This window comes from Leptolyngbya sp. UWPOB_LEPTO1 (assembly GCF_017302695.1).
In the GTDB taxonomy this organism is placed as follows: domain Bacteria; phylum Cyanobacteriota; class Cyanobacteriia; order Leptolyngbyales; family Leptolyngbyaceae; genus Leptolyngbya; species Leptolyngbya boryana.
This window is the reverse complement of sequence record NZ_JAFLCJ010000021.1, coordinates 1-97456: the sequence shown is the minus strand read 5'-3', so window position 1 is coordinate 97456 and position 97456 is coordinate 1. Positions and strand designations below refer to the sequence as shown.

The following is a 97456-nucleotide window of genomic DNA, read 5'->3' as shown; positions in this document are numbered from 1 at the left end:
TTGCCAGAAAGACGATCTGTTTTTCCAAGACTGAGAAGATGCATGATACTGTGATTGGATTATTCATCAATCGTCATGAGTTCGGGCGAGCAGTATAACGTTATGCCCACACATCTAGAACACTACCTGTAAGTTGCTCTGTCACAATTTTCAGCAGTTTGGACGGATAAAAGGGCTTCGTAATATAGATTGCATTGAGTTGTGTTGCTAATCTGCGGCAACTCTCGTCTTCAGCACTTGTACAGATGATAACAGGAAGGCTAGCCGTTAAGTGATTTAATCGAATTTGTTGTAACACTTCTAATCCATTCATTCCAGGCATATCAATGTCTGAAATTACGAGGTCTGGATGCTGTTCTTGAATTTGTGCGAGTCCTGATTGTCCATCTGCGGCACAGACAACTTCATAGCCTTCTGGAATCAATAAACTGCACAATAAATCCTGGCTCAGAACATTATCTTCTAGAACAAGAATCTTGACCATTGTTGAATGATGAACTTAAGGGCAAAAACCCTAATTCTTTGAATCGACCTCAAGAATTAGGGTGCGGTAGGAATCAGAACCAGATGAATCGTCACAACAGCGCTTCGCAGCCTGTTTAAACAGTGCTACTGACTTCATTAGTACCACGGGAGATGTTAGAGAACAGGGGGGATTTCGGGGGGATTTCGGGGGCTTCTCAATCAAGTTGCTTCATCCGGTACCCTAAGCCGTGGACAGTTTCGATCAAATCATCAGGTGCGCCGACGTTTCGGAGTTTTTGCCGTAAGGTTCGGATATGAGTTTTTACGGCTTCTTCGGTCGGAGACTCGTCGATCGACCACAATCGATCAATAATTCCCGGTCTACTTAACACTCTGCGACCGTTAGCTAGTAATAGTTCTAACAGCGAATATTCTTTCCGGGTTAATGTCAGGAGTTGCTCTCCATACATCACTTCGTAGGTTGTCGGATCAAGGCATAAGCTCCCCCAACAGAGTTTAGGACGAATTCGGGTACCGCCCCGTCTCAGCAGTGCGCGAATTTGAGCCATCAGTTCTTCGAGGTCAAAGGGCTTTACCATATAGGCATCGGCTCCCGCATCTAGCCCAATGATTTTGTCGGCGATCGTATCGCGTGCAGTTAACATCAAAACCGGAATGGCAGTATTGCGATCGCGTAATTGTTGACACAATCGAATCCCATCGATTTTAGGCAGGGTGACATCTAATAACACCAAATCATAGTCCGATAGCTCAATCCAATGCCACGCAGATTCGCCGTCTTGGGCGACATCCACGGTATATTGACGGTTGGTTAACGCTTCCGTCAACATCTCTGCGAGTTGAATATCATCTTCTACAATTAGAATTCGCATTGGAGCTTGTAATCAGACTTTGTTAAATTATGCCGTTCTAGTCATAATTTTGTGAATGGTGACGATTGTAGATGGCTTAAAAGGAGTGCTGATGAAGAAGTCACTCGAAGGACAATGGATTCGGGCGGGGCTAGGATTCGCCTTTCTCTTAATGGGAGTTGTCAGTTTTGTGTCATACCAAAATGCAACTCAGTTAATGGAAAGCTCTCAGCAAGTGCGACAAACCAATGAAGTCTTACAATCTCTCACTGATATTTCTACAACGTTGACAGAAGCAGAGTCTGAACGCTGGCGCTATCGTTCATTTCAGGCGAACGAAGATTTAGAGCGGTATCAGATGGCAGTCAAGAGACTGAGTGATCAAGTGGATCAGGTACAGAATGTCCTCACCACTACCCCCGATCAACGATCACAGGTTGAAGTTTTAAAACGTCTGATTACTACCCGAATCGCATTGTTACAGCGCTCTCTCAAGGCTCGCTCCGACGCAAACCCGGCTCAAAATCCTCTCTTCGCTGAGCTTAGACAAAATCAGGAGGCGATTCGCCAAGTCATTCACCAACTCCGTACGACTGAAGAAGACCTCTTACAAACTCAAATGCGGCGATCGCAAACAAATCTTCAGGGCAGAATGCTGATTGAAGTGCTAGGAACCGTATTCACGTTTATCGTGTTGTCAGGAGTTTATGCCTTGCTCTATCAACAGATGGTCAAGCGTCAACGCGCAGAAGCGTTACAACAGAGCTTGGCGCAGCAGAAAGAACTGAGTGAGCTAAAGCTTCGGTTCTTTTCGATGGTGTCGCATGAGTTTCGCACTCCGCTGAGTTTGATTTTAGGATCAGCCCAACTTTTAGCAGAAAGCTTAAAACCCTTGCATGACCCAATCAAGCTGAAAAACTTAAATCGCATTCATGTCTCGGCTAAAGCGATGACTCAATTGTTGAGCGATATGTTAACGTTAGCACGCGCTGATGCAGGACAATTAGAATTTCATCCCGCTTGGGTGGAGATGCAAACGTTTTGTCTCAATCTGATCGAAGATTCTCAATTGTTCAGTGAATCGCGACGATCGATTAAATTTATCCAACAAGGCAGTACAACTCATGCTTGGGTCGATGAGAAATTGCTCTATTCAATCCTCAGTAACTTGCTCTCAAATGCCATTAAATATTCTCCAATCGACAGTACTATCTATTTCACGTTCAAAGATCAGATTGAACACATGATCTTTGAGATCAAAGATGAAGGGATTGGCATTGGAATCGAGGATCAACAAAAGCTTTACGATCCCTTTAGTCGCGGGAAAAATGCAAGAGGCATTTTAGGCACGGGATTGGGATTAGCGATCGTGAAAAAGTGCCTCGATGTACATCAAGGAACAATTGATGTAGAGAGTACACTAGGCAGTGGATCAACTTTTACGATTCAAATTCCCCACGCTAAGCTGCAAGATTCCGCTTAAGGTAATTCTCTCAATGATCTAAAAGCGCGTTACTAGAAAGGATAAGCTCTGAATTGTATGGAACATCTCATGCTAACAACATTGATTGCAGAGGCAACGATCGAAAGTAACCTCAAACCTTTTTTACTGGTTCTCGCTGTGTCTCTCAGTGTAGCAACTCTCCCTCAGTTCTTTGGCTGGTTTCGCCGGATTCCCTATACGCTGCTGTTGGTGATTGTGGGCCTAGGGTTAGCATTTGTTGATGTTCGCCTCGTCAATCTTTCTCCAGAATTAATTCTCTCGATCTTTTTACCCCCACTTCTGTTTGAAGCAGCATGGAATCTGAGATGGACAGAGCTAAAACAGCAGTGGATCCCGATCGCGCTGTATGCCATCTTGGGCGTAGTCATTTCCATTCTAGGAGTGGCATTTGGCTTACATTACCTCGTGAGCCTGCCACTTACGACAGCATTGTTAATTGGAGCAAGTTTATCTGCCACTGATCCGGTTTCAGTGATTGCTCTATTTCGAGAATTGGGAGTAGACAAACGCTTATCTACAGTGATGGAAGGCGAAAGCCTATTCAATGATGGGATGGCAGTCGTTGCCTTTAGTCTGTTAGTCGGATTACCTCTAGGAACTGCAACCTTGTCACTCCAATCGATTCTGGGTCAGTTTTTTGTCGTCGTTGGAGTGGGCGTTGCAGTTGGGACTTTGATTGGATTTAGCATTTCTTATCTCACCCAGCGATTTGATCTACCGCTTGTCGAGCAATCCCTGACGCTGGTTTCTGCCTATGCAGCCTATCTGATTGCAGAAGATTTAGGTGGCTCTGGTGTAATTGCAGTCGTTGTTGTCGGACTGGTTTTGGGGAACTTTGGGTCACGCATTGGCATGAATCCCCGGACTCGGATTATTGTGACCGAGTTTTGGGAGTTCCTTGCCTTTTTTGTCAATTCGATCGTGTTTTTGCTAATTGGGGATCAGATCCGCTTTGCAATCCTAGACGACAGTTGGAAAACGATCGTTGTCACGATTCTCGGAATGATTTTGGCGCGGGCGATTACAGTGTATGGTTTAGGACGGTTGAGTAATGCCCTCACAACCACAGATATCTCGATGCGAGAGCAAACCTTGTTATGGTGGGGCGGCTTACGGGGATCAGTTGCGATCGCACTTGCCTTGAGCGTTCCGATTGTCTTACCGGAGCGAGAAGAGATCATCGCTGTGGTGTTTGGCGTGGTTCTCTTTACTTTGCTGGTTCAAGGTTTAACAATCAAACCCTTGCTAGAAGTTCTGAAACTGCTCGGCGATCAGCCACTCCGCCAGCAATATGCTGAGGTAATTGCCCGGTTAACTGCGATGAATCGAGTGTTAGATCACCTGCACCAAGTCCAACAACGTCCAGGCATTGAGCCAGAATTCTATTGTTACCAAGAGGCTCTTGTGAAAGGAGAAATCGAGCGACTCAGCCAAGAAGCAGCGCAACTTCAGTCTGAGTATCCGAGTCTCAACGGCTTTGCAAATGACCAACTCCGCGAAGAACTTTTAGCAGTGGAAGCCGAAACTTATGCCGAGCTAGTTCAATCGGGTCAACTCAATCAAGAACTCGCTCCTCTGATGCAACACGCATCTGAAATAGATTCTGTATAAATGTGATGTTTAGGACTTATTCGCTCTACTCTTGTGTGATGTCCATATCTTGATTTCAGGGATCACAATCACTGCGTGATATCTCGGCGGGATGTACATTAACTACCGGAGTTAGGGCGATCGCAATTGAGAATTGAGGCGTTTGATTAACCAATAGCTCAGCGCAAGAGCGAAGATCGCAATGCCTAAAGCGATGAGTTCCGAATGACTAAACTTACTGAAATCAAAAATAATAATCTTGCGCGCGATCGCAATCAGCGACGTTGCAATTACGAGTTCTAGTCGAACTGTGTTTTCTTGTAAGTAGACCGTGATATTTTCAAGCAGTTCTAGCGCAATGAGGATATTGAGAAATAATCCAAAAATATCAATTAATGCCCGATTGAAAAATCCGAATGGCTCCTGTAATAAATCTCTAGCTAAAATCAGAATCAGATCCAGTAATGCGACAGATATCACAATCAGCATAGCGGCTGAAAGCACTTTTGAAACAAATTTTTCAAATCGCCGAATCGACCTCACATAGGTATCATCGGCAAAAAAGGATGAAAGATATTGAATGAACTTCTCCCCTACAGATCTCATAATGATCGCTTCTAATCATCAGCAACAAGAAATCTTGCGCGGAGGGTTTGACTCGCCCTCACTGCACAGAGCATTTCAACGTTAACTCACTGTAACCTTTAAATGAGTGCGTTCCACCGCTTGATTGAAGGTTTTGGTACGATCGCTGAAAAAAGATCACTCGAATATCCCGAACTCACATTAGCTGAGAGTTCGGGTTGAAAGCTATTACTGATACCAATAATTTTTCGGTGAGTAGGAATCTTGAAAACAACAGAAAAAGCAGAGCGAAGCAGAGAGTGCATCTAACTCTGCATCACTAATTTTCTCCGACACTCGCCATTCATCCAGAAACCTCAAAATCAAGGATAAAGCAGCTTGTCGGCGCACAAATTCTTTTCCAGACCCCATTGCTTCTTCAGCAGTTGCATAGACAGCAGAAGAAGTATAAACTCGCATCGGCTTAGGAGTTGGATCGTTCACATAGACCTGCCATCCTCCATCATGAGAAACAGCTTTAACGATGTGGTCTAAATAATAAACCTCAATCATCTTGCCTCCGCTTTTAACCGTAATATCGATGGTTCCTGGTTTTTCCAAGGTCATATCGCCTGAGGACTCTACCAAATAAGCGTTAAGATATCGGAGGGAAATCGGGGGGATGTCGGGGGGAAATGAGCCTAAAAAACTTGCAGTAAATTTGAAGAACGCTTTGTTTTCAAGAGACTGCCCTGTTCAAATACGTAGAATCCACCGTGCAACATTGAGGTAAATTAATACGCCGAATACGTCTACTGCTGTTGTAATGAACGGAGCAGACATCAAGGCGGGGTCAAGTTTGAATGCTTGAAACAAAAACGGTAGACCCGAACCTGCGATCGAGGCAATCAATGAAATCGCAAATAAACTAATCCCGACAGCAAGCGCGACTCCTATATCTCCTTGCAAGAAATAAGCCCACACGGTCACAATCACACCTAACATTGCTCCTAGAATGCTGCCTGCGATCGCTTCTCGTCGAATCACACTCAAGCGGTTCCGGAGTTGATCATTATCAGTGTTCAATCCCCGGATAATCACCGTAGACGATTGTGACCCAACATTACCACCCGTATCAATCAACAATGGAATAAATGCTGCTAGTGCAACCACCCGCTCTAACACATCTTCCTGACTGCGAATCACAGCGCTGGTTGCAGTATTCGTGACTAAAAGAACTAACAACCAGACCACACGTTTTCGGGCAATCGTGAAAAGATTAGCACGAAAATAATCATCACCATCCGATTGCAAGCCGCCTAATGTGTAAATATCTTCCGTCGTTTCCTCTTCTAATACATCTAGGACATCATCGACGGTCACAATTCCCACGAGACGCTGCTCACGATCGACAACGGGAAGCGCAATTAAATCATAGTCCTGAATGATTCGCGCTACCTCTTCTTGATCGGTATTCGTCTCGACCCTGACTACTTCTCGGTTCATAATCTGGCTGATGAGCACTTCCAAATCAGCAGTCAGCAAGTCTCGCAGTGAGAGAATCCCGTTCAAACGCCGACTGATATCAGTGATATAGAGATAGTAGATTGTCTCTGTTGATCGAGCGACTTGGCGAATGCGTTCGAGTGCCTGAGCGACAGTCCAGGACTCCTTGAGGGAGACATACTCTGGGGTCATCATTCGCCCCGCAGTATTAGCTGGATAGCCCAACAGCAGCGCCGTTGCATCGCGTTCTTCAGCACTGAGGTGATAAAAAAGTTGTCGCACCACTTTTGCTGGAAGCTCATCAAACAATCGCACCCGATCATCTGGCGACATCCCATCAACCACTTCTAAAACATCAGGTCGCTTAAAATCTTCTAGGAGGGCTTCTTGAATCGCGGGATCCAGATACTCATAAACTTCGATTGCTTCATCTTTCGACAACAACCGAAATGCGATCGCTTGCATGACCGATGGAAGATCCTCGATCTCGTCTGCAATATCAACAGGCTGAATGGGAACGAGGAGTGCTTTGGCTGCCTGGAAGTCCTTTTGCTCCAACAGCGGTTGCAGTTGCGATCGTACCCACTCCCTTAACTCTTGTCGGGTAAGATTGGGTGGAAATTGAGTCACGGTAGCTTCCTATTTCTGAAAAATAGTGGTTTGACCTTTTTTCAATGCAGTTTGGGAACGGATCACGACTAGGCACTTGTTCTCCATTGCTATTGAGCTATCTTGGGCTATTGAGCTATTTTGGCTCTCCTAATATCAATCAAGTAATCGATTCCGATTCAATTCATCTTGAATCGAGAAGCCCAAACATGAGCACATTACACTTGAATGCACTTGAATCCATAGGTCAAACGGCTTTACTATAGCGCCTCGCAATGAATAATTCGGAAGGAAATCGGGGGGATTTCGGGAGGAGCGTGACCCAATGAAATAGCATGAATGAGTCAGACAGATTGCTGACATTCTTCTAACAGTTTTACATCGCGATCGTGTTACGGTAAGTGCCGCCTAGAAAAAGCTCTCTGTTGCATCTTCAATGCTTTTTCAGATGGGCAATAATCAGAACACTCGATCGCGGATTGAGTCATCACGATCAAAGGGTTTACGGCACATTTGAAATAGTAGTTATCATGAAAAAATTGGCAGTTTTGACAAGGAATATTGCTTTCTGCCGAATGAATTCGCGCTCTAGATTCCTTTCTACCTTTCACGACTGACCAGAGTGCTATTCCCCATATCATGATAAATCCTAGAAGATGGATTACACCAAGACTAGAATTGGGTACAACATCCGGAGGCAGTGGATTAATTGGTTCTGGAGAAGCTTGGCTTGCTTGAGTTGTAACAAGTTTTATCTGAGTCATCTGAATTCTTCTGAAATTGCGGGATTATTCTGCATAACGCTTATAAATACAAGTTTTGCCATCAATTCAATTTGACCCAAAACCTCAAACGGCTCGATCGAAAAACGATTTGCTTTTCTAGGTTCATCTGTCGTGATTGGATTGTTGATCAACCCCTATGAATCCGTTCGGGTAGTATGAGAATTTGTCCACAGGTCTTGTGTCTTAGTAACTCTTGAATCTCAGGGCTTTGTTCTATGCGAATCGCTGCCGGATAGAGGGATCTCGGCAGCGATCGCTGAACTTCACGAAATTAAGGCGAAGTCGTTGGAGAGGTCGTCGGGCTGGCAGTTGGAGACACAGTTGGAGAGGTTGTCGGACTGACCGTTGGAGACACGGTTGGAGAAGCTGCTGGCGACTCTGTTGTTCCAGTACCCGTTCCTCCAGTTCCAGCTGGTTCACAGGCACTAAGAACAGCCGACAAACCAATCAATGCGACTAACAGTGCAAAAATCTTATTCATAATTTCTCCATGAGGTTGAGTGAAAAACATCCAAAACATCAATTCTGGAAACAACAAAACAATAAAATGGGTGAAATTCTTGAACTTATGGCAGGCTTCCCGGAAAGACTGGCGGTCTTCTACGGGATCGTCTGGACTGCTTGAGAGAGAAAGAATTCATGAACCGCATCGTACTGCTCACAAACCGCTCTTCGGCACTCTGCTCTTCTCGATGTCCTAAGCTCCGTAACCCATTTAAGTCAAGAAAGCTAAACACCACTTTCGAGAAAAAAGGCACTAAGCAAAACAGAAAGGTATCAACATTCTGATCAAACAAGCGTAATCCAGAAGGACCGCTAATCCAAATCAGTGGATAGCAAATCCAAGTAATCGTAAAGAATGTCGTTAGCCCCTTGTAGAAACTCGATAGCTCTGCATCCCCTCGCGTCTTCTCACGCAAGGGACCCCAAATCCCCCAAAGGACGATTAGAAATGCAATACAGCCGATCGAATACCACAAATACCGCACCCAAGGAACATCTGAAAGATCAGCAATTAACCCACTGACAATCACAATCACTTGGGTTGCCATTAAGGAAAAAGTCAATGTCCAATCTTTCGATTGATGGCGGTGCATTGCTGTCCAGGAGAGTGACAACAACAGAAGCGGTGTTGTTACAATCCAATCGGCATAGCGAGCAAAATGAGTCGTCTGACCTGCGATCGCAATCTTTCCTAGTTCTAAACCATCTCCGCTCGTGGGGAGCACCATGAGCAGATACATCAAGCCCGACCAGATCGGAATGAAAGTTGCTACAAAGTATTCTAGTTTTGGAAGACCACGAGGATTCCGACCTAACAGTGCAAAATAGATCGCTCCAATCGACATTCCCACAATATAAAGCCAGTGCCAAAGGCTCTGCCAATCCATAAGTTCCTTCTCCTCATCAAAGTGAATATCGAGCTTGCATATACCAACGGATTCACATAACACCATTGAGCTACAAGACCGAGAGCTAGGGATAAAATGCTCAACTTCAAGTTAAGGTTTTAGTCTTGAATTACAATTCATCACATAGCTTACTTCTGTCGATTTAGAGAAGCCACAATCTAACTTAATCATTTGTCTGTTAGCATCAGCGCCCACCCTGAGCATGTTCTGCAAATGTGACACAGAAATGACAAGCTGCATCATGAAAAATAGTTTGCTGTTGTCCTTTCTAAACTCAATCTCTGTCTATAGCATGGTTAATTCTTCTGCTTCAATCATCTATTCATACATCAATCAAGAATCAGAATTGATGCCCATATCAAAGAACATCCTCTAGAACTATCTGTTATGAAAATTGGGCAATGGCTTGGATTAATTGTGCTGATTGCTGCACTTTACATTGTTTGGCAGGTTCGGCAACTCTTACTACTAGGATTTACCGCGATCGTGCTTGCGACTGCACTGAATGGCGTTGTGCGTCAATTGCAGCGGTTTCGACTCAAGCGAGGATGGGCAATTTTGCTGACACTGGTGACTTTGCTGATATTAGCACTGGTAGCACTTGTACTGATTGTCCCGAATTTAATCGCGCAGCTTGCTGAATTAATTACTACCTTTCCCAGTGCACTGTCTGCAATTCAGCAAGGCATCAATTGGATTGAGAACCAAATTTTAGATCCCTACTTTCCGAATATCCCAAATTTTGACTGGATCATGACGCGACTTCAGCCGTTTGTCGCCAATTTATCGAGACAGGCAATTATCTTCTTTGCAAACTCGATTAGCGCAGTGTTTGAACTGTTGATTGTATTGATCCTTACGTTAATGTTGCTCATCAATCCTCAACCCTATCGTCACGCATTTATCCGGTGTTTTCCAGCTTTCTATCGATCTCGTGTCGATGAAGTGTTAACACGTTGTGCGACCGGACTCGAAAATTGGACAAAAGGCGCTCTGATCGAAATGATGTTTATCGGAGTGTTGAGTGGGGTGAGTCTATGGGTTTTACAAGTTCCGCTAGTTCTTGCTCATGCAGCCTTAGCTGGTATCCTCAACTTTATTCCCAATATTGGACCGACGTTGAGTGCAATTTTTCCTATCGCGATCGCATTCCTAGATGAACCCTGGAAAGCTGTTGCTGTATTAGTCCTATACATTTTGATTCAAAACATTGAGAGCTATTGGCTCACGCCGACAGTCATGGCAAATCAAGTTGCCCTTCTTCCTGCAATTACGTTGACGGCTCAATTCTTCTTTACAACTGTCTTCGGTGCATTAGGCTTAGTCATGGCACTCCCGCTCGCGGTTGTCGTCAAAACCTGCATCGAGGAAGTGCTGTTCAAGGATATTCTCGATCGCTGGCAACAACCGACGGGACGCTAATCCTGCTTTCCCTGCATTTCTTCCACTTCAAATAAGCTAATCAACACTCCCGCGATCGGAATCGATAAAAATACACCCACTAACCCTGCGACTCTTGCACCCACTAATAGAGCAAAGAACATCACCACAGGATTCATATTGATTGATCCCTGCATGATGCGTGGCATCAATATGTTCTCTTCGATCTGCTGGAGTAGAATGCAACTAACTAATACCGTGAGTGCTAATCCAATTCCTTGAGGCAAAATAATCAGCGAAATTAAAGTAATCCCAAGCGTTGCGCCAATCCCCGGAATGAGATCGAAGACTCCCGCGATCGCGGCTAATCCCAAAGCATAGGGCACACCTAGTAAAATAAACACAATGTAAACCGAAATCCCAAAGAAGACAGACAGTAAAAACCGTCCCCAGAAAAAACCAAGAAAGTTTTTTCTCACAGCAATAGTTATGCGATCGCGCATTCCTCTCGGAAAAATTCGGAGAATTAAGTCCCAGAGGCGCTTGCCATCCAAGAGCATGAAGAATGCAACCACCGCAATCACAATCAAATCGAGGGCATTGGCGAGTACATTCTGCACAGTTGTAAAGCCTAGCCCTAACGTTGAGAGTGCTCCATTTCGTAATTGTCCTTCTAACTCACTGAAATCTACATTGAGATTCCACCGTTGCAGCAGGCTTTGCAGATTACCCAGAAGTTCGGTCACACTATTCAAGAGTTGGGGTGCTTGTTCAACCAACTGTTGTGCCTGCGAGAATGCAGCAATTCCCAATGTTACTACAATCCCACCAATGAGCAACAAGCTAAGCAGGAAAACCAGAACGGTTGCCACTCCCCTTGGCATGATTCGTGATGCCCACCGCACAGGAAAGTTGAGCAGAAACGCAAAAATAGCAGCAAATACAAAAATAATAATAACCGTCTCAAAATAAGCGAGAACTTGAACCACTGCCCATGCCAATGCAAAGAGTAGTACATAGCGAATTAACTTCGTGTTCGTGAGATTGTCCCAAAAGGATTGACGATTTGGCTCATTCATAATGGTTCGATTGACTTTGAGTTAGAGCTTGCACAATAAAGTCAAAAATATCCTCTATCTGTAGGGATGTCGCAACATCTGCAAAAAACAACTTATCGACGGGGACGGATTTAAATTCTGTAGACGTGATAGTTCAGTGTGTGCTGTCCGCTAGACCTCGACAAGGTTTTGAATAGCCTGCCACCAATGATCTCGCCCGTTTCGCTGATGCCAATACCAATACTCACAGCCCCAAAGCATCACTGTGCGATAACCAAGATTCTTCACCATACTGATAAGTTCGGTTATACGCTCTGGAGATGCACTAGGGTAGTGAATATCATTCATTGCAACCAATTGATTCGGTTCCCAAGGTTCAGCTTGAGCTTCCGCAATCCATGCTTCTATGCGATTCCGTCTCATCACTTCCTGCCAGTCTTTGAGTTTCTCCCAATAGGATTCACCTGGTTCTAGGTAGCCATCATGACCATCGGGAACTCTTGTATATACATTAATTCCGATCGCATCTGCTAAGGCTAAGCTATTTTGAAATGCCTGCTCATCTTCCTCAATGTAGGTCGGAAGACCGATGGCATTGGTTAGCACCACTTTTTGCTGAGGCAGAGCTAAACTTCTCACCAACTCTACCTCCTGTCGCATAAACTCAGGGCTGAGAAAGCGATCGCCTGTAATCTCCATTCGCGCAAACGGCTCATTTTCAACTTGCCAATAGCGCACACTCTGAGCTGTACGAGTATGATGGATGACGCGATCGACAAAGCGAAGAGTGCGCTCTGCGATCTCCCGAGTATCATCTATGGGTTGGGTTGTATTTCGAGTATCTTGCTGGACTTCTAACCAGTGTGGAAAATGGAATTCAGGCCATCTTGGGGCTTTCATACCCACTGTCAGGATCACTTCTAACCCACGTTGATCGCTTTCTTCTAAAAGCCAATCGAGAACGCTAAAGTCATACTGATTTTCGATCGGCTCGACTTCATTCCAATAGCTACAAAGGCGGATTCGGTGGAACCCCAGATCACAGATCTGGCGGAATGTTTCTTGATAGTCTAGGTTGAGATACTCACACTGAAGCTGGCTGAACGTTGTTCCTAATTTGAATGAATGGCTCATTCGCATGAGATGCTTAAGCTGTGGGTATGCCACAACAGCCCCTGCACCAGATGCCATAAGGCTTAGAAAGCTCATCGTAGAAAGCGTTGTAAACTGTCTACGAGTCAATCTCTGAGAGCGAGAAGATCGGGTTGACAGCATCGTTTGCGTTGCTCAATGAATGGGAAAGCATGAGTTATGGGCGTGAGAGTTGCTTTATCTCTAGCCTTACCTCTAATAGTTGCTATCAAAACATGACAAGAAAGTGACAATGTTTCGTCTGTCCTCTGAATGGGATTTGCTGATTGGGGCAAATGCTCTGAATTCTGCTGAGGAGCAAATCGCGCGATCGAGACTTCAATGCTGCGATCGCGCGATTCGTTTTAAGAAGTTGTCACTTTTGAGTCACAATCTCATTGAACTGTTGAAGTAGCGGGATTTGAAATATGAGGAGGTTGCAATGGGTAGCATTCTCTTGACTTGGCTTGTGACGACTGTGAGCTTTCTCATGATTTCCAGACTACCTATCGGTGTTGAGATTGATGGATTTGGAAAAGCTGCGCTCACGGCAGTTGTTTTCGGAGTGCTGAATGCGTTCCTACGACCCATCCTATTGCTCTTTGGACTCCCCCTAATTATTATTACGTTCGGGTTATTTGTATTTGTCCTGAATGCAATCATTTTTAGCATTGCGGCAGAGATCGTTGAGGGATTCCAATTGCGCTATGGTTTTTGGAGTGCTTTGCTTGGCTCGATTGCTTTATCAATCATCAATTCGATCTTTCTGTCTTTTATTTAGATTGCCATAATTTTAGGAGATCTGTATCTATGCGAAAATTCCTACAGCATCCGATTACTTTATTTCTTACCTTGATTTTAGGTTTCTTTGTTGCGTGCCAGCCCCAAGCTTCCACTCAGCAAACTCCAGCCCAGAGTCCAACTGCGTCACCCACAGTTTCGACTCCAGTTGCCTATGTCGATCGTCCCTTAACTGCTTCTCCTGCTCAACTGCCACCCTTGCCCTATGATGCAGGTGCATTAAGTAAAGCGATCGATGCTGAAACGATGCGAATTCACCACGATCGACATCACCAAACCTATGTAGACAATCTCAATACTGCGCTCAAAGATCAGCCAAACTTGCAAAACCTGAGTATTGAAGCGATGCTGCGCGACCTTAATGCGGTTCCTGAAAATATTCGCAACACGATCCGCAACAACGCAGGAGGACATCTCAACCACACGATTTTCTGGCAGATCATGAGTCCAGACGGCGGCGGACAACCCACAGGAGCGATCGCTCAAGCCATCAATCAAACCTTTGGGAATTTTGAAAGTTTCCGTAAACAGTTTAATGAAGCGGGGGGCGATCGCTTTGGAAGCGGTTGGGTTTGGCTGGTGCGGAATGCTCAAGGACAACTTCAAATCGTCTCAACCGCGAATCAAGATAATCCCATTATGGAAGGCAACTATCCCATCATGGGCAACGATGTTTGGGAACATGCTTACTATCTCCGCTACCAAAATCGCCGAGCCGACTATCTGAACAACTGGTGGAATGTCGTCAACTGGAACGAGATTAATCGCCGATTCCAAGCGGCTTCACAACAGCAGGCGAGGAGTTAAGAATGCGAAGCTTATTGATGCACAGCCCGATCGTAGTTGCGCTCGGTTGGATCATTGCATTTCTGTTCTTTACGATTCTCCCTCTATTTGTTCTGCTCATCTATTCGCCGCCAGCGGGGCGAGGGTTTTGGCTTGACTTCTCGGTAGCGCTTGGCTTCATTGGCTTAGCACTGATGGCGCTACAATTTGCACTGACAGCCCGAATCAATCGAATTGAAGCCTCTTACGGGATTGATTTGATTTTGTCGTTTCATCGTTATACCTCGTTTGTTGCTTTTGTGATGGTGTTGGTGCATCCGCTGATTCTGTTTTGGGCGCAGCCGAATACCATTGAGTTGCTAAATTTTCCAGTAGCTCCGTTGCGGGCGCAACTGGCAGTCTTAGCAACTCTGGCATTTATGACGATGATTGTGACTACAATTTGGCGCAAACCACTCAAGATTCCCTATGAACCTTGGCGCTTGTCTCATTCGATTTTGTCAGTGTTAGCGGTGGGATTAGGACTGGGACACGCCTTGGGGGTCGGGAACTATCTGGGACTGTTTTGGAAATCGGTCTTGTGGTCAGCGATCGCACTTGTCGCGATTTGGTTAATTGTTTACATTCGCCTGGTTAAACCCTGGTTGATGACGAAAAAACCGTTTCTCGTTGAAGAAGTCAAGCCAGAGCGCGGCGATGTTTGGACACTTGCCCTTCGCCCTGTGGGTCATGATGGTTTCCGGTTTCAGCCCGGTCAGTTTGCTTGGATTACCCTGAACATTACCCCGTTTAGTATGCGGGAACATCCCTTTTCGTTGTCGTCAAGTGGAGAACACCCGGAGCGATTAGAGTTTGGCATTAAAGCCGTGGGAGATTTTACCAGTCGCATCAGGGACTATCAACCCGGAACAAAAGCATATCTGGATGGGCCTTATGGCGTGTTTACAACGGATCGCTATGAAGATGCGGCTGGATTTGTGTTGATTGCTGGCGGCATTGGCATCACCCCGATGATGAGTATGTTGGTCACAGCAGCAGAGCGAGGAGACGATCGCCCCTATACCCTGATCTATGGCAATAAAACTTGGGATGGAATTACCTACCGTGAAGCGATCGAAGAACTCAAAACAAGATTAGATCTCACGATCATTCATGTGCTGCGTGAACCACCAGAAGATTGGGAAGGAGAGACCGGATATGTGGATCAAGAATTGCTCGATCGCTATATCCCCAAACGTCGAGGCACTCGGCACTATTTTACCTGTGCTTCTCCCAAAATGATGGATCAAGTAGAGCGTGCCCTGCACGAACTCAATGTTCCTGTGACCAATGTGCATTTAGAGCATTACAACCTAGCCTGAATCAGCGGAGAAACAAAGATCATGCGTTACAGTATCATGCTTCAACTGGTCGGTTTTTTGACGCTTGTTCTACTCGGTACGGCTGCTTTTTTCGCTTGGATTCAGAACCGTCCGACAACTGATCAAAATCGCACTGCACTGAAAAACCTAGAACTGCGTGCTTGACCAACATAGTACTCCGGGTTGAATGCCTGTCAATCGCGCCGATCGACTTGATAGCAAGACTTTGCCGTTTGACTACTCTCCTGTTTAGCTACTCTACTCAAGTTCAAGTACTTATCAAATCACAATGGCTAGATTTAGCTTTAATTCGGTACTATTGAACATGTTCATCGTACTGATTTTTATCTTGTCATTTCGGGCATTTGCTGGTTTTCTAGCACCTGATTTTGACGCGGATCAAGCTGTCCATGTGATGATGGCATATGATCTACAACTTCCCGAAGATCTCTACTATTGGGGGCAAAGTCGATTAGGCAGTTTGCTCCCGATCGTTAGTCATTGGCTGCTGAAGATTTCGCCTCTCTCTCCGCTTGAAGTCGTTTCTTATGTTCAATATGGGTTTCTCGCTATTAGTTTTTTCTGTTTCATTCGTTTGTTCAGAAAGCCGATTACAAAAGTTGTTTTTGCGCTGATTTGTTTTTTACCTCCTCAGCCTTTTCTAAAGTTGGTTGAAGTTGCTCATCCGTATGCGCCGCAATTTGCTTTACTCGGAATTGCACTTGTCTCTGCGGATCAACTCATCACGTCCCCAGAATCGAACACGATTAAAAAAAATGTTTTGAGTTTCGTGGCTCTTGTGAGTCTGATTCTGAGTGTCTGGGTGTCTGATCTTTCATTAGTGCCTAAAGGGCTGGCAGCAATTTTAGTGGTGTTAACGTTTCTACAACGGTATCGCAAGTCAAACAAGCAAAACAGATTTGTCGGAGAGACGCTCGCCCATCAATCTCAAGATGCAACCTTAAAACTACTCCGGACAAGTTCAATCGTCATTTGCACCTTTGTGACATTGCTGTTAGGCAGTGCATTTCTGGTTTATGCAAAATCGACTGCTTCACAACAAGATGAGAATTATGGAATTCTTGCAATTAATGGATTAGATGTTATTGCTGATATTGTTCGATCGATATTGGTTGCGGTAAGTCATACATTCCTTTTCCAAGTCGGCAATCCTTTCTTGAGTCTCTATGCGATCGCAGTTCTTGGGCTGGTCTTTGTTCTTGCTTATTATTGGTTCCAAGCCCGTCATACTCCAGTGTTTACCAACCGGACTTACTGGATTCCTTTTTTTCTGGGAAGCGCGATCGGAAGTTTCTTTTTAATTTTGCTGTCGCGTTGGACGTTGATTCAATCTACGCCTCCTCGCTACTTTATTGGAGTTTACATTTTTCTCTGGCTATCAGCATTAATCGTTTTCGATAATCTTCGCTCTCCAGAACTCATCCGCAAAAATGCTTTGCGCCGAGTCACGACCTTGTTAGTTCTAACAGCGCTGCTTGGAAGTTTGAGTTTACCTGAATATGTGTTTGCGCTTGAGAAACCACAATCTCGCTTTTCCATGCTTCAACCCATTGCGACACTAGGGCAAGCTGGCTTTATCGGAGAGTATTGGGCATCTTATCTCATGTGCATTGTGGCTCCGGAGCAAACAAGCTGCACACCTCATGACCAAAGTTTTTTTCGGTGCGGGCGTTGTGTTCAAGCAGTACTTGCCTCGCCTATAATCTATCTCGTTGAGCGCGACTGGCTAGAGTCGTTTCCTGAAGAAATTGAGCAATTTGGTCAACGCTTAGAGAAACAGGGAAAAGTTAAAAAAATTGCTGGATATTGGATGGCTCCCTACCGCAACATGACTGTATCAAAGAATTGAACAAATCAGTCTTATGGACAATCGCTGAAAGTATTGTTATGCGCCAAAAACATACACAAGACGCTGCATTAATTGACGATTCGATAGCGCACGAGCTTTCTGACCTCTTGAATCGGTATCCCAATTTCCTCTGCGATCATAGATTCAATTTGTCTCGATTCAGTCATCGGGAACTCGTATTCTAATTTTTTCAGATTAGAATCAGTCGTTTTAATCGAGACTGCGGTTGCTTTACGACGCTGATCAATCTCGGCATGAATCACCAAAATTGTGACAGATAGCTTCATTTCCAACTGCGTATCGGCTTGAAGCTGAGTTGGACTCGTATAAGAGCTGTACAACACTTGAGACGCGATCGCACTTCCCGTCAGCCAGAACAGAATGCCAGCCAGTGCCAGCACCAGCCAAAATTCTGCGCCGATCGATTTAACCTGCCGAATGACTCGCCGGAGCCGTTTCATAACCACCTTCTCTAGACCGTGAGCTAGCGTAATCTCTGGAGATAGATTTGAAATCTTGCCAGAGCAGGAAGTTTGTCAGCCTGGAACTCTCTAATTTGAAAGAGTCGTATTTTTATTCAGCAATGCGAATTCTGCTCGTTGAAGATGATCCTGAACAACTCGAACCCCTCCATACCGCACTATCAGAGGTTGGGCATATTGTTGATGCGGTGCAGAACGGCGAAATCGCGCAGTGGATTTTGTCGCAGCGTCACTATGATCTGCTCATTCTGGATTGGATGCTGCCCGAGGTGAGTGGAATTGATCTCTGTCTGGGCTACCGCAGTGCGGGAAAAACTTCACCTGTGCTCATCCTCACGGCAAAAGACACGACGAGCGATAAAATTACTGGCTTAGATGCGGGAGCCGATGATTATCTCGTTAAGCCTGTTGATGTGTTTGAATTGCTAGCACGAGTTCGGGCATTGGGCAGACGCTCTCCACTGTGGCAAGGGGAAACGCTTCAAATCGAAGACCTCATGCTTAACTTAACCACGCTCTCCATAGAACGTCACGATCGCGCTATTCAACTTTCAACCCGAGAATTTCAACTGCTAGAATATCTCATGCGTCATCCGCGTCAAGTTCTGAGTCGAGATCAGTTAGAGCACGCGTTATGGGAGTGGGGTGATGAACCAGAGAGTAACGCAATCACTGCCCTTGTGCGGCGACTCCGGCAACGTTTAGAATCCCTTGAAGTTGCAGACTGGATTGAAACCGTTTATGGCATGGGCTATCGTCTGAGTCCGAAAGTATAGGAGGTTGAGCCGTTTATGTTCACGCGCAGCCGTCGGAATCTTTCTCGTTGGTTTATGCTTTCAATGGGAAGTATTCTGATGGTCTTTGCGGTTACTCGCTATTATCTGACTGCGATCGAGCGCTTGAAGTATCTCGATCAACTGCTGTATAAGAAGGCTCAGGTCGTTGCCGCGACAGTACAGTACAAGCAGCGAGACGGACACCGCCAAATTGACTTCAGAAATGTTCCGTTTCTAGGAGAGTCGCCGTTGCCCCCTGGAAGTGATGCCGTGTATGCACGATGGTATGACCCACAAGGACGATTACAGCAGTTTTTTGGAATTGCTTCGCCGCCTGCAATGTTAGAAGATGTTCCAGAGTTACACACGCTGACGATTGATGCGGGACTCTTGAGCGGTGCCGATGGCGTTGTGCAAAGCGCTGATCAACTGATGTTAGTACGGCAGATTACGCTGCCTGTGCAATATCGAGGGCAAATGCTAGGCTACTTGCAAGTTGCAGTTCCCCTTGCCCCCTTACAAAGAGAATTACAGCAAGATTTACTGATATCTTTGATCTCGATTCAAATTGCCCTGATTGTGATTGTGGTGACAGCATGGGCATTAAGCGGCGTGGCAATGCAACCAATTCAGGAGTCGTATGATCACTTGCAGAAATTTACAGCAGATGCGTCTCACGAACTCCGAACCCCGCTTGCCGCAATTTTAAGTAACGCTCAAGTTGGATTGCTCGCTCCAATGGAAAAGGGAGAAAGCAAGCATCAACGCCTCGAAAAAATTGCTGCGACTGCGAAATCAATGACGGTTTTAATTAGCAATCTGCTCTTTTTGGCAAGGCGTTCTGGTCGGATTACTGATGAAGCCCTACACCCGACAGATTTGGGTCGCGTCCTACAAGAACTGATCAAAGAATCGACGATTCGGACGGTTGCTCAGTGGGTTCAGTTGAGTCTAGACTTACCCGAACGCGCTGTCACGATTCATGCAGATCCAGAACTCCTGAAGCAAGCGATCGCGAATCTGATCACGAATGCCTGTAAGTATACGCCTGCGGATGGAACAGTGAATCTCAGGCTGTTTGTTCAATCTCGTCAAGCGATCGTACAAGTAGAAGACACGGGCATTGGAATTCCAGATGAGCACCTGCCGCATATTTTTGAGCGATTTTATCGGGTCGATCAGGATCGCTCTAGAGACCGAGGAGGAACAGGGTTAGGGCTTGCGATCGCCCAACAAATTATTACAGCACATGGCGGAACGATTACCGCTCGAAGTTCAGTTGGACAGGGTTCAGTATTCCAAATTGTGCTTCCGCTCCAGTCCTCTATCTAATTTATAACTTTCATCTTCTCTAACTTGATATCTATCTAAAGGCAGTCGATTTTCTAGCAAAGTCCTTTGACTACTATGGCTTCAATGTACAAATAGTATTTCCTTCAACTACTCCTTTAGAGATATCTCAGAGACATTGTTAGAAATTATGATCAATTTATTAAGTTTGTCACTTTTGCGTCACTTTTAGTATCGACGCTAAGAATAAGAAATCAATCGCTTGCAGTTCAAGCAGTTCTATCCTCTAATCGTTCGTTTTACGGACTTGTGAGGTTTATAAATCAGGCATAAGCTGCATTGGAGAAGACAATCATGAAACGAATTGGGTTACTGATGTCCATCACAGCTTTGATCGGCACAGCATCTCCGACTATTGCACAAACATCACCTGCAAATCGCTCTCCATCCTCTCAGGATGCCAGCGTTCAGGTCAATCGTAGTGTGCCTCTGGTCATGGTGCATGGACGTATTAATCAAGTCCGTGAAACTCAGTTTAGCCTCGATTCTAATCTTGGTTTGTTGACTGTGAACAAGCGAGAGATGATTGACCTACGACCGAATGAGCCTGTGACGGTCGTCGTTGTCCCAGATGCACAGGCGAGTGTATTCGATGCCTATTCGATTACTCGTGCAGATGGGACAAATATTACCTTTAATTCAACTGGAACGGTAATTCAGAGAATTGCAGACCAGTTCAACTAAACCAGTTCAACTAAACCCTGTTCAAATCAATGAACTTAAGACGCGATTACTTTTTGGGAACTACGAGGTACTTGTGACTAAACTGGACACACCTTATTCCTTAAATTCATCTGCTCGTCATGCAGATTTAAAGTCACCTACCCTGACGCTCTCAGATGCGATCGCCATTATTGTTGGTATTGTGATTGGAGCAGGCATCTTTGAGACTCCTGCGCTCGTTGCTGCAAATAGCGGTAACGGTTTTATTGTCTTACTGACTTGGGTAATTGGGGGGGCTGTCTCCTTTGTTGGAGCGTTGTGCTATGCCGAACTAGCTACAACCTATCCGCACGTTGGAGGAAACTATGAGTACCTGAAACGGGCATTTGGTCAGAATGTCGCATTTCTGTTTGCTTGGGCACGCATGACTGTCATTCAAACCGGATCAATTGCTTTACTTGCCTTTATCTTTGGTGACTATGCGTCTCAACTCTTTAGTTTAGGATCAGGGTCATCTTCAATTTATGCTGTCGGTGCGATCGCACTTCTCACCAGCTTTAATATCATTGGCATTCGACAAGGGAAACGGATTCAGAATGGGCTGACTGTGATCACGATTCTAGGATTAGTAACGATTACTATTTTAGGATTATTGCTGGGTCGCCCCTCACCTCAGTTAGCAGCACCGATCGTTGCTTCGAGTAACTGGGGATCAGCAATGCTGTTTGTCCTATTGTCCTATGGGGGTTGGAATGAAGCCGCTTATATCTCTGCGGAAATTCAAAGACCTCAGCGGAATATTGTGCGATCGCTGCTCTGGAGCATTGGCATTATCACTGCTTTGTACGTGTTGATTAATGCGGCATTTTTGCGCGGATTGGGTGTGTCGGGAATGGCACAATCTCAAGCGATCGCAGCCGATTTGATGCGACAAATCTTGGGGGAGCCAGGAGCCGTTTTGATCAGTGCGCTGATTGCAATGACTGCGTTAGGCTCGTTGAATGCTTCAATTTTTACGGGAGCGAGAACGAACTATGCTTTTGGGCAAGATGTCGCTTTGTTCAACTTTCTAGGACGCTGGCGGTCTCAGGCAGGAACTCCCATGACCGGATTTCTAGTCCAGGGTGCGATCGCGCTGCTGCTTGTCTTCATGGGAACCTTCACTCGCAATGGATTTGAAGCGATGGTCGATTACACTGCTCCGGTGTTTTGGTTCTTCTTTCTCCTGAGTGGGATTTCCTTAGTTCTGCTCAGAATGAAAGATCCGCATCGTCTTCGGCCGTTTCGCGTGCCATTCTACCCAGTGACACCCCTGTTATTTTGTGCCGTCTGTAGCTATCTACTGTACTCCAGCCTCGTTTATACAGGCTTAGGTGCGAGCGTTGGCATCATTGTTGTGGCTCTGGGTATTCCGTTTTTGTATTGGTCTCGGATTCAACATCGTCGTTCATAAAACAACTTAGGAGTTAGAACTATGCAATTCAAACGTTTGTTTGCTGGATTGGTCATTGGGCTGAGTGTTGTGGGAGTGGGTGTAGGATGCACTCAACAGCGCGATTTTCAAGCCGATGCTCAAACGAATCCTGCTACGACTCAACCACCCCAATCACCAGCTCCAGCCCGCTCTCCAGATGTTCCTTATGTCCCGACTCCTCAAGCTGTGGTCGATCGGATGCTACAAATCGCAAATGTGAACAGCAACGATGTGGTGTATGACTTGGGAAGTGGAGATGGTCGGATTCCGATTACTGCCGTTCGGCAATTTAATGTAAAACGAGCGATCGGAGTCGATATCAATCCTCAACGGGTACAAGAAGCCAACCAAAATGCTCAACAAGCAAACGTCACCGATCGCGTAGAGTTTCGAGAGCAAGATTTATTCGAGACAGATTTTCGAGAAGCGACCGTTGTCACCCTTTACTTACTTCCTGAAGTCAATTTACGGTTACGCCCGAAATTGCTCAGTGAACTCAAACCTGGTACTCGCATTGTTTCTCACGCTTTTGACATGGGCGATTGGAAACCGGAACGTGTTGAAAATGTCGATGGGCGAGTGATCTATTACTGGACAGTTCCAGAAAATGTTCCCGCCAATCTTAAACAATAAACTCAATCAATCAATCACTGCACTCACTCACTCAGTTTAATCACTACTCTCACCTCAATTTTTTGGAGACATATCATGAGACAACAACTGAAAAAAACAATTGCTGCAACTGCTTTAGGTGCGATTCTGATGCCGATCGTTGCTGCTTGTGGGGGACAACCCACCGCAGAAGCACCCACGCAACCTGCTCCCGAAGCGACGACTGCTCCGGTTGCTCCGGCTCCGGGTACTCAAGGTTCCCCGGCTCCAGGCACACAAGCAAACGCTGGCAATGTAACGGATCTGATTGGTAGCAACCCTTCGCTCAGCACACTTTCTTCTGTAATCAATGAAGCAGATTTGAGCAATACATTAGGAGAAGGTGGACCTTACACCGTATTTGCACCCTCGGATCAAGCATTTGCAGCTCTCCCTGCTGAAACTCGTGAGCGTCTGCTTCGAGAGGAGAATCGACAGTTACTTCGCCAAATCCTGACTTACCACGTGGTTCCGGGCAGCTTAACCGCGAATCAATTGCAGCCAGGTCAAGTTCAAACGCAAGCCGGGAACTCAGTCAACGTGCAAGTGGATGGACAGCAGGTTCGGGTGAATGAAGCGCGAGTTATCCAACCGGATTTACAAGCATCAAACGGCGTGGTGCATATTGTCGATCGCATTATCTTACCGCCCAATGTCAATCTGTAACGTGAATCTGTAACGGATGCGTGAGAGGGAAACTTGTGATGAAAGGATTAGCTGGAAAGAATGCGCTCATTACAGGAGCAAGTTCCGGGATTGGACAAGCGATTGCAATTCGTCTCGCTCAAGAAGGCTGCAACATTGCGATTAACTATCGCAAGACGGTTGAGGAAGCTGAAACGACCGAGGAGATTGCACTGCAAAAAGCTTGTGGTCAAGTGAATGATTGTGGAGTCAAATCGCTTTTGATTCAAGGGGATGTGTCCAAAGAGGAAGACATTCTCAACATGATCAACACGACCATTGATCAATTTGGCAGTTTGGATATTTTGATCAACAATGCCGGGGTGCAAACGGAGTCTCCCTCTCACGAAATCGAGATCGACGAGTTCGATCGCATTCTATCGATTAACTTGCGGGGTGCATTTTTATGTGCGCGAGAAGCGATTAAGCATTTCATTGCTCGCAACCAACCTGGCACGATTATCAATATCTCTAGCGTTCATGAAGTCATTCCTCGACCGTCGTATTTAACTTACTCGATGAGTAAAGGCGGCATGGGAAACCTGACGAAAACCTTAGCGCTGGAATATGCCGATCGCGGAATTCGAGTCAATGCGATCGCGCCTGGGGCAACGATTACTCCAATCAATGAAGCTTGGACAGAGGATTCAGAGCAAAAAGCGATCGTGGAAAGCCACATTCCAATGGGTCGTGCCGGAACCTCTGAGGAAATGGCTGCTGCGGTTGCTTTTCTTGCGTCTGAGGAAGCAGCTTACATCACAGGGCAAACCCTGTTTATTGATGGTGGACTTACGCTCTATGCCGATTTTCGCGAATCATGGTCTGCTTAGATGAGAAGGAGATAAGAAGATGACCGCAGAAGAACAACGGTTACAAGCAGACCGAGAGCGCACAGCGTATTGGCGCAGATGGGGTCCCTACTTAAGTGAGCGTCAGTGGGGAACCGTGCGTGAGGACTATAGTTCAGATGGGTCTGCTTGGAATCATTTTTCCCATGACCAAGCGCGATCGCGAGCTTATCGATGGGGCGAAGATGGCATTGCTGGCATTTCCGATAACCATCAGCGATTGTGCTTTGCGATCGCGCTTTGGAACGAAGCAGATCCGATTCTGAAGGAACGCTTGTTCGGACTCAGCGGTCCTGAAGGCAATCATGGCGAGGATGTCAAAGAATGCTACTTCTACCTTGACAATACGCCGAGTCATGCTTACATGAAGTATCTCTATAAGTATCCTCACCTTGCTTTTCCTTACGATCAACTCGTGCAGGAGAATCAACAGCGGGGCTATCATCACCCAGAATTTGAGCTACTAGATACGGGAGTCTTTAACGAGAACCGTTACTTTGATGTCTATGTCGAGTACGCCAAAGCAACCGATGAAGACATTCTGATCCAAGTCACTGTAAGCAATCGTGGCGCAGAGCCGAAAACGCTCCATCTCCTTCCAACGCTTTGGTTTCGCAACACTTGGTCATGGGAGCCAAATTCTCAAAAGCCCTGCTTAGCACAACGTGAAAAAGAGCGCTCCACTCATATCGTAGAAGCAACGCACCCGACCCTCGGAAATCGCTGGCTCTATTGTCAAACGGCTGATGCTCTACTGTTTACAGAAAATGAAACTAATTACGATCGACTCTTCGGGCTTCAAAATTCGTCGCCCTATGTTAAAGACGGAATTCATGACTACATTGTGCAGGATCAAACTGAAGCGGTCAATCCAGAGCAAATCGGCACAAAAGTTGCAGCCCATTACAAACTGACGCTAGAAGCTCAACAAACCAAAACGATTCAGCTACGCCTAACCAACAATTCCAACCTCGTCGATCCCTTTAACACAGAATTTGCCGATATCTTTGCTCAACGCCAACAAGAAGCAGATGAATTCTATCAGCGGATTACACCGGAGCATTTCTCAGCCGATGCGCGAAACATTCAGCGTCAAGCCTTTGCAGGACTACTCTGGACAAAGCAATACTATCATTACGTCGTCGAAGATTGGCTCCAAGGTGATGCAGCACAACCGCAACCTGATCGCCATGCTGCTCGAAATCGGGATTGGATTCATCTGTTTAACGATGACATTCTTTCAATGCCGGATAAGTGGGAGTTTCCGTGGTTTGCGGCTTGGGATTTAGCTTTTCACTGCGTTCCTTTAGCTATGATTGATCCTGATTTTGCTAAGCGACAACTCGATCGCTTAACGCGAGAATGGTATATGCACCCTAACGGGCAAATTCCCGCGTATGAATGGCATTTCAGTGATGTTAATCCACCCGTTCATGCTTGGGGAACTTGGCGCGTTTACCAAATTGAGAAAGCCCTCTACGGTCGCGCTGATACTTCTTTTCTTGAACGAGTCTTCCAGAAACTCTTGCTCAACTTTACCTGGTGGGTAAATCAGAAAGACCACAACGGAAACAACGTCTTTCAAGGTGGCTTTTTGGGTTTAGATAATATTGGGATCTTCGATCGCAGTTCCGAACTTCCCACTGGAGGCTATCTTGAACAAGCAGACGGGACAAGCTGGATGGGCATGTATTGTTTGAATATGCTCGCGATCGCATTAGAGTTATCGAAAACGAATCCCGCTTACGAAGACATTGCCAGTAAGTTCTTTGAGCATTTTCTCTACATTGCGGACGCGATGAATCAGATCGGGGAAAGCAGTGTTGCACTCTGGGACGAAGAAGACCAGTTTTACTATGATGTATTGCATCTGCCCAACAATGACTGGCATCGCTTGAAGGTGCGATCGATGGTAGGATTAGTTCCCCTATTTGCCGTTGAGATCTTAGAACCCTCGATGTTAGAGCAGTTCCATAGCTTCAAGAAACGGTTTAACTGGTTCATCGAAAATCGTCCGCATCTGCAAAGTAATATTGCAGCACTCGAAACAGAGGGAGAACAAGCACGACGGTTGCTCGCGATCGTCAGTCCAATTCAACGACTTAAGCCCATTCTGCAACGCCTTTTGGATGAAACAGAGTTCTTAAGTTCCTATGGAATCCGCTCTGTGTCAAAGTACCATGCGGATCATCCCTACACGTTTCATGTCGATGGGCAAGTCCATCAAGTCGGCTATGAGCCTGCGGAATCGACCAGCGGAATGTTCGGCGGAAATTCTAACTGGCGCGGCCCAATTTGGTTCCCGATGAATTTCTTACTGATTGAATCCTTGCAGAAATTCCACCACTATCTAGGAGATGACTTCAAAGTTGAGTGTCCAACGGGTTCAGGGCAATGGATGACACTCGCAGAAGTTTCAGCAGAACTATCCCGGTGTTTGATTCTCATTTTCTCGCCCGATGAACATCATCATCGCCCCGTTCACCATCACAACGAACAATTCCGCACTCCGCACTGGCGCGATTTACTGCTGTTTTATGAGTATTTCAATGGCGACACTGGCGCAGGACTTGGAGCTAATCATCAAACGGGATGGACAGGGCTAGTTGCAACCTTGATTCATCTCTGTGCAGATACAGATTGTTCGACCCCGGTCAATCTTCAGGCTAATCAAGCCATTTCTCCGTCCAAATTAGAACTGATTGCGCCAACCCTCCAATGAACATTCAACAATCCACCGATCGCCACTTCGAGGAGGCGATGGAACTTCTCAACTCGTCGATTCTGTACTACCGAGGTCAGCCCATCGGCACGATCGCGGCACAAGATCCCACAGTCGATGCTCTGAACTACGATCAATGTTTTATTCGCGATTTTGTTCCCTCTGCCTTGGTTTTCCTGATGCAAGGTCGAACCGATATTGTTCGGAACTTCTTAATTGAAACCCTGAACTTGCAAAGCCGACCGAAAGAAATGGACTGCTTTGAGGCAGAAACGGGATTGATGCCTGCAAGTTTCAAAGTCGTTCAAGCAGATGGAAAAGAATGGTTAGAGGCGGATTTTGGAGAAGCAGCGATCGCGCGAGTGCCGCCAGCCGATTCTTGTCTCTGGTGGCTGATTTTACTTCGAGCTTACGTTCAAGCAACCGGAGATGTCGCACTCGCACATCAGCCCGAATTTCAAACGGGAATCAAGCTCATTCTTGATCTTTGTTTGGCGCATCGGTTCTCGCTCTATCCTACGCTGCTGGTTCCGGATGGGGCTTTTATGATCGATCGACGCATGGGTGTGTACGGTCATCCCCTAGAGATTCAGGTACTTTTCTATGCAGGGTTGCGAGTTGCACAAGAGTTTCTGCTGCCAGAAGAAGAACGCTATCTCAAGGCAGTAACACAGCGTCTCAGCGCATTGCATTATCATGTCTGGGAATACTACTGGATTGATCTCAACCGCCTCAATCAAATCTATCGGTTTGAGGTAGATGAATATGGTGAGAACATTGCGAATAAGTTTAATATCTATCCAGCATCGATTCCCGCTTGGTTAACAGATTGGTTGCCTGAAACAGGAGGCTACTTAGCTGGAAATTTGGGACCTGGACGGCTGGATTTTCGCTTTTTTGCATTGGGAAATCTGTTAGCGATCGTCTTCTCACTCGCAGATGAATCTGAATCTCAAAGCATTATGAATTTGTTTGAGCAGCGTTGGCAGGATTTAATTGGCTATATGCCCGTGAAGCTTTGCTACCCTGCGATCGAGGGAGAAGAATGGCGAACGCTAACAGGGTGTGACCCGAAAAATTCGCCTTGGTCGTATCACAATGGGGGGAATTGGGCAGTGCTACTTTGGGCATTTGCGATCGCGGCTCAAAAAACAGGTCGAGTCGAGTTAGCAGAACGTGCAATTAACATTGCCGAGGAGCGTTTAGTGCAAGACAGCTATCCAGAATACTATGACGGTCGCTCTGGATACTTGATTGGAAGAGAAGCTCGATTATCGCAAACATGGAGCATTGCAGGCTTGCTGGCTGCTAAAGAATTCATCGCGCATCCTGATCATTTATCTCTGATCAGTCTCGAATGACCGTTTAAAGCATCGCGTTATCTACTGTCAATTCAATGCGGGTTTTCTGTGATCCATGACGAGAAATGCCAGAATTAGGCAATCTGTTTTGCTTTGATAAATGGAATGGAAGACTCTTTAACGATCACAGTTTTGATGAGTACCACCGTTGGTATTGGCATTGGTGCTCAGGTCATTGCTCGATATTTGCAGATTCCTAGTATTGTCTTCCTCCTGCTATTGGGTTTGGCTCTAGGATCGAGTGGACTCCGTTGGATCGACCCGTCTCTTTTAGGCAGTGGGTTGGAAGTCATTGTCTCTCTGTCGATCGCGATTATTTTATTTGAGGGAGGTTTGAGCTTACAGATTCGTGATCTGAGAAGCGTTTCGATCAGCCTTCGCAATCTGATTACGATCGGGGTCGCCATTACACTGGTTGGCGGTGCCATTGCAGCTCATACCTGGCTCGATTTTCCCTGGTCGATCGCCTTCCTCTATGCGTCTTTAGTCGTCGTCACAGGTCCAACGGTCGTGACTCCACTCTTAAAGCTTGTGGGAGTAGAGCGACGAGTCGCAACGCTATTAGAAGGAGAAGGAATTCTAATTGATCCGATCGGTGCAATTCTTGCGGTGATCACGCTCAATATTGTGTTGAGTGGCAAGGCAGTTCCGCTCGTTTTAAGTAACACAGCAATCCCACTTCTCATCTTGAAAGGATTGCTCCTGCGCTTAGGAATCGGAGTCGCGATCGGATTGATTGCTGGGAGTTTGCTGAGCTTGCTTCTCAAACAGTCTAAGATTCTTCCGCAAGAACTCAAGAATCTGATTGTATTAGCAGTAGTGTGGGGATCGTTTAGCCTAGCGCAAGCGTTACGCAGTGAGTCGGGGTTGCTGGCTGTTGTGATCATTGGCATCGTTCTACGCGCCGCTGCTACACCTGATGAGCGGTTGTTGCGGCAATTTAATGAGCAGCTTGGAATTTTGACAAACTCAGTGCTATTTATTCTGCTTGCTGCTGATTTATCGATCGAGCAGCTTTTCGATTTAGGGCAAGAAGGGGTAATCGTAGTTTTGGCATTAATGCTGATTGTTCGTCCTATCAATGTTCTAATCTCGACTTGGAATCGCGGCTTTAGCTGGCAACAGCAGTTCTTTTTGTCCTGGGTTGCGCCGCGTGGCATCGTAGCAGCATCAATGGCATCGTTATTTGCCATTTCTCTGAACAATCAAGGGATGAGTGGGGGTGATGCGCTTAAAGCATTGGTGTTTCTCACGATTCTGATCACCGTTTTTGTGCAAGGAGTGACAGCAGCCTGGATTGCACGATGGCTTGGCTTACATACGAATCAAGTCAGAACAGTGATTGTAGGCGGGGATTCATTCGCCCGATTGTTGTCACGATTATTGCAGCAAAAGGGAGAAGCAGCGATGCTGATCGACTTTGATGTAAACACAACCAATTTAGAGCCGATTGATGAAAATCCTGCGTTGAGCGATCGCTTAAATTTAGAAGAACTAGAAGCAGAAGGCATCTCTTCATTTAGCTCGTTTCTCGCTTTAAGTTCTAGCCCGGAAGTCAACGGTATTTTAGCTCAACGGGCTGCGGAACTGTTTCGTCCTGATCTGATTGCAATTTTGTCTCCATCACCGCTAGGGGATGGAAACAGCCTGAGTGCAATCACGCCAGGGATTCAGGCTGCATTTGCTCCCCAGATTCCTCTCGATCAGTGGAATCAATGGCTCGACCAGGATGAAGCGCAGGTTGTCGAAATTGTTTTACGATCGCCGACGCTTGCAGCACAGCAAGCAGAGCTACAAACCTTAATCGCCTCGAATAACCTCATGCCCCTGATCGTTGAGCGAAACCAGGAGGTGCGAATTGTTATTTCAAATGAAGAATGGCATGCGGGAGATCGTATTACCTGCTTACTGCACAAATCCGCAGACGCAATGATTTCGCTTGAGAAATCGCCGTTTGTCAAGGTTGCCCTGAACACCAGCGAATGGGCAGATTGTCGCTAAGACTAACTGACCAACTTAAGCGCTAAATTGATGAGATCGAACAACTGACGAATTCAATAGAGAAGCTCGTCAATCCTCAAAAGCAACAGTCAATCTAAGCCTAGAAGAATTCATTATTCTGATAGATGCGATACGCGAGTCTGCCATTCTATTGTGCGAGATAATATTCGTGCACTGATATGGCGACCCCCAATATTCCTCCTAATCTAAAACACCCTGTACAACAGACTGTTGCTCATCCAAAGTTTGAAAGGCTGGCTCGATTCGGTTATGCAGCAAAGGGGATTGTTTACTTTGTAGTGGGACTGCTGGCAGCACAAGCTGCGATCGGGAGCGGAGGACGCACTACAGATACGAGTGGAGCCTTACAAGAAATTGTGGTGCAGCCGTTTGGAAAATTTCTGCTTGGGTTGGTGACGATCGGCATCATTGGCTATGTCCTGTGGCGATTTGCTCAGGCATTGCTTGATCCAGAGCATACAGGGCAGTCAAATTCTACACAGCGCGTTGTGCAGCGTATCGGATATTTGATCAGTGCGCTCAGCTATTCAGGGTTAGCTTTCACTGCGGTTAAACTCATCTTAGGCAGTGGTGGGACAAATGGAGGAGCGACGGAAGACTGGACAAAACTGGTCTTGGCTCAACCTTTGGGGCAATGGCTTGTGGGGTTAGCAGGCGCGATCGTATTGGGTGTTGGATTGTCGTATTTTTATCAGGCTTACACTGCAAAGTTTCAAAGATATTTCAAGCTCAATCAAATGAATGCAACCGAACGCAAGTGGGCAAAGCGGCTAGGACAGTTTGGGATTGTTGCGCGTGGGGTTGTTTTTTGCATCATTGGTCTGTTTGTGATCATTGCGGCGCTGCGCTCCGATGCAACTGAAGTCAAAGGATTGGGGGAAGCTTTAGCCGTTTTGGCACAACAGCCTTATGGAACGTGGATTCTGGGAATTGTGGCGCTAGGCTTGATTGCTTATAGTTTGTACTCGCTGATCGAAGCTCGATATCGCAGTCTCATTCGCTCTTGAGATGTCTGTTAGTTTTCTGGGACATTAACAACCTCTAGTCAATGCGACTCAAGGAAAACACAGTGACTTCTGGAGGACAGTACCACCGTCCCGGTGGAAAGGTTCCTAATCCTCGATTGACATAGAGCCGATTCTCACCCACCGAATGCAGACCTTGTGCCCATTGCCAATGCTGTACAACTTTGGGCCATTTTAAATCCAGGAACGGCACCCACTTCCATAATGGCTCGGGAATGCGATCGCGTGAAGCCTGAATCCAAGTGGGAACGGCTCCCACTCCTGGAATTGCAATTTGTCCACCATGCGTATGTCCAGAAAGCTGCAAATCGACGCGCCACTGGCTCAGAGGCACTGCACTGTCAGGATTGTGAGAGAGCACTAGACGAGGAACCGTTGGATTTAGAGTCTCAAACACAGAAGCAGGAGCAAAGTCAGACGACCAGAAATCGGGTAAGCCAACGATCGCGAAGTCTTCCCCAAACGGATAAGCAATCTGATTCCAAAGAACTTGAATTCCGGCATCGGTTAAGGCGCGACTAATCTTAATTTTTGATTCAGGGAGTTCCAGATCATGATTGCCTAACACGGCATAAATACCCGATCGACTCTGTAATCGGCGGAGATGTCGAGCAAGTTGATCAATAGGTTTCGGGGTATGCGTAACATAATCGCCCGTAAGAACGATGAGATCCGGTTCAAGACAATTCGCGGTCTCGATCGCTTGGTTCAACAATTCATCAGACAACAGCAAGCCATCGTAATGAAAATCAGAAAGCTGAACTACTTTAATGCCATTTAAGCGATTGGGTAGTCCAGAAACTTCGATTTCAACGGTTTCCACACTTAGAGGTTCTGACAAAAACGGGATCTGGGACACGCTCTTCACCAAATTCAGACTGCTTTCAGCCTAACAAACTGGAAAAGAACTCGAAAGACGGAAAACCAGAGTTGCAGTGCTCTAAAAGCTTAGGTAAGTCGTTTCACTCCGTTCAAGGAAAGTTCTATCCGATGAAGGACTCTAGCGATCGTACCCGACTGATAGATTGAACAACACCCGGCACGTTCTCCTAGAAGCCATGACTTGGACAACCTTTTTTCTTCTCTTTGCCGCTGCGATCGTCGTCTGGATGATTCTCTATCTTCGCGGCGTTTTCGAGCCGCAAATCTGTTATCGCTTTGATCGTCGCATCGCACTCGATAGTCCAAATTTTCTGCCGATGTTAGTCGGCTTCTCCAAGTCGATCGCGACACAAGCGCGGCTCACTCAGTTTTGGTCACAGCCAGACCAGATTTATGCAGCGCGACTAGAAGCAATCCAAAAAGCACAGCACTTGATTCAGTTTGAGACTTTTTTCATGACTCCAGGGTATCGTGCCGATCAGTTTGCTCAGGCATTGATTGAGCGATCGAGATGTGGGGTGAAAGTCCAAGTTTTAGTCGATCACGTTGGCACCGCTCAGATCCCTGCTTCGTATTGGAAACAGCTTCGAGGAGCGGGGGTTGAGGTTCGTTTTTTTCATCCTCCTAGGCTCAAAGTTCCGCTGCAATACTTGAGCCGGACTCATCGTAAACTGCTGATTATTGATGGAACGATCGCCTTGATTGGAGGAATGGGCGTATCCGATGATTGGGACGGCAATCCTAAAATTGGCGATCGAGCACCCTGGCTCGACGGCGAAATTCAGCTAGAAAGTACGATCGTCTCTGTCCTCATGAGCATTTTCCTGCGTCACTGGCTCTATGCAGGAGGTCAAGCCATGATAGAGCATTTACCTGTACAGCAAGCCTCACGGGCGGCAAAGCCAATGTTAGTGATTGCCAGTGATGCCGATAGTAAGTTGTCACTGATCAACGCGCTCATTTGGTTTGGTCTACAAGCGGCACAGCACCGAATTTGGATTGCGAGTCCCTACTTTATTTTGGAGCGCAATACTCGTAATGCAATCATTGCGGCTAAAAAGCGGGGTGTAGATGTGCAGATCGTGACGACTGGTGTCCACAATGATAAGCCACCTGTTTACTATGCAGTTCGTGAGCGCTATCACGCGCTCTTAAGAGCTGACATTGCAGTTTATGAGTATCAACCGAGCATGATGCACGCTAAGTTGATGCTTGTTGATCAAGATTGGATTAACTTTGGCAGTGCAAACTTTGATCCTCGGAGCTTTTTTCACAATGATGAACTGAATCTTGCCTGGTTTGCTCCAGACTTTGCTCCGACTGTTGAACAATTTTTTACAGATGCGTTTAGCAAGAGCGATCGCATTGAACTATCAAGCTGGAGAAAACGACCCTGGTGGCAAAAAATGATCGGTCAACTTGCGCTTTTGCTACGCTGGCAACTCTAGAAATTGCTCGATGATCCTCTCTCCTTTGGAAGTCGTCATCTAGCTCAAGTCTGAGTAGACTCAACAAACAGTTCGAGGAGAGCAACCATGCGTCAACTGATCATCCAAGTACCGCAAGGGCAAGGAAAAGCAGTTCTACAGATCGCAGAGTCTTGTGATGCAGTGAATCTTGCAAAAATTGAAGCTCAAAGCGCAGACCGAAACATTGATCTTGTCATCGTTCATGTTTCTAATCGACAAGTTGAAGATTTGCTTGCTAAGCTCGAAGATCTACCAGAGGTTCATATTACCTTGCTGCCATCCGGGATCATTGCTCTACGTCCCCCTGCGTCTGAAGCTGCGCAACAAGTCAAAAATGTCAGAGCGCGTAGCCCGATCGAAATCTTCTTATCAGGATTGCAGAGTGTCGGATCTTGGCGCAGCTTTCTCGCCTATGCTGCGGTGGCAGGAGTAGTCGTGTGGATTGGACTGTATACGAATACAAGCTATCTTCTGGTTGCTGCAATGCTGATTGCACCCTTTGCAGGTCCCGCTATGAATAGTGCGATCGCAACTGCACGCGGAGATTTACAACTTTTGGAACGCAGTATTCTTCGGTATGTTACAGCGTTAATGGTGACAATCGCGATCGCATTTCTATTAAGCTTGCTTCTTCAACAGCAGATCTCAACGCCTCTCATGGTAGAGAACAGTCAGATTTCAACCGTAGCGGTCTTGATCCCTTTAGCAGCAGGAGCAGCAGGAGCATTAAACTTAGTGCAGTCGGAGCGAAGTAGCTTAGTCTCTGGAGCCGCCGCCGGAATGTTAGTGGCGGCATCGCTTGCACCACCAGCGGGAATTGTCGGAATGGCAAGCGCGATTGGACGATGGGATATGACCATGAGTGGATTGTTTTTACTTGTCTTGCAGCTATTTGGCATTCATGTATCAGCGACGTTGATTTTTCGAGCGTATGGACTGACCTCGCAAGGAAGCCGCTATTCGCGTGGCAATCAACAAGTTTTTCCGATCGCACTCGGTATTTCTCTGGTTTCACTCGCTGCAATTGCAACCTTGCAGTTCTGGAATTCACCTGAGTTTGAACGGTCTAGTCGCGCTCAGCGTGCCAATGCAGAAGTGCAACAAGCCGTTGAGCAGACCGAATTTGCACAATTAGTCGAAGCGAACGTGCGCTTTACCCGCTCAGAGATCCCAGGACAAAACTCCCTATTAGCTGAGGTCTATGTTCAACGTCAACCTGAAAGCACACTTTCTAGCCAGCAGATTCGCGATCGCTTAACTCAAACTATTCAAACTCGTCTGCTCACTCAAAGATTCAATGTGACCCCCCTTGTCAGTGTGACTGTTTTAGAAGCACCCAAAACCCAATAAGCGCACTCCTAGAGACAGAGGTTATTTTTCCGCTACTTTTCTAAAATTCATATTCAAGTTGTCGTGCATAAAAAACGGTTATGAATTTTGAGCTATCAGCACTGTGGAAACAGCTTGAGGCAATGGTGCGTGGCTCTATTGCCTTGTTTCCCAGCTTAATATTCGCAGTTATTGTCTTTTTTATTTTCTTTTTTATTGCAAGATCAGTTAAGCAGATCGTCCGACGTGCGACCGGAAATCGACGACATGCCCGCAACCTCGGATTAGTGTTAGGGCGCTTAGCACAAGGAACGATTATTCTGATTGGATTATTTGTCGCGTTGTCGATCGTCATTCCATCGTTTCAAGCTGGTGACTTAGTTCAATTACTTGGAATCAGTGGGGTTGCAATCGGCTTTGCGTTTCGCGATATCTTACAAAACTTTTTGGCAGGAATTCTTATTCTATTAACGGAACCCTTTCGGATTGGAGATCAGATCGTTTTCAAAAACTTTGAAGGAACTGTTGAAAACATCGAAACTCGTGCAACGACGATTAGAACTTACGATAATCGCCGCATTGTGATTCCGAATTCAGAACTCTTTACCAATTCAGTCACGGTCAATACTGCCTTTGACACTCGCCGCATGGAATATGATGTCGGCATCGGCTATGGAGACGACATTGAATACGCGAAACGTCTAATCTACGAAGCACTCGATGAGATTGCGGAAGTCTTACAGGATCCGGCTCCCGATGTATTAGTTATGGAACTCGCAGAAAGCACTGTCGATATTCGAGTGCGCTGGTGGATTAAGCCACCCCGCCGGATTGATGATCTGCGATCGCGAGATCAGGTTCTCACCGCAATCAAGCACAAATTAACTGCAAACGGCATTGATTTACCTTTTCCCACCCAGCAAATTTTGTTCCATGATCAGACCGAGGAAACAGATGGCGATCGCACTCAGCAGCGCGAAGGATGGCCGGCTGGACAAAAGCAATCTCCTCGCTCTCGCAGCGTTGGTGGAGCGCTCCGAAGCTTAGCTAAACACAATGGCAAACAGGACAACTCCCACCACCCCACATAAAATGATATGCGTCAACCAGCAGACCAGTAAGTCCCTTGGGTCAGTGGATTGGTTCTGAGGTCATTTTGTCCGGGATTAGAATGCAGAGTATCCTGCAAGGATTCTGGCGATCTGATCACCCCTCTACCCCAAATCTATCTCAATTCCTCAAACCGCGATCTCTGAGCAAACCGCTCTGAAGTAAAGTGACCGTCAGCTTACTCCAGAGCGGTTTTTGAGTGCGATCCAACTTGCACCCAGACCATTCGATTGCGCATCGAATTTGATTGATATTTCAAACCTAGCGACAGACAGGACGGTAGCTGAACTCAATCAACTTTGCTACAGGGGAACCCCTTGATTTAACTTGTAGTATATTGTAGTATGTAAATAACACAATCTCAGCTAAAATCAACAATCTCAATTGAAATCGATATGTAAAGGTGTGGGACGCTTTGCTGTGACTAGCATGTGACGCTTCGAGGCTTTCAAGCCGATGAATGGCTGGAGACAATATTGGGAAAATTTCCCACATCTTTCCTTCAGTTTTGCTCATCGATCGCAGTGATCAGATTGTGTTCAAGACGACAACGCTTAGGAGACAACACGATGCCTTACGAAGCTCTTACTTTATCAACTCGCGCTCCGGTGCTCTCCTGGGCAGGTCATGAGTTAGGACACACCGAAGCACAAATGGCTCGAAATGTTGCCGCTCTCCCATTTGTGTTCAAACATGTTGCGCTGATGCCTGATGTGCATTTGGGCAAGGGTGCCTTGGTTGGATCGGTTGTGGCAACCCAAGATGCAATTATCCCAGCCGCGATCGGGGTAGACATTGGTTGCGGTATGGCAGCAATTAAAACTCCATACAATGCCACCCAGCTAGAAGGAAAGCTCAAACAGATTCGTCTCGACATCGAAGCAGCAATCCCAACTGGATTCAACGAGAACAAAGAAATTGAAAAGACTGTTCTCAACTGGCAAGGCTGGCAACAGTTCAAGCAGCTTCACCCTGGCGTCGAGAACCTTGAAAGCAAAGCCCTCAAGCAAATGGGTTCGCTAGGTGGAGGAAACCACTTTATCGAGGTTTGCCTGGATGCTGAGGAACAAGTGTGGCTGATGCTGCATTCTGGTTCGCGGCATATTGGGAATGCGCTAGCACAGCGGCATATTGATACTGCAAAAGGACTAGCAAAGCTAGCAGGGGAGAAGCTTCCTGATCCAGATTTAGCTTACTTTGTTCGCGGCACCGCTGAGTTCGCTGCTTATTGGCATGATTTACAGTGGGCACAGGGGTATGCGCTTTACAACCGGAAAGTTATGCTGCTGCGATTCCAGCGGATTGTCGATCGACATTTAGCGGGTGGTAAGCCCATGAAGCCCTTGCTGGAGGTAAATTGTCACCACAACTATGCCGAACGAGAACTACACTTCGGTGAAGAAGTATATGTGACTCGCAAAGGCGCAGTCCGTGCTCGCGAAACCGATTACGGCATTATTCCAGGCAGCATGGGAGCGAAGTCGTTTATCGTGAAAGGAAAGGGCAATGCTCACAGCTATTGCTCCTGCTCTCACGGTGCAGGGCGGTTAATGTCAAGAAACAAAGCAAAGACGGCGTTTACTCTAGATGACTTAATCGCTCAAACGGCGGGAGTCGAATGTCGCAAGGATGCTGGCGTGCTGGATGAAATTCCAGGGGCATACAAGCCGATCGAGCAGGTGATGGCAAATCAGAGCGATCTTGTCGAGATCGTTGCGACGCTGAAGCAGGTGGTTTGTGTCAAAGGTTGAATGAGAGAGGGGATTCAAGTGGAGAGTGGGGAGTAGAAGTGATTGGGCAGTCCTTGGTCGTAAGCAGCAGTTGAGTTTCAATTGTCTTCACCGATCAGCATGGGGACTGCTCAATTGAACGGCGAATAAGACCAGGCTGAAGCTGTTCTCGGTAGCATTTTGCACTCAGTTCGTGTTGCTTTGGATGAAAGTGTTCCGTTTCTTCGCTGCTTCGTAACTCTTCACTGTCTCAGTAATCTCAGTTCTACCGATCGACCACAACAGTTCTGTCCAACTACAGATCAAGTTGCTGAATTAAGTGCGTTAAGCTTCACAAAAGTTTATATCAGCACCTTTTATCCTATGACTCCGAATTTGTTAGAAGCCACCCATGAGTACTGGCACAAACTGAATGAACTCGAAGCCGCTTACCAACGAGGGGAAGTCACGCTAGAAGAAGTTGATGCCAAAGTTAAAGGCTTGATGACCGAGTTAGGGCAATCGCGACGAGCAGCGTTTAGCGATTTCTTCAGTAGAGTGCGTCGTTTGTGGGAGGAGCAGCGAGAGACGATCGTTGGCGTTTTGGGATTGGGTGTTTTGACTTATGGGTGGCTTGTGGTTCACTAAATGACCCGCGATCGCGAATCGTCAACTTCTAACACAAGGAGGATGAAGAAAATGAACCTAGGTACGAATGATTAAACGATAACCATTTGAATTCGCCCTCAGGCTCCTTGCTGAATGCTCAACTCAAATCAATACGTTCGCTACTCCCCCAATGTAGAAGTCAAGCAACCGGATGAAGATAGACTGATCCGCCAAATTCTAGACTCCGTTGCTCGGCAAGGACAAAAGGTGTTCGACAAACATCGTCATGCGATGCGCGGTGCTCATGCGAAAAGTCATGGCGGACTGAAGGGAGAACTGCGAATTTACGACAACTTACCCACTCATCTTGCCCAAGGGCTGTTTCGCGAACCTCGCACTTATCCAGTGATGATTCGTTTCTCAAGTGTTCCGGGTGATATTCTGCCGGATAGTCTTTCGACCTTTCGTGGCATGGCAATTAAGGTCATTGGTGTAGAAGAACCGAAGCTTCTCTCTACTGAACCTGATGCAGTCACTCAAGATTTTCTAATGATTAACAGTCCGATTTTTCCATCCGGGAATCTTGCTCGCTTTCTTCCTGAACAGTTGCTTCAGGAAAAAGTAGTGGTCAGTGCCCCAGAAGAGGCGCAACAACTATTGGGGATAACTGCCCGCACCGTGAATGCAGTCACTCAGAAAGTCGGCATCAATCTCTATCCGACTGCGCTAGGGATTACGCAACCAGAGACTCATATCTTAGGAGAAACGTACTATACTTCTGCTGCTTTGCGCTATGGAGATTACATTGCCAAGTTCAGTGCAGTTCCCATATCCACAAGTCTTCAGCCGCTCCAAGGTAAACGAATTGAGACGCAGAATGCTTCTACTCTACGCGATTTGATTGTAGAGTTTTTCCAGAGGCAGTCGGCTGAATATGAATTGCGTGTCCAACTTTGTACCAATCTAGAAACGATGCCGATCGAAGATGCTTCAGTTCGTTGGTCGGAGCAGGACAGCCCTTATCAAGCGATCGCTAAAATCACAATTGGGATGCAGGAAGCCTATAGTCCAGCCCGTCAGGTGTATGTGGACGATGTACTGTCCTTCAATGCCTGGCATACCATTGCAGCGCATCAGCCGCTCGGTGCAATTCAGCGCCTTCGCAGAGAGGTCTATGAGGCTTCTAGTGATTATCGCCATGAAATGAACCAACAGCCAAAGAGAGAGCCACGCAATATTGAGGAGATGCCTGATTAAATCAGCCAAAGTCAAGCCAAAGCAGAATAAAAAACTTCAAGGAAGCAGTTGCCCACTTCCCTGAAGTTTCTACTCGAGTCACTGTGATTGATTTCAGTCCTGCTATCCATGCGGGTCAACAATCACGTAACCCATCCGTTTCAAGCTAGGTCTAAGCCGGAGTAGCTTGTGCGCGATTCTGGAGCAGATTCACAATGGCAGTTTTTTCGAGCAAGCCCACTAGGACGTTGTTCTCTTGGACAACAGAGAGTGCGGTTAACTTGCGTTCTTCTAGCAAAGTGACTACTTCCGACAGAGGACGATCGCTCTGTACCATGAGAGATGGGTCAAGCGGTTTTACAAGGGATTGCACTAAAGTTTCAGACCATCGTTCACTTGGAATGGCTCTCAGATCCTCGATCGCAAGCGTACCGATGAGTTGTTCCTCTACATTCGTGACTAAAAACTTCTGCCATGCCCGCTGATCCAGAATCCGCTGATCAGCAAACTCTCGCAACGTTGACGAAGCAGTGACAACTGGGCTATTTGTGCTAACAGCATCCGATGCCGTCAGCCCTGATAACTGATCTAAAACCACGCCATACTGGGCAGCTTGACCAGCATTCTGAAGCAAGAACCAGCCAATTAAGATATTCCAGAAGTTCAGCCCACCGCCAAAAACAACCAAGGGCAGCAGTCCCGATGCGATCGCTAACCAACCAATCAGTTGACCGACCCGACCCGCAACCTTCATCCCCTTGTAAGGGTTGCCTGTTACTTTCCAGACCAAAGCTTTCAGAATGTTGCCGCCATCAAGCGGCAAACCTGGAATCAGATTAAAGAGCGCTAACGCTAAGTTAACCGAGACCAACACGCCTAAGATCGCTGCCGCGGCTCCAGAAATACCCGTACCGACTGCCAAAAGGGTTGCCAAGCCAGCGATGAGCAGACTGACTAAAGGTCCTGCGATCGCAACTTGAAATGCCTCAGCGGGAGTTTGCGACTCTTTGTCTAAGCTCGCTAATCCCCCGAATAGAAACAACGTGATCGATTTGACACCCACACCCTGCTTCAGCGCCACAAAGCTGTGCCCGAGTTCATGAGCCAGCACAGAGCCAAACAATAGCAGTGCTGTGAGCAATCCTAATCCCCAAGACAGCCCAGAAGGCAAATTGGGAAATTGGGCTGCCAGTCCTGAGCCATAGCTAAAAGTGACTAAGCCCAACACTAAAAACCAGGATGGGTTGACATAGAAAGGAATTCCAAACAAACTGCCGACACGAATGTTATTCATATCGGGTACCTCCGATGTAGCAGACGATTTTGATCGCCCTGGGTTCTGTCTTCTCTAATGTAACGAAGTGTAAAACGCTTTCTAATTTTTCTATTGCCGTAATTACCGCCCTTTGAATGAACTGACGGAAGCGATGCAGCCGCTCCTAGTCTTCCACCTAAATCGATCTAGATTGAAGCTTGGCAAGATGCGCTCCAAGCCACAGTTCAACATGCTGAATCAGCAACGATGCCAACGTCTCAGCAGATTGAACGAATGCACAGCTATTTAACTTTGGTGATCCCATCTTGCTGGCAGAAGCGCTCTCTGCGTTGCCAGTCCTTCAGGACTACAACGCATCAGGACGGAAGATTGAATCGACTAGTTCTTCGATCGATTCTAGATCTAAAGAATTCTGCAGCTCACCCTCAAACCATTTCACCTCTTCCGGATCTGTCCCTGGCAGTTGATAGACCAACAATACACCCGTCACGCGCGCGACTGTCAATGGGTCAGGAGTAAGATGACTAAGCAGTGCTTGCGCTTTTTGATAGAGCTGTTGAATCGCTTCTGCATCCTGTGGATGTTCAAGCTCGATCGACATCTGCTGTAGACTTTCCTGAACAGCTTGGACGAGTTCTGCATCTTCGGTAGGGTCGAGTGAATTAGACATCAGGCTTGGCAAAAATAATAGCAGGTTTCATCTATCTTAATGCTTCGCTCTCATTCATTGACTCGGCTTGGCCCTACAATCAAAGCAATCTAGTTCTGAGCAAGCCCCTATGTCCTGCGCAATCAACGGGTTGCGGGTTTTTCCGTGTTGATGAATTTGTCTAAAAGCTCCTGATGGTCTGAGCTTCTACCGTTTCTATCTAAAATGGCTCAAGTTTTTTTTGAGAAACCCCAAGAAAGACGACCGGAAATTCATTACACCCGAATCTATTCTGCTTTTCGGCGTTATGAGGCATAGGGAGGTTTCGATGTTATTTTCGCAGGGTCAGTTTTGCATCTTCATCAGCAGGAGGTGCTTGATCTTGGCATAATTCACGGCAATAGGACAACGACTCTTTTTTTGCGACACACCCTCATTGCTCGACTGAATCTATGCGTCCGACAATGCTCAACAAATCTATAAGATAACAAGGTTTGATTCGGGTTAGCCTTAGCGTAGGAAGGCTGTATCTGTCAGAATTCCTGTTCTATTGTTGCGGCTAGCGAGTTATGAAAATTCTACTCATAGAGGACGATTCGCTAATTTCTGAACCGCTTGTCAAGGCTTTGACTGATCAACACTATGTCGTAGATGTTGCAACTGATGGGCAGGTTAGATGGTCACTATTGGAATCCTTTACCTATGACTTAGTTTTGCTAGATGTAGTATTACCAAAATTGGACGGCATTAATTTATGTCGAAAACTACGGTCACAAGGAAATCAGACTCCCATTCTTTTATTAACGGCTCAAAATGCTAGCACGAACAAAGTGACGGGGTTAGATGCTGGGGCAGATGACTACGTGCCTAAACCATTTAATTTGCAGGAGTTGTTGGCACGTATTCGGGCTTTACTTAGACGAGGCGGCGCTGCATTACCTCCCTTGCTGAAATGGCGAAATTTAGAGCTTGATCCCAGTACCTGCGAAGTGAGCTGTAATGGTAAAATCGCGCGCTTAACGCCAAAAGAATACAGTCTGCTAGAGTTATTTCTCCGCAACCCACATCGCATCTTTAATACGGGTGCACTGATTGATCACGTTTGGTCATTTGAGGAAACCCCAAGCGAGGATACTATCCGCTCCCATATCAAAGGACTACGGCAAAAACTGAAAACAGCAGGACTTCTAGGTGATCCGATCGAAACTGTTTATGCTATTGGCTATCGGCTCAGATCTCCAGAGGAAAATCAGAGAGAAGGCAAGAAACAAAGGAACAAAGAGACAAAAAGCGAAGACGAAAGCGCACCGACGATCGCAACACAAACCACTACTGCTGGGATGAACAGCATCTGGAATGAGGTTAAAGAGACTGTTGCCCATCGAATTGCAACTGTTGAGCAGGCAGCAGCGCTGTTGCTACAAAACAAACTGAATCCAGAATTGCGGCAGCAAGCTGAACAGGAGATCCATAAGTTGGCAGGGTCGCTGGGTATGTTTGGCGCAGATCAAGGCTCTCGATTAGCCCAAGAAATTGAACCGCTTTTCCAAAAAGGGCGATCGCTGACTCATCACGAGATGCAGCAACTCTCTAAACTTATCACTGCTTTGCGTCAGGAGCTAGAACACTTGGATGCTGAGCATTTAACGAATGAGCAGCAAACAGGCACTTCAGTTAGTGAACCAATTGATCAACGTCCTTGGCTACTGATTGTCAGCTCAAATTCAACCCTCACCGCACAATTACAGGAAGCATCGCCTAGTTGGGGTTTACGAGTTCAGGTCATTGCCAATCCCGTTACTGCTAGAGAGCAGATTTCTGAAACGCATCCCGATGTTGTACTCCTTGATTTTGCTGTTACTGCTAGCGCAAATAATTTCATGTTGTTGTCCGAACTCAGTGCTTGTACGCCACCAGTGCCTACATTAGTCTTGACCCAGCAAGATAAATTAATCGATCGAGTCAGGATCGCCCGGTTAGGTGGACGTTGGCTTCAACAGCCTGTCACTGCACCTCAAGTCTTAGAAGCAGTCAATCAAGCGCTGCAACATGCCCGTCCAAGGCAAGCCAGGGTACTGGTTGTAGATGATGATGCGCAAGTATTAGTGGCACTTCAGCGGTTACTCATTCCCTGGGGGCTTCATGTTTCGGTCCTCGACAATCCACTTTCATTTCTAGATGTTCTGGAAGCGAATCCGCCTGATCTGCTGATTCTGGACATTGAAATGCCACACATTAGCGGAATCGAACTCTGTCAGGTTGTTCGCAATGATTCGCGCTGGAGTAATCTGCCGATTCTATTTCTCACAGCTCATACGGATGCTGAAACCATGCATCAAGTCTTTGCTGTGGGCGCAGATGATTATGTGAGCAAGCCGATCATTGGACCAGAGTTAGTAACACGGATCTTTAATCGATTAGAGCGCGCTCATTTCCTCAAGAGCTTAGCAGAGATTGATGCGCTAACGGGCATCGCAAATCGCCGCAAATCTACCACAGCATTAACTCAGTTACTTGAGTGGTGTGATCAGTGCCAGCAGCCATTTTGTTTAGCGCTGATAGAGTTAGCTAATCTAAAGAACATCAATCAGCAGTATGGTCATGCAGTCGGAGACGAAGTGTTAGCACGCTTCGGGGAATTATTGCGGCGATCGTTCTGCAATGAAGATGTTGTCGGTCGTTGGGGTGGGACAGAATTTGTTATCGGTATGCCTGGTATGACTAAAACGGATGGAAGTCAACGTGTTTTTGATTTTCAGCAATCCTGGCAGCAGTTTAAGGTGGAGGTGGGTGGAACTTCGTTGCACGTCAGCCTAAAACTAAAAGTTGTTCAGTATCCTCAAGAGGGTGCGGATCTTCAGTTGTTATACCAAGCCGCCCGCTCTAGCTTAAATGAGGCTGAGAATGTGACGCGCTCTGAGGAGCATCCACAATGAAAGCGCCATTACCAGATAACGAATCTGATAGGCTGAATGCCCTCCAACAATACAACGTTCTAGATACTATTTCTGAAGCTGCATTTGATGATTTGACTCAGCTAGCAGCATTTATCTGTGGTACGCCAATTGCTTTAATTAGTCTAATTGATGATTGTCGTCAGTGGTTCAAATCTAAATTTGGGTTGGAGGCTACAGAAACGCCTCGTGATGTTGCATTCTGTGCCCATGCTATCTTGCAGCCTAGCGATGTGTTGATTGTTTCAGATACGCTCCAAGACGATCGATTTGCGACGAATCCTCTTGTAACAAGTGAGCCTCATATCCGATTTTATGCAGGCGCACCGCTCATTACTTCAGATGGCTATTCCCTGGGAACGCTTTGTGTTATCGATCGCATTCCTCGGCAGCTCAATTCTGATCAGATTCAAGCCTTACAAGCCTTGAGTCGTCAGGTCATTTCTCAACTAGAGTTACGACGTAATTTGGTTAGGGTGGAACAAACAACAACCGAATTGCAGCAAGCAGAGCAAACTCGCATCCAGCTTCTTGCTCAAGAGCAGGCTGCCCGCAATCAGATTACAGATATCTTAGAGAGTATTACTGATGCTTTTTTTGCGTTAGATCACGATTGGCGATTTACTTATCTCAATCGGCAGGCAGAGTTGTTGTTGCAACGAAAGCGAGAAGCCTTGCTGGGGAAAGTTTTATGGGATGAGTTTCCAGAAACGATCGATTCAACTTTCTATCAGGAGTATCAGCGTGCTATTGCAGAGCAGATTAGTGTTCGATTTGAAGCATTTTATCCACCTTTGAACCAGTGGACTGAGGTTTATGCCTACCCTGCCAAAGATGGGTTATCGGTCTACTTTCGTAACATCAATCAACGGAAAGAAGCAGAGCGAACGCTACACGAGACACTGACATTCCAGCGAGCAATTTTAAACAGCGCGAACTACAGCATCATCTCGACCAACGTTGATGGCACGATTCTCACCTTTAACACCACAGCAGAGCAATGGCTTGGCTATACAACCGCAGAAATTATTGGACAAACAACGCCTCTATTGATTCATGACTGGCAGGAAATTGTGCTGCGATCGCAAATGCTGTCACAGGAATTAGGAGAACGAATCGAGCCAGGATTTGATGTATTTATTACCAAGGCACGTCGTGGCGTAATCGATGAGTATGAGTGGACTTACATTCGCAAAAATGGTTCGCGCTTTCCTGTGTTATTGTCAATCACCGCGCTCAAGAATGCAGACGATCAGATTACAGGATTTTTGGGAATTGCTAGCAACATCACCGAGCGAAAAGCGGCTGAAGAGCAACTTCGGAATTTAAGCAAGGCGTTAGAAAGTGCGATCGAAGCAATTGCTCGATTAAATACACAAGGACAATATGTTCAAATCAATCTCGCCTATGCTGCGATGTTAGGCTATCAGCCTGAAGAACTATTAGGCGTGAAATGGCAGCAAACAGTTCACTCAGAGGATATTGCTGTTGTAGAGGCTGCCTATCAGCAAATGCTGGAGCATGGTAAGGCGGAAACAGAAGCAAGAGCGATTCGCAAAGATGGCGGCGTTCTCGATAAGCAAATTGTGATGGTAAAAGCCTATGACCAGCAGCAGCAGTTTAACGGTAACTATTGCTTTGTAAAAGACATCAGTGAGCGACGTGAAATTGAGCGCATGAAGGATGAATTTATTTCAATCGTGAGTCATGAACTCAGGACTCCGCTCACCTCAATTTCCGCTGCTTTGGATCTCTTAGCTGAAGGCGTTTTGCAAAATCAGCCCGAAGACGCGCAACAAATGCTGCAAATTGCTGCAAACAACACCGATCGATTGGTGCGCCTGATTAACGATATTTTGGATATTGAGCGGATTGAGTCTGGCAAAATTGTCATGACTAGACAAGTCTGCGACGCTGCTGATTTGATCAATCAATCGGTAGAAGCCATTCAAGAGATTGCAGAACAAGCCGAAATCACGCTCTCGATCGCGCCGCTCACAGTTCGTCTTTGGGCTGACCCCGACCGAATAATTCAAGTCCTAACAAACTTACTCAGCAATGCGATCAAATTCTCCTCTCCTGGTAGCACAATTTGGTTGAGCGCAGAATTAATCACCAATGAGGCTTTAGAAGCCAACTATAATCAGGCTGGAGAAGATCAGCAAAGTTCTGCCAACTGGCTTCTCATCAAAGTCATCGATCAAGGACGTGGTATCCCATCCGATAAACTAGAATCCATCTTTGAGCGCTTTCAACAAGTGGATGCTTCGGATTCACGTCGTCGAGGAGGTACTGGATTAGGATTAGCGATCTGTCGCAGCATCCTTCAGCAACATGAAGGAAAAATCTGGGCAGAAAGTACATTAGGAATGGGCAGCACTTTCTGTTTTACCTTACCGATTCTTAATGCTTCTGAAAGTTCGCAGAATTTAAGTTTGATGTCCGACTTAGTCGATTCGGCACTAGATACCAAATCACAAACTCCGCTGGTGTTAGTTTGTGATGATGATGCTTCGATTCGCAAAGTGGTGCGAGTGATGTTGGAACGGCAGGGCTATCAGGTGCTAACAGTTGCTTCGGGACAGGAAGCTGTAGAACAGGCACGTGCCCATCAGCCGAATGTGATTTTACTGAATCTGCTGATGCCCGGTATGAATGGATGGGAAACGTTGACAGTTTTGAAACAGCAATCTGAAACGCAGGCTATTCCTGTCATTATTCTGAGTGGACTGCTACCCGATGCTAGAGAAACACCTTATGATGGCGTGAGTGATTGGGTCGTAAAACCGCCAGATCCTAGAGTGCTCCGGCAAGCACTCGATCGAGCTTTAGTCACTCAGAACCAACCTTTGAAAGTCCTGATTATCGAAGATGATTTGGATTTAGCGCAAGTTCTCATCACTTTATTGTCTCGCTATCAAATCGAAACCTATCACGCCCAAACCGGACGAGATGCGATTCAACTCAGCCAACAGGTGCTTCCTGATCTGCTCGTCCTTGACTTAGGATTACCGACTGACGATGGTTTTGCAGTTGTAGACTGGCTGCGTCAGCATAATCGTCTTTATCGAGTGCCCTTGGTGATTTATACGGCTCGCGATCTCAATGATCACGAACGGGAACGGTTAAGACTTGGGCAAACGCTATTTTTGACCAAAGGACGCATTACGCCACAAGAATTTGAGCAGCAGGTGATTAATCTGCTCAACCGAATGATTCGATCGAAGGCAGGAGACAGTCTCGATGACGACTAAACATATTTTGATTATTGATGATGAATACGATATTCGGGCGGTGGCTCAACTCACTTTGAAGACGGTGGGGGGGTGGGAGGTATCGAGCGCCTCTTCAGGTCACGAAGGACTTGCCAAAGCAGCCAGTGAGCAACCAGACGTGATCTTGCTCGATGTTATGATGCCTGAAATGGATGGAATTGAAACTTTTCGGGCCCTTCAAGCGAACCCAACGACTCAAAATATTCCGGTCATTTTGATGACAGCAAAGGTGCAAGCGGCAGAACAACGCCGATTTGCAGAATTAGATGTGGCAGGAATTATTACGAAACCTTTTAAGGCAATGAGACTTCCAGAGCAGATTTCCAAGATACTTAGTTGGAGTCAAGCGTGATGACTGTAAGTTTCAGTATTCGTCTACACGAGTTCTGCACTTTTCAGATCTAACTTAGAAACTATCGGAGGTGGAAGCATAATTCTTTTGCATCCGACGATCGTTTCTTTAGGGCTTGACTGCCTGACCTACCGTGAACTCCCTAACTCTTCCTCACTTGAGCGCTCTCCTCTACCCGATTCGACAACGCCTAGAGTCGATCGAAATTTCTAATCCTCAAACCGCACGATCGCTCTGCAAAATCATCCCGGCTCGTTGTCCGTTTGAACGGCAAATCAAACTGTTTGATTACACGCTTGTTCGGATTCCACCGCTTTGTAAATTAAATCCCTTCTACGATCAAATCGTCAGTCTTCGCTTTAAATCTTTAGTTTATCTAGCAGACCAGTGTGGCGAAGATGTAACGCTTTATTCTTAGCTCCATTTTGTGGGGAAGGGGTTCTCTCTAAAACTGAGGTTCTGATGCCAACAACACACACACCCGAAGAAATTCCAGCAACGCTCCTCAAACAGCCTTGCTCCTCAGAGCATTTGACAAATGGTGATAAAAATAAATCGATTAAAATGCCACAAAATGATGCATCAGATCAAGCTCGTCTAAATCAGGGTCGAGTTGCGATCTTTGTTGACGGTTCAAATTTATTTTATGCTGCTTTACAGCTTGGAATTGAGATTGACTACTCAAAGCTACTGGGTCAACTCACTGCGAACTGTCGGCTACTGCGAGCTTTTTTCTATATAGGTGTCGATCGTACCAATGAAAAGCAACAAGGTTTTTTGCTTTGGATGCGTCGTAATGGTTACCGAGTGATCACAAAGGATCTGATTCAATTGCCAGATGGTTCCAAAAAAGCGAACTTGGATGTCGAAATTGCGGTAGATATGCTAACTTTGGCAGACCACATCGATACTGTTATCTTAGTCAGCGGTGATGGAGATTTAGCCTATGCTGTCAATTCCATTGCTTATCAAGGCGTTCGTGTCGCTGTCGTCAGCTTGCGCTCAATGACAAGTGATAGCTTGATTAATGTTGCTGACTCCTACATCGATCTTGACACAATCAAGGAGAACATTCAAAAGCCTACTGGTGCTGGCTATACAGACTGTGTCACTAGGACCACATAATTTAAGATCTACTTGCTCAAGCTAGTATGACAGGTATAGAAATCATGGTTTACTTAATTTTTCGAGGGTCTCTCAAGCAAACCTTACGGAGACACTCAGTTATCGCGTCTCCCCGTTACTAAAGTGATATAGCCCTACCTAAGTACGTTAGGACTATCTCTAAAAGCGGCATCGACACAGTCGCGAAAGGTCTCAAATTCATCCCAGCGTTGCCGCATCCAATTCTTCAGCACAAACCACCATCGCTCGATTTTGTTCAAGTCTGGTGAATAGGGCGGTAGATACCAGAGTTCACACTCAGCTTGCGCCACAATTTCATCCATGGCTTGGGAGCGATGGAAACTGGCATTGTCAACGAGATGTCGCACGATCGCCCGCCCCAAGCCCAAGCCACCAAATTTCCGAGTGCTTGCACCATCCTCCTGTCGAAAATAATCAAACACGTAGGGTAGGAAATGAGCAGGAATCCCTTTACCGTTATCGCGAACGGTAATTTCAGCATGATGGTTTGTCGCTGCTAGTGTCACCTCGACTCGACCACCTGCGGGCGTGAACTTCACTGCATTAGACAGCAAATTCCACACGACCTGGAGGCGGGTTGAATCGCCCGAAACGTATCCGACTTCCGCATCTAGATTCGCTTCGACTATGATTGATTTTGCTTCTGCGGCAAGTCGCACCGTCTCGATCGCGGCTCGAATAGTCGATGCTAAGTGAATTGAACTCACGTTCAGGCTCAGTTTGCCTTGTAGAATTCGGGAAACATCCAGCCAGGCAGCGTAGATGCACCTGTCGCCATTGATCGGGAATATCAATATCAGTCATCACGTCATCGTGAGAAAGCCCCTCCAAATTCGTATAGTCTGGGGCGTATTCCTGCATCCAGCGACGACTCGCAGAAATATAGCGCATCTGTCGATCGAGCATGGCAACCGCAGCCGGAGTATGTTCGATAAACATTTGCAGCGTCCGATTCGTTGCCTGTTCGCGAGCTAAGAGCGCATTTCTAAATAAAAGCTTAAAGAGGAGCAAGGTTTGAGAGAAGATGAGCAATATGCTGACCTCTTCAATGCTTCATGACTGGAATCTCTACTTAGCACTACTCCGTGAAGTAGTCTTTCATGATAAACAATCTTTACATGACGTTGACAGCGAGGGCACGCAAGTAGATTTAGGGCAGTCAAGAGCAGCATTTCTCTGACTCGGAATCGCGCGACTTGGACGACTGCGCCACTTCTCTTGAAAGGTGTGATAGTCCTTCGGAACTCCAGCCTTTTCAAGTTGCTCTGGTGCCCACAGGCTTTGATTGACAAATTGTTGCAGCGATTGAGCATTGCTGCCCACCCCACGTTCCGCAATCGGTTCAATTGACTTCCGAGGCAGAATCAATCCACTGATGGACTGTTCACAATTGCGCCGCCGTTCACTCCGTCTTTAAGGTCATGTACACCCTATGTATTTGGGTTCCTATTTCTATTTTGGATTGTTCTCAGACTACTTAACGCTGAAATCGCTCAAAAGTTAAATGCTATTTACAACGTTTGTCCCACGTACCCGGTTAAAAGTCGAGCTTTAAGGAAGGTTTGTTTGCAGATACCAAAACTGCTAACCTCTCAAATCAGCGACAGCAAGCAATCTCAAATCCAGCAACCGTGACTTAGTGTCGGCTGCATTTGACGAGTTAGACTGCGTGACTAACTCATTTTTGAAGCTCCCTAGCCTTTGCTTTCTTAAGGCTTTCATATCTACTTTGAAGCTCTCGAAAATTGTGTTCAATTAATGGAAAAAGCTTTGGCGGGAATGGTTCATTTAAATCCATTGGATTAACGTTTTGAAGTTCTTTGATAGAACGAATTGTTTTATAAACTGCAACATGCTTGATGTACTTGAGTAACTCATCGATTAACTCTTTGCTATTTGCTGAATTTTCAGCTAAATGGATCTTTGTCTCTATAATTTCAACTATCTCTTGGTGATTTTTAAGAATAAATTCTTTCTCTATAGCCTCACTTGCAGCATCAGGTAAAACATCTTGCTCAGAACTGAGAGACTTGATTCTTTTCCACATTACAGTATCTTTTTCCAATCTTAAATAGATAGGCCAGTAGAATTCGGAGATTTGCCTTTCTATAAATTCTAGTTCTGCATTGTATCGAGCTACAACAAGCTGATTCTCTAACTCAGATATCTGTTGTTTCTGCTGATTCTCCAATTCAGCAATAAGCTGTCTTTGATAATACTTTTCATTGGTTTCGTTCTTGAATACCTCAAAACGTTTGTTGAGCCAGTAACCTGCTACCAGCACAATGCCACCAAGTAAAACTTTATCAATAACTAATTCAATGATCTTTTCAGAAAGAGCCATTTAGCAATTCTCCCCCGGACTACCTGAAACTTAATGAAATTATCCGTATCAACCGAAAAAGTCCGATTACTTGAGCATTAGTATCTAAAGATACGCCTCAAACTGTACCTCAATCGAGCAATGAGCAGTCTAACGATTTCTAAAACTGCCTCTCTTAGCCTAATTATCTGAATCTAAACGTCGCCGAGAATGATCGACATACTATCCTGTCAGGAGGATTTAGGCTACTTGGATTTGGCATAATATCCTAAATTAGAAAATTAGACTGACTTTTTCCGTCTAATGCCTAGATTGAAAACATTAGGTTAATCCATGTTTCGTATATTACTCCCAAACATGAGGATTAGACCGGAAATTTACGTATTTCTCTTTAGAAATTGCACTATATCTGTCTGAGATCTCGTTCAACCCCATTTACTGGATGCGAGGTGAGCAGCATAACTCAACATGCAAAAAACTGCGATGACGTAGCCATCACAGTTTTTCTCTGGAGCGTAACTATGTTCATGCGAAAAGGATAGATGAAATGTAATCGATACTTAGACATTCGCCTGCTGCGCTGCAGCAGCTTGTTTCAAATCATTCTGATTGACCCACACCGTTTTTCTTCCATCTGAAATCCGACACAAATAAAATGCTTTATCATGCACCACTCGTTCGACCTTCTGAATTGTCCAACCTGACTTTCCTTTATATTGCACGGACTCTCCGACTCTCGGAGTCCAACCAATCTTCGCGATCGGCGTTAATCTCGCATCTGTATAATGCCAAAGCCAAACCGCACCCTTTACAACCCAAGGCGTGACGTGATCTGCAATCACAGACAATGCTAATGTTCCAAGCACCATCCAAGGTAAAACTTGATAATACAGCGGCAACTGCTGATGCACATACAAATTCAACGTGCGATCGACAACAAAATTGTGAATCAGAAAATAGCTATAGCTATGAATGCCAAGCCAAATCATTATTGCACCTAACTTTAAGCGATCGCTGAAAAATCGAAATACGACCATGCAACAGAGCGTTAAACCGATAGCCAGCAAGAAATCATCAAAAATCCAGCCAAAGCGATAAAACTGAGCGACAAATCCGATCGCATAAACTGCTATACCAATCGAAAATGCTCTAGAAGACTTCCAAAAGATCGCGCCTTTACCCTGCGAATACTGCCGAGCGACTACCATTCCTAAAACGAAAGTACTGAGCTTTGCAATGAAATGCACAAATGGTTGCCAACCTGCCGATGCACTGACGATCGCATAAGTGGGATGACCCTTGAAGACATAAACCGCTAAGGCTCGATACACCAATGTAATCACAGTTGTCGTCAGCAACAAATTGCGCGATCCCCATCGATTCATCAGATACCAAAGCACTGGGAAAATCAACGCAAAACTCATAATCAATGGGACGAACCACCAAGGGCCATTTGTGGGAAGAAGCAGTTCTCCACCATAATCAAACAAAATTGGGAACGACATGCCTGCAAATGTATGCCAAGCATCAGGAATATAGCTATTCGTCAACTCCCCAACCGTCCAAAGTACTGGGTAAGCCAACCACGCGACTGTCCAGAACGGTAGTAAAATTCTTAATATTCGTCGCTTGAGAAAGCTACCTACTTCGATCGGTTGCCCTTTCAGTGATAGCACCAAGCTGAATCCACTTACCAAAACAAACACATCGACAAATTGATAGCCAAACCAAACAGGTAAACTCAAAACTTGAGTCAACCAACTATCACCCATCTGACGCGTCGCTAAAAATATCTGTTGCAAATTCGCAGCAAGTCCGGTTGGTTGAGGTGTAAAAGCATATTTCGTAAATAACAACTGAGCATGATAAAGCAACAGCAATACTGCTGCAAAAATCCGAATGCCTTCGAGCCATGCTAACCGCTGTAATTTCTTAGAACTTGCCATCCAGTTTCTCCTCAAATCCCCTTTCTAGGCTCTTGATGTATTTCCAGGTAGTAGTGTGGCATCGTTTCTATAAATCGACGGACAAATCTGCCTATTGGCGGATTTTGAAAATCATGATTTCTAATATGACGCAAGGAATGACTTAACTACTTTTAATCACTCTTCATTCCTGACCAATGTTACCGAGCCGATGCTTTACCATTTTGCAGACTCAGTATATTCAACTCCTTTACAGAATTTCATCTCGCGTAAGAATGACAGATGCAATACTGAAAGGAGGATAGCTTTGACACATGATCTTTTACGCAACGTGATGCCCCATCGAAAATCTCTGGAAGAAGATCAGGGTTAATGTAAGTGAATTGGAAGCACCGAAATATATTAATCGGGAAACCCGTACATTTACGTAATTGTGTCATCAGAAGAAAATAAAGTTCCAAGATCTTACCGTATAGATCCTTGGACGAATCCGATTCAATCTGTGCAACACATATAAGACGATTACATCATGAGTATTAAATTCACCGCTGAAGACTTGTCACGATTGGACGATTTCCGCCTTGAGCGCTTTCATGAACTTTATGCCCAGACACTTGTAGGCTGTAGATTAGAGCTAAAATTCGATGCGTTGCTCATTCATTGTTCAGAGCCTTGGTGCGTCGATCAATTGATGGAAGAACTCGATCGCATGGTAAATGCTGTGTCGCTGGTACTGGGTACAAAGTATCTGTCGATCTGCTATGCGGCAGAGGAAGTTTATCGGACGAAGACCCGATTACACCGTCAACAATGCATGTCGCACTAAAATAGAGAAAACTCTCGTTTCAGTTGTCCCATGACTCTTACTTCGATTCCGATCGCCTTAACTATTGCGGGTTCAGATAGTGGAGGGGGGGCTGGAATTCAAGCTGATCTCCGCACGTTTGCTTTTCATCGCGTGCATGGAGCGAGTGCGATTACTTGCGTTACGGCACAGAATACCTTAGGTGTGTCACGAGTTGATGCTTTACCTTCAGCAGCCGTAGCCGCTCAGATTCAGGCTGTCGTGCAAGATATCGGAGTGCAAGCTGCTAAAACCGGAATGTTACTGAATCAAGAAATCATCGCTACGGTTTCTGAACAGGTTGCCGCTTGTAAAATTGTTAATTTAGTTGTTGATCCAGTGATGGTGTCTCGAACTGGAGCGCAATTGATTGATGATTCTGCGATCGCGGTTTTACGATCGCACCTGATTCCACAAGCGGCAATTCTGACCCCAAATCGCTACGAGGCTCAATTACTCAGTGGGCTTGAAATTCTCACCTTAGAGGACATGCAGGCTGCCTCTGAGAAAATTTTTGAATTGGGAGCAAAGTCCGTTCTCGTCAAAGGTGGCGGAATGAGTGGAGAACTGCGAGGAGTTGATGTTTGGTTTGATGGCAATGCGTGCGAAACCTTAACCACTCAAGTCGTGAATACACCGCACACGCATGGGACAGGATGTACATTGTCGGCAGCGATCGCGGCAAATTTGGCATTGGGGAAAGATCTACGATCGGCAGTTCACCTTGCTAAGAGCTATGTGACGACTGCATTGAAATATTCATTAGCAATTGGGAAAGGTCAAGGTCCAGTCGGGCATTTTTTCCCCTTGTTACTCTCAGATAGTTAAGAGGAGATTGCACAGATAGCAAAAGGGGGAGTAGGGACAATCATTGCAGCCCCACTCCCCCTTTTTCGACACTTAGCGCGATGGGAATTACATCATCCCCATACCACCCATGCCGCCCATACCACCCATACCACCCATGCCGCCCATGCCGCCCATATCAGGCGCAGCAGCAGATTTGGGTTCGGGTTTTTCAACGACCAATGCTTCAGTAGTCAACACCATGCCTGCGATCGAAGCTGCATCTTGAAGTGCGGTTCGCACAACTTTCGCAGGGTCAACAATGCCCGCTGCCAGCAAGTCTTCATACTTGTCGGTCAGCGCATTGTAGCCGTGGCTAAAGCTCATTTCGCGGACTTTCTCAACAATCACAGAGCCTTCAGCACCCGCGTTATCAGCAATCTGACGGAGCGGAGCATCGAGCGAGCGAATCACAATATCCACACCGATTTGCTCTTCAGCATTCAGCGTCGATTTCAATTCAACTAGCTTTCCAGCGAGGTGAACGAGAGAAACACCGCCTCCCGGAACGATTCCTTCTTCGACTGCGGCTTTTGTCGCATTCAAAGCATCTTCAATTCGGAGTTTGCGATTTTTTAACTCAGTTTCAGTAGCAGCACCGACTTTGATCACTGCAACACCACCGGATAATTTCGCAATCCGCTCAGAGATCTTTTCTCTGTCGTAGTCAGAATCACTGCGCTCAACTTCTTGACGCAATTGAGCGACGCGCTTCTCAATATTCTCGCTGTTGGCGACATCTGAAACGATCGTGGTGGAATCTTTCGTGACCGTGATTTTTCTAGCGGTTCCGAGCATGTCAGCCGAAACTGCATCTAAGCTCAGACCGATTTCTTCGGAGATCACTTGCCCATCGGTCAGAACTGCGATGTCTTGCAGCATTTGCTTCCGACGATCGCCGAATCCAGGTGCTTTGATTGCAACTGTATTCAATACACCGCGCAGACGGTTGACCACCAACGTTGCTAATGCTTCACCTTCAACGTCTTCTGCGATGATCAACAGAGGTTGACCAGCACGGGCAACTTTTTCGAGAACTGGAACTAATTCTTGAATCGAACCAATTTTCTTATCACAGAGCAAAATTGCAGCATTCTCATACTCAGCAATCAAGCGCTCAGTGTCGGTGACAAAGTAAGGAGAGAGATAACCGCGATCGATTTGCATCCCTTCGACGATATCCATTTCAGTCGCTAAGGATTTCGATTCTTCAACCGTAATCACACCGTCGCGTCCGACTTTATCCATCGCTGCTGCGATCATTTGTCCGACTTCATCATCATTTCCGGCGGAAACAGTTGCGACTTGTGCAATTTCGTTGCCTTCAACGGGTTTTGCGACCGCTTGGATTTCAGTGACCAGTTTCGCGATCGCTTTTTCCATGCCACGGCGCAAGCTGATCGGATTGGTGCCTGCTGCAACGTTTTTCATGCCTTCGCGAATCATCGCTTGAGCGAGAACCGTTGCGGTCGTTGTTCCATCCCCTGCCAAGTCCTTCGTTTTAGAAGCGACTTCACGAATCAAGGATGCGCCTGTGTTTTCTAGCGGATCTTCAAGTTCGATTTCTTTTGCGATCGTCACACCGTCATTGACGATTTGAGGCGCACCGAATTTTTTCTCAAGTAACACGTTCCGTCCGCGAGGACCGAGGGTGACGCGCACTGCATCTGCTAACGCATTCACGCCCCGTTCTAACGCCTGTCTGGATTCGTCATCAAAGACAACAATCTTTGCCATAGGTATGTCTCAGTTCTCCACCTAGAAATTTAGCACTCACTGGGACAGAGTGCTAAAAGAAGACAGATCGGAAAACCGTCCTTACGGCATTGAAGGTTGAATTTTGAATTGGAAAATTCAGGAGAATAATTCTTCAGCAGACGATGGATGGATCGCGATCGCGTGATCGAGTTCAGCTTTCGTCAGTCCTTTCTGCATCGCGAGTGCAAATCCTTGAATGATCTCGATCGCATCGTCGCCCACGATGTGAATTCCAAGAATGCGATCGTCATGAGTTACAAATTTGATTAAGCTCTGACGCTTTTCTTGACTTAAGGTTCGCAGTAAGGGCGTGAATTCAGTTTGATAACATTTGATGCGATCGCCAAATTTTTCTTGCGCTTCAGATTCGGTCATGCCAACCGTTGCAGCTTCAGGACGAGAACACACGCCAGAAGGAATCAAATGGTAATCGATTGCCATCTGTGACTCGCCAAACACAGTTTCGGCAAAGGCTCGTCCTTCAGCGCGGGCGACCGGAGTGAGTTGCTTGCGATTCGTGCAGTCTCCAACCGCGTAAATATGCGGCAGATTTGTGCGGCTCAATTCATCAACGGCGATCGCTTTATTGTCTTGCTCAATTCCTATGGTGTCCAAATTGAGATGTTCTAAATTGGGGATACGTCCGGTCGCACAGAGCAACGTATCTACCGTAAGCAGGTCTGAGCGATCTCCGGTGAGTTGAATTTGAATGTTATCTCCAACTCGTTCAATTTTTTCCGCAGTTGTATTGCAATAGCTATGGATTCCGCGATCGACTAATTCATTTCTCACAGTATTACGAACAGTGTCGTCAAACCCTTCTAAAATGCAACACTCTCGATTCATCAAAAAGACTTCAACTCCCAATCCGCGCATCAGACTAGAGAATTCTACGCCAATGTAGCCGCCACCTAGAATGGCTAACCGTTTGGGGAGTTTCTCAAGATGAAACATCTCATCTGAAGTCACTGCATGTTCGATGCCTGGAATGTTAGGCTTTGTTGCTTTTCCACCGACTGCAATCAGAATTTTATCGGCTGTAAATTTTTGATCATCCACGCTGATCGTGTGTTCATCAACAAACGCGGCCGCTCCTTGCAAGAGTTCGACTCCTTTGTCTTTGAGCTTAGATTGATAAACATGGCGTAAGCGATCGAGTTCACGATCTCGGATTTGCTTGAACTGTTGCCAGCTAAATTTGGGAGTTTCTTGTGACCAGCCATACTCTTGGGCAAGGTGTGCGAACTCTGCAAAATCGGCAGCATAGACCATGAGTTTTTTAGGAATACAGCCGAGATTTACACAGGTTCCACCAACGTGGGCAGATTCCGCGATCGCAACTTTCGCGCCATAGCTCGCCGCTTTTTTGGCTGCGGATAGTCCACCAGGGCCTGCACCAATTACAAATAAATCATAGCGATAGGTCATGGCGAGAATTCCTTTTTGAGTAGCGTAATTGAGTTCGCAGAGCGATCCCAACTGTCGCAAGAGAGGAATGAGGCGCAACTCTGGGTAGAGGTTAGCCAAGCGATAAATCCATAAAATTTAGACCGCACATCGAGAGAAAAGCTATGAGTCAGGAATTGAAGAAAGGCGATCACGTTGAGTGGAATACTTCGGGCGGTAAAACCGAGGGCGAAGTTAAGGAAAAGATTACAGAACCTACTGACTTTAAAAATCACCACTTTGAGGCTTCAGAAGAAAATCCTGAATACTTAGTTGAAACTTCTAAGAGCCATAAGGAAGCGATTCATAAACCCGAGCAATTAAAAAAGAAAGAATGACCTCAAATCGAGTTGATCGGAGATCTTTAATTAAGGAGAAGACGTTAAAGTTACCTAAAGAACTCTGGATTCTAAAGATCTCAACTTCTACGTTTATCTCAATCCTCAATCATCATGACTCCCGAACTTGGTTTAGTGTGTGTCTCTGCATCGAAAACGGTGCGATTCAAAACGATGACACGTAAGCGATTCTTACAATTTGAACTCGCAGAGCAAGAGCAAGTTCTACGTGAACTCTATACCGAAAACTTGCACCGATTAGCGATCGCGATCAAGTTCTGTGCTGAGCATCATATTCGGCTCTATCGTTTAAGCTCTGGCTTATTTCCCTTTGCCGATGAGCCTATCGGATCTGCCATCTTAGATGAGTTTGCAGAAGGGCTGAGCTTAGTGGGAGATCAGTCACGACAATTGGGCATCCGCTTAGTGTTTCATCCCGATCAGTTCGTTGTGCTCAACTCCGATCGCCCTGAAGTCATCGAAAATAGCATCAAAATTTTGACGATGCATGCGCATGTTTTTGATTTGTTAGGACTGCCGAAATCGCCTTGGGCATTGATCAACATCCATGGTGGAAAAGGCGATCGTGTAGAGCGATTGCTGGATACGATCGCAAACTTACCCGACAATATTCGACTCCGACTCACGCTCGAAAACGACGAGTATACTTACAGCGCAGAGCAAATGGTTTCGATTTGCTCTGCTGCTAAAATTCCGCACGTGTTCGATGCCCATCATCATGTGATCTATGCGCAAGTCGATAGCTATGAGCACGAAAGCGTAGGCGCAATGCTGGAAGCAGCTCGATCGACGTGGGAGGTTCCAGAATGGCAGCTTGTCCATATCTCGAATGGAGCAGAAAGCTTTCTCGATCAGCGTCACAGCGATTACATTACCGTAATGCCAAGCTCCTACCGACAAGCCCCTTGGATCGAGATTGAAGCAAAGCAAAAAGAATTAGCGATTCAGAAACTTCAGCAGGAATGGTTATATTCTGATCTCAATGTTCTCTCGCCAGTAGAGGCAGAGCCATCGCCCTCTAAAGTCGCGTCCGTTTCTCGTGCGGCTCAAAAGGTCAGCCTTCGGAAATGATCGAATGAACCCGTTTCGGCTCAGGTCGGTTGACTCAATCGCTTTCCTGCAAATGCCTTTGCGAATAGAATTCGTGGCTAGACAAACGAAGTCCGCCGTCGCGGACTGCTCCAACTCTGGCTGTTAACCTGCAAAAGCAGGTTTTGTCTGTGTAGCCCCGAATTCCATTCGGCAGGCAATTTAGATTCATACAGAAAGTCTAATTTGCGCTTGACCCAGAGAAGTTTGATCAGCGAATCAATCAAACTTCTCAATTCACTAATCGCAATACAGCGTCTCGCGCGTTTCGCGTCCCGTCACCGGATTCGTACCTTGTGCAACCTTGCACAGCAGCTTCTGCACGTCGGGGCGCAACTCTACATCGGTAAAATCTGCGCCATCAATAATTGCCCCTTCAAACTTCGCATTCGAGGCAAAGGCACCCGCCAAATTTGCATTCGTCAAATTCGCGCGCGTCAAGCGGGCTGAATCTAACGTACTATTTCTCAAATCTGCCCCTTCCAGATTTGCCCGTTCCAGATTTGTCGCAAAAAATCGCACGCCTTTGAGATTCGTGTGGCTCAAATTACTTTCGCGCATATTCGCCTTGGTAAATTCCGAATCCGTTAAATCTTGACCGGAAAAATCCGCCCCGACCAATGATTCTCGGTTGTAATCTAACGCGAGCACGGGTGTAGCGAAAACAACCCAAGTCGCAATTAGAACGACGACGGCACAAACCAAACCTTTTAAGCGTTTAGAACTCATCGGAAAAATCAGGGAATGTTGAAAGAGAACTGCTTTAAAATCGTACCTGTGGATCAGCAGAATTCGACATCAGAAATTGGAACATCCGGCGAAAACTTTGTCGCAGACTGGCTACAAACACAAGGAGCAACTATTCTGGCGCGCAACTGGACTTGTCGATCGGGCGAATTAGACCTCGTTGCGCAAACGCAAGACCAAGTCGTGGCATTTGTCGAAGTCAAAACTCGCAGTCGCGGCAATTGGGACAATCATGGTGCATTGGCGATTACGGCTGCTAAACAGCGCAAAATCATCACCGCCGCCCAACTTTTTCTCTTAAAGCATCCGCATCTCGCGCATCTTGCCTGTCGCTTTGATGTCGCCTTGGTACGAAAAAGGGGAAATCCAAGAACTTCCCCCCACCTCACCAAAAATCAATTCGTGCTACAAGACTATATCTGTGATGCGTTTTTCTAAGCTAGTGTTTCAGGACAATAGCCTAAGCCTTGTACAAACTGTTTGCGAAATTCTTCAATTTCTTCGCGATCTGGGTTGCCATGAGACACAACCGCGACTTGATACCGCTGCATGACCTCGATCGGGGATTGACCCGTCTCTAAGCCCCAGAGCACCATCTGAATCCGAATGCTGGGGTGACAGACGATACCCAACTCGTTCAGGAATGCTTGAAAGTCACCTTCTGTTTGTTCATCGAGCGATTTAGCCAGTTTCACCCTCACGACCCAACCATCAATCTGATGAATGACAGTTATGAAACTGAGCGGCAGAGACTTTGAGTTGTGCAGATGTTCCACAATTCTCAGAGTTAGACTGGCATTCGCGAGGGAGTAGACATATTCCATAGAACACAAACCCAGCAAATGCTACTCTTCTATTCTGATTGAGGATCGCCTTTTCACATAGGGGCAAAGCCCCCGATATTGGCTAGGGAATCTCACCCATTTTTAGGATTCTATATTTAAAGGCTCAAAATTATCAGAAAATACTAACCACTCACCTGTGACGACCAATTAGGACTGAGACCGTGGAAGCTGATCAACTCCTCTCGGCTTATGATTACCATTTACCCGAAGACCGCATCGCCCAGAATCCCGCTGAGCCAAGGGATAGCGCGCGATTGCTCGTTCTCAAAACATTGACGGAACATTGTCATCAAGTGTTTCATGATCTAGTCGAGATTCTGCAACCCGGCGATTTGCTGGTGCTGAATAATACCCAAGTGATTCCGGCTCGTCTGCATGGACACAAATCGACTGGAACTGAGGTAGAGATTTTGTTGTTGGAGGAACAGCAGCAGAATCAGTGGTTGTCATTGGTGAAGCCGGGACGAAGGCTGAAGCCTGGCAATCAAATTACCTTTACCCCTCGATCGCAGACGGACATCAAGCTGAATGCCCAAATTTTAGCCAGCGATCCAGAAACACGCGGCAGGATTTTACAGTTTGAAGTGTCGGATGGACGATCGCTGCTCGAAGTGATTGATCATTTTGGTGAAGTGCCGTTGCCGCCTTATATTCACGACACTGAAGCAGAAGCCGATCGCTATCAGACGGTGTATGCCGATCGCTTAGGCGCTGTAGCTGCGCCGACTGCGGGATTGCATTTCACGCCCGAACTGTTAGAGCGCTTAGAACAAAAGGGTATCGATCGGGCTTTTGTGACGCTGCATGTTGGGGTAGGAACCTTCCGACCTGTGGAGGTTGAAAATATTACTGAACATCAGATGCATGGAGAATGGATCGAAGTTTCGCCGGAGACGGTAGAGAAGATTCGGGAGACAAAAGCGAAAGGCGGACGAGTGATTGCCGTGGGGACGACGGTTGTACGATCGCTGGAAGGCGCTTCGCAGTCGGGTCAACTTGAACCCTATTGTGGCAAAACGAATTTATTTATTTATCCGGGCTATCAGTGGCGTGTAGTCGATGGCATGATCACAAACTTCCACTTGCCGAAATCGAGTTTGCTGATGCTTGTTAGTGCCTTGATCGGGCGAGAACGCTTGTTATCGGTGTATCAAGATGCGATCGACAATCAGTATCGGTTTTATTCATTTGGCGATGCGATGCTGATTTTGCCAGAAGCAAAACTCAGGAATTAGTTTCTAGTCGCTCTGGATTGGGCATTTGCGATGTATACAAGAGGTTGATCGCAAGTTGCAGCTTTGAGCTACATGAGATTCATTGGATCGACATCGATCGTTAAACTCACCGTCGAAGGACACTGCGATCTCAGTTCCATCACATTCGGAATGCGATCGCTGGTGAGTTTGAGAAGAATCTGCCAGCGATATCGTTGGTTAATTTTTGCGATCGTGGCGGGAGCAGGCCCCAATACTTCATCTTCAGAGTGTAAAAGCTGATCAGCGAGTAGCTCCGCCGTACTTCGGACAGTCTGCTCATTCAATCCACTCAGGCGGAGTAACACTAACCGCCCGTAAGGGGGATAGTTCAACGCTGCCCGCTGCTCTAGTTCAGTGGCAACAAAAGGCTCATATTGCTGATGTTGAACGGCTTGAATCACTGGATGTTCAGGCGCATAAGTTTGAAGAATCACTCGTCCAGGCTCAGTTCCGCGTCCGGCGCGTCCGGCAACTTGAACTAACGTTTGAAAAGCTCTCTCACTGGCTCGAAAATCTGCTAAGTTCAGTAACCCATCGGCTGAGATAATCCCAACCAAAGTTACTTGGGGTAAGTCAATCCCCTTCGTGAGCATCTGTGTTCCGACGAGTAAATCAGCGTCCCCGTGAGCAAATTGACTTAGTAAAGCTCGATGCGCTCCTTTTGCGCGAGTTGTATCACTATCAAATCGAATTGTTTTCAATTCGGGGAAAAGTTTGGCGATTTCTTGAACGACTCGTTGAGTCCCACTGCCAAAGTTTTTGAAATACGAAGAACTACAGCTAGGGCAACGCTGCGGTTGAAGCTGAGTATAGTTACAATAATGACATCTTAAAATCGGTTGAGCAGTTTCGTGAACGTGATGATAGGACAGTGAAACATCACAATTGGGACATTCCATCACATAGCCACAACTCCGACAAGACACAAACGTGCTATGCCCACGACGATGAATGAATAACAAGCCTTTTTGATTGTTTTCTTTGAGCTTTTTCAACTGAGCTTGTAGCGATCGACTAAAAATCGAAGGATTGCGATCGTGCAATTCTTTCCGCATATCAACAATGTCGATTTTCGGCAAAGGGCGATCTAAGATTCGCTTCGGTAAAGATAGATAAGTAGACGATTGTGAGTCTAACCAAGTCTCTAGCGAAGGTGTTGCTGAGCCGAGAATTAAGGGACAGTTTTCTAATTCAGCCCGCCATTGTGCAACCGATCGAGCATGGTAACAAGGTGCAGGTTGATCTTGCTTAAAACTCGAATCATGTTCTTCGTCTAAGACGATTAATCCGAGATTGGGCAACGGCGCGAACACTGCCGATCGCGTTCCAATCACCACTTGCGGCGACCCTGTGAGCATTTGCCGCCAGGTATCGAACCTTTCGCCATCTGATAAAGCACTGTGATATACACAAACGCGATCGCCAAATCTTGCCCGAAAGCGATCCGTCAATTGCGGCGTTAACCCAATCTCAGGGACTAAGACTAAAGCAGATTGACCGCGTTGCAGCCGTGGTGCGATCGCTTGCAAGTAAACCTCAGTCTTGCCTGATCCCGTAACCCCATGCAGCAAAATTTTTTCAAATGCTGTGACTGTATGAATCTTTTTCAGCACTTCTGCTTGATGATGCGTCAGCACTTTTGCCGCATCCTGCTCAACATCCGGTGCATGTTCACTTCGCAGCACTTCTCGCCCCTGAAGCAGCACACAGCCCTGCTCTTGTAAGCGCTTTACAGTGGGTGAAGTCGTTCGGCAGTGCTGCAACAGATCTGTCAGCCACATTTCACCGCCATTGCGCTTCAGCACTTCTAAAATCTCGCGTTGTCGGACACTGCTTTGTGTGGCGGAGCCATCGCTCAACTCACCCTGAGTTGAGACTAAAATCACCGCTTGCCGCAATTGGGGACGAATCGTGGCAGGTGGCTCCAGATAGCTCTCGACCCAATTCAGCTTGAGCAGGTCTTGTAAGCCCCGATTCGCGCCTTTGACTTGCCGTTGCACAAATTGCCAGGAATAATCTTTTGTTTTGCTCGACTTGAGCAGTTTGAGAATCTGTTGGGCTGCACTATTCAGACTGGCTTCACTGGCATCGGGCTTGATCAAGCGAATGCGTCTTTGCGATCGCGCCAATAATCCCGGCGGCAACGCCACGCGTACCACCTGCATTAATGAAGTTTGATAGTAGCGTGCGACTTGATCGAGCAATGCCCAGTAAGAGGCAGGAAAGAAGCCAGCACTGACGATCGAATCAATTGATCGAATTTGCTCGGGCAATAAATCCGGCGGTTGATTCCCAACGCGCACCGCAATCCCACCGACCTGTTGTGCGCCAAAAGGCACACTCAAAATGTCACCCGGCTGCACCAATAAATCCGGACGCGACTGATAAGTATAGACTCCTTGCGACCCTGGACAATCGACTAACACATCGACCCAAGCAGGTGACACCCCATACTCTGCCTTTAATTCCGCCACAGACTGCAACTCAGACATATCGCAAATGAAGAGAAAAACTTAAGAAAATCCGCAGCTTTGCAAACTCGCGGTATTAAATAATCAGAGGAGTTGAAAGTTTATTAGTTCAAATACACTAACCATTAATTCTAATTTTAACGTGTGATGAGTTTACAGGATCACTCGCCCTATCGCACGACTCTACCTACGATAGATTCACAAAAAACGCTCTGGCTTTTCCGACCATTGGTAGAGATGTAAACCGAAACAGGTATGAGAGTCTGTTATAGCAGCTAGGGATTCATTTGAAATCCTAAATCTCTGGAATCTTCATCCACGCTGAACTATATTGCTGGGGATCATGCCAGCCTATGTGGACGAAGTGAGTGATTTGATCTCCAAATCTCAACTCATTTCTAAAAGTTTCCAAAAAGTTTCTATAAAACGCCGAAATTCGTCATAAGTTCAGGAGGAGTTGATTATTTTGTCATTTATAAATTGAAACAAAAACATAGCATTCAAAACTGTCGATCGCTGACTTAAGGTTCTGTCTAGTTTGACACTTAAATTAGCTCAAATAGCCCCCCTGTAAAACTTCATTGATATAACACTATGAGCGAACAAAGCAACAGTTCCCCAACCGTAGCCCTCTCTCAGGATATGGACTTTGCAATGGACGTTGCTGAGTTAGATTCAGTAGACTCATTGCAATTAGAAGCTGACTTAGAAGACAGCACCCCGATCGAGATTGAGCCGGATATTCTTGAGCTTACGTCTGTTGGAAATTCATCAGAGGATGAGGTCGATCAAATCGCATCAGCTCGCTCCTCTGGCTATAACAAGACCGTTGCCGATGATGCAGTGGGAGCTTTCTTTAAAGAAATGGCACGGTATCCACTCCTGAAAGCGGATGAGGAAGTGGAGCTTGCAAGACGGGTACAGTACTTAGTTGAAGTCGATAGCGCTCGACGCAAGCTGTATCAAGAATTAGGTCATGCTCCTACCAAGGCTCAATTAGCTGAACACTTTGGACTCACTGAACGGCAATTGGATCATCGCTTACACCGGAGTCGAGTAGCGAAACGGAAGATGATTCGATCGAATCTTCGGTTAGTCGTGTCGATCGCGAAACGGTATCTAAATCGCGGCGTGCCGTTTCTTGATTTGATTCAAGAAGGTGCATTGGGACTCAACCGCGCAACAGAAAAGTTTGATCCCGATAAGGGATATAAGTTTTCGACCTATGCATACTGGTGGATTCGTCAGGGGATCACCAGAACGATCGCAAATGATGCTCGTACGATTCGCTTACCGATTCACATTGTCGAAAAGCTGAATAAGCTGAAGAAAGCACATCGCGACCTGAAACGAGAGTTAAATCGCAATCCGACCGAAGCAGAACTGGCTCAATCTCTAGAATTGACCGTTGAGCAATTGCAGCATTTACATCAAGTCCGTCGTCAGTCGTTATCGCTGAATCACCGAGTGGGGAAAGGCGAAGATACAGAATTGATGGACTTACTCGAAGATGGCGATACTCAATCACCCGAATCTCAGATGAGTGAAACGATGTTACGCCAAGAGATTTGGGAGGTATTGGGCAATGTCTTAACCGAGCGCGAAAAAGATATTATTTCTTTGCGCTACGGATTGACGACGAGTAAGCCTTGCACGCTTGAAGAAGTTGGCGGTATGTTCAACTTGTCACGAGAGCGGGTGCGCCAAATTCAAAGTAAGGCAATGCGCAAGTTGCGCCGTCCTCAGATTGCAGAACGGTTAAAAGGGTGGTTGGGCTAGAAAAATTAGCAATCACTGCGATCGCTGTTACTCAGGCAGAAATGTGTTGGTAGCAGCGATCGTGCTTTATATGAACATGCTCATCTTTCAAGCGCTCCAATCTTGATAGATTCCAACAGATTCGACTGCTGAAGTATCCTCATACCCGAAGTCGGTAGCCGACTCCTCGAACGGTTTCGATCGTTTCACTTCCCAATTTTTTTCGCAATTGCTTGATGTAAGCATCAATAATGTTTGATCCGGGATCATAGGTGTATCCCCAGACTCGATCGAGTAATTGTTCCCGACTCATCACCTGCATCGGGTGACGGAGAAATACCTCGGCTAAGGCAAATTCTTTAGAAGACATTTCGATCAAGGTGCTGCCTCGCCAAACCTGCCGCGTGAGCAAATCCAGCACAATTTCGCCCGCTTGAAACGTTGTTTCTTTGCCTGCTTTACTTTTGAGAATCACGCTATCTCTCAATTGCACTTTCACGCGAGCAAGAAGTTCTGTAAATTCAAACGGTTTAGTCACATAGTCATTCGCGCCACCTTCTAAGGCTGCGACTGTATCTTCCACTTCATCCTGTGCTGTGAGCACAATGATTCGCAGTCGTTCACCTCTACCTCGTACTTCTTCCAAGACTTGCCAGCCGTTTTTCCCTGGAAGTCCTAAGTCTAAAATGAGTAAGTCAAAATCATGACTGTGTGCCATACCGATCGCTTCATGCCCATTGGTTGCGATCGTGCAAGTAAATCCATTTGCTCGAAATCCCTTCTCTAAAAAGGCTGCAATTCGCGATTCATCTTCTGCAATTAAGATTCGATTCATCAATGCGTTCCTCGCAACGGCAATGTGATTGTAAACGTCGAACCTTCTCCAAGTCGGCTACAGAGATCGATATGACCTTGATGAGCTTTGATAATGGCTTGTACGATCGATAATCCCAAACCTGACCCTTCAGATCGTCGCTCACTATTTGACCCGCGTGCAAACCGATCGAAAATTCGAGCTTGATCATCGAGATCAATTCCTTCACCCGTGTCTCTGACCCAAAATCGGACGGTTTCTTCAACAATTGCAGAACCAATTGCAATCACATCGCCTTTTTGCGTGTACTGGCTTGCATTCTGAGCGAGATTGAGAACAGCTTGAGTGATGCGTTGTCGATCGCAGAAAACTTCTCCTGTTCCAACCGATTCAAGTTTCCAGCTTCGATCTGCCAATGCCTCAGCTTTCGCAAAAATTTCTTCTGTTAAGGTTGCGACATCATAGTGATTTGCTCGTAAGAAGTTCGGACGCTCAATTCGCATCAACAAGAGTAAATCACTGACAAATCGATTCATCCGTTTGAGTTCGTCTCGGACAAGCGCGATCGTTTCTCGGCGCTCCTCTGGATCGTCTCCGAGTAATTCTAGATGTCCTTGAATGATGGTGATCGGCGTTCGCAGTTCATGGCTTACGTCTTTGATGAAATCTTGCTGGCTTGTGAATGCGGCTTGAAGTCGATCGAGCATCTGATTAAACGTCAGCGTGAGTTCAGCAATCTCGTCTTTTCCTTGAACTGAAAGCCGTTGAGTGAGATCCGTTTCGCTGATGTTTCGAGCCGTTTCTGTCACTTGGCGCAAAGGAGACAGGATTTTTCCAGCCGTGAGCCACGCGATCGCGCTAAACAAAATCAGCCCAACCAAAGTCACTTGCACGACAAGTCTCAGCGTTAGCTCTGCCATGTGATACTGCATCGTTGCATCATGCACCGCAATAATTCTTCCTGGTTGCCCATTCAGCGGACGCATAACTGAGACGAGATAACCATCAAGCTGCTGAGGAGCATTTTCAGGGAGTTGCTTCCAGCGATCGAGTACAGCTTGGTTGTTTTGGACAAATTGCGCGGATTGTGGAGTATGGAGAATTTGACCTTTGGAGAAGACCAGTAGATAACGGTTTGGAGTCGAAACTTGACGGCTTGAGAAGGTTTGAATCGCTTGCGTTAGCGCTTCTGGATTGGAAGGTTGAACGCTAGACTGCTCAAATGCTTGAATGTCTCGCTGAAGCTGTCCGCCTAGCTCTTTCTGAGTCGAGTCACAAAAGATTTTATACGTCGCGTAAACTGAAACAAAAGTAATGCTAGCCGTCAGTAGAAAGTACCAAGCCAAAATCCGCGATCGCACACCAACAAAGCTCTGCTGCTTTCGAGACTGTTTCATTGCAACCTGTCGATGATGCGACATTTGGATTTTACCTCAATTTTTACAGAAACCAATGAATTCCGCTCACCAGATAAAACCCGCCTGCAAGAATCAAGGCTGCACTTCCGAGACGAACAACCCATTCAGAATGCTGAAGTAAAGTGCGGCTCTGTTTGACCAGACCTGTATAGAGACTTGCAAAGAAAATTACGGCTGTATAACCGATCGCATAGCTCACCATCGTAACCGTACTGATGAATTGCGATCCGGTTGCGGCTCCTGCTGCTAAGACTGCAAACAAGACAGGACTAGAGCAAGGCGAGCTAATTAAGGCAAATGTTACTCCTACGCCATAGGAACCTGCACTCGATACTGATGGATTCAACTTAGGGAGAGGTAAGTGAAATAGACCTGCAAAGCTGCACCCCATGAGAAAAATCAACGTCCCTACTGCAATATTGATATATCCTCGAAAATCAACCAGCACAGCCGTTGCAAATGACGAGAACAATCCCAGTAAGCTAAAAACTGTGATCACTCCAAGCGTAAAGAGTCCTGCTTTCGTTGCGGCATCTCGACGTGAATGAATATTGAGTGTTCCGATATAGCTGAGATTGACAGGGAGCAGCGAGAGAACACAAGGTGAAATACTCGCAAGTAAACCACCCAAAAATGCAAGTGGAATCAACACGAAAGCATTACTCAGATTTTGCTGCTGAAACCATTGGTAATAGGGATTTTCAATTTGAGAAACCCACTGTCCTAGTAACTCATAGAGGCTGCCAAAGTGAGGCGCAATCAGTGCGAGTCCAACAGCACTCAAAAACAATGCAGTGTAAAAGAAAGCGCTTGACGTTACACATTGTTTGAGACGATCAAGGCGAGACGGTTTTTTCGATAAGGTCATGGCAAATTCTTCTCCACATTTCAAGGATGTTGGTCGGAGTTTCCGTAAGACTCCGACCTCTGAAATTTCATCGCTGGCGGACTTGAGTGATGGCATTGTCGATCGCCTTCACATAAGCTTGAGTGTCGAAGTTCTTGCGAAATGTCTGGATGACTTGACCATTTTTTGGATTAATCAGCGCGATCGTTGCTGTTTGCGACTTGTTCGCAGCAAAGAAGTTTGACAGTCCCAGTGCCCGTGCTTTGGCCTCTGAGGCTTGAGTCTTCCCGCGATCGGTCACATCTAAGATCACAAAATTTGCCCGACCTTGATACCGCTGTTGTAATGAAGTCACAATGGGGGCGAGTGTTTTGCACGCGGGACACCAATCCGCATGAATTTGAACGAGTATCGGTTTATCTTGAGCCGTGGGAGATTGAGCCTGAACAGGTTGGATGATACTCGGCGGTTGACTGATCGAATCAGAAGAACGAGTCAGCAGATTGAATGCGATCGCGCTGCCACCAATTCCTAGAGCAATCAAAGGAATGAGATACTTTTTCATAAATCGTTGTTTCCCGTGAGTTGAAGGTTTCAGTTGCCTCACAGGTTCTACTATCGGACTCGGGGATGAATGACAAATGAACGGTTTATGAAAGATCTTTCATGTTCTCAAAACCGTCAATTTTTCAAAGATCTATACTGAGAGAAGAGAAGTCCGACATAGGGAAATCAGCGAATGTCAGCCACACCAAATGCCGCGATTTTAAAAGCGATCGAATCTCTCAACTATCGCGCCACCGTTGGGGATGTCGCGTCGCAAGCAGGCTTAAACATCAATCTGGCAGAACAAGGATTGCTTGTCCTCGCATCTCAAGCGGGCGGACATTTGCAAGTTGCAGAATCCGGAGATGTAGTCTACCAGTTTCCGAAAAATTTTCGTAGTATTCTGCGTGAGAAAGATGCGCGCTTGCGATGGCAAGAACGCTGGGAAAAGATTTGGCGAATTCTGTTTTACCTGATTCGGATTTCCTTCGGGATTGTTTTAGTTCTGTTAATCCTCGCTTCATTTCTAGCAATTCTTGCCATTACGATCGCAGCAAATTCTTCGCGTGATGATAACAATGGCGGCGGTTTCGACATGCCGAATATCTGGTTTAGTCCCGATTTCTTCTGGATTTTCACACCAGATTACAACCAGCGTCGTCCAACCCGCGAAAAGAGTGAATTAAATTTCCTCGAATCAATTTATTCCTTTTTATTCGGAGATGGCAACCCGAATGCGGATTTAGAAAATCGACGTTGGCAAGCGATCGCAGCAACAATCCAGACTCATCAAGGCGCAGTAATTTCAGAGCAAATTGCCCCGTACTTAGACGATTTGGGGACGCAATCCGAGCAAGAATACGAACAGTACATGCTGCCCGTGTTGGCGCGCTTTGATGGTCGTCCTGAAGTCAGTCCAGAGGGGCAATTTATCTATCAATTTCCATCGCTTCAAACAACGGTGGCACGTGAAGAGCGGCAATGGTTGCCAGCATTTTTGCGCGAGTCGCTTTATCAGTTTAGTCAGGCGAGTTCTGGACAAATTACTTTAGCGATCGGGCTGGGTGTAACGTTGCTGGTTCTCGCACTCGTGCTGACGGCGATCGTCAGTGGAGGTGCGCTTAAAATTCTTGCCTTTCTCTCGCTCGGCTATAGTGCCGCATTTCTCACTATTCCAATGATTCGATATTTCTGGATCAAAGGGCGAAATCAGAAAATTTTGACCCGAAATCACGATCGCGAATCTCGTGCGAACTTCCTCGCTCAAGCAAGTTCAATGATTCAGCAAAAGCTAGCGTATGCGCGTGGATTTGCAGCGAAGCATGTAATTCAAGAATCCGATGTAATCTATTCGAGCGATCGCGATTTGATTGAACAAGACATTGATCGATCAGCGCAAATCGATGCAGAATGGCAGCGCCGTTTAGAAGGTCGATCTCAACCCTAAACAATTGAGGAGTTAGAGTTTTTCAAGAACTCTAACTCCTCGAAAGGCAACAAATTTTACTATTCAGGCGATGTGCGACTTTTTCATGTCCTAGCAGTTGAAAGTTACACATCGCCCACGATTATTGGTCAGTTTTAATGGTTGTCACTCCAGCGCCACCTCGGTAATATTCCGCCAAGATTTGCAGATAAGTCTTACCCTGACGTGCCATGTTGTAAGCTCCCCATTGGCTCATACCGACACCATGACCAAATCCTCGACCATTCACCACAAATTGCATTGAAGGTTTGCCACCAGCTTTGCTCGCTGCCAATTGTTGAGGGTTAAATGCGAATAAGGTACTTCTCAGATTCAAAGCACTTTGAATTCTTTCACCGGAAACCGTGACCGTTTTACGATCGCCCACAATTCTCATTTCTCGAACTCGTCCACAAGCTGTCGCCCGCACTGGAATCACTTGTTGAACCGTTCCCACCCCAAAAATATTGCCAAGCTCAGCCGCAGAAAGCGTTCTTGACCACTCACTGACTGGTGTGCCTTTATCAAAGTCGTTCTTGACCATTTGCAGATAAGGGCGCGACGATGACCAAACATTTTCAGAGGGTTCTGTACAGCCCCCGGCAGACGAATGGAAATACGCTTCCACCAATCGACCATTGTGAACTAAAACTTGTCCTGCCGTTTCGGCAACTGCTTGCAGTGTGCCTTGTGACTCAGTTTGCAGCCCTTTATAAACCTGAGAGGTCTGAGTATCGTAGAGATCGTAAGGTTTTCCCGCCCGAATCGATGACTCACGTCTTTCTAAGGCATAACTCCGAGCCGTTACAGCTTGAGCCTTGAGCGCTTCTTTCGGCCAGTTGCCATTCATTTCTGCGCCCAAGACGCTGAGCAAATACTGCTCTAATTCAACATTATTTACAACGGTCAAACTGCCACCTGAAGCAATCAGCCGCACAGTGCCGCGATACCAACGATTGCCAATCCAGACTACACCGTTATCTTTCGGTCGAATCGTAAGGGCACCGGATCGCCATTTGTCTAATGCCACTTGACCATTTTGTGCCTGTGCAGCAAAACCGTTCATGCCTTGGATTTCGCCTAGCAACGTTGTCTCAGCCGCATCTAACACTTGAGCATTGGTCGAACTGCCAACAGTAATTTGCGAAACTCCATTCTCGATCGCGACTCTTAAATTCACAGTCTCTCTTGCCTCAGCAGGCATGAAGGGCACTGCCCAAAGTAAGAGCGCAAAACCCCAAATTTTCGGACGATTTAGTTTTGCGGCTAGAGACGAAAGGGGCGATCGAAAATTCATTTGATTAACCATATTGCTACGGGTTTTCACTAACAACAAACAGCGGTCACACGAGGCTATCTGGATCAATCTGCCACGATTTCTCGAATTTCTAACATTTGTTAATATATGTCACTTCGTCTCGGCTGTAATCCGGATCACGGAAACCACATGAAATTTTCATCGGTTCTTTGGCTCTGACCGCCTCGGTTACAGGCAAGTTCCTGTGGCAGTATGAAGATAGTGTATTGAGTTCAGGTGAGTCGGCTTTGCAGATCACATTTTTGGGAACGAGTTCTGGTGTACCCACACGATCGCGGAATGTCAGCGCGATCGCGCTACGCTTGCCGCAGCGGGCTGAAGTTTGGCTATTTGATTGTGGAGAAGGCACGCAGCACCAGTTTCTGCGCAGTGATTTGCGAGTCAGCCAGATTCGTCGAATTTTTGTCACTCACGTGCATGGCGATCATATTTTCGGTTTAATGGGATTGCTGGCAAGCTGTGGACTTGCTGGAAATCCTCAACAGATCGATATTTATGGGCCACCGGATCTCGATCCCTATCTCAAAGCCTGTAAACGCTACTCGCAGACACATTTTTCTTATCCTGTAAAGTTTCATCCGGTTAGTCCAGGACTGGTGTTTGAGGATGAAGAATTTACAGTGACCTGTCAGTTGCTGAAACATCGGGTTCCCGCTTTTGGCTATCGGATTACCGAGAAGGATCGCCCGGGACATTTCAAAGCTGAGCTTGCCAAAGAATTAGGGATTCCTTCAGGTCCAATTTATGGAAAGTTGAAACGTGGAGAAACGGTCACGCTAGAAGACGGGCGAACGATCGATGGCAAAATCCTTTGCGGGGAGCCAGAAATTGGGCGAAAGGTTGTTTATTGTACGGATACTGTTTTTTGTGAAAGCGCGATCGAACTTGCTCAAGGTGCAGATGTTCTGATTCACGAAGCCACCTTTGCCCATCAAGATGCCGAGATGGCGTTTCAACGGCTGCATTCAACTTCGACGATGGCAGCGCAGACGGCATTACTCGCTCAGGTACAGACTTTGATCATGACGCATTTCAGCCCGCGATATGCGCCGGGAAATGCGATCGGCATCCAAGATCTGCTCAATGAAGCACGGGCAATTTTTCCGAATACAGAACTCGCCTCGGATTTTTGGACGTATGAAGTTCCGAGACGAATTGCTGCGACTAAAACCAGCCCAGCGGAATCATCTCGATCGGAGCCGGAAGCATCTCGCCTCGAAAGTCCAACAACTGCACCAGCAGCAAGTAGCCCACGCCCAAAATCAAAGAAATAATTCCAGTCATCACGGCGACAAATTTCGATCGATTCATCATCATTTCCCCAAGCTTCTAAACAAAGTTTACAAAATATAGAAGTATCGAGTCGCATGATCGCAAAAAATGCTGAAGCGGGAATTGTAAAGAGTGATTAAATGGCTACTCAGTAGTGATCGAGGCACTTATGGATTCTGCTGTTGCAACTCGCCTTCAACTTCCCACGATCGAACGCTCAATCGCGCTTCAGACCTACGAACTCAGTAAGACTTACCGCACTGGGTTCTGGATGAATAAAAAAGTGAAATCTCTCAATTCTGTAAGTCTCACAGTATACGAGGGAGAGACGTTTGGGCTGCTCGGACAAAATGGAGCCGGAAAAACCACGTTACTCAAGACCCTACTTGGCATTGTCCGCCCCACTTCAGGACGCGCCATGATTTTAGGTGCATCTTTGGGCGATCGTGCTGTCAAACAGCGGATTGGATATTTGCCTGAAAATCCTTATTTCTACGATTATTTAACGGGTTGGGAAATTCTCAACTACACCGGAGACTTGTTCGGAATTGAGCGATCGCGCCAAAAGAAACGCATTCCTGAGCTGTTAGATCTCGTCGGTCTCGCCCAATCTGCGGCGAAGAAGAAACAGTTGCGGCAATACTCGAAAGGAATGCTACAACGCATCGGTATGGCACAAGCATTAATCAACGATCCAGATTTGGTCTTTCTCGATGAACCGATGTCTGGACTCGATCCGCTCGGTCGCTATCAGATGAGAGAGATTATTGTGTCGCTCAAAGCTCAGGGCAAAACTATCTTCTTCAACAGTCATGTGCTATCCGATGTAGAGAAAATCTGCGATCGCGTTGCTTTACTTGCTCAAGGCGAACTCATTGCCCTAGGTTCGATGCAAGAACTCCTTGGAACGGCTGAAAAATATTATGTGATGGTGAAAGGCGGCAGACCAGAAATGTTGCAGCCGTGGCTGCCAGACATGGAGTTTCAGGATGGGCTTTGGTCAGGACATCTCAACGGTGCAGCAGCCGATTTTATCGATAGCCTCGCTTTGATGAATGCTCAGCTAATTTCGATGTCGTTGGCTCGTCCATCGCTCGAAGAATTTTTTGTCAAGCAATTGCGCGATCGTGGCATCCATTCAAGTTCGTGAGCGCTAGGCTAGAAGAAAGTTACTGTTTCTAGCTTCATGCACTGTCAGCTTTGCGATCGCGATGTCCCCGCACTTACTGAACACCATCTAGTTCCCAGACAACATACCAAACGCAAAAAACTTGATCCGGGTGAAACGATCGAGATTTGCCCTGCCTGCCATCGCCAAATTCATACTCTATTCGACAATCGCCAACTGGCTCAAGAACTCAATACGGTTGAGCGCTTGAAGTATGATCCAGCGATGGCGAAATTTTTGGCGTGGGTGAGGAAGCAGAATCCCGATCGTAAGGTGAGAGTTAAGCAGTAGAGGCCTACTCCCCACCCCCTATCTAATTAAGCCGTCTCCCACAAGTGGCGAATTTCATCCGGCAAGAAACTTGCAACCTCTTGAATCCGATCCTGTGATAGCTCATCTTTCGTTGCAGAAAAGACTGCTGACACAACTTGCTCCGGTGACGTATTCGGCTGCAATCCTCCTTCTTGTCTGACTCGGAACAAGAAAGTCTCTGACTTAATCTTCAACGGTGGACGGATATGACTGAGGAAATGCACGATCGGATTGGTATCCTCCCACAAATCGGAAACTTCCGTTGCTAGTGGAGTCGCCGTATAAAGCGTTCTGTCAGGATTACCTTCGTCGAGAGGAACATGTAACTCTTCTGAAACATGCTCAACTGCCTCATTCGTCATCATGTCGCGCATGGTTCGGAAGACGACTTCTGTCACATCGCGTGCATCATAGAGGTCAGAAAATCCGCCTTTGAGCGCTACTTTTTCAAGGAATGGCGTATCTTTTGTCGCGATCGGAACAGTTGTCCCAGATTGCAGAGATTCAGGCGGCTTAGCTTCCATTTCTTCGAGCATTTTCCGACCTTTCTCAGTCAGTTCAGCTTTTTTGAACTCAATCAGATGGGGCAACGGACCATCTTCTGCGCCATATGTATTGGCAATTCTCAAACCAAACTCTTCGCGATCGACAACATTCGGTACATCATCCTGATTTCCATAAGCATTTCCAGAAAATTCAGCATTGATGTACTGGCGTTGATTGAGAAAATCTAAATGTCCTAGCAGATCAACGGGAGTCAGCTTGATCCCTGCAAAATCAGTTTCATCAAATTTCACCGGATCAGGCCCTGGCCCTTGATCGCTCTCGTCGATTTTTTTCAGCATGATATAAACCACGTCATCCCGGATGGCGATCGGCATAATAATTCTCCTTTATCGCTTAGCCTCTCAACTATTCCGCGATCGACCAAATCCTTTCATCTCTCAGGTGAAGCATTTGCTATCTCTACCAATAGACAGACAAAATGGTTCAAACCTTGGTTTCCCTGCTAAAAGTAAAGAAATCCCCAAGACTAGGGCAATCCCTATCAGGAAACGCTACCGTAACTCTAAACTGGACTCTAGACCTATTTGCTTATGGAAACTTACCAACCTGATCTCGAAACTGAAACGCCTGAAGAAGCTGCGATTACAGGGATCAAGCTTATAGAAGTGATTGAAACTGTCATTGGTAGCTTGGATCAAAACAAGAGCGCAATGGTGAGCCACAGTGAGGGCAGCTCTGTATGGAAATTCAAATACGGCAGCGTAGAAACATTTGTGCAACTGACCGGAACTTCTGACGATGATGCATTTTCTGTTTGGGCACATATTCTGAATCTTCCCGTCCAAAACGAGCCGCAATTGATGCGAAAGCTACTTGAGATGAATTGGCTCAGTACGTTTGAAGCTCATTTTGCGATCGTCGATTCCAAAGTCGCAGTCGTTTCTTCTCGAACTGTTGCAGAGCTATCTCCTGGCGAAATTTCTCGGCTGATCACAATTGTGGCAACGATCGCTGATGATAACGATGATGCTTTGCAAGCAGAGTTTGGAGCAGCCTGATTTGATATCGGCTAGTTGTTTGTCAAGTTGAACATGGTGGGGAGTGGGGAGTGGGGAGCAAGAGCCATTGCTAGTTTTCTCCCTATTCCCCCACTCAATCTAACCGTTTAAAACTCTCTCACACTCGGCTGCCCATCTTTGACTTCGCCCACCATAATGATGTCTGCTACACCGACGAACAAGCCGTTTTCTAGCACACCGGGAAGGTTATTCAACGTCTTTTCTAGCTCGGCGGGTTGATCAATGCGATCGAACTTCACATCGATCACGAGATTGCCTTGATCCGTGACAACGGGGCCTGCTTTCTTCACGCCCATGCGAAGCTGAGGCTTACCGCCTAGTTTCTCGATCGCTTTCATCACCGGAGTTACTGCCATCGGCAACACTTCAACCGGAAGCAAGAACGTTGAACCCAAGTGATCCACCAATTTGCCGCTATCGACAACCACAATGAATTGGTCGGCTAAACTATCGACAATTTTTTCTTGAGTGTGAGCGGCACCGCCACCTTTGATCAGATTTTTTTGCGGATCTACCTCGTCTGCACCATCGATCGCGATATCAATTTTCTCGACTTCATCCAAAGTGACCAAAGGAATTCCGTACTGACGTGCTAAAACGATCGCTTGAAAAGAGGTGGGAATTCCCTTGATATTTTGCAGATCGCCAGATTGAAGCCGTTCTCCGATCGCCTGAATCGCATAAGCAGTCGTAGAACCAGTCCCCAATCCGACGATCGAATTGGATTGGACTTTGGCAGCAGCGGCATAACCGACTTGCTGTTTCATCAATGTTACGGGGTCTGCGTTCATGATTGGTTTCGATAAAAAAGTTTCCAATCATTCACTCTACTAGAAGAGGGGCAGGTTAAAGCCCAAACTCAGCCCGAATGACAGATTGTTTATATCGATCGCAGCATTTGACGATCGTCCAAACAAATACGACGCAGATCCGGCTAAAAATACATCTGGATTAATGTTGTAAATCACGATCGCACTAATCTGATGTTCGGTATCTGAACGAGAAACGCCTTGCGTAAAATTCTTAAACGACAAGCGATAATCTAATGCGCCCTGCACTTGCGGTGAAATGTCATAGCGCAATCTTGTACCGATCGTATTGGTAATCCGACTGTCTTCACTTGGATTCGTAAAGCTCGATCGAAATTCATAAAACGAATCCAATCGAGCTTGCTTACCTAACTGATCTTGCCGTCCCACAATCAACTGCACCGCATTATCTCGCGTCAGCAAATCACCACTCCCTGGGCGGCGCAAGGTATCTTGTACCCATCCCAACTGTCCAAATGTTCCAGGTGCAAGTCTTTGTTGAACCGCAATGTTGTACTGCTCAATGTTGTAGTTAGAATCGCCTTCAGATGCAAATCGGACAATTCCACCGCCTGCTGAGGCAATTAGTCTGGTATTCTCGCCGAGCTTGGGTGTGATGAGCAGGTGCGCTGTATTTGTGAAAACAGTATCAGATTGTTTCAGGGCTTCAAGTGCAGTGATATTGGAGCTAGAAAACACCGACGATCGCACAAGCAACTGCACATCCGGTTGACGACGAGTTTGGGCAGGTCGATCGATGATTTCAATTTCTCCGAGTTCAGATTGAGTATCTTCGGGGTCGAGGGGTTGAATATCGTCTGTCGGCGCACGATCGAGGGGAGAAGACACTGGATCAGGTTGGGCAGAACCAGGAGAAATCGTTCCTAGCGTTGCCAAAATTGTCAGCACAGCGAGAATGTAGCGCATTGGAATTTACCAAGTGAATTAATTGGGGCGAACGAAGACAGGAACGCCAACTGGAGAATTGGGATTGGGGTTGGGATTAGTATTGGGATTAGTATTGGGATTGGTGTCGGGAGTGATGGGTGGAGTGGTTGGCACAACGACATCTACAGGCGGTTGCCGTTCAGGTCGAGGCGTGGTGACATCGCGCCGATCTTGAAAGTCTCGCAGCGGATCGTCAGAATCGGTTGTGATGCAATTTGTGCTGAGCGTGCTTGCTCCTCCCCGAGCATTTAAGGTGCAGAGTCCTTCGAGTTTGCGTGCTTGCAGATTTAACGCTGAGATCGTGGCAACGCGCACTAAATTCAAAGTAGCTTGAACTTTCGCAGGCTCTTGAGCAATCAGGCTTTCTTGAGCGGGTGCTAAACCTGCCGAAAGTGAACTCGTTTGATAAAACTTTCTCAAGTCAAAGGTATTAATTTTCCCAATCACACCATTTTGTACCGTGACGGTTTCTCCACCATTAATCACAATGAAGTTGCCTTTGTTGTCTAAAATCTTGATTGGATTATTCGTGAGATTGAAAAACTGAGTTTTATTGTTTGCACCATCGACGTGAACTACCATGGCTAAACTGCGAGTCTGGTATTGCTCGCTGGTTGGAGGAGCATCGATCGCGCTCGGAGGTAATTCTGCGATCGCACTTCCATCTAATGTCTCAATCCGCGTTGCAACGGTAGTCGGCGGACTCATGATCAAAGCGGTTCCATTACGCAACTGAAACCCGCGCATTCCGGGGATAAATCGGAAAATTGCATTTGAACCAATTCGGGCGAGAGAGCCTTCATTAAAAAGGAGTTCGGCTCTCGATCGCGTTGCCGTTTTAATTGCATCTTGGGGCACTAATACATCAGAGAGTCGAGCTGGACGTGCCGGACGATTGCGCTGAAGCAATTGCGCTTGATTCGTGAGTTTGTAGACTTCACCCCGAGTTAAGAGAGCGGAGGAGGCTTGCACGGGAAGAACACAGGCGAACGCGAGAAAACTTGCCGCAACGATGCCACGTTGAATCGTCATAACAGGATTACCAATTGAATTGATCCATAAAATTTGAATAGGGAGCAGTCGCAAAAAATATGCAGTCAAGCCGTAGTTCTGTTATCCGCTATCTTGGGAATTCGATCCGGAAAGTGAAATACTCTGCAACAAAATCTATCTGTAGCGAGGGATAACTTTGCTGAGAGTTCAACAGGATAGAGAGCGTCGATATGGATAAATAACTATGGCACTCAAACTACACGTTCCGACTCTTAATAGCCCTGAAGCTGCACAAGATATTAAAGACACGATTTTGACACACGAACCTGACGCAAAAGTAGATATTAATCTGGAGCAAAAAACAGTCACGGTAGAAGGAAAAGCCTCAGAAGAAACCTTCAAACAGGCAATCACGGCAACGGGTCATCAAATTAGTGGATATTAAGGTGATTCTGCTTGAGTTGTAAAAGCTAGAAAGAGTGGGGAGTGGGGAGTGGGGAGTATTAAGAAAATCACACTCCAGACCTCGCTTTACAACTGATTTAGGTCTAACACTATGCTCATCAGCTCTGAATAAGAGCGATTCATTTCCAGAAAAATGATAAGGTTTGAATCGCTCCTCAGTCATTTAATTCAATGGCAAAGTTTTATCCGGAACTGACCGAATCTCTTCAGGAATTTATCCAGACACAGCATATTTTCTTTACTGCAACTGCGCCGATTCAAGGACGAATTAATCTCTCTCCAAAAGGCATGAATTCGTTTCGATGTTTGGATGCTCATACAGTTGCTTATTTGGATCTCACGGGGAGTGGGAATGAAGCGAGCGCTCACTTGATCGAGAATGGGCGGATGACGATTATGTTTTGCAGTTTCGCCGAGAAACCGATGATTCTGCGGCTCTACGGCACAGGCTGTGTCATTCGCCCTAGAGATCATGATTGGCAGGATTTTTATTCATTATTTGAGCCGATACCAGGGGCGCGACAGGTGGTGAAGGTTTCTCTGGAGGCGGTGCAAACGTCTTGCGGATTTGGTGTGCCCCTGTATGAGCATTTGGGCGATCGAGAAACGCTCGTCGATTGGGCAGAGAAGAAAGGAGAAGCTGGAATCCAACAGTATTGGCATGATAAAAATCAGGTCAGTATTGATGGATTACCTACGTATATTTTGAACGAGAAGTAACGATCTTTTGCCTAAATCGATAACGATCAGTATGATTCAGAGAAAAAGATACGGAGAGATTGCGATCGCGCATGAAGCTCTCTGTATCTATCTCTGATTCATCAATTATCATGAGCATCACTGTTTTCTTCTCTTATGCCCACGAAGATGAAAGCCTACGTGACAAGTTAGCCAACCATCTCAGCATTCTTAAGCGCTTGGGAAAGATTGAGGCTTGGTACGATCGACAAATCCTGCCCAGTACTGAATGGGATAGGCAGATCAACACCCATTTGGAAACCGCTAACATCATTTTGCTGCTCATTAGCGATGATTTTCTAGCATCAGATTACTGCTGGGATGTTGAAGTGAATCGAGCAATGGTACGACATGAAGCGAAGGAAGCTTGTGTAATTCCAATTATTTTACGCCCGTGTGATTGGCAAGGTGCGCCATTTGGGAAGCTACAAGGATTGCCGAGAGATATGCGTCCTGTAACAACTTGGGACAACATCGATAGTGCTTTCACAGATATTGCGAAAGGGATTCGACGGCTTGCAGAAGAGTTGGGAAAGCTACAAAGTGAGGCAGAATTGCCGACTCTCCAAAATCGAGCATATTCAGCAGAAAGCAGTATCAATCAATCAGATTCAATTGCTGCTCAAAATACTTTAAATATCTCTAATAGTTCAATCACCAATATGGTTGTGACTGGTTCAATTCACTATAACGAAGGAGATACAAAAAAAGAGTGAAAGCAATCTTAAGAGAACATATGCTTTTTTGCTAGAAATAATTAAAATAATCTTCAAGCTATACGTAAATTGGGCGAGTTTAGCGTAGCATAATTTACATTACTTCTAAGGTGAGGACTAACATGCATAAATCTCAAATCCAAAAAATTGTGGATACACAGAATATAAGTTTACAAGAAGTAAGTGAAAAATCAGGACTTTCAGTTGGATCGATTCAAACACTTGAATTAAGGATTATTGAGGATCTTGCTAACTTACAGAAAGTTGCAAAGGCATTGAACATACCTATCTCGAAATTACTTGAAGCCATTGGAAGTAAGACTGAAAATAAGACTCCGGATAGAAATCCTGCTGAGTGGTTTTGCGAACTATTTCCACAAGCTCCTGGTTGTACCAAACAGTAATTTTAGTGTATTTTATACTGCTTGGACACGTCGTGCTCTAAAGCCATACTACCTTAGAACATGATTCCTTTACTAGAGCTAGAGTGTGACTTGGAAGTGACACAACCAATCTTAGCGATTGGCGCTTTTAGATGAAAGGAATTGAAATAATCTTCAACTGCAAGTCTAGGCAATGTAGCATGCCATAATGCATGGTATTTCTATCAGGGAGATCTACTATGAATGAGTCTCGAATTCAACAATATCTTGATGCGCAGAACATCAATTTACAAGAAGTAAGTGATCGATCAGGGCTTTCAATTGAATCGATTCAAACGATTGAGTCTAGGATCAACGAAGATTTTGCGAATTTACAGAAACTGTCAGAGGTATTGAATATAGCTATTCCAAAGTTACTTGAAATTATTGGAAAGGCTTCTGTTCAAAGCAATCCTCCTGAATGGTATTGTAAGACATTTCCGGATGCAGAAATATGTAAGAAGCTGCTAAAAAAAGAGTAGTCTTAACAACAATAGTAAAATCTTTTCTGAAGATCTCATCTTCCAATGAGATCTTATTTTTTATGATTAAATTATAGTCAGAACACCATCAACGAGCTTGGAACATCATCCATCTACCTTTTCTATCAAGAAAGCTACCGCATCAGGGAACGATTCTATGGTTCGTGACATACAAAGTCTCTGTTTCAAAGAGATCGATGATCAGCACAATGACTTTCGAGGTGCAAAAGCAGGCCAGAATTTAGCTTGGAAATTTTTTCTAATCGTCATTTCAACGGCGATTATAACACTAGCTTCTCTCATTGCATTGATTGCAGCAACAATCTTAGTGCAATGCTGTATTGCAACAGGTCGAATTTCAATCGTCGCAGTAGCTCTTGTCTTTTTAACGCAAGGCGCGATTCTATTCTCAATTACAACCCTAGGAATTTCAAGAGTATACATCGTTCCACTCTTGTCAGTCTTTGTGATTAGCTTATTACTCTATTTATTTAATACAGCACCTGGGTTTGACGTTACTACATTCTCTCTTTCTCTATCGATTGGAACGATTTTCTCCTGTGTAGGAGTCATTACGATCGCGCAGTGCATTGCGTTTGCATTACTAGCCTGCACATTAAGAGGCTGCTTAATTGCGTTATTGACATCCTCTTTAATCAGCACTGGACTGGTTTGGGTTGCTGTCGATACAGCACAAACTAAAGTAGCTGGAAATTTTGCTTTTACGGTCATATTATTCCTTGGCATAGTCATTACAGCTTTCATTACTTCCCAGAGAATGCTGGAAAGAGAAGGAAGATGGAGTTGGGTTAGACCCAAAGCCACCTTTTGGGCAGCAATCGGAGGGACTTCCTTTAAAGGATTAGATCTAAGCAGACTCGATTTCACAGGAGCGAAAATAGCACATACAGATTTCAGAGCTAGGAAGTTTTATCGAACTTGTTTAAGAGAGGTCAAAGGGCTCGATTTGGCTAGAGTGGACAATCAGTACTTTGATCTAGACCTGCCCAAAGTTCAAGAATTGCTAACAGTCGGCAGCAGTAAAGCTTCTGATTTTAGCCGTGTAAATCTATGTGGAGCATACCTAAGAGGGGCTGATCTAAGGCGTTGTAACTTAAGTGAAGTAAATCTTGATGGAGCCGACTTGAGAGGAGCAGATTTGCGCGACAGTATCTTGGTACGATCGATTCTCACGAATGCAGATTTAAGCCAAGCAGACTTAACTGGTGCATGTATTAAAGACTGGAGCTTTAATCAGCAAACTGTTCTCACAGGTGTGAAATGTGATTATGTTTATCGAGAGTTTGAGAATAACCAACCTACTGATCGATATCCTAGCGATCGCGATTTTCAACCCGGTGAATTTGAGTCCCTATTTCAGAAATTGACCAATGCTGTTGAGCTTGTCTTTCAAGATCAAATTGATTGGAGAGCTTTGAGCTTTACCTTTGAGAAGTTCAGGCTCGAAGATGATGGCATGGGGCTAGAACTCAAAGGAATTGAGCAGCGGGGAAATTATTGGATTGTCAAAGTCACGCATGGAGAAGGAGTCTCTAAGCAACAGGTTGAGCAACAAGTTCAGAGTACTTATGAAGATCTGCGATCGATTATGGAAGTAAAAGACAAGCAGATCAATCGATTACTCGGCATTGTAGAAACCCAAACAGAAGCAATGCAGCAGCAAGCTGAAGCCCTAACAAATTTTAGTCAGCAACCCTTTGGGAATCATTTCTTGATCTCAGGCAGTACAATTACCAATCTTGCTGGGTCAGGACAGATTGAGTATCGCGAAGCGGCTCATGGAGTTCGCAGTCTCATCACGAATCAGATTGATCCCAATTCAAATCTACAAGAGCTACTCGGTCAACTCAAACATCAAAACGTCGCAACTACTTCTGCAACTCAGAGAGACTTGATCCAACAAGTTTTACTCTCTGAAGCAGATCGAGATCCGGTGCTAAAACAATTTCTACTCAAAAAAGGACAACACATTCTCGATCGCTTACCAGATGGAGAATTTAAAATCGCAATCCGAAATGCGATCTCGTTGATAAGAAATGACTGAAATTGCTCAGCGCGGATTGCAATGTCTTGTCTAAAGAAGCGCGATCGTGATCCAGATCTTGAATCTGATGCGATCGCGCAAGAAATATTTCGATCAGAATCGAGAGATCGAGACAGACAAATTCAAACACTCTGAGCTATCCGCGCTAAAGTGAAACAGGAATTTTCAAGGGAAAGATCAATGCGTCGCTGGGTTTCTTGGATCGCGATCGTCTGTTGTTTTCTCGGTTTGACTGGATGCAGTCTGCCCCAAGTCAAAGCAGAAGATCGACTGTTTTTACCGTTGCAAGTGGAATTCTTGGGCAGCCATACCTTGTCTGATAAGCAATTTCAAAATACGGCAGTCGGAGGCCTCTCAGGGATTACTTACGATCGTAAAAATGATCTTTATTATGCGGTCTCAGACGATCGCAGCGATCGTAACCCTGCACGGTTTTACACGCTGAAATTGAACATCGATTCAACCCCACGGCTGCAATCTGTTGAAATTCAAAACGTCATAACCCTGAAAGATGAGAACGGGGAGCCGTTTCAGAACAATACGATCGATGCAGAAGCAATCTCCTTGTCTCCTCAGAAAACCGTCTTCATTTCCAGCGAAGGTGCAGCGAATCAAAGTATCTCTCCCTTTCTTGGAGAATTCGATCTACAAACCGGACAACTGAAGCGAAAACTAAAACTGCCAGACGCTTATTTTCCAGATGAATTAGGGATCAAACAAACGCGCGGTATCCAAAATAATCGTGCGTTTGAAGCGATGTCACTCAATGCAGGGGCTGCGACTGCACCACCCGCTGAACCCTATCGCCTATTTGCAGCGCTTGAATCGCCTCTGGTTCAAGATTTATCCTTACCGAACCGCAGCGAAAGCGTTTTGAATCGAATCTTGCACTATCAGTTTATCGGCGATCGGGCTGCTCTGATTTCTGAACATGCCTACCCGCTCGATCCTAAACCCGCGAATACGATCGAATACGGATTGACCGATTTACTCTCGATCGACCAGGGCGGACACTTTTTGAGTTTAGAGCGATCTCTAGGACTCGGCGGATTTCAAGCGAAACTGTTTCAAGTCGAAACTGGAACCGCCAGCGATACTTCCAGGATCGAAACATTGCGCGATGCGACAGGCGTACAAACCGCGCGCAAAGAGTTGCTCCTAGACCTCAATACGTTAGGTGTACGGCTCGATAATTTAGAAGGCATGACTCTGGGAGCACGATTCCCGGATGGCTCTCAGAGTCTCATCTTGGTGAGCGACGACAATTTCAATGGACTCGTGCAAATTACACAGTTTCTCCTCTTTCGACTGACAGGGTTAAAAGGCTAAGTCTTTGTCCCACGCAACGTTCTACAATTTAAGTCGCACGTCTTTTATATATAAATCGCATGTCACACTCTACCGATATCGCCACCCTAGCGCGCTGGATGGCAGCCGATTTTAGCAATCAACAACAGGCATTTGAAAATCCGCCCATGTATGCTCACATTCGAGTGTGTATGCGCCCGTTGCCCTTTGAACTGCCCGGTGGAATTGGATTTTTTGTCGAACAGGCATACGATTACATGCTCAATGTCCCCTATCGGTTGCGCGCCTTGAAATTAGTGGCACACGCCGATCATATTGAAATTGAAAATTATCACGTGCGCGATGAAGAAAAATTCTACGGCGCATCCCGCAACCTCGATCGCCTGAAAGAACTCAGCCCCGACCAGTTTGAGAAAATGCCGGGATGCAACATGATCGTGCACTGGACAGGCAGCAGTTTCAAAGGCAGCATCGAACCCGGCAAGGCTTGTATGGTCACTCGCAAAGGGCAAGAAACCTATCTCGATAGCGAATTTGAAATCAACGAATCGTGGTTTACCAGTCTCGATCGCGGTCGTGACCCACAGACCGATGAGCAAGTTTGGGGATCGGTTGCAGGACAATTTGAATTCGTGCGCTGGGCGAGTTTTGCCGATGAAATCCGAGCATGACGTGATCTAGGATACTTAGACCGAGTGAAAAAATAATTCCCAGGATAGAGATTTTCCTTGAGTAGCGCGGTTTAGAGTGAGATTCACTCTAAGTCGTTGCTAGAAGCGATCTTCTGAGTGCCGAAACCTGATAGATTTGGCAAAGTATCGGCAGAAAAGATTGAGCAAGATGAAAGTCCTAGTAATTGGTGGTGATGGCTATTGTGGATGGGCAACTGCCCTCTACTTGTCCAATCGAGGTCATGAGGTCGGCATTCTCGATAGCTTAGTGCGACGGCATTGGGACAATGAATTATGCATTGATACCCTCACCCCGATCGCACCAATTAAACAACGCTTGCAACGCTGGAAAGACATTACCGGAAAGACGATCGATCTTTTCATCGGCGATATCACAAATTACGAATTTCTCAGCAAAGCGATGGATCAGTTCCAACCGGATGCGATCGTGCATTTCGGCGAACAGCGGTCTGCCCCGTTCTCGATGATCGATCGCGAACATGCCGTTCTGACTCAAGTCAATAACGTCGTCGGAACGCTGAATTTGCTCTACATCATGAAAGAGCGCTTCCCCGATTGTCATTTGGTCAAACTCGGGACAATGGGCGAATACGGCACGCCGAATATCGACATCGAAGAAGGCTACATCACGATCGAGCACAACGGGCGCAAAGATACCCTGCCCTATCCGAAGCAGCCCGGCAGCATGTATCACCTCAGTAAGGTGCATGACTCGCACAATATCCATTTTGCCTGTCGGATTTGGGGCTTGAGAGCCACTGATTTGAATCAAGGAATCGTCTACGGAGTCTTGACCGAGGAAACCGGAATGGATGAGATGCTGATTAACCGTCTCGACTATGACGGCGTATTTGGAACAGCGTTGAATCGATTCTGTATTCAAGCAGCGATCGGACATCCGCTAACCGTTTATGGAAAAGGCGGACAGACTCGTGGATTCCTGGATATTCGCGATACAGTGCGCTGTGTAGAACTCGCGATCGAGACTCCAGCACAGCCCGGAGAATTCCGCGTCTTCAATCAATTTACTGAACTGTTTGGCGTAGGCGAAATTGCCAGCATGATTCAGAAAGCAGGGTCATCCATGGGCTTGAAAGTTGATGTTCAAAACTTTGACAATCCTCGAATTGAGAAAGAAGAACATTACTTCAACGCGAAAAATACCAATCTGCTGGATTTAGGCTTGCAGCCTCACTATCTCTCTGACTCGTTACTCGATTCATTGTTGAACTTCGCGATTAAATACAAAGATCGCGTTGATCACGATGAAATTCTGCCGAAAGTGACTTGGAAGCGCTAATGAACCATCGAGGGCTGCTCTTATTACTGACCACGATCGTGCCTGGATTGAGTGCGATCGTCATTAGCACGTTCTATCTTTTTCCAGAATGGGCAGCCCTCGATCGCGCTTATCGCAACTATGAGCAATTGAGCCGAACTGGAGCCGGAGCGCGTGAACTCTCGATCGCTCAATCTGCCGAAGTACGTCATCGAATCAACTGCTTTGCAGAAGGACTCGGAGTGTTACTCGGTGGTGTGATTGTCGCGATTGGAGTTCATGGATTGTGTGGATTACCTGAGAAAACATCGAACTAAATTTTGAATATGCGGATTGCTCTATTTACAGAGACATTTCTTCCCAAAGTTGATGGGATTGTTACCCGACTCAAACATACTGTCGATCATCTGCAAAGACAGGGCAATCAAGTCCTTGTGTTCTCGCCTGATGGAGGCCTAACCGAATATAAGGGCGCAAGAATTCACGGCGTTTCAGGCGTTCCGCTTCCCTTGTATCCAGAACTCAAGCTGGCTTTTCCGCGACCTTCGATTGGGGATGAACTCAATCGATTCAAGCCTGATCTGATTCATGTCGTCAATCCCGCAGTGTTGGGATTAGCAGGGTTACTCCATAGCAAATTACACAGTGTTCCGCTGGTTGCTTCCTATCACACCCATTTACCAGAATATCTTCAGCACTATGGGCTGGGTGCTTTAGAAGGTGTGCTTTGGGAATTGCTGAAAGCAGGACATAATCAAGCAGAAATCAATCTCTGCACCTCTACTGCCATGATGCAGGCATTGACCGAGCACGGGATTGAGCGCGTGAGACTGTGGCAGCGAGGAGTCGATACTGAAACCTTTCAGCCTCATTTAGCAAGTTTAGAAATGCGATCGCGGCTTTCTCAAGGTCATCCCGAAGCTCCATTGTTACTTTACGTGGGGCGGCTCTCAGCCGAAAAAGAAATCGATCGCATTAAACCTGTGCTCGAATCGATTCCCAATGCTCGCTTAGCTCTAGTTGGCGATGGTCCAAATCGGCAAGTGTTAGAAAAGCATTTTGCTGGTACTCATACGAATTTTGTGGGTTACTTAGCAGGTCAAGAGCTAGCTTCTGCCTTTGCTTCGTCTGATGCATTTGTTTTTCCGTCTCGGACTGAAACTTTAGGCTTAGTGCTGCTCGAAGCAATGGCAGCAGGTTGTCCAGTGGTCGCGGCTCGCTCAGGTGGAATTCCTGACATTGTGGAAGATGGCGTGAATGGCTATCTCTTCGATCCGACCGATGAGAATGGTGCGATCGTTGCCACGAGATCGCTCTTAGCTCAAACCGAAACGCGAGAAATGATTCGCCAAAATGCCCGCCATGAAGCAGAGCGTTGGAGTTGGTCATCTGCAACCAAGCAATTGCAGAACTACTATGAAGGCGTTTTAGCAAAACATGCGATCGCAGCTTGATCCTGATGGAGTTACCTATTGGTATGAGGGAATTTGTCCAAACTCAAATACTCTCCTGCGACTACCACGCACAAAATCCGTCGAAGCGATCGCGCGTCAATTGATGCAAAATCTTTCAGCTTGCGAAGGTAAGATGTACGGCGTTTTACTAGCTCAGTCTGCTTCTGGAGAGCAACACATTCTCAAAGCTTTTTCTGGCTTACTAAATGGACGGAGCGTTGTTGAAGGGTGGGTTCCGCCGATTCCGGGTCGCGATCGCGTGCAACTCGAAGAAGCTAGAACTTTAACCCAACTCAACTCGATTCAGCAGCAATTAATTCAACTCTCTTGTATCCCTGAGCGTCAGCAGTACAAAATTCTAGAGACAGAATACAAGCAGAAACTTGAACAACTCTCAATCCTTCATCACCAACGAAAACTTGAACGCCAACAGCAGCGAAAAAATCAAGATCTGGCTTTTGAATTAGATGAACAAAGCAAACGCGATGGCATTGAGAAACGCAATCTAAAACGCGATCGCGATTCACATCTCATTCCACTCAAACAAATCATTGATCAAGCTGATGAACAGATTCGTCAGCTTAAACAAAAACGTAAGCGACTCTCGCAGCAACTTCAAGCACAGATGCACGCTAGCTATCGAGTGACAAATTTTGCTGGAGAAGCGCGATCGCTCAGCGAGCTTCTCACCTCAATGCCCACGGGAACCGGAGAGTGCTGTGCGCCTAAGCTTCTACATTACGCTGCAACTCATGATTTAAAGCCGATTGCAATGGCTGAGTTTTGGTGGGGTGAACCGATGGGAGACAAAATTCCAGGACAATTCTATGGAGCCTGCGTGGAGCGTTGCCAACCCATGCTCGGATTTCTGCTTGCTGGCACAAGTTCGATTGAGACAGTCTATCAGGATGATCACCTCGTTGTCGTCAATAAACCTGCCGGGTTGCTTTCCGTCCGAGGGCGATATGGGCAGGATTGTATTCTCGATCGCTTCTCTGAACCGCTCATCTCCGTTCATCGATTAGATCAAGATACTTCTGGCTTACTGATTCTTGCGCGCGATTCACAAACCTACAAGCACTTAAGCCACCAGTTTGAACAGCGCCAAATTCATAAAATTTACACAGCAGTCCTAGAAAGAGAAATCGCTGACTTAGAAGGTCAGCTCGATCTACCCTTATGGAGTGATCCAAACGATCGTCCAAAACAGAAGGTCAATTATCAGTTTGGCAAACCCTGTTTGACCTATTTTCGCGTCCTGAATTCATGCCAAGTTGAATTTCGACCGATTACCGGCAGAACGCATCAACTCCGGGTGCATGCGGCTCAAGGATTAGGATCAGCGATCGTCGGCGATCGACTGTATGGGAATTCACAAGGAGATCAACGCTTACATCTGCACGCACGAGATATTCGATTCACCCATCCGATCACAGGCGAAACGATCGACTTGACAACAAAAACGCCTTTTTTTTGAAAAAAGTGGTGCGCGATGCAAATCTTTTGTTACGATATACATCGCGCGCAGTAATATGAATTGTTGGCTCCTCAAGTCAATGATGTCTAGTTGCTGAATCGTACACGCTGGTGTAGCTCAGTTGGTAGAGCAGCTGATTTGTAATCAGCCGGTCGCAAGTTCGAGTCTTGTCACCAGCTTTCAGTAAAATTAAGCATTTCAGGCTCCCGGTAAGGCTTCTAGCCCTTGCCGGGAGCAGCTTTTTGAAAACCTCTAAAAAACACGACCGTTATTTTTGGGTGAGTTTAGGTGAGATTGTGACGCGGATTGTGATCCAGATTGTGATCCGGGTTGAGATCAGAAAAGTCATAAAAATCCAGTACTAGCGCCTTAACTGCCTCCTATGATTCTGAACGTCAACGCACTTCAGCAATTCAGAGGTCGTTCATGTACGCCAAAAATTCTCGACGAAAGGCAAAAGCGGGGTCAGTTCAAGTGAGCGATCGCCGTGGTTATCTGCGAATCATTTTTACGCATGGTGGGAAGCGCCATTTCATGGCGACAGGCTTGCCGAATACCCCGCTCAATCACAAACTAGCCCAAGAGACAGCGTTTCAAATTCAGCGCGATATCGAGTACGGCGAGTTTGACCCCACTTATCAAAAGTACAAACCGCAGTCAGCGCTCACAACCGTTGATGATGCTACACCTCTACCCACGGCAATGCCAACCTTACCTGATCTGTGGTCACAGTATTTGGAGGTCAGAAAACCGGGCAAATCTCCCTCGACCGTCAGAATGTATGGTTGGGTTGCCAATCATTTAGAACGGTGTCCTCATAAATCGCCCAACGATGCCCAAGCGGTGTTTGATTGGTTATCGGGTCATGTCCCAGCTGAATCGACTCAGCGTGTTCTCACTCAACTTTCGGCTTGCTGTAAGTGGGCAAGAAAATCAGGGTTGCTGGACTCGAATCCCTTTGATGGCATGGCAGCAGAAATCATCGTCAAAAAGACGGGGACTGAAGAAGAGGAAATCAATCCATTCACGCAAGAAGAGCGCGATCTCATCATTGCTGCTTTCAAAGAGAGTCGCTACTACAAGTACTACACACCGCTCGTCGAGTTTCTCTTCTACACAGGTTGTAGACCTTCCGAAGCCGTCGCCTTGCAATGGAGGCATATCGGAACTGCCAACGTGACCTTTGAACGAGCTTTGGTTTATGGCGGTCGGGCTGGGTTAGTGCTGAAAAAGGGACTGAAAACGCAGGAGCGCCGCAAGTTCCCAGTCAATGCTCAGCTTGCAACGATTCTCAAGGCAATTCGACCGTTCAAATCTGACCCAGAAGCTTTGGTCTTTCCGAGCCGACAAGGGAAGTTGATTGATTGGCACAACTTTACCAATCGAGCTTGGATGACGGTACTGAAGTCACTACCGGATATCGAGTACCGCAATCCCTATCAAACCAAGCACACATTTTGTAGTCTTTGCCGTGCAGCGGACATTCCCAGTATCCAGATTGCCAAATGGGTCGGAACTTCACCCGAAATGATCGATCGCGTTTACGCCAAACCAACTGACCACATTCAAGTTCCAGAACTCTGAATCGAAAGCTCATTCCACAAGGTGCATCTACTCATTCTCTACCAATTGCCAATTCTCAATTTCTGCCACAACAACAGCGACTTGTTTCTTGCTTACGAGTGGAAGGTGATTCGTGAAGTATTCCTCTAAGCGCAACGATTCATCAAGGTCATTTGGCGATTCAAAATCATGGACTTTGATCTGCCAGTCTCGATCCCAAAAGATGCGATCTGCAAGTTCATCAATCATAGTGCGCCACAAGTCGAGATCGTCTGAGCGATCGTTAAAATTGTCTAGCTCCTCGTTGGGTTCAAACTCCTCAATGCCTGCTTGCCATGCTGGAAGGAGATGCTGCTCAAATGCTTTCCAGATTAAGTGACGGTAGTAAAATTTAATCTCTTCGTCCTCCTCAGACCACTCTTCTTTGCCCATCATGATTTCGTCTCCAACCCGCAGCTTTAGGAAAGCAAAGGGGTAATAAGCAGCAGCTTCGGTAACATTTGTGAGTGGTGGGGCTGAGATCGCTGGATTGAGCAAGGCAATCAGACAGGTATGAAGTAACACAATTTTCTGATTGATGTTAGCGTTGTCAAAGATGCGATCGCCCGTTTTGACCTCTATCTCATCAAAATCACGGCTGTCTTCAAGATGCTCGATCAAATGCTGCACCGCAGTTAGATAAACTTCTGCTTCAGTCCCTTGTAGGATACGTTCTCCCAGGTTGGTACGCCACACCATAAAATCATTTCCTCAGCCCTTATGCCAAAGATCTTCGAGCATGAAAGCATCGAATCCTGGATGAATTCAGATTCTCTTCAGGTTGAATAACGATTTTCAGCGATCGTGGAGGCGATACTCAACATTTGCCGCAATCCAATGTGACGACACAGGTATAGCTCTCGCCGTTGCCGGGAGGGTGCTGTTTTCATCTGCTCTAAATCTTGAAAGAGTCCGTTGTAGTGAGCTAATAGGTGTTTGATGTCCCACTCACGATTTTCTCCGACTGGCCGTGCCCAATCGCCGGAATAATACAGGGTCATCGCATCAATCCCAGCAAACGCTGTGAAGTGAATGGCATCCAGTCCAGTTTTCACCAGTCGTAGAACTTCATCGAGATACACTGCGCCGATCTCTTTACGATCCGACGATCGCGATCGCACAGTTCTGCGAATGCTGCGTAGTGGGGATAGTCTGGGGCAACGAAGGTTTCTTTACGGTGCAGAACAAATGGATTATCACTGTCTCGATAATCGCGATCGCTAATTTCGCCTGTCTTGAGATCGACATGAATGCTTCGCTGAAGTGCTGGATGTGCATCAGCATCAAAGCCTGGATAGGAGAGATAAGAGATTTTAGGCTGATTGATGTTGAACTTAATCAGCGTCGGTGTGATGCGTTGCTCAAGGTGATTGTGGGCTAACTGTTCGTACTTCTGTAATATTGGGTCAAGATTTAGTAGTGCAGAACTATGAACATAAAAGGCTCCGAGAAGACGCTTGCCGATGGGAGCGCGAGCACAGCATTCCATAACTTCAGCAAACTGTTCGTCAATCGATTCTGAAGGGCACGTTGCCAACTCTATGCTGCCCATAAAGCTTATCCAGTCGCTAACCCTAGCATTAGGATATTCGCTGAGTCCGATCGCAGCAAAAATTCAGTACGATTATACTAAAACTAAATCAGAGTCTCTTCTAGCGTGTGAAATTACTTTCTTAAGTTTTCTACGCTATATCTAGCGTGAAACGCCAAAGTTCTGCTATTGTTAAGAGCCGTTGGGAGGACGAAGGAACGATGAGAACCTTAAGTTTATTTGAGGAAGAGCGTCTCACATTGCCGAAAAGCATTGAGTTGTCGGCAGAATCGTTGCGTCATTATGGTTCTTTCTATAAACATTGGGCGATCGCGTTCTCAGGCGGAAAAGATTCTGCGGCAACCGTGACGCTCGTGGCTCATTTGATTGAGACAGAGCAAGTCCCTAGACCTGAAAGCCTGACCATTCTTTACGCAGATACTCGACAGGAATTACCGCCACTACACACCTCTGCGATCGCTATTTTAGAGGCGTTACGCGATCGCCTTGAACCGAAATTGGGCAAAGATGGCTTTCAAACCCGTGTGGTCTTGCCTGAACTCGATCATCGGTATTTTGTCTATATCTTAGGTCGAGGTGTGCCACCTCCCTCCAATACGTTTCGCTGGTGTACGCCGAAGCTGAAAGTGATGAGCATGGAGCGAGAATTGGAAGCTTTGCGCCAGGAGCGAGGTGAAAAGTTTCTGATGCTGACCGGAGTGCGGATCGGTGAAAGTGCGGCTCGTGATCAGCGCATTGCTGTAAGCTGCACCAAAGATGGCGGCGAATGTGGTCAAGGTTGGTTCCAGCACTCATCTTCAGGCGCGGTCGCAGATACACTGGCTCCTATCGTTCATTGGCGCGTTTGCCATGTTTGGGACTGGCTACTCAATGCCGATCTGGAGCTTGGCTTCCCGACGTTTGAGATTGCCAGAATTTATGGGCAAGATGTTAGCGATGGCGAAGAACCACTGAACGCCAGAACTGGATGTATTGGCTGTCCATTGGTTCAGAAAGATGCGGCTCTCGATCGTCTTATTGCCCAGCCCGAATGGGAATATCTCTCACCGCTACAAAGGCTAAGACCCCTGTATTGGGAGGTGCGGAAGCCGCAGTACCGCTTGCGGAAGCATGGGGAAGAACGGAAGTCTGCGACAAAATACATTGGGAGAAATCGGTTAGGTCCACTCCATTTGGATGCGCGTCGTTGGATGCTGGAACAGGTGTTGGCGATTCAGGAAGAAGTGAATGCAGCAGCGCGATCGTTGGGTAAGCCAGAAATTAGCCTGATCAATAACGAGGAACTGGCTCGAATTGAACAATTGATTGCGGCTAATACTTTTCCCGATCGCTGGAGTGGTAAGGAACATCGAGGCGATGAATGGTTGCCTGAAGTTTTACCGGATGGAAGTGTGCAAAATCTGCTGTTTGATGAAATTTGACTTTAGCAGTAAGAGCTTGAACTGGATTCATTACTCTTACTGCTTGGGTAATTTAGTCGATTTGGATTGAGCGGCTTGCAACGCTGATCACTTCATCGGAATTTTTGAAAGGGATGGGACGGCTCCATGCACTGCCGGAAATGATGTTGTATCGGTGAAGCATTCCGACCATACGATCAACAGCTTTGCGAGTTCCTACTAGAGTAATTTTTACAGGCTCCTCATCTGAGAAAGGATTGCTAAAAGTCTCTTCTGGGGGCTGATTAGAATCGCCAGAAGAATCTCGATCGATGAACATTGCTCTTTCTCCTTAAAGTGTCATATTGCTGTCACAGTCCAATTGGTCTTTAATTAGATTATCACAGTCCAATTGGACTGTATACGAGAATGCCAACCTCTGACACGATGGATCAGACTTTGAGCAAGCCTGATCGACAGAGGTATGGGGAAAGCGGGTAGAGTTCTTAAAACAGTGATGCAAAGCTACGGTATTAGCCAAGGTAGGTTAGCCGCAGCAATGGGAATCGGTTCGTCCAATGTCTACCGTTGGGCGAATGAAATACGTGATCCAGGTTCAGAAACAGTGATGAAAATCTTAGAAGCCTTAGAAGGACTGAACTCTGAAGCGGCAGCAGAATTTAGAAGGCTCTACATGAACAATGAATTAGAAGGAAATGAGGACACAAACTAAGCAATCTTCCAAAAGCTTCTATGCCATTGTAGTGACTCAATTCTTGGGTTGTAGTGAGGTGGAACCAAAAAGCTGGACAGGTGAATAAGCTACCCCCCCTCAACCTCATGGTAAGAGTAGATTATGAGCCAAAACAAACGCAAACAACACAGTGCCCAATTCAAAGCCAAAGTCGCACTTG

The 97456-nt window shown here is 46.2% G+C and carries 94 protein-coding genes, 1 tRNA gene and 1 pseudogene; 60 read left to right on the top strand and 36 right to left on the bottom strand.

What is annotated here, in order from left to right; translation table 11 throughout:
• On the top strand, positions 1-98 hold a 98-nt coding region (locus J0L70_RS25280; RefSeq protein ID WP_502711026.1), incomplete at its 5' end, for an IS1 family transposase.
• A 2-nt stretch (positions 99-100) separates the two neighbouring features.
• Here the strand turns inward: J0L70_RS25280 and J0L70_RS25275 are convergent.
• Positions 101-484, bottom strand: a complete 384-nt coding sequence (locus tag J0L70_RS25275; protein WP_287456351.1) for a response regulator — start codon at positions 482-484, stop codon at positions 101-103.
• A gap of 196 nt (positions 485-680) precedes the next feature.
• Complete coding sequence (locus J0L70_RS25270) at positions 681-1358, bottom strand: response regulator transcription factor (RefSeq protein WP_017288493.1); 678 nt, start codon at positions 1356-1358, stop codon at positions 681-683.
• Between the two features lie 55 nt (positions 1359-1413).
• Here J0L70_RS25270 and J0L70_RS25265 point away from each other — a divergent pair, with 55 nt between their 5' ends.
• On the top strand, positions 1414-2820 hold the full coding sequence (locus tag J0L70_RS25265; protein WP_287456350.1) for a sensor histidine kinase: 1407 nt from the start codon (positions 1414-1416) through the stop codon (positions 2818-2820).
• Between the two features lie 69 nt (positions 2821-2889).
• Positions 2890-4452, top strand: coding sequence for a Na+/H+ antiporter (locus tag J0L70_RS25260; protein ID WP_287456349.1), 1563 nt, complete (start codon positions 2890-2892; stop codon positions 4450-4452).
• Positions 4453-4563: 111 nt separating this feature from the next.
• Here J0L70_RS25260 and J0L70_RS25255 read toward each other — a convergent pair whose 3' ends face one another.
• From J0L70_RS25255 to J0L70_RS25235, 5 genes are all read right to left on the bottom strand, one after another.
• Positions 4564-5037 carry a phosphate-starvation-inducible PsiE family protein gene (locus J0L70_RS25255; protein ID WP_287456348.1) on the bottom strand — a complete coding sequence of 158 codons (474 nt, stop codon included), beginning with the start codon at positions 5035-5037 and terminating at the stop codon, positions 4564-4566.
• Between the two features lie 207 nt (positions 5038-5244).
• Positions 5245-5622, bottom strand: a complete 378-nt coding sequence (locus J0L70_RS25250; protein ID WP_017288497.1) for a hypothetical protein — start codon at positions 5620-5622, stop codon at positions 5245-5247.
• A gap of 129 nt (positions 5623-5751) precedes the next feature.
• Positions 5752-7131 carry a magnesium transporter gene (gene mgtE, locus J0L70_RS25245; protein ID WP_287456347.1) on the bottom strand — a complete coding sequence of 460 codons (1380 nt, stop codon included), beginning with the start codon at positions 7129-7131 and terminating at the stop codon, positions 5752-5754.
• 1035 nt (positions 7132-8166) lie between these two features.
• Positions 8167-8376, bottom strand: coding sequence for a hypothetical protein (locus J0L70_RS25240; RefSeq protein ID WP_144056207.1), 210 nt, complete (start codon positions 8374-8376; stop codon positions 8167-8169).
• 85 nt (positions 8377-8461) lie between these two features.
• On the bottom strand, positions 8462-9286 hold the full coding sequence (locus tag J0L70_RS25235; protein ID WP_287456346.1) for a bacteriorhodopsin: 825 nt from the start codon (positions 9284-9286) through the stop codon (positions 8462-8464).
• Positions 9287-9694: 408 nt separating this feature from the next.
• Between J0L70_RS25235 and J0L70_RS25230 the strand changes: the two genes are divergently transcribed.
• Positions 9695-10729, top strand: a complete 1035-nt coding sequence (locus J0L70_RS25230) for an AI-2E family transporter (RefSeq protein ID WP_287456345.1) — start codon at positions 9695-9697, stop codon at positions 10727-10729.
• On the opposite strand, the gene J0L70_RS25225 is transcribed toward J0L70_RS25230, so the two are convergent.
• Together J0L70_RS25225 and J0L70_RS25220 are read right to left on the bottom strand one after the other, a co-directional pair.
• On the bottom strand, positions 10726-11766 hold the full coding sequence (locus J0L70_RS25225) for an AI-2E family transporter (RefSeq protein ID WP_287456344.1): 1041 nt from the start codon (positions 11764-11766) through the stop codon (positions 10726-10728). The genes J0L70_RS25230 and J0L70_RS25225 overlap by 4 nt on opposite strands.
• A 150-nt stretch (positions 11767-11916) precedes the next feature.
• On the bottom strand, positions 11917-12954 hold the full coding sequence (locus J0L70_RS25220) for a beta-galactosidase (protein ID WP_287456343.1): 1038 nt from the start codon (positions 12952-12954) through the stop codon (positions 11917-11919).
• A gap of 175 nt (positions 12955-13129) precedes the next feature.
• Here J0L70_RS25220 and J0L70_RS25215 point away from each other — a divergent pair, with 175 nt between their 5' ends.
• The 6 genes from J0L70_RS25215 to J0L70_RS25190 all read left to right on the top strand — a co-directional run bounded on the left by J0L70_RS25215 (position 13130) and on the right by J0L70_RS25190 (position 17694).
• Positions 13130-13291 (top strand): hypothetical protein, encoded by a 162-nt coding sequence (locus J0L70_RS25215; RefSeq protein ID WP_287456342.1) that lies wholly within the window; start codon positions 13130-13132, stop codon positions 13289-13291.
• A gap of 27 nt (positions 13292-13318) precedes the next feature.
• On the top strand, positions 13319-13657 hold the full coding sequence (locus J0L70_RS25210; RefSeq protein WP_017288506.1) for a phage holin family protein: 339 nt from the start codon (positions 13319-13321) through the stop codon (positions 13655-13657).
• 29 nt (positions 13658-13686) lie between these two features.
• On the top strand, positions 13687-14484 hold the full coding sequence (locus J0L70_RS25205; protein ID WP_017288507.1) for a superoxide dismutase: 798 nt from the start codon (positions 13687-13689) through the stop codon (positions 14482-14484).
• Positions 14485-14486: 2 nt separating this feature from the next.
• On the top strand, positions 14487-15824 hold the full coding sequence (locus tag J0L70_RS25200) for a ferredoxin reductase family protein (protein ID WP_268242867.1): 1338 nt from the start codon (positions 14487-14489) through the stop codon (positions 15822-15824).
• Positions 15825-15845: 21 nt separating this feature from the next.
• Complete coding sequence (locus tag J0L70_RS25195; protein WP_172410460.1) at positions 15846-15989, top strand: hypothetical protein; 144 nt, start codon at positions 15846-15848, stop codon at positions 15987-15989.
• A 124-nt stretch (positions 15990-16113) separates the two neighbouring features.
• Complete coding sequence (locus J0L70_RS25190) at positions 16114-17694, top strand: hypothetical protein (protein WP_287456341.1); 1581 nt, start codon at positions 16114-16116, stop codon at positions 17692-17694.
• A gap of 68 nt (positions 17695-17762) precedes the next feature.
• Here the strand turns inward: J0L70_RS25190 and J0L70_RS25185 are convergent, their stop codons facing one another.
• Positions 17763-18155 (bottom strand): hypothetical protein, encoded by a 393-nt coding sequence (locus J0L70_RS25185; RefSeq protein WP_017288511.1) that lies wholly within the window; start codon positions 18153-18155, stop codon positions 17763-17765.
• A 122-nt stretch (positions 18156-18277) separates the two neighbouring features.
• Between J0L70_RS25185 and rppA the strand changes: the two genes are divergently transcribed.
• From rppA to J0L70_RS25130, 11 genes are all read left to right on the top strand, one after another.
• On the top strand, positions 18278-18952 hold the full coding sequence (rppA, locus tag J0L70_RS25180) for a two-component system response regulator RppA (RefSeq protein WP_017288512.1): 675 nt from the start codon (positions 18278-18280) through the stop codon (positions 18950-18952).
• A 15-nt stretch (positions 18953-18967) separates the two neighbouring features.
• Positions 18968-20284: a sensor histidine kinase gene (locus tag J0L70_RS25175; protein WP_287456340.1), complete on the top strand. Its 1317-nt coding sequence runs from the start codon at positions 18968-18970 to the stop codon at positions 20282-20284.
• Between the two features lie 312 nt (positions 20285-20596).
• Complete coding sequence (locus J0L70_RS25170) at positions 20597-20986, top strand: hypothetical protein (protein WP_190647907.1); 390 nt, start codon at positions 20597-20599, stop codon at positions 20984-20986.
• Positions 20987-21059: 73 nt separating this feature from the next.
• Positions 21060-22418 carry an APC family permease gene (locus tag J0L70_RS25165; protein WP_287456339.1) on the top strand — a complete coding sequence of 453 codons (1359 nt, stop codon included), beginning with the start codon at positions 21060-21062 and terminating at the stop codon, positions 22416-22418.
• Positions 22419-22439: 21 nt separating this feature from the next.
• Positions 22440-23072 (top strand): SAM-dependent methyltransferase, encoded by a 633-nt coding sequence (locus tag J0L70_RS25160; RefSeq protein WP_017288516.1) that lies wholly within the window; start codon positions 22440-22442, stop codon positions 23070-23072.
• Positions 23073-23147: 75 nt separating this feature from the next.
• Positions 23148-23756 (top strand): fasciclin domain-containing protein, encoded by a 609-nt coding sequence (locus tag J0L70_RS25155; RefSeq protein WP_017288517.1) that lies wholly within the window; start codon positions 23148-23150, stop codon positions 23754-23756.
• Positions 23757-23794: 38 nt separating this feature from the next.
• The gene (locus J0L70_RS25150; RefSeq protein ID WP_268242940.1) at positions 23795-24604 is read left to right on the top strand and encodes a glucose 1-dehydrogenase; all 810 of its coding nucleotides are present in this window, start codon (positions 23795-23797) and stop codon (positions 24602-24604) included.
• A gap of 19 nt (positions 24605-24623) precedes the next feature.
• Positions 24624-27344 carry an MGH1-like glycoside hydrolase domain-containing protein gene (locus J0L70_RS25145; protein WP_287456338.1) on the top strand — a complete coding sequence of 907 codons (2721 nt, stop codon included), beginning with the start codon at positions 24624-24626 and terminating at the stop codon, positions 27342-27344.
• Positions 27341-28705 (top strand): glycoside hydrolase 100 family protein, encoded by a 1365-nt coding sequence (locus tag J0L70_RS25140; RefSeq protein ID WP_287456337.1) that lies wholly within the window; start codon positions 27341-27343, stop codon positions 28703-28705. The genes J0L70_RS25145 and J0L70_RS25140 overlap by 4 nt, the downstream gene beginning before the upstream one ends.
• Positions 28706-28810: 105 nt before the next feature.
• Positions 28811-30706 carry a cation:proton antiporter gene (locus J0L70_RS25135; RefSeq protein ID WP_287456336.1) on the top strand — a complete coding sequence of 632 codons (1896 nt, stop codon included), beginning with the start codon at positions 28811-28813 and terminating at the stop codon, positions 30704-30706.
• Between the two features lie 179 nt (positions 30707-30885).
• Positions 30886-31734: a DUF1206 domain-containing protein gene (locus tag J0L70_RS25130; RefSeq protein ID WP_287456335.1), complete on the top strand. Its 849-nt coding sequence runs from the start codon at positions 30886-30888 to the stop codon at positions 31732-31734.
• 34 nt (positions 31735-31768) lie between these two features.
• Here the strand turns inward: J0L70_RS25130 and J0L70_RS25125 are convergent, their stop codons facing one another.
• The gene (locus J0L70_RS25125) at positions 31769-32611 is read right to left on the bottom strand and encodes a metallophosphoesterase (RefSeq protein ID WP_190647919.1); all 843 of its coding nucleotides are present in this window, start codon (positions 32609-32611) and stop codon (positions 31769-31771) included.
• 199 nt (positions 32612-32810) lie between these two features.
• Here J0L70_RS25125 and J0L70_RS25120 point away from each other — a divergent pair, with 199 nt between their 5' ends.
• From J0L70_RS25120 to J0L70_RS25095, 6 genes are all read left to right on the top strand, one after another.
• A complete protein-coding gene (locus J0L70_RS25120; RefSeq protein WP_017288523.1) occupies positions 32811-34082 on the top strand; it encodes a phospholipase D-like domain-containing protein in 1272 nt (423 codons plus the stop codon).
• A gap of 87 nt (positions 34083-34169) precedes the next feature.
• Positions 34170-35453, top strand: coding sequence for a TIGR00341 family protein (locus J0L70_RS25115; protein ID WP_287456334.1), 1284 nt, complete (start codon positions 34170-34172; stop codon positions 35451-35453).
• Between the two features lie 80 nt (positions 35454-35533).
• On the top strand, positions 35534-36523 hold the full coding sequence (locus tag J0L70_RS25110) for a mechanosensitive ion channel family protein (RefSeq protein WP_287456333.1): 990 nt from the start codon (positions 35534-35536) through the stop codon (positions 36521-36523).
• A 588-nt stretch (positions 36524-37111) separates the two neighbouring features.
• Complete coding sequence (locus tag J0L70_RS25105; RefSeq protein WP_017288526.1) at positions 37112-38293, top strand: RtcB family protein; 1182 nt, start codon at positions 37112-37114, stop codon at positions 38291-38293.
• 342 nt (positions 38294-38635) lie between these two features.
• Positions 38636-38899 carry a hypothetical protein gene (locus tag J0L70_RS25100; protein ID WP_026148678.1) on the top strand — a complete coding sequence of 88 codons (264 nt, stop codon included), beginning with the start codon at positions 38636-38638 and terminating at the stop codon, positions 38897-38899.
• Positions 38900-39013: 114 nt separating this feature from the next.
• Positions 39014-40117, top strand: a complete 1104-nt coding sequence (locus tag J0L70_RS25095) for a catalase family protein (protein ID WP_287456332.1) — start codon at positions 39014-39016, stop codon at positions 40115-40117.
• Positions 40118-40268: 151 nt separating this feature from the next.
• Here the strand turns inward: J0L70_RS25095 and J0L70_RS25090 are convergent, their stop codons facing one another.
• Both J0L70_RS25090 and J0L70_RS25085 read right to left on the bottom strand, forming a co-directional pair.
• A complete protein-coding gene (locus J0L70_RS25090) occupies positions 40269-41390 on the bottom strand; it encodes a site-2 protease family protein (RefSeq protein ID WP_287456331.1) in 1122 nt (373 codons plus the stop codon).
• Positions 41391-41718: 328 nt separating this feature from the next.
• Positions 41719-42042 carry a hypothetical protein gene (locus J0L70_RS25085; protein WP_017288531.1) on the bottom strand — a complete coding sequence of 108 codons (324 nt, stop codon included), beginning with the start codon at positions 42040-42042 and terminating at the stop codon, positions 41719-41721.
• Positions 42043-42590: 548 nt separating this feature from the next.
• On the opposite strand from J0L70_RS25085, the gene J0L70_RS25080 reads away from it, so the two are divergent.
• From J0L70_RS25080 to J0L70_RS25060, 5 genes are all read left to right on the top strand, one after another.
• Positions 42591-44957, top strand: a complete 2367-nt coding sequence (locus J0L70_RS25080; protein WP_287456330.1) for a response regulator — start codon at positions 42591-42593, stop codon at positions 44955-44957.
• Positions 44954-48229, top strand: coding sequence for a PAS domain S-box protein (locus tag J0L70_RS25075; RefSeq protein WP_287456329.1), 3276 nt, complete (start codon positions 44954-44956; stop codon positions 48227-48229). Before J0L70_RS25080 ends, J0L70_RS25075 begins: the two co-directional genes overlap by 4 nt.
• Positions 48219-48602, top strand: a complete 384-nt coding sequence (locus J0L70_RS25070) for a response regulator (RefSeq protein WP_287456328.1) — start codon at positions 48219-48221, stop codon at positions 48600-48602. Before J0L70_RS25075 ends, J0L70_RS25070 begins: the two co-directional genes overlap by 11 nt.
• A 133-nt stretch (positions 48603-48735) precedes the next feature.
• Positions 48736-49020, top strand: coding sequence for a Mo-dependent nitrogenase C-terminal domain-containing protein (locus tag J0L70_RS25065; RefSeq protein WP_287456327.1), 285 nt, complete (start codon positions 48736-48738; stop codon positions 49018-49020).
• A 146-nt stretch (positions 49021-49166) separates the two neighbouring features.
• Positions 49167-49727, top strand: a complete 561-nt coding sequence (locus tag J0L70_RS25060) for a LabA-like NYN domain-containing protein (protein ID WP_287456353.1) — start codon at positions 49167-49169, stop codon at positions 49725-49727.
• Between the two features lie 134 nt (positions 49728-49861).
• Here the strand turns inward: J0L70_RS25060 and J0L70_RS25055 are convergent, their stop codons facing one another.
• From J0L70_RS25055 to J0L70_RS25035, 5 genes and pseudogenes are all read right to left on the bottom strand, one after another.
• The gene (locus J0L70_RS25055) at positions 49862-50287 is read right to left on the bottom strand and encodes a transposase (RefSeq protein ID WP_287456326.1); all 426 of its coding nucleotides are present in this window, start codon (positions 50285-50287) and stop codon (positions 49862-49864) included.
• Positions 50288-50291: 4 nt separating this feature from the next.
• The gene (locus tag J0L70_RS25050; RefSeq protein WP_287456325.1) at positions 50292-50780 is read right to left on the bottom strand and encodes a PAS domain-containing protein; all 489 of its coding nucleotides are present in this window, start codon (positions 50778-50780) and stop codon (positions 50292-50294) included.
• A gap of 66 nt (positions 50781-50846) precedes the next feature.
• Positions 50847-51146: pseudogene (locus J0L70_RS25045) on the bottom strand (transposase); the annotation flags it as partial.
• Between the two features lie 280 nt (positions 51147-51426).
• Positions 51427-52092: a hypothetical protein gene (locus J0L70_RS25040; protein WP_017288537.1), complete on the bottom strand. Its 666-nt coding sequence runs from the start codon at positions 52090-52092 to the stop codon at positions 51427-51429.
• A gap of 539 nt (positions 52093-52631) precedes the next feature.
• The gene (locus J0L70_RS25035) at positions 52632-54017 is read right to left on the bottom strand and encodes an acyltransferase family protein (protein WP_287456324.1); all 1386 of its coding nucleotides are present in this window, start codon (positions 54015-54017) and stop codon (positions 52632-52634) included.
• Between the two features lie 508 nt (positions 54018-54525).
• Between J0L70_RS25035 and J0L70_RS25030 the strand changes: the two genes are divergently transcribed.
• Positions 54526-54822 (top strand): hypothetical protein, encoded by a 297-nt coding sequence (locus J0L70_RS25030; protein WP_017288540.1) that lies wholly within the window; start codon positions 54526-54528, stop codon positions 54820-54822.
• Between the two features lie 30 nt (positions 54823-54852).
• The gene (gene thiD, locus J0L70_RS25025) at positions 54853-55668 is read left to right on the top strand and encodes a bifunctional hydroxymethylpyrimidine kinase/phosphomethylpyrimidine kinase (RefSeq protein ID WP_017288541.1); all 816 of its coding nucleotides are present in this window, start codon (positions 54853-54855) and stop codon (positions 55666-55668) included.
• Positions 55669-55755: 87 nt separating this feature from the next.
• Here thiD and groL read toward each other — a convergent pair whose 3' ends face one another.
• Both groL and gorA read right to left on the bottom strand, forming a co-directional pair.
• Positions 55756-57423, bottom strand: coding sequence for a chaperonin GroEL (gene groL, locus J0L70_RS25020; protein WP_017288542.1), 1668 nt, complete (start codon positions 57421-57423; stop codon positions 55756-55758).
• Between the two features lie 117 nt (positions 57424-57540).
• Positions 57541-58971: a glutathione-disulfide reductase gene (gene gorA, locus J0L70_RS25015; RefSeq protein ID WP_287456323.1), complete on the bottom strand. Its 1431-nt coding sequence runs from the start codon at positions 58969-58971 to the stop codon at positions 57541-57543.
• 44 nt (positions 58972-59015) lie between these two features.
• On the opposite strand from gorA, the gene J0L70_RS25010 reads away from it, so the two are divergent.
• Both J0L70_RS25010 and uvsE read left to right on the top strand, forming a co-directional pair.
• Entirely contained in the window at positions 59016-59228 is a 213-nt protein-coding gene (locus J0L70_RS25010; protein ID WP_017288544.1) for a hypervirulence associated TUDOR domain-containing protein, read from the top strand.
• Between the two features lie 114 nt (positions 59229-59342).
• Positions 59343-60320, top strand: coding sequence for a UV DNA damage repair endonuclease UvsE (gene uvsE, locus J0L70_RS25005; RefSeq protein ID WP_287456322.1), 978 nt, complete (start codon positions 59343-59345; stop codon positions 60318-60320).
• Between the two features lie 258 nt (positions 60321-60578).
• Here uvsE and J0L70_RS25000 read toward each other — a convergent pair whose 3' ends face one another.
• The gene (locus tag J0L70_RS25000; RefSeq protein ID WP_017288546.1) at positions 60579-61067 is read right to left on the bottom strand and encodes a pentapeptide repeat-containing protein; all 489 of its coding nucleotides are present in this window, start codon (positions 61065-61067) and stop codon (positions 60579-60581) included.
• Between the two features lie 15 nt (positions 61068-61082).
• Here J0L70_RS25000 and J0L70_RS24995 point away from each other — a divergent pair, with 15 nt between their 5' ends.
• The gene (locus J0L70_RS24995) at positions 61083-61523 is read left to right on the top strand and encodes a YraN family protein (RefSeq protein ID WP_017288547.1); all 441 of its coding nucleotides are present in this window, start codon (positions 61083-61085) and stop codon (positions 61521-61523) included.
• Here the strand turns inward: J0L70_RS24995 and J0L70_RS24990 are convergent.
• Positions 61520-61909, bottom strand: coding sequence for a hypothetical protein (locus J0L70_RS24990; RefSeq protein WP_190648104.1), 390 nt, complete (start codon positions 61907-61909; stop codon positions 61520-61522). The two genes, J0L70_RS24995 and J0L70_RS24990, sit on opposite strands and share 4 nt — an antisense overlap.
• Before the next feature lie 182 nt (positions 61910-62091).
• On the opposite strand from J0L70_RS24990, the gene queA reads away from it, so the two are divergent.
• Entirely contained in the window at positions 62092-63165 is a 1074-nt protein-coding gene (queA, locus tag J0L70_RS24985; protein WP_017288549.1) for a tRNA preQ1(34) S-adenosylmethionine ribosyltransferase-isomerase QueA, read from the top strand.
• Between the two features lie 68 nt (positions 63166-63233).
• Here the strand turns inward: queA and priA are convergent, their stop codons facing one another.
• A complete protein-coding gene (priA, locus tag J0L70_RS24980; protein WP_287456321.1) occupies positions 63234-65678 on the bottom strand; it encodes a primosomal protein N' in 2445 nt (814 codons plus the stop codon).
• Positions 65679-66251: 573 nt separating this feature from the next.
• Between priA and J0L70_RS24975 the strand changes: the two genes are divergently transcribed.
• Positions 66252-67436 (top strand): RpoD/SigA family RNA polymerase sigma factor, encoded by a 1185-nt coding sequence (locus tag J0L70_RS24975; RefSeq protein ID WP_017288551.1) that lies wholly within the window; start codon positions 66252-66254, stop codon positions 67434-67436.
• Positions 67437-67575: 139 nt separating this feature from the next.
• On the opposite strand, the gene J0L70_RS24970 is transcribed toward J0L70_RS24975, so the two are convergent.
• From J0L70_RS24970 to J0L70_RS24955, 4 genes are read right to left on the bottom strand one after another with little or no spacing between them, the layout of a single operon-like run.
• Complete coding sequence (locus J0L70_RS24970) at positions 67576-68250, bottom strand: response regulator transcription factor (RefSeq protein ID WP_017288552.1); 675 nt, start codon at positions 68248-68250, stop codon at positions 67576-67578.
• Positions 68250-69626 (bottom strand): sensor histidine kinase, encoded by a 1377-nt coding sequence (locus tag J0L70_RS24965; protein WP_287456320.1) that lies wholly within the window; start codon positions 69624-69626, stop codon positions 68250-68252. Before J0L70_RS24965 ends, J0L70_RS24970 begins: the two co-directional genes overlap by 1 nt.
• Positions 69627-69669: 43 nt before the next feature.
• The gene (locus tag J0L70_RS24960) at positions 69670-70611 is read right to left on the bottom strand and encodes a cytochrome c biogenesis protein CcdA (RefSeq protein ID WP_287456319.1); all 942 of its coding nucleotides are present in this window, start codon (positions 70609-70611) and stop codon (positions 69670-69672) included.
• Positions 70583-71059: a thioredoxin domain-containing protein gene (locus J0L70_RS24955; RefSeq protein ID WP_287456318.1), complete on the bottom strand. Its 477-nt coding sequence runs from the start codon at positions 71057-71059 to the stop codon at positions 70583-70585. Before J0L70_RS24955 ends, J0L70_RS24960 begins: the two co-directional genes overlap by 29 nt.
• Before the next feature lie 174 nt (positions 71060-71233).
• Here J0L70_RS24955 and J0L70_RS24950 point away from each other — a divergent pair, with 174 nt between their 5' ends.
• Positions 71234-72487, top strand: a complete 1254-nt coding sequence (locus J0L70_RS24950; protein WP_287456317.1) for a hypothetical protein — start codon at positions 71234-71236, stop codon at positions 72485-72487.
• 121 nt (positions 72488-72608) lie between these two features.
• Here J0L70_RS24950 and J0L70_RS24945 read toward each other — a convergent pair whose 3' ends face one another.
• Positions 72609-73814, bottom strand: coding sequence for a SpoIID/LytB domain-containing protein (locus J0L70_RS24945; protein ID WP_017288557.1), 1206 nt, complete (start codon positions 73812-73814; stop codon positions 72609-72611).
• A gap of 158 nt (positions 73815-73972) precedes the next feature.
• Here J0L70_RS24945 and J0L70_RS24940 point away from each other — a divergent pair, with 158 nt between their 5' ends.
• The 3 genes from J0L70_RS24940 to J0L70_RS24930 all read left to right on the top strand — a co-directional run bounded on the left by J0L70_RS24940 (position 73973) and on the right by J0L70_RS24930 (position 76554).
• Complete coding sequence (locus J0L70_RS24940) at positions 73973-75097, top strand: ribonuclease Z (RefSeq protein WP_353736661.1); 1125 nt, start codon at positions 73973-73975, stop codon at positions 75095-75097.
• Positions 75098-75264: 167 nt separating this feature from the next.
• On the top strand, positions 75265-76245 hold the full coding sequence (locus tag J0L70_RS24935; RefSeq protein ID WP_190648091.1) for an ABC transporter ATP-binding protein: 981 nt from the start codon (positions 75265-75267) through the stop codon (positions 76243-76245).
• 36 nt (positions 76246-76281) lie between these two features.
• Entirely contained in the window at positions 76282-76554 is a 273-nt protein-coding gene (locus J0L70_RS24930) for an HNH endonuclease (RefSeq protein ID WP_017288560.1), read from the top strand.
• A 26-nt stretch (positions 76555-76580) separates the two neighbouring features.
• Here the strand turns inward: J0L70_RS24930 and J0L70_RS24925 are convergent, their stop codons facing one another.
• Entirely contained in the window at positions 76581-77456 is an 876-nt protein-coding gene (locus J0L70_RS24925) for a DUF2267 domain-containing protein (protein WP_287456316.1), read from the bottom strand.
• A gap of 216 nt (positions 77457-77672) precedes the next feature.
• Between J0L70_RS24925 and J0L70_RS24920 the strand changes: the two genes are divergently transcribed.
• The gene (locus J0L70_RS24920; protein WP_017288562.1) at positions 77673-78140 is read left to right on the top strand and encodes a YbjN domain-containing protein; all 468 of its coding nucleotides are present in this window, start codon (positions 77673-77675) and stop codon (positions 78138-78140) included.
• 107 nt (positions 78141-78247) lie between these two features.
• Here the strand turns inward: J0L70_RS24920 and rpiA are convergent, their stop codons facing one another.
• The 3 genes from rpiA to J0L70_RS24905 are packed head-to-tail and all read right to left on the bottom strand — an operon-like array spanning position 78248 to position 80950.
• Positions 78248-78952 carry a ribose-5-phosphate isomerase RpiA gene (rpiA, locus tag J0L70_RS24915; protein WP_017288563.1) on the bottom strand — a complete coding sequence of 235 codons (705 nt, stop codon included), beginning with the start codon at positions 78950-78952 and terminating at the stop codon, positions 78248-78250.
• A 39-nt stretch (positions 78953-78991) separates the two neighbouring features.
• Entirely contained in the window at positions 78992-79897 is a 906-nt protein-coding gene (locus J0L70_RS24910; RefSeq protein WP_287456315.1) for an outer membrane beta-barrel protein, read from the bottom strand.
• Between the two features lie 18 nt (positions 79898-79915).
• The gene (locus J0L70_RS24905; protein ID WP_287456314.1) at positions 79916-80950 is read right to left on the bottom strand and encodes a FecR family protein; all 1035 of its coding nucleotides are present in this window, start codon (positions 80948-80950) and stop codon (positions 79916-79918) included.
• 205 nt (positions 80951-81155) lie between these two features.
• On the opposite strand from J0L70_RS24905, the gene J0L70_RS24900 reads away from it, so the two are divergent.
• The 14 genes from J0L70_RS24900 (at position 81156) to J0L70_RS24835 (ending at position 93593) form a co-directional block, all read left to right on the top strand.
• A complete protein-coding gene (locus tag J0L70_RS24900) occupies positions 81156-81356 on the top strand; it encodes a heavy-metal-associated domain-containing protein (RefSeq protein WP_017288566.1) in 201 nt (66 codons plus the stop codon).
• A 191-nt stretch (positions 81357-81547) separates the two neighbouring features.
• Positions 81548-82096 carry a pyridoxamine 5'-phosphate oxidase family protein gene (locus J0L70_RS24895; protein WP_287456313.1) on the top strand — a complete coding sequence of 183 codons (549 nt, stop codon included), beginning with the start codon at positions 81548-81550 and terminating at the stop codon, positions 82094-82096.
• Between the two features lie 110 nt (positions 82097-82206).
• Positions 82207-82830, top strand: coding sequence for a toll/interleukin-1 receptor domain-containing protein (locus J0L70_RS24890; protein ID WP_287456312.1), 624 nt, complete (start codon positions 82207-82209; stop codon positions 82828-82830).
• A 122-nt stretch (positions 82831-82952) separates the two neighbouring features.
• Positions 82953-83234: a helix-turn-helix domain-containing protein gene (locus J0L70_RS24885; RefSeq protein WP_268242903.1), complete on the top strand. Its 282-nt coding sequence runs from the start codon at positions 82953-82955 to the stop codon at positions 83232-83234.
• Positions 83235-83452: 218 nt separating this feature from the next.
• Entirely contained in the window at positions 83453-83734 is a 282-nt protein-coding gene (locus tag J0L70_RS24880; RefSeq protein ID WP_287456311.1) for a helix-turn-helix domain-containing protein, read from the top strand.
• Between the two features lie 157 nt (positions 83735-83891).
• Complete coding sequence (locus J0L70_RS24875; RefSeq protein WP_287456310.1) at positions 83892-85799, top strand: pentapeptide repeat-containing protein; 1908 nt, start codon at positions 83892-83894, stop codon at positions 85797-85799.
• A 180-nt stretch (positions 85800-85979) separates the two neighbouring features.
• Positions 85980-87128: an esterase-like activity of phytase family protein gene (locus J0L70_RS24870; protein ID WP_287456309.1), complete on the top strand. Its 1149-nt coding sequence runs from the start codon at positions 85980-85982 to the stop codon at positions 87126-87128.
• Positions 87129-87187: 59 nt separating this feature from the next.
• Positions 87188-87778 (top strand): chromophore lyase CpcT/CpeT, encoded by a 591-nt coding sequence (locus J0L70_RS24865; protein ID WP_017288573.1) that lies wholly within the window; start codon positions 87188-87190, stop codon positions 87776-87778.
• A 169-nt stretch (positions 87779-87947) separates the two neighbouring features.
• Positions 87948-89099 (top strand): NAD-dependent epimerase/dehydratase family protein, encoded by a 1152-nt coding sequence (locus J0L70_RS24860; RefSeq protein WP_017288574.1) that lies wholly within the window; start codon positions 87948-87950, stop codon positions 89097-89099.
• Positions 89099-89395: a hypothetical protein gene (locus J0L70_RS24855; RefSeq protein ID WP_017288575.1), complete on the top strand. Its 297-nt coding sequence runs from the start codon at positions 89099-89101 to the stop codon at positions 89393-89395. Before J0L70_RS24860 ends, J0L70_RS24855 begins: the two co-directional genes overlap by 1 nt.
• 9 nt (positions 89396-89404) lie before the next feature.
• Positions 89405-90532, top strand: a complete 1128-nt coding sequence (locus tag J0L70_RS24850; RefSeq protein WP_287456308.1) for a glycosyltransferase family 4 protein — start codon at positions 89405-89407, stop codon at positions 90530-90532.
• Positions 90516-92009, top strand: coding sequence for an RluA family pseudouridine synthase (locus J0L70_RS24845; protein WP_287456307.1), 1494 nt, complete (start codon positions 90516-90518; stop codon positions 92007-92009). The genes J0L70_RS24850 and J0L70_RS24845 overlap by 17 nt, the downstream gene beginning before the upstream one ends.
• Before the next feature lie 106 nt (positions 92010-92115).
• Positions 92116-92188: transfer RNA gene (locus J0L70_RS24840), tRNA-Thr, on the top strand.
• A 247-nt stretch (positions 92189-92435) separates the two neighbouring features.
• Positions 92436-93593 carry a site-specific integrase gene (locus tag J0L70_RS24835; protein WP_287456306.1) on the top strand — a complete coding sequence of 386 codons (1158 nt, stop codon included), beginning with the start codon at positions 92436-92438 and terminating at the stop codon, positions 93591-93593.
• Positions 93594-93620: 27 nt separating this feature from the next.
• On the opposite strand, the gene J0L70_RS24830 is transcribed toward J0L70_RS24835, so the two are convergent.
• The 3 genes from J0L70_RS24830 to J0L70_RS24820 form a co-directional block, all read right to left on the bottom strand.
• Positions 93621-94310, bottom strand: a complete 690-nt coding sequence (locus tag J0L70_RS24830) for a hypothetical protein (protein ID WP_287456305.1) — start codon at positions 94308-94310, stop codon at positions 93621-93623.
• A 77-nt stretch (positions 94311-94387) separates the two neighbouring features.
• Positions 94388-94693 carry a hypothetical protein gene (locus tag J0L70_RS24825; RefSeq protein WP_287456304.1) on the bottom strand — a complete coding sequence of 102 codons (306 nt, stop codon included), beginning with the start codon at positions 94691-94693 and terminating at the stop codon, positions 94388-94390.
• Complete coding sequence (locus tag J0L70_RS24820) at positions 94663-95163, bottom strand: class I SAM-dependent methyltransferase (RefSeq protein ID WP_287456303.1); 501 nt, start codon at positions 95161-95163, stop codon at positions 94663-94665. Before J0L70_RS24820 ends, J0L70_RS24825 begins: the two co-directional genes overlap by 31 nt.
• Before the next feature lie 200 nt (positions 95164-95363).
• Here J0L70_RS24820 and J0L70_RS24815 point away from each other — a divergent pair, with 200 nt between their 5' ends.
• Complete coding sequence (locus J0L70_RS24815; protein WP_287456302.1) at positions 95364-96584, top strand: phosphoadenosine phosphosulfate reductase domain-containing protein; 1221 nt, start codon at positions 95364-95366, stop codon at positions 96582-96584.
• 52 nt (positions 96585-96636) lie between these two features.
• Here J0L70_RS24815 and J0L70_RS24810 read toward each other — a convergent pair whose 3' ends face one another.
• A complete protein-coding gene (locus tag J0L70_RS24810; protein WP_287456301.1) occupies positions 96637-96882 on the bottom strand; it encodes a hypothetical protein in 246 nt (81 codons plus the stop codon).
• A gap of 177 nt (positions 96883-97059) precedes the next feature.
• Here J0L70_RS24810 and J0L70_RS24805 point away from each other — a divergent pair, with 177 nt between their 5' ends.
• Entirely contained in the window at positions 97060-97275 is a 216-nt protein-coding gene (locus tag J0L70_RS24805) for a helix-turn-helix domain-containing protein (protein WP_287456300.1), read from the top strand.
• Positions 97276-97456: the final 181 nt, after the last annotated feature.

Excerpts from the sequence above, each read along its gene's own strand:
- J0L70_RS25275 (WP_287456351.1), bottom strand. The coding sequence starts at position 484 with ATGGTCAAGATTCTTGTTCTAGAAGATAATGTTCTGAGCCAGGATTTA.
- J0L70_RS25270 (WP_017288493.1), bottom strand. The coding sequence starts at position 1,358 with ATGCGAATTCTAATTGTAGAAGATGATATTCAACTCGCAGAGATGTTG.
- J0L70_RS25265 (WP_287456350.1), top strand. The coding sequence starts at position 1,414 with ATGGTGACGATTGTAGATGGCTTAAAAGGAGTGCTGATGAAGAAGTCA.
- J0L70_RS25260 (WP_287456349.1), top strand. The coding sequence starts at position 2,890 with ATGCTAACAACATTGATTGCAGAGGCAACGATCGAAAGTAACCTCAAA.
- J0L70_RS25255 (WP_287456348.1), bottom strand. The coding sequence starts at position 5,037 with ATGAGATCTGTAGGGGAGAAGTTCATTCAATATCTTTCATCCTTTTTT.
- J0L70_RS25250 (WP_017288497.1), bottom strand. The coding sequence starts at position 5,622 with ATGACCTTGGAAAAACCAGGAACCATCGATATTACGGTTAAAAGCGGA.
- J0L70_RS25240 (WP_144056207.1), bottom strand. The coding sequence starts at position 8,376 with ATGAATAAGATTTTTGCACTGTTAGTCGCATTGATTGGTTTGTCGGCT.
- J0L70_RS25235 (WP_287456346.1), bottom strand. The coding sequence starts at position 9,286 with ATGGATTGGCAGAGCCTTTGGCACTGGCTTTATATTGTGGGAATGTCG.
- J0L70_RS25230 (WP_287456345.1), top strand. The coding sequence starts at position 9,695 with ATGAAAATTGGGCAATGGCTTGGATTAATTGTGCTGATTGCTGCACTT.
- J0L70_RS25225 (WP_287456344.1), bottom strand. The coding sequence starts at position 11,766 with ATGAATGAGCCAAATCGTCAATCCTTTTGGGACAATCTCACGAACACG.
- J0L70_RS25220 (WP_287456343.1), bottom strand. The coding sequence starts at position 12,954 with ATGAGCTTTCTAAGCCTTATGGCATCTGGTGCAGGGGCTGTTGTGGCA.
- J0L70_RS25215 (WP_287456342.1), top strand. The coding sequence starts at position 13,130 with ATGTTTCGTCTGTCCTCTGAATGGGATTTGCTGATTGGGGCAAATGCT.
- J0L70_RS25210 (WP_017288506.1), top strand. The coding sequence starts at position 13,319 with ATGGGTAGCATTCTCTTGACTTGGCTTGTGACGACTGTGAGCTTTCTC.
- J0L70_RS25205 (WP_017288507.1), top strand. The coding sequence starts at position 13,687 with ATGCGAAAATTCCTACAGCATCCGATTACTTTATTTCTTACCTTGATT.
- J0L70_RS25200 (WP_268242867.1), top strand. The coding sequence starts at position 14,487 with ATGCGAAGCTTATTGATGCACAGCCCGATCGTAGTTGCGCTCGGTTGG.
- J0L70_RS25195 (WP_172410460.1), top strand. The coding sequence starts at position 15,846 with ATGCGTTACAGTATCATGCTTCAACTGGTCGGTTTTTTGACGCTTGTT.
- J0L70_RS25190 (WP_287456341.1), top strand. The coding sequence starts at position 16,114 with ATGGCTAGATTTAGCTTTAATTCGGTACTATTGAACATGTTCATCGTA.
- J0L70_RS25185 (WP_017288511.1), bottom strand. The coding sequence starts at position 18,155 with ATGAAACGGCTCCGGCGAGTCATTCGGCAGGTTAAATCGATCGGCGCA.
- rppA (WP_017288512.1), top strand. The coding sequence starts at position 18,278 with ATGCGAATTCTGCTCGTTGAAGATGATCCTGAACAACTCGAACCCCTC.
- J0L70_RS25175 (WP_287456340.1), top strand. The coding sequence starts at position 18,968 with ATGTTCACGCGCAGCCGTCGGAATCTTTCTCGTTGGTTTATGCTTTCA.
- J0L70_RS25170 (WP_190647907.1), top strand. The coding sequence starts at position 20,597 with ATGAAACGAATTGGGTTACTGATGTCCATCACAGCTTTGATCGGCACA.
- J0L70_RS25160 (WP_017288516.1), top strand. The coding sequence starts at position 22,440 with ATGCAATTCAAACGTTTGTTTGCTGGATTGGTCATTGGGCTGAGTGTT.
- J0L70_RS25155 (WP_017288517.1), top strand. The coding sequence starts at position 23,148 with ATGAGACAACAACTGAAAAAAACAATTGCTGCAACTGCTTTAGGTGCG.
- J0L70_RS25150 (WP_268242940.1), top strand. The coding sequence starts at position 23,795 with ATGAAAGGATTAGCTGGAAAGAATGCGCTCATTACAGGAGCAAGTTCC.
- J0L70_RS25145 (WP_287456338.1), top strand. The coding sequence starts at position 24,624 with ATGACCGCAGAAGAACAACGGTTACAAGCAGACCGAGAGCGCACAGCG.
- J0L70_RS25140 (WP_287456337.1), top strand. The coding sequence starts at position 27,341 with ATGAACATTCAACAATCCACCGATCGCCACTTCGAGGAGGCGATGGAA.
- J0L70_RS25135 (WP_287456336.1), top strand. The coding sequence starts at position 28,811 with ATGGAAGACTCTTTAACGATCACAGTTTTGATGAGTACCACCGTTGGT.
- J0L70_RS25130 (WP_287456335.1), top strand. The coding sequence starts at position 30,886 with ATGGCGACCCCCAATATTCCTCCTAATCTAAAACACCCTGTACAACAG.
- J0L70_RS25120 (WP_017288523.1), top strand. The coding sequence starts at position 32,811 with ATGACTTGGACAACCTTTTTTCTTCTCTTTGCCGCTGCGATCGTCGTC.
- J0L70_RS25115 (WP_287456334.1), top strand. The coding sequence starts at position 34,170 with ATGCGTCAACTGATCATCCAAGTACCGCAAGGGCAAGGAAAAGCAGTT.
- J0L70_RS25110 (WP_287456333.1), top strand. The coding sequence starts at position 35,534 with ATGAATTTTGAGCTATCAGCACTGTGGAAACAGCTTGAGGCAATGGTG.
- J0L70_RS25105 (WP_017288526.1), top strand. The coding sequence starts at position 37,112 with ATGCCTTACGAAGCTCTTACTTTATCAACTCGCGCTCCGGTGCTCTCC.
- J0L70_RS25100 (WP_026148678.1), top strand. The coding sequence starts at position 38,636 with ATGACTCCGAATTTGTTAGAAGCCACCCATGAGTACTGGCACAAACTG.
- J0L70_RS25095 (WP_287456332.1), top strand. The coding sequence starts at position 39,014 with ATGCTCAACTCAAATCAATACGTTCGCTACTCCCCCAATGTAGAAGTC.
- J0L70_RS25090 (WP_287456331.1), bottom strand. The coding sequence starts at position 41,390 with ATGAATAACATTCGTGTCGGCAGTTTGTTTGGAATTCCTTTCTATGTC.
- J0L70_RS25085 (WP_017288531.1), bottom strand. The coding sequence starts at position 42,042 with ATGTCTAATTCACTCGACCCTACCGAAGATGCAGAACTCGTCCAAGCT.
- J0L70_RS25080 (WP_287456330.1), top strand. The coding sequence starts at position 42,591 with ATGAAAATTCTACTCATAGAGGACGATTCGCTAATTTCTGAACCGCTT.
- J0L70_RS25075 (WP_287456329.1), top strand. The coding sequence starts at position 44,954 with ATGAAAGCGCCATTACCAGATAACGAATCTGATAGGCTGAATGCCCTC.
- J0L70_RS25070 (WP_287456328.1), top strand. The coding sequence starts at position 48,219 with ATGACGACTAAACATATTTTGATTATTGATGATGAATACGATATTCGG.
- J0L70_RS25060 (WP_287456353.1), top strand. The coding sequence starts at position 49,167 with ATGCCACAAAATGATGCATCAGATCAAGCTCGTCTAAATCAGGGTCGA.
- J0L70_RS25040 (WP_017288537.1), bottom strand. The coding sequence starts at position 52,092 with ATGGCTCTTTCTGAAAAGATCATTGAATTAGTTATTGATAAAGTTTTA.
- J0L70_RS25035 (WP_287456324.1), bottom strand. The coding sequence starts at position 54,017 with ATGGCAAGTTCTAAGAAATTACAGCGGTTAGCATGGCTCGAAGGCATT.
- J0L70_RS25030 (WP_017288540.1), top strand. The coding sequence starts at position 54,526 with ATGAGTATTAAATTCACCGCTGAAGACTTGTCACGATTGGACGATTTC.
- thiD (WP_017288541.1), top strand. The coding sequence starts at position 54,853 with ATGACTCTTACTTCGATTCCGATCGCCTTAACTATTGCGGGTTCAGAT.
- groL (WP_017288542.1), bottom strand. The coding sequence starts at position 57,423 with ATGGCAAAGATTGTTGTCTTTGATGACGAATCCAGACAGGCGTTAGAA.
- J0L70_RS25010 (WP_017288544.1), top strand. The coding sequence starts at position 59,016 with ATGAGTCAGGAATTGAAGAAAGGCGATCACGTTGAGTGGAATACTTCG.
- uvsE (WP_287456322.1), top strand. The coding sequence starts at position 59,343 with ATGACTCCCGAACTTGGTTTAGTGTGTGTCTCTGCATCGAAAACGGTG.
- J0L70_RS25000 (WP_017288546.1), bottom strand. The coding sequence starts at position 61,067 with ATGAGTTCTAAACGCTTAAAAGGTTTGGTTTGTGCCGTCGTCGTTCTA.
- J0L70_RS24995 (WP_017288547.1), top strand. The coding sequence starts at position 61,083 with ATGTTGAAAGAGAACTGCTTTAAAATCGTACCTGTGGATCAGCAGAAT.
- J0L70_RS24990 (WP_190648104.1), bottom strand. The coding sequence starts at position 61,909 with ATGGAATATGTCTACTCCCTCGCGAATGCCAGTCTAACTCTGAGAATT.
- priA (WP_287456321.1), bottom strand. The coding sequence starts at position 65,678 with ATGTCTGAGTTGCAGTCTGTGGCGGAATTAAAGGCAGAGTATGGGGTG.
- J0L70_RS24975 (WP_017288551.1), top strand. The coding sequence starts at position 66,252 with ATGAGCGAACAAAGCAACAGTTCCCCAACCGTAGCCCTCTCTCAGGAT.
- J0L70_RS24970 (WP_017288552.1), bottom strand. The coding sequence starts at position 68,250 with ATGAATCGAATCTTAATTGCAGAAGATGAATCGCGAATTGCAGCCTTT.
- J0L70_RS24965 (WP_287456320.1), bottom strand. The coding sequence starts at position 69,626 with ATGAAACAGTCTCGAAAGCAGCAGAGCTTTGTTGGTGTGCGATCGCGG.
- J0L70_RS24960 (WP_287456319.1), bottom strand. The coding sequence starts at position 70,611 with ATGCCATCACTCAAGTCCGCCAGCGATGAAATTTCAGAGGTCGGAGTC.
- J0L70_RS24955 (WP_287456318.1), bottom strand. The coding sequence starts at position 71,059 with ATGAAAAAGTATCTCATTCCTTTGATTGCTCTAGGAATTGGTGGCAGC.
- J0L70_RS24950 (WP_287456317.1), top strand. The coding sequence starts at position 71,234 with ATGTCAGCCACACCAAATGCCGCGATTTTAAAAGCGATCGAATCTCTC.
- J0L70_RS24945 (WP_017288557.1), bottom strand. The coding sequence starts at position 73,814 with ATGGTTAATCAAATGAATTTTCGATCGCCCCTTTCGTCTCTAGCCGCA.
- J0L70_RS24935 (WP_190648091.1), top strand. The coding sequence starts at position 75,265 with ATGGATTCTGCTGTTGCAACTCGCCTTCAACTTCCCACGATCGAACGC.
- J0L70_RS24930 (WP_017288560.1), top strand. The coding sequence starts at position 76,282 with ATGCACTGTCAGCTTTGCGATCGCGATGTCCCCGCACTTACTGAACAC.
- J0L70_RS24925 (WP_287456316.1), bottom strand. The coding sequence starts at position 77,456 with ATGCCGATCGCCATCCGGGATGACGTGGTTTATATCATGCTGAAAAAA.
- J0L70_RS24920 (WP_017288562.1), top strand. The coding sequence starts at position 77,673 with ATGGAAACTTACCAACCTGATCTCGAAACTGAAACGCCTGAAGAAGCT.
- rpiA (WP_017288563.1), bottom strand. The coding sequence starts at position 78,952 with ATGAACGCAGACCCCGTAACATTGATGAAACAGCAAGTCGGTTATGCC.
- J0L70_RS24910 (WP_287456315.1), bottom strand. The coding sequence starts at position 79,897 with ATGCGCTACATTCTCGCTGTGCTGACAATTTTGGCAACGCTAGGAACG.
- J0L70_RS24905 (WP_287456314.1), bottom strand. The coding sequence starts at position 80,950 with ATGACGATTCAACGTGGCATCGTTGCGGCAAGTTTTCTCGCGTTCGCC.
- J0L70_RS24900 (WP_017288566.1), top strand. The coding sequence starts at position 81,156 with ATGGCACTCAAACTACACGTTCCGACTCTTAATAGCCCTGAAGCTGCA.
- J0L70_RS24895 (WP_287456313.1), top strand. The coding sequence starts at position 81,548 with ATGGCAAAGTTTTATCCGGAACTGACCGAATCTCTTCAGGAATTTATC.
- J0L70_RS24890 (WP_287456312.1), top strand. The coding sequence starts at position 82,207 with ATGAGCATCACTGTTTTCTTCTCTTATGCCCACGAAGATGAAAGCCTA.
- J0L70_RS24885 (WP_268242903.1), top strand. The coding sequence starts at position 82,953 with ATGCATAAATCTCAAATCCAAAAAATTGTGGATACACAGAATATAAGT.
- J0L70_RS24880 (WP_287456311.1), top strand. The coding sequence starts at position 83,453 with ATGAATGAGTCTCGAATTCAACAATATCTTGATGCGCAGAACATCAAT.
- J0L70_RS24875 (WP_287456310.1), top strand. The coding sequence starts at position 83,892 with ATGGTTCGTGACATACAAAGTCTCTGTTTCAAAGAGATCGATGATCAG.
- J0L70_RS24870 (WP_287456309.1), top strand. The coding sequence starts at position 85,980 with ATGCGTCGCTGGGTTTCTTGGATCGCGATCGTCTGTTGTTTTCTCGGT.
- J0L70_RS24865 (WP_017288573.1), top strand. The coding sequence starts at position 87,188 with ATGTCACACTCTACCGATATCGCCACCCTAGCGCGCTGGATGGCAGCC.
- J0L70_RS24860 (WP_017288574.1), top strand. The coding sequence starts at position 87,948 with ATGAAAGTCCTAGTAATTGGTGGTGATGGCTATTGTGGATGGGCAACT.
- J0L70_RS24855 (WP_017288575.1), top strand. The coding sequence starts at position 89,099 with ATGAACCATCGAGGGCTGCTCTTATTACTGACCACGATCGTGCCTGGA.
- J0L70_RS24850 (WP_287456308.1), top strand. The coding sequence starts at position 89,405 with ATGCGGATTGCTCTATTTACAGAGACATTTCTTCCCAAAGTTGATGGG.
- J0L70_RS24845 (WP_287456307.1), top strand. The coding sequence starts at position 90,516 with ATGCGATCGCAGCTTGATCCTGATGGAGTTACCTATTGGTATGAGGGA.
- J0L70_RS24835 (WP_287456306.1), top strand. The coding sequence starts at position 92,436 with ATGTACGCCAAAAATTCTCGACGAAAGGCAAAAGCGGGGTCAGTTCAA.
- J0L70_RS24830 (WP_287456305.1), bottom strand. The coding sequence starts at position 94,310 with ATGGTGTGGCGTACCAACCTGGGAGAACGTATCCTACAAGGGACTGAA.
- J0L70_RS24820 (WP_287456303.1), bottom strand. The coding sequence starts at position 95,163 with ATGGGCAGCATAGAGTTGGCAACGTGCCCTTCAGAATCGATTGACGAA.
- J0L70_RS24815 (WP_287456302.1), top strand. The coding sequence starts at position 95,364 with ATGAGAACCTTAAGTTTATTTGAGGAAGAGCGTCTCACATTGCCGAAA.
- J0L70_RS24810 (WP_287456301.1), bottom strand. The coding sequence starts at position 96,882 with ATGTTCATCGATCGAGATTCTTCTGGCGATTCTAATCAGCCCCCAGAA.
- J0L70_RS24805 (WP_287456300.1), top strand. The coding sequence starts at position 97,060 with ATGCAAAGCTACGGTATTAGCCAAGGTAGGTTAGCCGCAGCAATGGGA.